The sequence below is a fragment of the Paenibacillus sp. FSL R10-2782 genome, from assembly GCF_038592985.1.
Classification (GTDB): domain Bacteria; phylum Bacillota; class Bacilli; order Paenibacillales; family Paenibacillaceae; genus Paenibacillus; species Paenibacillus terrae_C.
Map to the genome: position 1 here is coordinate 5,270,370 of NZ_CP151951.1, position 115,343 is coordinate 5,385,712.

The following is a 115,343-nucleotide window of genomic DNA, read 5'->3' on the forward strand; positions in this document are numbered from 1 at the left end:
AGCCAAATTACACTATATCATCCGTGATTTTGATCGTGAAAGCTTTGAAAACCGGAAGGCTTACTTAACGAACGTGGTAAAAGAGCTGCAAGTCGTATATGGGGAAAACCGTATCGTTCTGGAGCTGAGAGATCAGTATTACAACATGAAGGAGAAAATCGAGCCCGTCAAGCACATCGTGGATGTTGCCCATGAAGCGATGACAAAGCTGGGAATTGATCCGATCATCAAGCCGATTCGCGGCGGTACAGATGGTTCACAGCTGTCCTATATGGGACTGCCTACACCGAATATTTTTACGGGTGGGGAGAACTATCACGGTAAGTTTGAATATGTATCGGTGGACAATATGGTGCTTGCAACCAAGGTTATTGTTGAAATCGTTCAATTGTTCGAACAGCGCGGCAAGTGAACCGACTACACCAAACGCTGACACTCCAAGATTAAATACGAGGGCATATCGTTTTGTAATGGAAACGATATGCCTTTTTTTGAAACCCTCATTCTCCTTAAATTTTCAATATTTTTATAACTTTTATCACTCAAAAGACCGACAATGAATACAAGGCTATAAAAAATATATTTAGTAAAGAAAGGTAGGTAATTTAGTTGGATTCATTAAATGCATTAATTGCAGCAATCCCCTATATACAGCAAATTATGCGTGAAAAGGTGACTCTTGCGCTTTTTGACCGTACTCATGTTCTGGCTTATAGCGAGTCGGAGGGCATGGATCTCGGCTTTGAAGTCGGCTCGGAGCTGCTCAAGGACTACCAAAATTTTTCCATGCTTAAAAATGGGCGCGAGCCGAGCCTGACCCACATTCCTGCTGAACTGCTGGGATATCCTCTTGATATGGTTAGTATTCCTGTGTTTGACGAAAATGGCGAGGTCGTTGCAGCATTTGCTGCTTCCTATAATTTGACTAACAAGAATCAACTGGATCAAATCGTGACTGAGAACCTTTCCATCACCGAGCATCTCATTGACATGGTGCAGCATGTAGCAGCACACACCGAGGAGCTACAAGCTACCAGTGAACAGATTTTGGAGAACACCCAAATTGCCGTACAAAACTCGGGTAAAATCAATCAGGTCGCTGTATTTATCAAAGAAATCTCCGACCAAACCAACCTGCTTGGATTAAATGCTGCCATTGAAGCGGCACGTGTCGGAGAAGCAGGAGCAGGCTTTGGTATCGTCGCCCAAGAAGTGCGTAAGCTCTCGGTAGAATCCAAAAAAGCGACGGTTGATATTGAAGCGGCTCTCAAGGATGTACAAAACTCTGTTCATCAGATGGAAGAGGAAATTAAGCAAATTGTTGCTTCTTCGCAGGAGCAAGCAACGCTGGTAAGCTCTTTTACCGAAGTGATGGATCGTATGCAACAAGCGAGTGAAACGATGCAGCAGTTAGCTAACAACCTGACTTCCTATATTGTGAAATAAATGTAATTCCGCAAGAAAAAAGGGGAGTACACTTATCGCAAAAAGCGTTAAAGTGTACTCCCTTTTATTTATAAAACCCCTGCCGGGACTCATCAATCAAATCAAGTTTAAACAATATCAGAGAACACCCCATGATTGGCAAGATTCACGGGGGCTAGTTCACCCAGTAGAGTACCCGCCGGAATCACAATACTAAGAAACACCAAGACCATAGTTACCGAGATTAAAGCCTTTTTCATTATGAAGCCCCCTTAATAAAATGGTTTGATATTGCTCTTGCTGTGACGATGTTGCCAAATCTCGATAAGCCTCAAACAAAGCCACCAATGTCCTGAAATCGGCATCTGCTTCTACACTAACAGAGAATTGCAGAGAAGCAAGGACATAATTTAACGCAACCGTATACTGCTCCTGTTTGAAATAATAAATGGCTAATTGGTTAACAAGCTTTAAATAATATACGCGGTTTCCTCTATCTTCATAACCTTCAAATATCTCAATATCGTGGGCAAAATCATTCAGCAGATCGTCAATATTCCAATTATTCAAATTAGCTGCTTCGACAATACCGACCAATCCTGGAAGCAGTTCCTCATCATTGTCGTGAAGAAATTGAACATATTCGGGCAGAAGCTCCCGTTTTCCCGAAAGCAATTCAACCGTGTACAGGTTGGCTTTGGCGAGAAAACGAAATCTTTCCACTTCTTCATGGCCGCTCTCATCCAGCCCCATAAACCAACCCATTTCGCCGTACTTCATAATACATTCTCTAGCTTCTTGATACTTACCCTTATTCTGAAAATAAATAGATTTAGCCAAATAACTGTATGCATAATAAAATACCAATGGATGTTTGGTATTCAACGTCTCGTGCTTGCCGTCCGCAGCATTTCTCAGTTGGATGTGATACAGGCTTTCAGCCAAAGCATGCAGATAGTCTGCAACCTTGTTCGCTTCATCCCAATCGTTATGTGTGTAGCTGATTCTAAACAACTCACAAGCCTTGTCGAGTTCGTGGCTGTCCGACAACAAATAAATAGCTTCCCTTTGATTCAGGACCTCTTCCACTAAAACCCGCCTCCCTATTTCTGAAAATGACGTTTACCCATGTATTCTCATCAGGAGCATCCGCGTTGTCGTTCCTCCGCATACCAGTATATTACAAATATAGACAAATGCTAACTTGAAGTCAATTCAATCATAGATATGTAGTTTCTTTTGCAACCTAAGATTGTCGTGTATGGTTTATAGCCGATGAATAAATGAATCATGCTAGAGAAATAATCCATAACAAAGATGTAATCAGGTCCTCCAAAGGAGGTCAAAAAGAAGTCATAGTATCGTCAGGGTAACTACGTTACGAAATAGTGCGTACTTTTCAATCGGATACCTGGGGCTTACAATCAAACCTGTGCATGAAACCAAAGTATTCACAGCATTCAACAGAGCATGTACCTGTTCATCCAATACAAATTCACTAAAGGAGTGAAGTTAATAACATGGAACTTCAATTGGCTTTAGACTTAGTAGATATCCCGCAAGGCATTGCATTGGTAAAAGAAGTAGAATCGTATATTGACATCGTAGAAATCGGTACTCCAATTGTCATCAATGAGGGACTTCATGCGGTAAAAGCAATGAAAGAAGCCTTCCCGAATCTGAAAGTACTGGCTGATCTGAAGGTCATGGATGCAGGCGGTTACGAAGTGCTGAAAGCTTCCGAAGCTGGCGCAGATATCGTTACGATTCTGGCTGTAGCTGAAGATGCAACGATCAAAGGTGCGGTAGAAGAAGCGAAAAAACAAGGCGGCAAAAAAATTCTGGTGGACATGATCGGTGTTAAAAACCTGGAGCAACGTGCGAAAGAAATCGACGCTCTCGGCGTAGACTACATCTGCGTGCATACAGGCTATGATCTGCAAGCTGAAGGACAGAGCCCGTTCGAAGCACTGCAAACCGTCAAAAAAGTCGTGAAAAACTCCAAAACTGCGGTTGCTGGCGGCATCAAGCTGAGCACACTGGCTGAGGTCGTTAAGGCTCAACCGGATCTGGTTATTGTCGGCGGCGGGATCACTGGCGAGGACGACAAAAAAGCCGTTGCTTCCCAAATGCAGCAGCTCATTAAACAAGGTTAATTCCAATGGAAACCTCTCAATATTTATCCGAGGTGCTCAAGGAACTGCAATGGGTTCCACAGCTAATCAGTGATGAGGAATCAGAGCAACTGATTCAGTCCATTGCCGCTGCGAATAAGGTGTTCGTCGCAGGCGCAGGCCGTTCCGGGTTCATGATCCGTTCGCTGGCGATGCGGCTGATGCATATGGGTGTTCGGGCTTATGTGGTCGGGGAAACGGTAACTCCCGGCTTGGGCGAAGGCGACTTGCTGATTATCGGTTCAGGCTCCGGTGAAACTAAAAGTCTGATCTCGATGGCAGAAAAGGCGAAAAAGCTGGGGGCTTCTCTGGCACTTCTGACCACTTCCCCTGGATCGACCATTGGCAAGCTGGCTGATATGATCGTCAAGCTTCCAGGCGCACCCAAGGACCCAACCAACAAGGATTACCAAACCATTCAACCCATGGGTTCACTATTTGAGCAAACCCTGCTGCTGTATGGCGATGCATTGGTGCTCAGAACGATGGAGCTACGCAAGCTGACTTCTAAATCTATGTTTGGTCAGCATGCCAATCTGGAGTAAGTTTTATTGCATTTTGATATTTTGAATTTGCAATACACAAAAACTAAAAAATTAAAAAGTACAGCTGATCCAAATTTCTTTTCGGATCAGCTGTACTTTTACCCATTATATAGACCATGGACCTTCTGCAAGAAAAACAATATCGTCTGGGTATAACAGTTTACCACTTTAGAGTTCTTCCTTTAAAAAGGATATACTCCAGTTCACCTTTAATGATTTTTTTGTTTTCTATCGTGCCTGGATATGGCATGTCCAGGCTACGTGTAACGATTCCATCCTTATCTATACTTGGCCGTTTACGATTTCTGTCTTCAGTCCCCGTGCTATTATTAAAAATAAAAGTGGTATTTAAATCTTCAATGCCCTCACTAAGCTTTTTCCCGGTTATATTCTTAGCTGTGATAGTTAGATGAATCTTTGCCTCCCCCATGGTCAATTTGTACGATAACAAACTGAAAGCATGCTCATTGTCTACCGGTACTCTATCCAAATCTTCAACATTCTCCATCATAGGTGTCTTCATTAATTCCTTCCCAGAGAGGGAGTACAGTTTATTTTGTTGATCCCATTCCTGATGTATATTTAGTTGCGTCGTAAGTATTCCTAAAGGAACAAATATCGAATCTTTGTAAAGAACCGGGACGGTATCCATCACGGACGCGTTTGAATCGGTAACAATCTCAGTGGAGTCCATTTTAAACTTAACCTGATGCGACCCAAACTGAATGGTGGCCGTTTTGGAAGTCGGGTCATACGTCGTGTGTCCACCCAATAAATCGTTAATAGATCTCAAAGGCACCATGAAGCGATTATTCTTATCAATATAAGGGGCTTTGGGTGTCGTAAATAAGACATAGTAATTGTTGATTTTCAAAAATTGCGTGCTTGGAGCTATACTCTGAGCTGATAATTTTCCAGTAAAAGCTTCTTGAGAAAAACAAAAAATCATCAAACTTAAGACCATAATCTTGAACAGCAGCTTTCCCACAAAATATCCTCCTTAAAACAAGATGGGTAATGCCCCATCCGATAAAATTTATTCTAAAATAATATCAATCAATTCTGATCCTGCATGAACGAAATTTATAAATATTTTATTTCGTGGAGAAGAACAATATCCATAGGTTTCGGTACTTCGCCATGGAACACTATCTACTGAATTAGGACCTATAAAGGAGCCATACCAATCAACATTTTTGATGTATGAACCATCGTTATAGTCTTCGTGATTTTGAATTTGGGCTATACTTGTCATTCGTTTTATGATGTTACCATTACCAGAAGCAGTCCAACCTGGAGCCGCCCCGGTGTAGGTTTTTTCAACTTTCGTACCGCTAATATCGTAACCATAAATAACTAAAGCAACAATGCCATCAGATGGAACATAAAACTTCATCTGGATGTCCTGATCTCCTTCAAATCTTGGAGTAAACGTTAAGGGGCCACCATTACCCTCTATTAGCAAGAAGGGAGCCCAATCATTATACTTTGGGCTATGCTGTAAACCTGCATCTACAGCATTATTAGTATTACCCCAACCGCCCATATAGACGAATCCTGTACTACCTGTGTATTTAGACGGATTCTCATAAATATATTTTTTTCCGGTAAATGAACTCGTGACGTTGCCCATGAAAATCCCCTATTTGCATATACCCCACGATAGGCCCCGTTTCTCAGGTCCCGGCATACGGGGAAACTAGCAGAGTTAGTGCTAAAGTCCATTGGTGTAGATGCTGGATGATTCCCTACCATACAATCTGGTTTAGGTTGTAATACAGGAAAAGTGTATAATTGGCCCGTTGAATCTTTATACGTATTCTGAGTTACGGATAGAAGGGAAGACTTCGAATCCTTGTACGTAACCTGACTCACCGGTTCCAGGGGGATAACTTCCTTCCTTAGGCTTTCCTTGTTTACCAGCACTTTTCCCGTTTCGTCTATGTATGTAACGTTTTCTCTGTCTTCGGGGTCCAGCGAATTGATTATTTTGCTCAAAATAGCATTGTCCGATTTAGTCATGGACGGATTGATTAAATCTTGATTTTGGAATGATTCCGCACCGACTGAACAAGTTACCGTGAATGTAAGCATGCCTACAGCAACCAACGAACATACACTCTTGAACTTCATAGTTCTTTCATCTCCCTAAAATTTTTGTTATCAAAATTACATAAAAACCACTAGACTCCTTTTTTACCAATTACAAGACAAATCTATTATGTACAAATCTATACATTAAATCAAGATTAAGATTATATATTTTACCATTTTTAAAAAACATAAGTGAATATCTAAATTGTAATCTATTAATGTCAATACCTGCTGTTTGCTCTCAACTTCCAACGGGTGCCCAATCTGCCGCCATTCCGTCAAGTTACGGCTATGAAAAATCGGCAAGCCCGGCATATATTCAAACGAGCTTGCCGCCATGTAGTAATACTCTCCGGCACATATCGCGCTCGGATCAGGATAAAATCCGGGGACAACCGGATTCGTCTAGCGTAAGGTAGCCATAGCTCTCCTGTTGGACAGCTCTATTGATTGATCTGATTCAAGCTATTTATTCGTTATTCCCTGCTGGCAGCGGCGGTACTTTGGACGGGTCAACAAGCGCCCAATAGGCATATTTGGCCTTTAACCGTTCGTCGAACAGCAGCGGCTTATCCAACCGGGCAATCGGGAACGTACTGAGCCACGTATTACCGTCATCTGTACCCCAAATCGTCACATTACTGATATGCTCCTGCTGCCTTGAAAACATATCGAACAACGCCCGATAGCGGTGAGCCTGCTGGATCAACATGGCTTCAGGTATCGTTTCGTAGCGATCTGTATCATTAGAATACAGGCCCATATCCAGCTCCGTGATCTGATTATCCAGGCCGAGAGAAGCAAATTTTTCAATGGACTGCTCAATTTCGTCAATAGCAGGAAACTCCAGCCGGATATGTGATTGGTGACCTACGCCGTCAATCGGTACGCCTTTGGCGAGCAAATCACGCACCAAATGGTACAGAAAATCCCGTTTCTTCGGTTCATGCGTGTTGTAATCGTTAATGAACAGTCGGGCGTTCGGACCTGCCGCTTCCCTCGTGACACGGAAGGCTTTGTCAATATAGTCGGTTCCGGTAATCTGATACCACTTGCTGCGGCGCATACCGTCCGGCTGGTCGGGATCAATGACTTCATTCACCACATCCCAGTCGGTGATTACATTTTTATAACGGGCTGCAACCGCACGAATATGCGTCTCCAGCCGATCCAGCAAAAGCTTTTTATTTTCCGCGGTCGGTGTCATCGGCTGTCCATTCTTATCCTTGAACATCCAATCCCCGGTCTGGTTATGCCACACCAGTGTATGGAAACGGATAGCAATCCCATGCTGCTGTGCAAATTGCACAATCTGGTCCGCTTCCTCCCAATGAAACTGTCCCTCGGACGGCTGCAAAGAGATTGGCTTCATCGCATTCCCTGCCACGACGCTGTTAAAATGCTTTTGCAGCAGTTCACCGTAAGCCCCTTCGGTCTGGAAAGCCTCAATCGCCGTACCGATGCTGAACTGCCCCTGATACAATCCATGCAAAGAAGGAATATCCTTCTCAATCGCAAGCGGGGGAACAAGTGACAGCTCAAAATCATCCACATAAAAGGAAGCCGTCCCTTCTGACGTTTCCAAATACATCGAAACGTTATCGGCATCATGCGCGAGCGTATACGTTCCAGTCAAATGCGTCCATCCCCCTGCCGTGATCGCCGTGTCGCCTACCACCGTTTCATACGCACTTTCACCTTGATGATCGCGCTGTACGCTGAGTCTTACCTTGGTAGGCTGCTCGCCAGACGCCAGCTTCACCCAGGCACTAACCGTATAGCGACTTCCCTTTTGCACCGTAGCAGTCACGTCCAGCTTTGGCCCGGCATATGTTTGTTGTCTGCCTGTCGTCAGCAGACTGTACGATCCGGTTCGTGCATCGACATTCGACACCTGCACTGTCTCGGTACCCATACGGGTTACCCAGCCTTGAGCCGTACCATCTTCGAAACTGGATACGATACCACCGGTCGGCTCCGTTGGCGTTTCTGAAACCTGCCTGATTTCCACCTCATCCATATAGTAGGCCTGCGCAGGATTCGAGCTTTCTACATACAGCTTCAGTGTATCCATCCCCCCTGTGAACGTATAGGCCCCTTGAAGTTTGGCCCATGATGTATCCATCTTCTCCGTCTGCGCAACTGTCTTCCATGTCGTAGCCCCGCCTGTCGGCTGCTGCTCCATCGTAAACTTGATCAAGCTTGGCGTCGTAGAATTACCGTCCAGCTTCACATAGCCGCTAATCTCATATTCCACACCCGGCTGCAACAGCGACTTCACATCCAGCTCCGCACCGTTCCAAACCTCCGTACGAGCGGTTACCTTCAGGCTGTGTACGCCGCCATATGCAGCTTCTGAGACGGACGCGATTTGGGTATAAGCCCCCCGAGGCTTCCAGCCCTCGCTATTGCCTTGCTCAAATCCATAGGCCCCGATGGTCTTATCCACACTTCCCGTTGGCAGAACCAAATCCGAAACTGGCGGGGAATGTTCCACAGTTGGGGTCGCCTCCGCTACAGACGGGCCCCACCACCCCACTGGCAATAACAGCACCCCAACCAGCACCAGACCAAAAGATTTGTACAAAAATGACCTCAACGCAATCCCTCCCGTGCCCATATTTTTAAAATATAAGAAAGTGAGTTTCACACATTTCCGGTTCTTGCTTATCCCTTGACACCGCCCAGAGTCATACCCTTCACAAAATATTTTTGTAAAAAAGGGTAAACCAAAATAATAGGCACAGACGCCACAATCGTCATCGTGGCACGAATCGAAGTAGGAGTGACCGACTTCGCCAGATTTTCCGAGCCTGCGAATTGGCTGGCATAATCCTGAGTATTCACGGACGTGTTGGAATTTTGCAATATTTTCATCAGTTCATACTGGAGGGTGCTCCACTGCTCATACGACGAATTGTACAAAAATACATCGAACCAGGAGTTCCATTGCGCCACCGCCGTGAACAGCGACACCGTTGCCAGCACCGGGACACACAGCGGCAAAACGATACGCATAAAAGTCGTAAATTCCCCCGCACCATCTATACGCGCCGACTCCAAAATCCCTTCTGGCAAGCCTTCAATAAAGGAGCGGATCACAATCACATTGAACACCCCAATCAACCCCGGTACCACATACACCCAAAAGGTTCCGAGCATCCCCAACTCACGAATCAGCAGAAAATTTGGAATCAATCCACCGTTAAAATACATCGTCAAAATAAAAGCAATCGAGACAAATTTGCGCAGCACATACTCCGGCCGGCTGATCGTATACGCCACCATCGCACAACAAAACACCGAGGTCACCGTGCCCACAATCGTACGCAGCACAGAAATCAACGTGGCATGAAAAATCGTCGCTTCCTTGAATACAAATTCGTAACTACTCCACGTAAATTTACGCGGCCACAAATAAATACCACCCCGAATCGAATCATTCGCTTCATTTAGCGAAACCGCCAGCGTATTCAAAAACGGATACAGCGTGAACACCATCAGGCACAGCATAAATACAATATTACATGCATCAAAAATCCGATCCGAGGGCGCCCGAAACCGCCCGTGCAACGCTTTTTCTTTGCCCATAACTCCCTCTCCTTTCTAAAAAATAGCTTAAGTACTCTAGTTCGATTAATTGTTATTGGAGCTGTTGGTACTGTTATTTGGAACGGTTATATGAGTGGTTACATGTGTGGCAATTTGAGTGGATTATTGCGGATTATTATCTCTATTAGAAGTTGTAATTCAGTTCGTCCATAAGGCCTTGGTAAGGTCCGCGAAGCGGCCTGTTAAAAATCCACTGACCTGCACCTGTAGTATGCATGAACATGCACCTTCTGTTATCGCCACCCTCAGTTCTTAAAAAAAGTGACTTTATGGCGGGTAGCAGCAGAGCGGGCAGAATTGTTCTGAAGAAGCGGCAGCGATCGGAAGAACAATCTGCACGCGAAGCGACGATACACCCTCCCCATAACTCACTCTTTTCTCAGAACAACCTCTCCTCCCCTAACCGCTTCGCAATATGATTAGCGCTAAATAGTAAAATAAAGCTGACTACTGTTTTAAACATCCCGGCAGCAATCGAAAGGGAGAAGTTGCCCATCTGAATACCATATTTCAGTACAAAAATATCCAGATTTTCCGAGTAATCCACGTTCATGCCGTTACCCAATAAATATTGCGGCTCAAAGCCCGACTCCAGCAGATTGCCGATATTCATAATCAGGAGGATGATGAACACAGGCTTTAATCCTGGCAAGGTCACGTGCCAAATCCGCTGGAAACGCCCGGCTCCATCCATCTCAGCCGCCTCATACTGTGACGGATCAACCATCGTCATCGCTGCCAAATAAATGATGGTATTCCAGCCGACATTTTTCCATACTTCCGATGCACCGAGAATGCCCCAGAAATAGCTTCCCTCGCCCAGCCACAGGATAGGCTCCTTGATCAGCCCCAGCCACATCAGCACCTCATTGACAATGCCGCCATCCGCAGACAGCACCGTACTGATAATGCTCGCCGCAACCACCCACGAAATAAAATGCGGCAAATAGCTGATCGTCTGCACCACTCGCTTGAATACGATCTGACGAAGCTCATTCAGCAATATTGCCAAGGTGATAGCGGTTACAAATCCCAGCACCAGATTAATGAAGCTCATCGCCAGCGTATTGCGCATCACCCGCAGAAAGTGCTCATCCTGAAACAGAAAACGGAAATGCTTCAACCCGACCCATTGCTGATCGAGCAGCTTACGGGCAGGCTTAAAATCCTGGAAAGCAATTGTCCAACCCCAGATAGGTAAATACTTGAAAATGAACAACCAGATTAAAAAAGGGATGGACATCCATACCAGTGCCCGCTGCTGGTTCAGCCTGTGTATAACCCCCCTAAAGCCGGCTTGCCGTGAGGACGGCAAATTGCCCGAGGAAGTCGTGACAGGTGGCGGTGACGTGTGGCCCATAGCTGCTTCCTCCTTTATTTTTTACCGGGATTTTCGATTTTTTTGGCAACCTCCTTCGTGATCAGCTCCTCAAACGCCTTTACATCAAGCTTGTTAAATTCGGTGGTATATTCATTCCAAATCGCGTCAAACTGCCCCGGTGCAGACAGCACCAAACGCGGGAAATATTTGCGCTGCAGGTCGCCCTTCTTTTGCTGGAAGAGCTGCGCTGGTGAGCCTTGGACAATCGGGATGCTCCAAGCCGGGTACCATGGACGCTCGTCTGGTGCGGAAAACATTTGCGAGAAGGACTCAACACCATACGCTTTTAGTAGCTTTTTATCCCCCTCGGTGTAGGACATACGCGCAACCTCAGGCTGCCGTCCGGGGCCAACCGAGTTGCCGTCAGGCAGGGTAGAACCACTACCGTATCGCGGCCAACTGTATTCAAAATATTTGAATCCGAATGATTCGCGGAACGCATCCTGACCCGTCTGCTTAATTTGCTCCTTGGTCCGGTAAAAGCGTCCCTTTTTATCTATATCATAGGTTTCGCCCTTGATCCCCCAGTTGGATAACACCTGGTTTTCATCGGTCAGCAGGTTGTCAAAAAACTTGATGATACGTACCGGGTCCTTGGCACTGACCGTAATTCCAATGCCTCGGTTATTAACGAATGACGACGGATCAATGTACTGATCCTTTATATTCTGGTCGTATACAACGGGTAGTCCTATATATTCCATATCATCATTGCCCGATTGCTTGGAAGCCTCCTGCAGGTTATTTAGAGCCTGCTCCGCCTGCCACCGGTAGTCGAAGAAGCCCAACACCTTGCCCGAGGTCAGCTTCCCCAAATATTGATCGTAATTATCCACAAAGGATGCTTTGTCGAACAGGCCCTCTGCATTGAGCTGATTCAGCTCTTTGAGATACCGCTTCGTGATTTCCTCATCCCCATAATCCGTGGCCTGATGCGATTTCATATCAATTATCGTGCCGCCATCATTCGGATACCCTGCCAGATGCATCGGCGCGTTCGTAAGAGCATAAAATCTATCCTGTGTGGTTAACGCCAAGTAACCGGTCAAGCCCTCGTCTGCATGCTTTTTCGCATAGTTGCGAATCAGGGTCAAATACTCGTCGAGCGTTTTTATTTTTGGATATCCCGCCTCCTTCAGCACCCTGCGCTGTATCCAAAAAGCTCCCTGCTCCACGTTAGGCGCGGGCAAATAGTCACCTACCACCGCACTGAGTGGAAGGAAATAGATATTTCCATCCTGTGCCTTCATCAGGTTGTAATACGGTCCGTATACACGTTTAATATTCGGACCATATTTATCAATCAAATCATTTAGCGGAATAAAGGCTCCGGCATCCAGCAGCTTATCGATTGTGCCATCCGGTACAATCACGTCCGGGTAATCGTTACTGGCAATGAACGTACCGACCTTCGTATTGGAATCTCCCACCAAATGCTCCAGCTTCCAGTTTACTCCTGTCTGATCCTCCAGAATTTTGCCGATCCGCGTTTCATTGGTATTGATGTCCCTCCTCGCAGTGGCATTAAAATACGTGAATGTGACCTTCTCCTTGCTATCTCTTGGCGCTGGCTCCTTGCCCGCACTTCCTGAGCAGGCAGTGATCATAGATACCATCATGATAAATACCAGACTCATTGTTCCGAATCTTTTACTCGCCATACCAGATAATCCCCTTTCGGCCTCTTTGTCGGTTGTGTGTGAACATCGTACGGACATGCCTCAAGCACTGGAACCCCGCGCACTCTAATTGTAAGCACTTTCATTTTATGAAATGCCGTGAATCTCGTTCACCCACCAATCTAAAGGTGTTACTTAGAAAACTATAGGAGGCAGGCCTAACAACGTAAAATAGACGCCGATCCAGCAGCAGCGCCCATTTTTAATGCAATGACAATCGTGACGATTAAGCCGACCGCGCCTAAGCCGTTCTATTGTTAGGTAATTTATACCATATGGATATCATTGGGCGGAAGAAATAAAAGACTCCCGATCCGCCGGAATTAAAATACGAATCTCTGTTCCCTCGCCGGGTACGCTGCGAATATTAAGCTCAAAGTGGCTTCCGTAGTAAAGCTTCAGACGATAGATGACATTTTGCAGACCGATACGCTCGCCCATTTCCTCCTGTCTTTGCATGTAACTGTACAGCCGCTGTACCTGTTCCAGAGACATGCCGACTCCATCATCTCGAACCGTTAGCATCAGCCTCTCCTCCCGACACTCAAAATGAATCTGGATGCGTCCCCCATGCTTCAGCGGCTCAATGCCATGGATGCTTGCATTTTCAACCAGCGTAAGCACAACCATTTTGGGAAGCAGATAGTCCAGGTCCTCGGGTCGTGCCTGCACTTCGTATTGTATCCGCTCCCCAAAGCGGTATTGCTGGATTTCCAGAAAACAACGGATCAGCTCCAGCTCCTCACGCAACGTAACCCTATCCTTGTTCCACACCAACGAATTGCGAAAAATTCGTGCCATATTATGAATAATGCGGGCTGTCTCGTCCTCATGCTTCATCAGGCTTCGCATGCGAATGGTCTCCAGTGCATTGAACAGAAAATGTGGGTTGATCTGGCTGTGAAGTGCATTAAGCTGGGCATGCCTGCGCAGAATCTCCAAATTTTTTCGCTGAATATCCGCCACATAGACATCATTAATTAATCGCTTTATTTTGAGCATCATTCGATTAAATTCACCTGTTAGCTGCCCGATTTCATCTCGCGATTCTGTACCGGGAATCAGTTCAAAATGCTGATTTTTCACCTTTTTCATATGCTTCAGAATACGATGAATGCGCACGTTCAGCGAACGTGTAATCCAGATGATGATCAAAGTAGGCAGCAGCATATTCATGCAGATTAACAGCAGGACAAAATTGCGGGATTCCTCCATTTCATACAGTACTTCATCGCCCGATACCGCAGCCACAATGCTCCAGTCATTGAGATTACTCGTTAGCACATAACTTGTCTTGAACTCTATAGTGTCCTTGGGCTGTTGGAGGGTATTATAGGACACGACCTTATGATTGATATCAATCTTGGGATCCGTCGTATATTCGATTTCTCCCCGTTCGTTGAGTAGAAAGAGACTGCCCCGCAAATTCAGATTATGGAAAATCTCTTGAATGGACGACATTCGCAGCTCTATTTTCAGTATTTTCTCGCGGCCATTTTGGGAATAAAAATAGTTCATCCGCCGAATCAGGCTAAAGGGATACTGCTGCTCGCCCGTACCGTCGTCAGTACGTACAAATATAGGCTTGGACTGCCGTCCGGGCGGGATTTTGCTATACCAGGACAAGCTTTTAACCCGCTCATCTATATAGCTGATCCCCCCGGAATTCAGTAGAGTCGGATTATCTGTGTAGATCGTCATTCCATCCACAGAATGGTATACAGGACTGTAAGTATTGTTTAACATACGACGTAAATAAGAATCATAGGCGGCAATATATTCAGCGGGATGGGGGTATGTTTGCTCCAATAGTTCGTTTAGCTGATGATCGGTATAAAAGATAGACGAGATTTCCATCGCATCTTCAAACTCACGGTAAAACTCAATTTTGATCTGCTCCAGCGCACGGGAAATATCCTGCATACGCTGTTCCTTCACATTTTGCGAGGTGACGTGGTAAAAAATCAGATTGGTCAGCACCACTGGCGCAAATACACAGAGAAAATACAGCAGCAGCATTTTATCCCGCAGGCGGACATGGTCAAGGGTTGAGCGCAGCATCCTCATTCGCTGTCCCTTTGCGGCTCCACACGGGTATTTAGGCTACTGCGGTATTCGCTTGGCTTGGCCTGCACCAATTTCTCAAATTGGGTGACAAAATAATCCGGGCTGCCAAAGCCCACACGCTCGGCAATTTCATAAATGCGCAAATCGGTCTGACGAAGCAACCGTTTAGCCTCCTGAACCCGTAATTGCAGCAGGAATTCGTTAAAGTACACCCCGTACGTTTTTCTGAACAATTGGCCCAGATAGACCGGATTTATGTAAAAGCGGGCTGCTATACTTTTCAGGTTAATGTTCTCTGCCGCATGCTGCTCAATGTAGGTGCGGATGTGCTGAATTCCTCCCTGTTGACGCTCCTTGCGCAACACTCCAATCATTCGGCTGCTTTCCTCGGCAAAAGCTGTAAATAGCCGCTGTAATTCACCCAATGACAGGTTCATATCCTGCCAGCCCATCATAGGCTCTAGTGACTGAAGCGAGCGTTCATCACCCTGCATATTTTGAATGACCCGCACGATGCTGATTACGCATTGATGCAAGTTCATTTTTACAGCCTCTGGGGCGTAATGTTGCTCACGAAAGATGCAAAACAGATGATCTATGGTCGAATATAGCTCCTCCAACCGTATTTCCTCTATCTGCTCCGTCAAGCAATCCAGTACATCCTGATGGATCGTCCTGTATTGGAGCGTTGGTATTTCCTCCTCCTGATACAAGACAATGCCGCTGCGGTCATGAATGTATTTATGGAGCGCCGCTTCCTTGGCACGTTCATAGGATCTATGGATATCTTGCAATCGTTGAACAGGGCTCCCCATGTATATAAAGACCCGGTTACCCATCTGATTTTTCAGTAACTCCATCTCCTCCAATTCTCGTTGTAGCGCTTTCACAAAAGCGTCTGCCCTGCATTCAAAGCTCTTCAAAAAGAAGTCCGGCACTATGATGCCAATCCGGTTACGGTGCTCATGGACATAGAGAGGATACTTACCATCCATCAAACGATAAAGTGCCTGCTCTACAAGCTCTCTGAATTGGAAAAGAGACAGCGGAACAGCGTTGCCATCGGGACGCCAGGGATGCTGATCATTCAACTCGACGAGCACATAGTACATATGGGCAGCTTCTCCAAGACGTAGCTGCTGTTCCCAAGCCGGCACCACGACGTCATCTTCCCCATTCATCGTCAGTGTCTCCAACAGTTCACCTGTACGGCGACTCTGATAGAGCTGTGCATTCTGCTGCTCATGATACAGCCTTTTACTCAGCCTGCGCAGTGTAGCCGAAAAGTCCTTCTCATCAATCGGCTTGAGCATAAAATCGTGAACCCCGTGGCGAAGTGCCTGCTGTGCGTAAGCAAAATCGCTGTAGCCGCTCAAGATAATAAACGCAGGATGATCCGTCCACCGTCCGATTACACAACGAATCAGCTCCAATCCGTCCAGCACAGGCATACGAATATCGGTGATGACCAGATCAGGATGAACGCTGCCGATCAGTTCAAGTGCATCCTCACCGTTATCCGCCTCCCCAACGACCTCAAAGCCGCAGGCTTCCCAATCCATGAGTTGAAGCAGTCCTTTACGAGTGAATATTTCATCATCTACTACAATGGCTCGATGCAGTTTCATAACCTACTTCCTCCTTTTGGTTTGAGCGCTATTTTATTTTGGTTAACTATTCCAATTATATCTAGCAATATGGTAATGTGGAAACATCGGGAAATGGAAATTGCTGTTACACCTATTATATGACGAATGGAGCGGTGCAAAGCATGCGCATGGTATTTCGTTGGTTTGGTGAAGGAAACGATACGGTAACGCTGGAACAAATTCGACAAATTCCGGGGGTAGAAGGGATCGTGTGGGCGCTACACGATATACCAGCCGGAGAAGAATGGCCTTTGGAACGTATTGTGGCATTTCGAAAGCAGGTTGTACAGGCGGGATTTCACAATGAGGTCGTTGAAAGTGTGAATGTGCATGAGGATATCAAGCTCGGACGATCGACGCGCGATCAGTATATCCATAACTACATACGTACATTGGAAAAGCTCGGACACAACGGCGTAAAGGTCGTTTGCTATAATTTTATGCCCATTTTTGACTGGCTGCGAACCGATTTGCACAAGGAACTGGAGGACGGCTCCACGGCCCTTTTTTTTGAAAAGTCACGAATTGAAGGGATTAATCCGTTCGAACTGGTACGCCGAATTAACGAAAATAGCTCGTTAACCATGCCCGGCTGGGAACCGGAGCGGCTGGAGCATCTGACGGCTTTGTTTGAAGCGTACACCCACGTCACGGAGGAAGACCTGTGGACGAATCTCGCCTACTTTCTGGAGGCCGTTATTCCCGCTGCCGAACGCAGCGGCATTCGGATGGCTATTCACCCCGATGATCCGCCATGGTCTGTTTTTGGACTGCCACGTATCATCACAAGCCAGGCTCATTTGCGCAGGCTGCTGGCGCTGTACGACAGTCCCGCGAACGCGATTACCCTATGCTCTGGCTCGCTGGGAGCCAACCCCAATAATGAAATCGCTTCTATGATTTATGAGTTCAAGGATCGTATTCCGTTTGCCCATATTCGCAATGTGCGTGTATCCGCTAACGGAGATTTTATCGAAACATCTCACCGAACTCAGGATGGAACCGTCAATATTGCGGGCATTGTCCAGGCGTATCACGATGTTGGCTTTACGGGCTACGCCAGACCGGATCACGGTCGCCACTTGTGGGGAGAGCAATGCAGACCCGGATATGGACTGTATGACCGCGCACTTGGGATTATGTATCTGTGGGGATTGTGGGATGCACTGGCATGTAACCAGGTCCGACACATTTCCCCTGTTTCCAAGACAGAAACCACGCTGACCGGATCCGTCCATACGAAGGAGTCGACCCTATGAGCACACTTTCTCTACACCCTTCACTGGCAGGCAAAACAGCAGTAGTTACAGGCGGTGCCGGAGTGCTATGCAGCGCGATGGCACGCGAGCTGGCAAGGCAAGGCGTGAAGGTCGCTATTCTGAACCGAACGGAAGAAAAGGGCCTGCATGTAGTCCATGATATTCAGGCCGCAGGCGGAGAAGCGATGGCTGTGGCCTGTGACGTCACCGAAGCTGACAGCGTTCGGCGGGCCGAACAGGCGGTACGCGAGCAATTCGGCGCTTGTGATATTCTGATCAACGGAGCCGGAGGGAATCACGCGAGCGCCAATACAACCCGCGAAACCTTCCGGCTGGAGGATCTGACGCAGCCGGATATCACCACCTTCTTTGAACTGAGCATACCCGGTTTTCGCCAGGTGCTGGACGTCAATTTTATCGGAACGCTCATTCCGACACAAATATTCGCACAGGGCATGACAGGACGTTCAGGGGCAGTCGTGCTGAACATTTCCTCTATGAGCGCTCCTAGCCCGATGACCAAAGTTCCGGCTTACAGCGCAGCCAAGGCTGCCATTAACAACTTCACACAATGGCTGGCTGTCCATCTGGCTGAAGCGGGTATTCGCGTCAACGCTATAGCACCGGGCTTTTTTCTCACAGAGCAAAACCGCAGTCTGCTAACCCGCGAGGACGGCTCCCTCACTGAACGTGCGGATAAAATCATCGCTCACACCCCCATGCGCCGCTTCGGCGTACCGGACGATCTGCTTGGCACTCTATTATGGCTCGTGGATGAACAAACATCCGGCTTTGTTACAGGGACAGTAATCCCGGTAGACGGCGGCTTTATGTCGTATTCCGGGGTATAAATAAACGTGTATTGATGTCATGAAAAAAACCGCTTCTTTGGCTTAATGGTTTATGGCTGTTATACCTGCCACTTCCATTTCGCCAAAGGGCGGTTTCTTTTTTACCCTATTTTATAATGGGCTATCTTTCAATCGTTGTGTTCACACCTTGGGGAGACGCTCCCCATACGTGCTTCCCGGAAGCAAGCTCCGGCGCAACCCTGTCCTCGGCGGACTTGGCCTGAATCGTGGCGGACTTGGAGCAATCCCATACCACTTTGACCAGATACCCAAACAGCAGCACGTTCAACAACGAGGTCACACATAGAATAACTCCATAGCTGTCCCGAGAGTTCGAGCTATAGAAAATATCGAAGGTGTTCAGGAAAATCGTGAGACTGAATCCACCCGCAAGCCATAAAAATCTCCGGTCCCGCAAATACAGATACGCCAGCACTGCCAACGCCGCGGCCGGGAACAGATACCGTTCATGCATGCTGGAAGCGAAGGTGAACACACCCGCAATCTGCACCAGTGCAGCCACGGCCACAAACTCTGGTTTGCCACTGCGTGCATACATCCACCACGTAAACAAAGTCACCAGCACAATGCCGATCATGCCCCATGTGTGGTAGCTGAACAGGAACAACGTCGTTGTGTCCTGCGTGTAGTTGCCACCGATCAGTGCGAAGAAATTATATGCGTTCACAGAAGCATACGGATACTCACCAACCGTTCCTTTGTATAAATCAAGCAGCCATAATGGCTCCTGCCCCCATGAAAATGGCAGCACGACCAGAATTGTCGTCACAACCGCTGCACCTACAGCCAGCAACCAAGGTTGTATTTTACGTTGTCTCAGCAGCTCGAAAAACAGAATCGGGCCATAAATAATCCCCTGTGGCTTCATCAACACCGCTATCGTAAACAATACAGTGGACCAGCCTACTCTGTTTTCCACCAACAACACAACCATACCCACAATCAGCAATGTAAAGAATGAATCTACTTGTCCCCAGAAGGTCGAATTGATAAACACCGCCGGGTTAAATACATAGAACAATGCCAGCCCGATGCTGATTCCAAAGCCAACCCTTTTGCTCGCCAACCGATACAGCATGTACGCTGTCGCGATATCGGCTAATATATTCGGAAGCCGTAGCAGCACGGACATATAGGGACTGAAAGCGTCCGTAGAGCCGATTTTACCGATCACATATAAAATATAAATATAGAACGGCGGATAGTCACTTGATCCGTTCATGTAAAATCCCGTTAAGCTATCCGCTGCTGTTGTAGCCCAGTTCCGGAATAGCATTAAATCCATGTGCCCCGATATCCACGGCGCTATCGCCATTCTTAAAAAGAAGCCCGCACCAAGCACGGTCCATAACATCAAACCCCGGTTACGTTCCCCAATCTTCCATACACTGGCCCGAAAACGATACACAATGAATACAAACGTACCGAAGAACAAAGCGGCAAAGATCGCAAGCGGAGTTGCATAGGCAGATGAAGACTGTCCGCTTCTTCCACCGCCCATACCACTACCGGGTCCGCCCTTGCCCATCCCGGGGCCACCGTTACCGGACATACCGCCCGGACCTCGCTGTTGTCCGTCTCTGACAGCACCGTTGCCTCCGGAGGTAGACGTGTCATTCCCGGTCGTAGTACCTTGATCGCCCGATGTCGATGTACCTTGGGTGAATGAATCGGCAGATTGGCCTGTCGTACCTTGACTCTTACCGTTAGAGCTGTTCATGGTATCCGTCGATGTCGAATTGGAGCGAGTATCCTGCCCTACATTTCCTGCTCCACGATTTCCAGCGGTCTGTCCGTTCGAGGGACGTTGCCCCGACGCTCCCATGCCTCTACCGGGTCCGCCTCCTCCTCCAAATCCGCCGGACGGGCCCTGTCTAATAGCCGCAGACTGGGATGCCGAGCTGCCAGAATAACTCCATAACGAAACCACACTAACCACAGCACACAATATGAGACTGAATAGAAGTATATACTTCAGGCGGTTCCCTTTCCACACGTTCAAATCCGATGCACCTCTCTCTGTATCTATTTTCCTCATATTGTATCTGTCATAGCTGAGGGCATCGTGAGTTCTGGCTGAAAGTTGGCTGAATACAGAATCATTACTTCACAAATTGTCCCTCCATCTCCTGAATTGCCCGTTCGATTGAGTCCTGTGGATGTTCAAGCAGGTTGCCATGTCCGACAGCCAACAGAGATGGCTTGAATCGCGCCAGCTTTTTGGCGCTTTCCAGTGAAATTCCCCTGTTCCAGGTGGCCAGAGCGGGAAATGGAAACAGCGGCTTGAGCCTCCCTGACACCGCAACGCCGCCTCGGACCTGGAAGGCATCGCCTGCAATCAATGCGCGGGTACGAGTGTCCAGAAATGCCATCGAGCCTGGCGTATGTCCCGGTGCGCTGACCGCCAGCAACGAACCCACATGGTCCCCTTCTTGCAGCAGAACGTCAGGCTGTGTACGGATGTTTTTGGGTACACTGCCCCGAATTGGAGTATTCGGTTCACCCGCATCCAGCGATACATCGCCCTTTAACAGCCGCCCATCCCGTCTGGAAATGAATACTTGCACATCAGGATGCCGCTCCTTCAACTTATCCAGTGCACCTACATGATCCTCATGGGCATGAGTAAGTACAATTCGCAGGATTGGCTGCCCCATCCGCGCAGCAGCCTTTTCGATCCCATCTGCACTATAAGGAAGTCCGGCATCTATTAATGTCAGTCCCTCCTTTTCCTGCACCAAATAGCAGTTCACCGGGAACAGTCTCGGCAGAAACGTCAATTGAACTATATGCTGCACCTGAACAACACGCATCCATCTCATCTCCTCATCTTGATTTAAACTAATTATGTTAGTATTATAACTAATATAATTAGTTTAAATCAAATCTTTTCGCAGATATTCCGCATCAAAAAGGCAGACCTCAGAATAACATCCCTGGTCTGCCTCTCCCTACTATGATGTGAATGCTTCTAAATCCATCACCCCTGCTGGATTGCCTCAGCAATGGGCGTGCTGCCTGACGCCAAATTAATCGCACGATGATACGTCTGCCGTTCATCCAGTACTGCTACTACCACTGCAGCTACATCCTCACGGGAAATGGTACTAGCGGAAGGATCATCGCCCGTAGTTTGTGATCAAGCGCTGCCTTAAAGCTTCCCTTCCCGTCCCCAGCACTCCACTTGCTCCAGCCCCGGAATGCTGTCTTTATAGAACACAGGGTCCTGACCCGCCTTTTTCTGCCGTGAATAATCCTTTAAGGCTGCAAAAGCGACTCGGGATAAAAGGGCAATAGCAATCAGATTGACGACAACCATCATGCCCATAAATAAATCAGCCATATCCCACACCAGCTGCACCTTGGCCACTGCTCCGAAAATCACCATACCAATCACGGCAACCCGATAAAGCCATACCCAGATTTTCTTCGATTTCATAAACTCGATGTTCGTTTCGCCGTAATAGTAGTTACCGATTAATGTGCTAAAGGCGAACAAGAATACCATAATGGCAAGGAAACCGGACGCCCACGGGCCGATGTGCACACTCAGAGCCGCCTGGGTCAGCTCAATCCCGCTAAGCCCCGGCTTCGTATACGCCCCGGATAACAAAATAATCATTGCCGTGCTTGTACAAATAATAAGCGTATCCGTTAACACTCCAAAAGCCTGAATCAAGCCTTGCTTGACCGGATGGCTCGTGTCTGCGGTAGCTGCTGCATTCGGTGCACTCCCCATTCCTGCTTCATTGGAAAATAAACCACGCTTGATGCCGTGCATCAAGGCTGCCCCGATGGAGCCGCCCGCAACCTGCTCGAAACCGAACGCACTGCGTACGATCAGGGACAGCACCTGCGGCAATTGCTGAATATTAATGATCACAATAAACAGCGCAATTCCGATATACAGCGCCGCCAGTACGATGACGATATACTCGGACATTTTGGCAATCCGCTTGATCCCTCCAAAAATAATGACCGCAAACACAGCCGCCATCAGCAGACCTACCACTAACCGATTCGTGCCGAAGGCATTTTCGAAAGCCAGCGTAATCGTATTGGACTGCACCGCGTTAAAGACCAAACCAAAGCTCAGTGTAATCAGTATCGCAAAAACAATACCCATCCACCGCTTTTTCAATCCGATCTCCATGTAATACGCCGGACCGCCACGGAATCCGTCTTTGTCCTTCACTTTATATACCTGAGCTAACGTACTTTCGACGAAGCTGGAGGCTGAGCCGATGATCGCAATGATCCACATCCAGAACACTGCACCTGGGCCGCCCAGCGCAATAGCAAGAGCAATCCCAGTAATGTTCCCCGTACCCACGCGTGCCGCCATGCTGATGCAAAATGCCTGAAAAGGCGAAATGCTGTCCCTGGAGCCGCGCTTCGACTCTTTCAGAACGCGGAACATATCTCCGATCATTCGTACTTGCAGACCCTTAGTGCGGAACGTAAAAAATAGTCCCAATGCGATCAGCATGACAATTAACAACTTGGACCAGAAAAAGTCGTTAATTACACCGATCACATCCTGTAAAAGCTGTTGCATCCACAATCCCCCAATATCCCTTGATTCATTCCCGCTGTAGAACCGGTTCCATATTCGGCCGTTTAACAGTATTTTTTGAGTATAACAATTTTTAGCCACACAGAACAGATAATTATACATTTTATTTTATAGAAGCCATTAACAGGAAACCTCACAGAGTTTGAACCTCATGTTATACTCATTTCTGCTGCACACGCAAACCTGCCAAAAAAGTGTTCATCATGACTTCAATACTCCGATCCACTTCTACGGGTAAACCAAAGCCGCCCTTCTGTTCGAGCGAGGCAAAACCATGAAGCAGACTGCGAAACCCCCTCGCCGCATGAACACAATCCTCTTCCTTAAATCCGTAACCGCTGGAAAGAACAGAAATAACAAGCTCCGCCACACGATCCGCAGCCTGCCTCATTTCGATATTACTTCGATCAGTTGCATACAGCATCGCTTCATACAAACCAGGTCGCTCGCGGGCATATCGCATATAGGCTCTCCCCATAGCTGTCATTGCATCGTCACCCGCTCTTCCAACCGCCGCGCTCATCAAAGCTTCCTCCAACTGTCGCAGGCTGTGCAGAGCCAGCACTTGGCGCAGTCCGTTCAACCCGTCCACGTGGTTATACAAGGACGGAGGGCGAATGCGCAGCTTCTGCGCCAGCGTGGTGAGCGTAACATCGCCCATCCCCCGTTCATTGGCAATGTCCTCAGCAGCCTGTATAATCTCTTGCAGCTTCATTCCGTTTCTGGGTGACATCAGCATTTCTCCTTTAATCGAATTTCTAATTTCTATGTAAGGCATTTACGTGAGCATTTTGCATAAAGCGTCGGGAATCGAATGATGCAAAATGCTGACGTATAAAAATACAAAATGAGTCTGATTTCTATTTTAGCTAATCCTGTTAGTTTATACAAAGAAGCTATGGTTTGAAAGCATATCAGCTTCTACTGATATAATGAACGAAACAGGATCATAGGGCAGGTCTGACCACTTTTTCGATCCCATGCAAAGGAGAACACTATATCTATGGATTCCATACCACTTCCAGCCATTGAATTTAAGCACATCACCAAATACTTCACCGGGTCTGAACAGCAGCGTGCTGTCCTCAACGGAATTACGGCAAAAGTCTCTCCCGGCAAAATCACCACGCTGGTCGGCCCATCCGGGTCTGGCAAAAGCACGCTGCTTTCACTGTGTAATCTTCTACTGACGCCGGATGAAGGAGAAATCAGCGTATTCGGCAAGCCTATTTCTGAGTGGGAAATCCCTGAGTTGAGACGGAGGGTCGCACTGGTTTTTCAAGATGCCCCCATGCTGCAAGGAACCGTTCTGTACAATCTCCAGACTGTAGAACGATTGCACGGCACGGTACTGCATGATCCCCCCGGCCTGTTAGAGCGCGTAGGACTCTCCCGTGATCTGCTGGAGCAAAAGGCGCAGGAGCTGTCCGGTGGTCAAAGACAGCGCTTGGCCTTGGCGCGAACGCTCGCGAACCGCCCGGATATTTTACTGCTGGACGAGATTACTTCCGCACTGGACCCGGCCTCGGTCAAAGAGGTAGAGGAGCTACTGCTTCAAATGAACAAACAAGAGGGAACGACGATGATCTGGATTACGCATCATATGGAACAAGCCCGCAGAGTGGGCCATGAAACATGGCTGATGATCGACGGAAGATTGGTGGAGCAGGCAGATACCGAGACTTTTTTCCATGCGCCACAGCATAATGAAACCCGCAGGTTCATAGCAGGAGAATGGGTATGACGATTGTTGCCCTGATTCTTTCCCTCGGCTTTGTGTTCATCGCCATCGTCATATCCAAATCCTTCAAGCTCGGTCTGGATCGAGATATTATTATCGCCACGATCAGGGCATCGGTCCAACTGCTGGCTATCGGTTATGTATTACATTTGATTTTCGGGATGCAAAGCTACGGATTTATCATATTATTCATTCTGCTTATGATCACCGTAGCCTCCCAAAATGTCGCGCGCAAAGGACGATTCATTCCCGGCCTGATGTGGAAATCATTCCTGACGCTGCTGTGTGTGGAAATCGTTACACAGGCATTCCTGATTAGCCTGCATATCATCCCGGCGACAGCCCGGTATATGATCCCTATTAGCGGCATGATCATTGGCAGCTCCATGATTCTGTCCAGCCTGCTGGTATCCCGGCTCAAGTCGGAGGTGCTGCTGCGCAAGCCTGAAATTATGCTCATTCTGGCACTAGGCGGCACGCCGAGACAAGCTATTTTCCCGATATTCAAGGATTGCATACGCTCCAGTATGATTCCAACCATCGAGGGACAGAAGACACTCGGGCTGGTCCAGCTTCCCGGCATGATGACTGGGCAAATCATAGCAGGTGCCAATCCCATTGCCGCCGTTCGTTTGCAGCTACTAATCGTATTTACCACTATGACCTCTGCGATTTTGACCAGCGTACTGCTCAGCCTGTTTATTTATCCGGCATTATTTACCCGCCAGCAGCAGCTTCGCACAGAAGCATGGGAACGCTAATTCCTATCCAACTCAGGCGCAAAGGCACTGAAATCCAAAAGCATGAAGCATATCGTTTTATTGTGCAAAAGTCTATCTGCCAGATGATCGGCAGGTAGGCTTTTAGTGTATATTCTGGTCCCTGCACGACAAAAAATACTGTGATTTATACCATCATCAGGCTTATAATATACATATATAGGTTAAACATCGCTCTAAGAGAGGTCAATAGAAACAAGTCATCTAACAACACACAAAGGAGATAAAAAGATGAACCATCGTTTATTAATCCAAAACGGCTGTGTACTCACGCTCGATAAGACAATGGGTGATTTTAAGAAAGCGGATATTCTTGTCGAGGGAAAAAAAATTATCGCTGTTCAGCCGGAGCTGGAAGCATCCGATTGCGAAGTTGTTGACGCAACAAATATGATTGTTATGCCGGGATTCGTAGATACACATCGTCACACCTGGGAGTCTGTCGTTCGGAATGTAGGTGCTGATTGGTCGCTCGAAAAGTACCTGGGGCGTATGTACTATGGGAATATTGGAGCTAAATTACGTCCGCAGGATGGGTATGTAGCGAATCTGCTGGGCGCGCTGGAAGCGTTGGATGCAGGGGTTACCACGCTACTCGATTGGTCGATGATTAATTCACCCGATCATACGGATGAGCTGATCCGGGGCTTGCAAGAATCGGAAACACGAGCGGTCTTCGCCCACGGAGTTCCTGGTGATGGCGAATATTGGTCCAGAGAAAGCCAGATACGACAATCCGATGACAGCAGACGGGTGAAAAAGCAGTATTTCTCATCAGATGACCAACTGCTTACCATGGGGTTAGCCATAAGAGGACCAGAATTTAGCGCATGGGAAACAGCAGTCGATGAGATTCGATTCGCTCGTGAGCTTGGTGTGCTTTGTACAATGCATTTAGGGTTCGGGACATGGGGTTCGGTGGATCGTTCGATTGAAAAATTGCATAAAGCTGGACTGCTCGGATCGGACCTTAACTTTGCCCACGCCAATACACTCAGCTATGAGGAATATAAGCTAATCGCAGATTCAGGCGCCTCCATTTCCGTTACTCCGGAAATCGAAATGATGATGGGACATGGCTATCCGGCTACAGGGCTATTTATGGAGAACGGAGGAAGACCCTCTTTAGGAGTCGATGTCGTAGTATCGACTGGTGGAGACATGTTTGCACAAATGAAGTTCGCCTTGCAAGCAGAACGCTCCAGAATCAATGGAAAGATTTTATCCACAGGAGAAATGCCGGTGGAACTCACTATTTCAGCAAGGGACATTTTAGAATTTGCGACGATTGATGGCGCCCGAGCATTGGGACTGGATCATAAGATCGGTACGTTAACCCCGGGGAAAGAAGCCGATCTGATTATGATTCGAACCAACGATCTGAATATGTTCCCAATAAATCATCCAGTCGGTGCTGTTGTGCAATGCGCCAACACGAGCAACGTCGATTCAGTGTTTGTGGCTGGGAAAGCTGTCAAACGGAACGGAAAAATGCTGCATGTAGACGTCCAACGCTTGCGCAAGTTAGCCAATGAGTCGAGGGATTATATTTTCTCACAATACGGGGTGCCTGAAGAAGCATGGCCAATCTGATTGGCTGTAGGGTGCCATGCAACTCAAGTCAAATATTCCTGAATTCCGCTTGTTAAGATGGAATTGAAAGGAGGGAACCATCGTGTACGAATGGAACGAAATGGTCCAGCTCATGATTGATTGGATTGATGATAACCATACTTCAGCACCATCGTTGTTGAGAATGTCCAATCAGTTAGGCTACTCCCCTTATTACTGCACAAAACAGTTTCATTCTCTTACAGGAATGACGTTAAGGGATTATGTGTGGATGCGCAGGATTAGCCGCGCAGCCCTTGAACTCAGGGATAGCAATGTCCGCATCCTCGACGTTGCCATAAAGTATGGGTTTTCTTCACAGGAGGCTTTTACACGAGCATTTGTAAAAGCCTTTGAGGTGACCCCCGCTGTATATCAAAGAGAGCCGAGACCTATTCCGTTAGCGATTCGTGTTGAAGTGTTCTCTCCTTATCATTATCATTTAAAGGAGCGGGATCAGATGGTTAAGGAACATTTGCAAGAAGCCGAAATTAAAATTGAGCGTATACCAGCACACAAATTTATTGGAATCTGGGATACCTCTTCTCGAAACTACGGTGATTTCTGGAGAAACGGTCATAATTGTGATGAAATTTGCGGAACACTGGAAAGCATGTCTCATCTCAAGCTACCCGGACAATTGGGTCAAACCGCAGGCTGGTTCTATCAGGATGGTCAGAAGGGCTATCTCTATGGGATACCGGTTGCCGCTGATTACGCTGGAGAGATTCCAGCAGGAATGGAGTGCCAGAGCATTCCCGAATCAGATTACCTGGTTTTTTTCCACCCTCCCTTCAATTATTTAAAAAACAATGGAGAGATTATGAGAATTGTGGAGGAGAAGGCTTGGAGCTTTGACCCTGCCAGCATGGGATATGAATGGGATGAGGAAACGAAGCAGGATTATCAGCGGCATTTCCCGGAGGGATACGGCTACGCAGTGTTACGTCCAGTGAAAAAAATGTAGGGTGAAAAGTTCCCAAGAAGCCGCCACGATGATGTAAATATAGAATAAACCGACCGCTAAATCATACAATTGTCGGTTTATTCCTGACCAGGATTTTTATTATTTTAAGAATTATATTTAGGCAAACCATACTTTTTCGTGTCTAATCAAAAATACTTCCAACACCCATATATCCGTTATGTAGAGGAGTAAAATAGAACAAGACAAAAGAAACTTGCGACTAATCCTCGCCTTTTGTCTGTTCTATTGTTTTGTTAAATGCAGATATTTCCTTGGAGGTTTGATTATTGAGATCATTTCGGTTTGGGTTATTCCTAATCTCACTTTTAGTTATTGTTGTCAACATCTTAGGGTACGACGACTATAATATGCTATTGGCTATCATTAGCCCGTTGGTTTGGATTTACGAATCATTTCAATTTGTACGAAAAGCAGACATCCCGATAGCCGTCGTTTACTTCACTACACTGGTTTTCTGGTATCTTATTGGATACGTTTTGGATCGTTTGGTTAAAAATTTGAAAAATTAAAATTATCCTCTAAATTGCCGTCTACTCTTTCAGGTTCGTACTCGACTGTTTTATAGTCAGGTGATGAAGGAATCATATTGACCACAACATTCCTCATCTTTAACTTGTACTTCCCTTCCTCAAAAGCAAGGATATGCTTGATGGGAGGTAATTCCATATCCTCATACTTCGTTATCGACGAAATAACAATTTTTGAAGGGTCAGAATCATTTACAGACATGATGCGATAGTCTATCGGTGTTCCTTGGGCTTTTAGAAAATTAAGTCGTGCCCGGTCTGTTTTAAAGCGATAATCATCAGACAATGAAAGCATCTTATCATAATCACGACTCATCGAACATTCATATATTCTGTGAATGTCGAGACAGCAGCTTCTTTGGGCTGATCGAGAAGTGTATAAGGCTCCTTATCCCCTCCAAAGCCTGTAGCTATTACTGTCAAAATCCCTCCGAAAACAACCAAGCAAATCAACCTTTTATGTAGTGCAGTCTTCAATGAATAATACCTCCTTTATTGAAAATTTTAGCATTTACTTTCATTATAAAGAGATGTTATTTTTTCGGAATTAACCAACTTTTACGCTGAAATTTAGATATCGTTAGATTCTACATGCTCGATGTCCTTGGCGGAGATATATAGACAATATTTCATCTTCGGAAGAGCTACCGCCCATTATTCTACCCACAATGCTACCCATATAAAAATTACATAAGCCAGCACAAAGAACGTAATCACACTAAGGGGGATAATCCAAGTAAGATGAGTTTTGAACGGGGCGAGGATTTTTTCCCAAATAAGATTTTTAAATGGGCTTAGGATTTTCTGACGAGTGGGTAGCAGCTCATATTCTAATTTCTTTAAAACGTGTTCCGCTTTTTTTTCATCACGAATTAGAAGTTCACTCCATAATTCTTCATACTGCTCTCGAATCACTTCTTTAGTAGAACTATCTTTTAGTAAAACCATTTGTGACCTCCATCTACTCCTCATTTGTAAGCTTCAAGTACACATCATAGATTTACAGAACGGGGTATGGGCTTGAATTACATATCGTATGACAAAAAGTATATTCTATTATTTTCTAAGTTGGTCATGCTAATGATCACGTTATTATAACTAAAATCATATACATCTCTACTCATAATTAAACTATTAGTACGATTATTTCTAATCGTGTAATAACCCTTAGTTCCTTTAAAAGGTAAAAGATTAGCTATTTCTTCATTTGTAATGCCTTTAATTTTTTCGAACAGCGGCTCACTTAACTCTGTAGGTAACGGTAGTTTAGACCAATTATTCAACGTTCCTCTTTTGGTCAATTCCTCCATTTCTTCAGAACTAATTTGGTAAATATACAAACGATATCCATCCCCAAGCGCTCCATATGATTCATCACTGAACCAGATTCTTGTTTCTTTGGGTAATTGAACTCCTAACCTATCGTAAAGCCATTCTACTTCTTTGTTTTTTTTATAAAAAGAACCATAAAACAATGCGGCTAAAATCAGAACAACAATTAATCCAAAGATGATCAGCTTTTTATTTCTCAACTTTACCGTCTCCTATTTAAAATAATTCATGCACCATCCGTTTATCGAATAGTGCATTTTTATCAACTGTTATTAAAAAGTTACTGTAAAACACAGTAAAACTCCTTGTAAAACCCCTTTCATTAAAATCCAAGGCCATCCTTATCATATAATTTTATTTTAACGTGATTACTCACTGAATACCTTTGTTATCTTATGTAATGTCACCTTCTCATCCTGTAAACTAAGTTCCATCAAGCGATAACCGCTGGATCATAGAGAGGATGAGATATTCATGAGTGTAGAAAATAGAGTTTTTGCGATACAAGATGGTCTGGACGGACGTGTGAATGCAGTCATAGATCAAACCCTTGCCGAGAAGCGCCTAGTCGGCGCAGTCGTCATGATATATATGGATGGTTCACCCGTATATGTGCGAGCGGCCGGGCTGGCTGATCGAGAAGAAAATATTCCTATGCGCGAGGATGCTTTATTTCGGCTCTCTTCTGTATCCAAGCCGATTGTATCTACTGCGGCCTTGGTTTTGGCAGCCCAAGGGTTGATTGAACTCGATGAATCTATTGAACGCTGGTTGCCAGACTTCCGCCCCCGATTGATTAGCGGCGAGCAGCCATCCATTACGGTACGGCAATTGCTCACACATACTGCCGGGCTGACCTATGGCTTCTTAGAGGAAGAAGGCGGCGGCCCTTATCATCGTGCAGGCGTATCGGATGGCATGGATTTCTCCAATCTTACGCTGGAAGAGAACTTGCAACGTTTGGCTTCCGTGCCTCTGTTATATACACCGGGTAAAGCATGGGGCTATTCAATTGCCACCGATGTGCTCGGCGCTATCATTAGCCGTGTATGTGGCACAACCCTTGATGCAGCTGTTAAAAAGCTCGTTACAGAACCTCTCGGTATGCAAGACACTAGCTTCACGGTTGCTGATCCCGAACGACTTGCCGCCGCTTATGTCAACGATACTCTGGAACCCCAGCGGATGCGTAAGCTTGAGGTTGCGCAGGTGTTTGAAGGCACAGCGGGACTTCGTTTTCAGCCTGCACGCGCCTTTGATCCCACGGCTTTCCATTCTGGAGGCTCTGGTATGATTGGCAGCGCAAAAGACTTCATGCGGCTGCTGGAAACACTGCGAAACGGCGGCAATCCATTACTTTCTGAGGAATGGGTACGTGAAATGGGTACCATCCAGACCGGAAATCTCCCCTTGGCAGGCTGGCCGGGACGGGGCTTCGGACTGGGATTCACCGTACTCCAAAATCCCGACGAAGGCGAAACAGCAGAATCCCCCGGAACGTGGCGTCTCGGAGGAGCTTACGGTCATTCATGGTTCGTTGATCCCGCGCAAAGACTCAGTGTGGTCGCTTTTACCAATACAGCATTTGAAGGGATGTCGGGTCCGTTTACAACCGAGCTTTGCCAAGCCATTTACGGCAGCTCAAACAGGGTCTGATAAAGCGGGAGCTACATGTTTAAGCTCTACAGGCGAGGATAAGACGATTAACGTGGTAGAGTGACCGTGCTTTCCGCACTCATCCCCGAATTGCTCCAGCTTAAGCATGGATTCGACCATAACCTTAAGTAAATAATTTTGCTCGCCGCTAATTCGATGGCACTCAATGACTTCAGGCGCAGATTGGCAAAACTCAACAAATGAGTTGCATTGATTCGTGTGCACGAGCACATGAGCCATGATCGGCTTTCCGACTTTCTCATGTGAAACCATGGCCCGATATCCAGTGATAATGCCTTTATCCTCCATACGCCGCACTCTTTCCGTTACGGCAGGCTGGGAAAGTCCAACCTCTTTACCCAGCTCGGTCATGGAGATGCGTGCCTGGTTTTGTAGACATAGCAAAATTTTATGGTCCACTTGGTCCATCGATAATCCAACTCCTTAAATACAAGGATATATTGCATATATACTTTATTTTTTATAATCAATTCAAATAATCACTTTTAATTTTATTGTACACTCAAATATTATCATGTAAAACCATGACCGTAAAGAGAGCTGCTATGGAGAAGACGTGATATCCTATGGCAAAAGAAAACCGGCTAACACTTTGTATATGTGTTAGGCCGGTTTTTGTTTAACCATTGGTTTTCCTGCCTGTCAGTTGCGTGTGGCTTGGCTTAGATTAACGTGTAGCCGCCGTCCGGGAACAGCACACTTCCGGTGGTGAACTTGTTCGTCATCAGGTACAGCACGGTATGCGCGATTTCCTCGTTATACCCCACCCGATGGAGCAAGGTTACTTCCTTGTATTCCTCAAAAGCCTGCGCCCGCTGTTCGCCCTCGGGACCGTCTCTCCAGATCGTTCCGGGAGATACGACATTGACCCGTACCGGAGCCAATTCTACCGCCAAAGCTTTACCCAAGCTTTCGATTGCGCCGTTAGCCGCCCCGTATGTAGCACCAAAGCCCATCGGCCTCTGGCTGAAGGCCCCGGACATGAGGACGATCGAGCCTTCCTTGGAAATATGCGGTACCGCATGCTTGGCAGCAAAATATTGCGGCCAGAATTTCCCCTCAAACGGCGTCTTCGCCTTTTCCGTATCTATCGTAATTGGGCCCCGTGTGTAGCTCGCGCCTGGTGTAAACAGATGGTCGAATGCGCCGACCTTTTCAAAAAATGCCTGCACTTCCTCCTCCTTCTGATTATTCAATTGGAAGGTTTCCACCGATTCCGCAGGGATAACCTTCTTCGCCTGCTCTAGTTTCTCCGCAGAACGCCCAGCGATCACGATACTCGCTCCCTGCTTTGCTGCTTCTATCGCTGTTGCCAGCCCTATACCTGCACTGCCGCCAATGACGACGACACGTTTATGATGTAAATTCATACAATTCTCAGCTCCTTTGTACGGATTATATCATAACTATTTTATTACTATACATATTTTTATTCGGATGGGCCTTCCTGCACCGTGCTTTTGCGGTAGGATGTCGGCGACTGACCGGACCATCGCTTAAACTGCCTGCTAAAATGTGCAATGTTCCCATAGCCGAGCATATCGGTAATTTGCTGCACCGTCCATTGCGGATCCGCCAACAGCAATTTGGCTTCGTGCAAGACAAGACCAGACAGATACACACGGGGAGATACACCGAAGACACTACGGAATACACGATTACAATGGGACACGCTAATACCTAACTCGGATGAAATATCCTCAATCCCATCATGCTTTTCCACAGAATCCATCTGTCCAAAATGCTGATTCACCCTGCCTTGAAGGCGGCTGGCAATCTGATAGGCAAGCTCAGCCTGCACGTATCCACGCCCCGGCAGATGTGCCGCTTCACTGGACACCGCCTCCCATAACGTAGCAAACAGCTCAAATACGGCAGATTGTATCCGCATACGCTTCGCCACCGAATCTCCTGCTTTTTCTGCATTGGGTGTGGAAAGTTCGAGCAACTTATCCAGCGCGGGTCCTATCTGCCTCGCCACCGCACCTTCGGCTGGAAACAGCACTTGCTCCAGACGACTCAGCAACGAAAGAAACAACTTGTCATCAATGTCGAAATGCATGCAAAAGTACGTAAAGCCCTCCCCACTGCTGTGGCTGGAGTGAACGATTCCCGGTCGAAGAAGAACCAGATCCCCCTGTCGCTGTGTATAGCTGCTACCCTCCACCACCATCACCTGCTCTCCTGCAAGCACGATATTAATTTCATATTGAGGATGCTCGTGTGGTGGATAGTCCCAGTCCCCTCCGACACTTCGCGTATGAATGGCAAACAGATTGACCGTGGTTCGCACATCGGGAAAAAAGAATTCCTCTCCAGTAGCCGTAAGGTCTGGATGGTCTGGGCGATTCGGTAAACGTGGTGACGACATGTTTCCCCTCCTTGCGTACATAGGATTTTACTCCAGTATATCGTTTTCGGCACGATTTGGATAAATTAATGCGCGATTTGACAATGGTTACTCGGAGCGTAGCATGCTAGGCTCTATATGAGATCCAGTGAGTATAATATATGGCGGATATAGGATCATGCTGCAAAATACTTTTGTGTATGGAAGTCACTCTTTATGTTGAAAGGGGTTTCATTATCATGACGAAAAATATATTTTATAACACGCAACACTCACCTATCGGGGCCTTCTCCAGCTTTACGCTCGGGTTCAAAGGTAATCGGGGTGGACTTGGCTTGGAGTTGGGCAAGCCAGCAGATGAAAATGTATATATCGGGCTGCAATCCAGAGACGGTGAGGTATATGAGGCGCTTCCCTTTTTTGCAGCCGCACAGGACGAAAGCGCCCGATACGATGTGGAGAAAAAGGATAAACGAACGGAGCCACAGCTCGTTCCCTTTGCCGATCAAGACATTACCCGTGAGCTAAAAGTGGGATCGGATACATGGAGCGCTGGAGATTTGACGTTCCGGCTGTATTCTCCTGTCCGTCCGGTGCCAGAGCCGGGGAAAGCGGATGTGGATGAGCTGCGGGCAGCGCTGGTTCCAGCGGTATTTGCCGAGCTTACGGTCGATAATACGCAGGGAACGGCTGTGCGGAGAGCTTTTTTCGGCTATCAGGGCAGTGATCCGTACAGCGGGATACGCATTGTTGGAGAAGACCCACGCAGGGACGCTGTGAATTCTCCCCAATCGCAAAGACTCACGGGTGTTGGCCAAGGGCGCAGCACAGCTATTGTGACCAATAGCAGCGAAGCGATACCTGCAACTGGATTTAAAATGGAGAGCCTGCTCGGGGAGAACATGGATGAGAATTTATCCTTTGGCCTGGGCGTGACGGGTGCGCTCCTCATGGACGTTCCCGCAGGCGAAAAGCGCACGTATTCCTTCGCCATATGCTTCTATCGCGGCGGCATCGTTACTACAGGTATCGACACAGCGTATTACTACACCCGGCTGTTCACGAATATTGAAGACGTGGCGGGCTATGCTTTGGAGCATTTTACAGACCTGACCGCAGCCTGTATCCAGGCGAACCACTGGATGGAGTCGGCAGGCTTGAGCCAGAATCAGGAATTTATGCTCGTGCAGGCGATTCACAGCTATTACGGCAGCACCCAGTTGCTCAGTCAGCAAGCGGATGGAGAACCGATCTGGATCGTTAACGAAGGCGAATATCGGATGATGAATACGCTGGATTTGACGGCGGATCAGCTTTACTTTGAGTTGACTTTGAACCCATGGACGGTACGCAACGAGCTGGAGTGGTTCGTCAAACGGTACAGCTACCGGGATGAGGTACGGTTTCCGGCAGACGAACAGACCTATCCTGGCGGCATTACGTTCACGCATGATATGGGCGTGGCAAATGTGTTCTCACGTCCGGGATATTCCTGTTATGAGCTGGCAGGGATTGACGGCTGCTTCTCTTATATGAGCCATGAAGAGCTGGTGAACTGGCTATGCTGCGCCACGGTATATATCGAACAGACACAGGATCGGTCATTTACCGCGCGTATGCTGCCTATCTTGCGTGAATGCTTCGCCAGCATGTTACAGCGGGATCATCCAGACCCGGCGCAACGAAACGGCTTAATGGGCCTGGACAGCTCCAGAACCCTTGGAGGCGCAGAAATTACAACCTACGATAGTCTGGACGTATCCTTGGGACAGTCCCGCAACAACATCTATTTGGGCAGCAAATGCTGGGCCGTATATATTGCGCTGGAAAAGCTATTTGCCTCAGAAGGGCTGGATTCCCTTTCACAGGAAGCAGCCTTACAGGCAGACAAATGCGCAGCAGCGATCACAGCGCAAATGACAGACAAGGGCTATATTCCTGCGGTCATTCAGGAGGGCAATGATTCACAGATTATCCCCGCTATTGAGGGGCTGATCTTCCCTTACTTCACAGGCTGCGAAGAAGCACTTCAACTCAATGGACGATTTGGCGGATATATACAAGCCCTTCGACGCCATTTGGAAACGGTGCTGGCACCGGGAGTTTGCCTGTTCGAAGATGGAGGCTGGAAGCTGTCCTCGACTAGTAACAATTCCTGGCTGAGTAAAATCTACCTGTCCCAGTTCATTGCTCGCGAGCTACTGGAGCTGCCTTGGGAGGAAGCAGGGCAGGCTGCGGATGCTGCCCATGTCTCATGGCTCCTGCACTCCGAGGAATCCTATTGGTGCTGGAGCGACCAAATACTCTCCGGTATTGCCCACGGCAGCAAATATTACCCGCGAGGAGTTACCGCTATTTTGTGGCTATACGAAGGTAAAGGCAACCGTCTGGTTCTTCCCCGGCACATGAGTCAGGATCAGGAGCAGCATGCCTGACACTAACCTTCACCTGCCCAAAAGGAGGCCCCTAATATGAGCAAGCGTATCGACATGCAAAGAGAGAGCGGCTATGACGCTTGGCTGCATTATCACCGCAATCGTAAGGTGGAGAGCATGCCCGCTTGGTGCAAGGCCATCGTAGTTCAAGTGGCAGATGAAGTACTTCAAACGGCTGCGAGCGAGCTTCAACACGGACTGACCTCCATGTTCGGACAGCAGCCGAAGATGAGTACCGTTCCAGTGAGTGCGCCATTCATTGCTTTGGGTACATTCCAAGAGCATCCATGGGTTGCAGAACAATTTAACGCAGAGGAACGGGCAGAGGTGAGCACAGAAGGCTACCGAATTCGCGGTATAGGGGATCCAAACCCGGTACATTCAGCTTCGTATGATCACGATAATGAGACCATAAAGAGGGCGTACGTCACGATCGCAGGGCAGACCACCAAAGGCGTATTATACGGGGTTTTTCATCTGCTGCGCTGGCTGCAAGGAGGACTGGATGGCAGGCTGAAGTCCGGCATTGAATCCTTGCACGCTCCCATTCTGGATGTAGTGTCTAATCCGGCTAATCCCATCCGCATGATCAACCACTGGGATAATATGGACGGTAGTGTAGAACGCGGGTATGCGGGAGCATCCATTTTCTACGAAAATAACGCCTTTACCACAAATATGGACCGTCTTCGAGACTACGCTCGTCTACTTGCCTCTGTTGGCATTCAGGCCCTATCCATTAACAATGTGAATGTTCATCACGTAGAAACAGAGCTGATTACAGACACATTTCTACCGGATGTGGCCAAAGTGGCTGCAGTGTTTCGCGCCTATGGCATCCAAATTTATTTGAGCATTAATTATGCCAGCCCTATTCAGCTCGGCGGGTTAACCACCGCCGATCCTCTGAACCCTGGCGTAGTTGAATGGTGGCAGGCCAAAGCCCGGGAAGTTTACGCCGCCGTTCCTGATCTGGGCGGCTTCGTGGTAAAAGCCGATTCCGAGAATCGCCCCGGGCCGTTCAGCTACGGGCGTCATCACGCCGATGGCGCCAATATGCTGGCAGATGCGTTGCAGCCCTACGGCGGACGGGTGATTTGGCGCTGCTTTGTCTATGACTGCAAGCAGGACTGGCGTGACCGCAAGACGGATCGGGCTCGCGCGGCCTTTGACCATTTTAGACCCCTGGATGGGCTGTTCCGGGAAAATGTCATTTTACAGATTAAAAATGGTCCCATGGATTTTCAGGTGCGGGAGCCTGTCTCCCCCTTGTTTGGCGCGCTGGAAGCTACCCAGGTGTTGCTGGAATTTCAAATTGCACAGGAGTACACGGGACAGCAGCGGCATTTGTGTTATCTTGTTCCGCAATGGAAGGAGATACTGGATTTTGACACCTACGCACAGGGAAAAGGCTCCACCATCAAGTGCATCGTAAGTGGCGCTCTGCATAGCAGGAGCAATTCTGCTTCCCCTTCCTCCACCAAACAGACCAACTATGGGATCGCCGCTGTATCCAATATTGGGGCAGACACCAATTGGACCGGACATTTGCTCGCCCAGTCCAATCTTTACGGCTACGGTCGGTTGGCATGGGACCCGGAGCTATCCGCAGACGAAATCGCTGATGAGTGGGTTCGGCTGACGTTTAGCGGACAAGGAAAGCGTGACAGCGGTACAGATTTCATTCCTGCTATTAAGCAAATGCTGCTCGATTCATGGAATATTTACGAGTCCTACACCGCCCCGCTTGGGATCGGCTGGATGGTCAGCCCTGGCCACCACTATGGGCCGGATGTAGACGGCTACGAATATTCGATGTGGGGGACCTATCATTTTGCCGATTGTCGGGGAATCGGTGTAGACCGCACAACTGCAACCGGAACGGGCTATGCCGGACAATATTTTTCTCCCCAGGCGGATATCTATGAATCCATCGATACCTGCCCGGATGAGCTGCTATTGTTTTTTCATCATGTTCCTTATACGCACGTGCTCCACTCTGGTCAAACCGTCATTCAACACATTTATGATACACATTTTGATGGTGCGGAACGTGCGGTCGGCCTTAGAGACACATGGATTAGTCTGCGGGATCATCTGGATGAAGCGATCTATGAACAGGTGCTAGAGCGTCTGGAGCATCAGGTTGAGCATGCTCAGGAATGGCGGGATCGGATCAATACGTATTTTTACCGCAAAAGTGGCATTGCCGACCAGAAAATTCGCCCTATTTTTTAAGCAAGTAACCCCGTGCAATACTGCTTAGTGGTTGCGCAGACTACTACACCCTCAAACGTTCCTGATTCTGTATGGAAAGTCGTCTCCAATCTATCTTGTACAGTACAAAAAGGCATGCGTCTGATTTCCAGACCTATGCCTTTTTTGAGGATTAAACGGGCTTGGAATCATTTGCAGCAGCAGTTGGTCGTCTGTTCCTATCAAGGTGTCACTAGCGAAATAGTCATATTTCTCCCCCCGAGTGTGCAATAAATTCTTCTTTTTTATGCAACCGCTTGCTTTATAATCATTTTTGTAAACGTTTACAGAATGTTGTCGAAATAGACTATGCTTTGGGGAGGATGATCGATTTGACCGTGTATCGAAGTCTATGGAACAAAGGGTGCCTGATTCTGCTAAGCCTTGTGCTGTCTCTGACCGCCTTCATTGGTTCACCTTCCAATATGGCAAGCGCTGCGGTTGCTGACGATTTTCAGGCTTCCGTCATGGGGCCGCTGGCGAAAATCAATGACTGGGGCGCATTCAAAAAGCAACTGCAAACGCTGAAAAGCAACGGCGTGTATGCCATCACCACCGATGTCTGGTGGGGATATGTGGAAAGCGCAGGAGATAACCAATTTGATTGGAGCTATTACAAGACCTATGCAGACGCTGTGAAAGAGGCAGGTCTGAATTGGGTTCCTATTATTTCTACGCATAAGTGTGGGGGAAATGTGGGGGATGACTGCAACATCCCACTGCCAAGCTGGCTATCGAGCAAGGGCAGTGCAGATGAAATGCAGTTCAAGGACGAAAGCGGCTATGCCAATAACGAAGCCCTCTCTCCATTATGGAGCGGGACTGGTAAGCAATATGACGAGTTGTATGCCTCATTTGCTCAAACCTTTGCTAGCTACAAAAGCATCATTCCTAAAATTTATTTAAGTGGTGGTCCCTCTGGAGAATTGCGATATCCTTCATACTATCCGGCAGCGGGATGGAGTTATCCTGCACGGGGCAAATTCCAAGCCTACACTGAAACAGCTAAAAATGCGTTCCGCACGGCCATGAATGAAAAGTATGGATCAATGGACAAGATTAATGCAGCCTGGGGTACCAAGCTGAGTAGCCTTAGCCAAATCAATCCGCCGACCGACGGGGACGGATTTTACACGAACGGCGGGTATAATTCCACGTATGGTAAGGATTTCTTGTCGTGGTACCAGAGCGTGCTTGAAAATCATCTGGGCGTCATCGGAGCAGCTGCCCACAAAAACTTTGATTCTGTGTTCGGTGTCCGTATCGGAGCCAAGATTTCCGGCCTGCATTGGCAGATAAACAACCCTGCAATGCCTCACAGCACGGAACATGCAGGTGGATATTATGATTACAATCGTCTCATACAAAAGTTCAAGGATGCCGATCTGGATTTGACCTTTACTGCACTGGAGATGAACGACAGTGGCTCAGCACCTAATTATTCCTTGCCGTCCACACTGGTAGATACCGTCTCCTCGATCGCAAATGCGAAGGGTGTTCGCCTGAATGGTGAAAATGCACTCCCAACAGGCGGCAGCGGATTCCAAAAAATCGAAGAAAAAATCACAAAGTTCGGTTATCACGGCTTTACACTTTTACGCCTCAACAATCTCGTCAACAACGACGGCTCACCAACCGGTGAGATGAGTGGATTCAAGCAGTATATCGTAAATAAGGCCAAGCCTGGCGATAACGGCGGCACCAACCCCGGAGAAGGCGGCGGTACAGGCAACAAAGTCACTGTATACTACAAAAAAGGCTTCAATTCGCCTTACATTCACTACCGCCCGGCTGGCGGAAGCTGGACGGCTGCACCTGGCGTGAAAATGCAGGATGCCGAAATTAGCGGCTATGCTAAAATCACCGTCGATATCGGCTCTGCCTCCCAATTAGAGGCTGCCTTTAATGATGGCAATAACAACTGGGATAGCAACAACACCAAAAACTACCTTTTCAGCACGGGGACTTCTACCTTTACTCCAGGTGACAGCGGCAAAGCAGGAGCCGTCACATCAGGTGCCCCATCCGGTACCAATCCCGGAGAAGGCGGCGGTACAACCAACAAGGTAACCGTATACTACAAAAAAGGCTTCAACTCACCTTACATTCACTACCGCCCGGCTGGCGGTAGCTGGACAGCTGCACCTGGCGTGAAAATGCAGGATGCCGAGGTTAGCGGCTATGCTAAAATTACTGTCGATATCGGATCTGCCTCCCAATTGGAAGCCGCTTTTAATGACGGTAGTAACAACTGGGATAGCAACAACACCAAAAACTACTTCTTCACCACAGGTACTTCTACCTACACGCCCGGCTCTAACGGAGCCGCAGGAACTGTCCAAACGGGGTCGCCTTCGGGCGGCTCCACACCCACCGAACCGAGTAATCCCTCTAATCCATCTCCCCTTGGTACAGATTGGAGCAAGCAGAGCATTTATTTTATCATGACAGACCGATTCAGCAACGGGGATACATCGAACGATAATTACGGTGGCTTCAATTCCAACAACAGCGACCAGCGCAAATGGCATGGCGGCGATTTTCAAGGCATTATCAACCAGCTCGACTACATCAAGAATATGGGGTTTACCGCCATCTGGATTACTCCGGTAACGATGCAAAAGAGCGAATTCGCTTACCACGGCTATCATACGTATGATTTTTATGCGGTAGATGGACATCTTGGTACAATGGACAAGTTCAAGGAGCTGGTCCGTAAGGCGCATGACAAAAATATCGCTGTTATGCTGGACGTAGTCCCCAATCACACGGGCGATTTTCAACCAGGGAACGGCTTCGCCAAGGCTCCTTTTGACAAAGCAGACTGGTATCATCACAACGGCGACATCACAGGGGCAGACTACAGCTCCAACAACCAATCGAAAATCGAAAACGGTGACGTGGCCGGATTGGATGACCTGAATCAGGACAACCCCGCAACAGCGAACGAGCTTAAAAACTGGATCAAATGGCTGTTGAACGAGTCAGGGGTCGATGGACTGCGGGTGGACACGGCCAAGCATGTACCTAAAGGCTTCCTGAAGGATTTTGACCAAGCAGCCAATACCTTCACCATCGGTGAGATTTTTAGTGGCGATCCCGCTTATGTGGGCGACTACACCCGATATCTCGATGCCGCACTGGATTTTCCAATGTATTATACGATCAAGGATGTGTTTGGACGTGATCAATCCATGACCAAAATCAAGGAACGTTACTTGGATGATCGTTACTATCGCGATGCACAGACCAACGGCGTATTTATCGACAATCATGATGTGAAACGTTTCCTCAACGAGGCCTCCGGCAAGCCTGGTGCCAGCTCTGACAAATGGCCGCAGCTCAAGGCCGCCCTGGGCTTTACTTTGACATCGCGCGGGATTCCAATTATCTATCAAGGCACCGAGCAAGGCTTTAGTGGGGGAGATGATCCTGCCAACCGGGAAAACGTCGTTTTCAACGCCAATCATGAGCTGTATCAGTACATTGCCAAACTAAATCGTGTGCGCAACAGCCACCCTGCCCTGCAAAACGGCAGCCAAAAGGAAAAATGGGCAGACGACTCCTTTTACAGCTTCCAGCGCTCTAAAAACGGCGACGAGGCCATTGTACTCATCAACAACTCGTGGAACAGCCAAACTCGTACCATTGGCAACTTTGACAATCTGTCCAACGGTACCCGTCTAACCAACCAGTTAAGCAACGATTCCATTCAGATCAACAACGGTTCGATCACCGTGACGCTCGCTCCGAAGGAGGTTAAAGTTTTCACCAAATAAGTTACATCGATGATTCAAATGTGCTAAAATAAATGATAGAAGGATATACTAAAAAAGAGCAAGGATGCTGGTAACATCCCTACTCTTGGCAACAGCCGCTTTGAAGAGCGGTCGGCTGTTCAAAGGCGATCTACAGAAATAGACCGTTTTCCCCTTGAGCAGGGCGGTCTATTTCTTTTTGTTTTGGTTCAACGCAATAACAATCGTAACGATTAATCCGATCAACGCTACTAATAGCGTGCCGAACATCATCATTAATGTCAGAGCATCTTTAACCTCCACAGGCGTCACCTCCCTTCCGGGAGACTTAGCCGACCGCCCACCTAAGCCATTCTGTTGTTAATAGAAGTATAGCACGTAAAAACGTCCTTCGGCGACTGTATTTTACAGTTTGACTCAAGTAACCTCATATGATCATCCATCATCTTTTTCTTCATGCATACTCTACTTCTTCTTTAATGGATAACCTATAAAACAAAACAGGCACCTGCAACGAAGCGTACACTTCGTTGCAGGTGCCCTGTTTATATATAAACAACGTGGGGATACTTAGGCCTCAGTAGCCACGTTGATATTGTTGGGGTATGGAGGAACGGAATAAAGAGATTCCCCAGCCGAGGTATCTCCGTATTTTTTCGTTATGCAGCCAATATATATGTTGTATGTCGTAGATATATTGTACACAATCTATTATCTACAACTTAATAACTTTTTGCAAGTATATATTTAAATAATATTAGATATTTTTTTGTTCAGATAAGTTAAACTCAAAAATTATACAAAAAAAAGACGCCCTTACGGACGTCTTAGCGCGAAACCAGTTTTATTGTGCCGAGCCTAATTGCACCCACGCTTTTTCGATCTCTGCAACCGCCTGATCCTTGTTCATGTTACCGCTGATATAAGCCTGCATCAGCTCACCAAATTTTTGGTGGAACGTATCCAGCGAATAGTTAACAGACAGATCACCGGACTTCGACGTTTTCAAAATGCTTTCCATTTCCTTAGGCATTTCCAGATCAGGAAGAGGCGCATCCTTGATTGGAGGAATGACCTTGGCTACCTGGGAGAACCAGTTCTTGCCGTATTCCGAAGTGTACAGCCAGTTGAAAAATTCAATCGTCTCCTTGGCTACTTCCGAATCCTTGTTAATACGCAGCGCCTGATCAGCCCCGGTAATGATGACCGATTGATCCGCCTTGTCACTCACCGGATAGCCCATGATACCAATCTTGAGGTCGGGATTAATCTTCTTGATCGCTTCCTCATCCCATGCGCCTTTCCCCGTCATAAACGCAGCTTTACCCGATGCAAAATCGCTCACTTCCGCATTGCTGTCGCGTTCCAGCGGCTTATCCGTGCCATGCTTCACCGTCAGATCAATAAAGCTAAAGAAGTTGTTGTACAGCACCGGATAGTCCTTGATTTTCGCTTTGCCTGCAATAAAATCGTTGACGAGCTGCTTCGGCTCTACACCTGCATCCTGCGCGGCGGCATCTACATAGTGCTGGAAGATGTGCTTCCATACCCACCACTCTTTATATGCATTTGCAAATGGTGTAATGCCCTTCGCCTCAAGCTTGGTGACTGCGTCCTGCATCTCCGCAATCGTCTTAGGCGGGGAGGTTATTCCGGCCTTGGCAAGCAAATCCTTGTTATAAATCAGCGTAAACAGGTTCCCCTTCACCGGGAAGCCCAACACTTTACCGTCACTGGAGCTCATATTCGCTCGAACGGCATCCGTCATGGCTGCTGCCAGCGGCTCATTCGTCAGATCGGCACTATAATCTGCATACGTGTCGATGTCGCCTCCTGCCGTGGTCTGGAATACATCCGGTGTGCTGCCTGAGGCAATTTTGGATTTGAGAATCGTGTTATAATCCGCCTGCATGATTTCCAGATTGATCTTCACATTCGGCTTGACCTTCTTATACTCCTCGATATACGCGTTAAAAGCATCCGTATACTCTGGCGAGGCAGTGAACATATTTATTGTAACCGGTTTCAATTCTTCGTTGCCGCCAGCATTTCCTTTAGCCGAATTTGAATCGCCGCTGCTTCCGCATCCACTCAACAAGCCGACCGTCAATAGCAAACTGCCGGATAACGCCATCATCTTCTTTAACATGGATACTCCCCCATCTATTTGTGATCAACGTCCATGCGCTCATTCTAAAAAATATAGTCCAATTTAAAAAGGCAGATTAGTGAAGCGTTAAGGGTAAAAAAGTGGTTTATTGCAGGCTCACACGATACTCTGAGGGTGACACCTGATAATAATTACGAAAAGCCTTACTAAAATAATTCTTGTCCTTATAGCCAAGCATATCGGAAATCTCCTGAATTTTTAGACTGGAGTCGCCTAGCAGTTCCTTGGCCTTATCCATTCTGACCTTCTGCACATATTCGTGAATCCCGTAACCAAACTGCTGCTTGAACAGCTTCATCAAATATTCCCGACTTAAGAAATACGTTTCGGCAAAAAATGAAATTTTGATATCTTCAAAGTAATAACGGTCAATATGCCGCTTGATCTCCGTAATATCAAAGGGCTGGCTCCCCCCCTGAGCATGCTGAACCCCGGCAATGTAAAGCTCCAACATACGGTTCAGCCGCTGTCCGTACTGGGCAAAATCCGTAAAGTCCGCAGCAATATCGCCCTCAGCCACGCTTTTTCTCTGTTCCCCCGAAGCCCCCTCCGGCTCAGACACAGATGCAGATAGGAAAGCCCCCGGCTCCGTAGCCGCTTCTCTCAGTAAAAAATGAAACTCGCCGATCATCCGATCTGCATCCTGCAAACGAAAGGCAGAGCCGGATGCCAACTGCTTCAGCAGGTCGTTTAGCAACACCTTTGCCCGATTCGCCTGACCTGTCTGGGCATCCTTCTGGATCAACAGCAGCCGATCCGTCCACGGCACTTCTTCTGACATCGCTCCCTGCCGGGGCGTGGTATGAATGACCGATGTCCCTGTCAGCTTCAATACGTCCGTACTATGAATAAACGCCTTGGCATCCGTATAGGTAGACGCCAGTTCCAGTATGTCCATACAAGGCTTACCCACCCCGGCGACCACTACCATGCCAAACAATCCGTGCAGATTCGCCGCCGCCTTCTGCGCTACTTGCGACAGCAGAAGGGGCATATGTTCCTCTTGCCCTGGACACAATGTGCAAATGGAAACGACCTCGCGCTCCCGTCTCGGATGAGGAAAGCTAAAGCAGCTCAGTCGCTCATCCGAAGTCTGAGCCATGACGTTCGTCACGGCAAAATCCATCAGATCGGTCTCCCCGTGAAAACGTGTCATGCGAACCTCATCCCTGTTCAGCTGCCGCAGCACGATCACTCCAAAGCGGTTCCCCGGCTGATCTGCACCAATCATAGGGAGTAACGCCGCATTTGCCTGTCTCTTAAAGCTGCCGTCCAGAATGGACAAATATAGCTTCTCCTTGAGCTTCGGCAGCGACATATTCAGTGTAATGTTCTGGCTAATGAATTTGCTTTCGCTTTGCTTGCGGCTTTCCAATATATCTACCGCCTTGCGTAGTGCCTGATTCAATTCCTGCCGATTGATCGGCTTGAGCAAATAATCCACCACCCTGGATTGAATTGCTTGCCGCGTAAACTCAAAATCGTCATAGCCGCTAATAACGATCGTCAGCAGATTAGGATATGCCTTCTCGATGGCACGAAGAAATTCGATACCGTTCAGCTCCGGCATTTTCATATCCACCATGACCACATCTATAGGGTGCTGCTCCAGCAGTTCCAGTCCAAGTCTGCCATTCGTCGCCTCAAGCACCTGCCCGATGCCGAGGTTGTTCCAGTCTCCGACGATACGAATGGCTTCGCGCAGCGGCTCCTCATCATCAATAATCAATACATTATACATGACTACTTCCTCCCTGGGGAATGCGCATTTTGATTTCTGTTCCCGTTTCATCCGCATGTATGGATAGTCCTGCCTGATCTCCATACAGGAGCTTCAATCGTGCATTCAGATTTTTTAAGCCGATGTGCTCACTCTCCCGTTCCTCCCACTTTTCTTCGAACGAATCCAGCACCTGTCTCAGCTTATCCTCCGAGATTCCCGGGCCGTTGTCTCGGACTGTAATCGTGGCATCTGTAGAGCTGGATTCGGCTGAAATGACAATCAGAATATCGCTTGATACCTTTTCCAGCGCATGCTTGATCGAATTCTCCACCAACGTTTGTACGGACAGCCTCGGGATGAGCAGCTCCATCAGCGTGTCCTCCCACTCCAGCTCGATTCGCAGTCTCGTCCCGAATCTTGCTTTTTGCAATCCCATATACCGTTCAATATGCTGGAGTTCTTCGCGGGCAACCACGATATCCTTGCCGTTGATGGAATACCGCAGGGTTTGGGCCAACGCATCGACCATATCCGCCATATCGAACATCTCACGCTTTAATGCCTGTGTGGATATGGCTTGCAGCGCATTGTACAGAAAATGGGGGTTAATTTCAGCCTCCAGCGCCTTGAGTATGGCGTTTTTCTCGACCAGCTTCATTCGATAGCGCTCATTAATTAATTCATCGGTTCTTTGGACCATTTCGTTAAAATGCAGCGACAAATACGCAATCTCGTCATGACCCTTCACAGGAGCCGTTGCCCTGAAATCCCCGGTACTAAACCGCTTCATCTGGGTGGACAGCTTGTGTAAGGGACTGGTAATAGCATTGGAGGTCAGCGTTACCAAAATAATAGATACTCCTAAAAACAAAATCCCGATCACATAGCTCCAATTCCGGGTCGTTGTAGCCGCTTCGTAAATTTGACGGTATGGAATCGGCTTGACAAGCCGCCAGCCCTCTTTTTTCCCGACATCATATACGACCAGATACTCCTGACTGCCACTACTGTCCGACCATGTTACTCGTCCGTTCCCTCCCTGTCCAATCTGTGCCAGCACCCCCGAGTCCCGCATCCGCTCGTATAACGGAAGGCTATCCACGTAAAAGGGAATACGTTCAGGACTTAGCAGCATGAGATGGTCCCCTTTGCCGAGCGGAATGTTCTTCATGATATCGTCCACAGCGCTCGTATTGTAATAAAAGGACAACACCGCCTGCGGGTGACGAGATGCAATTGACCTCAGCACCCGATGGTACGCCATAAAGCTGGCCTGTGGCGCCACATACCCCATATCCGAACGGGAACCCGCAAAGGATTGGAACGATTCATTGGTTGTGCTCGCCATTGCCTCCTTATACCAGGCCAGCTTGGGTATATCCGTGTTCATCCCTTGGCGCACCGTAATATTGTACGTCTCCCGAGTCACCACATAATATTGATGACGATCTGCCACGTACAGATAAATAGCTTCCAGATCACTGCGGGAATAAAACATGCTGCGCAAATAGTTTTCAATGACCATTCGAGAGGCATAGTCCCGATTCTCATTCGCAATCGCGTTCATAATATCGTTATAACGAAGCTGCGGCAGGGCTAGCTGCTGCATCCCCTCCAGATAGTCCTCCAGGTTCTGATTGACCAGCAGCAGATTATTCGTTGTGCTGGCAATGCTATGATTCACCGACTCTCTTTCAATCATCTGATAGGAGATAATCGTCAGCGAGCCTACCACCAGAATGATCACCGAGGTAAAAAGCAAAATAAGCTTGTTCACCAATTTTTGCGTTATTCGTCTCCACATGGATCTGAAAACTGTACCTGCTCGTTCTGGTATCACGATAAAATCGCCCCTTTTGTAAGCGTACACATTTTTACCCTCAACTGTTTTCTTAAATCCATTGGTCCGGCCCTAGGAGCTATCCTATACTTTCATTATATCTCAAACGGCTTGGAGCGAAAGATCGGAAAATGTTGAGAAAAAGAGGTGCGTTATGCTGAAAAAAAGGGGAGCTTGGGGCGATAGGGGCAGTAAATTGGAGTTTGGCTTGTTCACACTGCCCGTAATTTTGTGCATTACGATTGCATTTTATATTCCGTTTTTGATGACGATACGCTATTCCCTGACCAAGTGGAATGGAATATCCAAGCATCCGAAATTTGTAGGTCTGGATAACTTCAAACAAATCCTGCTCGGAGACGCCAACTTTGCACATGCAGCCTGGTTTACGGTCAAATATGCCATTCTGTACATTGTGCTGGTGAATGTGCTGGCCATCCTGCTGGCGCTTGTTCTCGACATGAAGCTGAAAAGCTCGGCGTGGCTGCGGGCTGCCTTCTTTATCCCTTATATCCTCAGTCTCGTGATTGTCGGATTTATCTGGAAGTTTATCTTTATGCAGGGCTTTGAGTCACTGGGAACCAGCACAGGTTGGGGCTTCTTCCAGCTCAGTTGGCTGGGGCAGGAAGGACTCGCGTTTATTTCCATTTTGGCGGTATCTATCTGGCAATCCATTGGCTTTTATATGGTCATTTACATTGCAGGATTGCAGTCCGTACCGGAGGATCTGAAGGAAGCCGCTATTGTGGACGGAGCGGGGCCGATTCGGAGATTTTTCAGTATTACACTGCCACTGCTGGCCCCTTCCATCACGATCTCCGTTTTCATGGCTCTGACCAACTCGATCAAGGTGTTCGACGTCATTCTATCCCTGACTGGCGGTGGACCGGGAGGTACAACATACAGTATTGCTTATGATATTTATCGGGATACGTTCCAGAACAATCTGTACGGCTACGGAACAGCCAAAGCGTTGCTGCTATTCGTCGCAGTGCTGATCATTACGATCATCCAATTGTCTATTTTCAAACGCAGGGAGGTTGAAGCCTGATGCAACGCAGCCGTATGGGACGTATTTTGCTGGAAGCGGGCATGATTGTATTATCGCTGTTATTTTTGTATCCGCTGTTTCTCGCCATTAACAATTCGTTCAAAAGCTTCGCTGAGGTCATGACCGACGTCATTGCGCTGCCCAAGCAGCTTTCGCTGGATAACTACGTATATGTATGGAAATTCATTAACTATCCACGCTTATTTCTGAATAACACAATCATTACCGTAGTCGGGCTGGCAGGTATCGTACTGGTATCCTCTATTGCCGCCTATAAGCTGGCACGAACCAAGAGCAAATGGAGTTCCGCTATCTACATGCTATGCATTATGCCAATGTTAATCCCGTTTCAGTCCATTATGCTGACTGTCTTGCGACTCGCGAAAGACCTGCATCTGGCGGACAGTACCTGGGGACTTGGCCTGCTGTATTGGGGCTTCGGCGCACCGCTGGCGGTGTTTATCTATCACGGATTTGTCAAAGGGATTCCCAACGAGATTGACGAAAGCGCCAAGATTGACGGAGCCTCAGGCTTCCGGCTATTCTTTTCAGTCATTTTCCCCTTGCTGAAATCCGTCACCGCCACCATTGTGATCATCGACGTGATGTGGATTTGGAACGATTTTCTGCTGCCCCTGCTCATGGTTAACGGCTCACCCAGCACCAAAACGCTTACGCTGGCGGCCTATACCTTCGTCGGACAGTATACGTCAGACTGGCAGTATGCCATGACAGCCATGGTGATGGCTGTGCTGCCTTCCATCGTCGTATTTATTTTCCTGCAAAAATACATCGTCAAAGGTGTGGTCGCGGGAGCGGTCAAAGGCTAAGTTCAAAATGGTGATTCCATGAGTATATAAGAATTACGAAGCCAGAAAGTAAAAAAAAAGAGGACTTGCGTGTTGTTTGCGCAAGTCCTCTTGGTTGTAGCCTGGATGCTAGACAGACTCTGTTATCTAATACTTCCCGCTCAGGAAGCAGGATGAATCGGTGTGTCTGAAATTGAAATTCTTTCCATAGATGTACGTCTGGTAGACGTGCCGCGTCCTCCATTCGTATCCTTTGGATGAGCCGAAGCCTTATTCTCGTCTGCATCGTCTGTAATGCGAAAATGCTGTATTTCTGACAGTAGCTCAGCAGCCATATGACGCAGAGAATCGGCAGAATCCACAATAACCTCCATAGAAGCGAGTTGCTCCTCGCATACAGCCGCAGCCGACTCCGATTCCTCTGCAATCTCACGAGATAAGCCTACCAGCTTTTGCTCCGAATCCAGCAGTTGCTCGGTAATGGCAGACAATTCTTCGGTCGCAGCGGACACGTCCTGCGTGTGCTCGGCTACCGTTTGTACCGCTTCATGCACTTTGCTAAACGTCTGTCCGGTGCGGTAAATCAGATCCGTTCCGGCCTCAACCTCGCTGGAGCCTTTCTGGATCGAGTCCACGGCCTGGTTCACTGTATCCGCCATGGCATCCATAAAGACAGCAATCTGTTGAGAAGCTTGACCCGTCTGTTCCGCAAGCTTCTTCACTTCACCCGCCACGACAGCAAAGCCCTTACCCGATTCCCCGGCTCTGGCCGCTTCAATGGAGGCGTTCAACGACAGCAAATTAGTTTGCTTGGCGATATCCCGAATAAATTGCGTTACATTCTGAATTTGCTTCGATTGCTCGCCCAATTCCTGAATGACCTTGACCGAGTCCTTCATCGTATCCTGAATATGGCGCATTTGGACAACCGTCTCCTCCAGGTCTACATTGCCGCGCTCTGTCTCGTGAATCGCTCGCTCGGATAGCTCTGCGGTAATGAATGCAGATTGGGCAATCTTTTGAACACCTTCTGCACTTTCCTTGACCGCCTGCTGGTTTTCACGGTTTCGCTCGACCTGGCTGCCCGCCGAATCATAGATTCCTTGTACCGTCTCCGCCATCTGCCGCGCGCCTTCCGCCACCTGTCCAGAGCCGCTGGACAGCTCACCCGAAGCAAGCATGACCCCTTGCGCATTCTGATAAATCACTTGCATCAGCGAACGAAGCTGGCGTTTCATATCGTTAAAGCTCTGCGCCATTTCACCAATCTCATCTTTCTGACGAATTTGGATATCCTCCTGTGTCAGATCCCCTTCTGAAATACGCCGAGCGGCTTGAGCTACCTGCACCACCGGACGGGCAATCATACGGGTGATTGCATATGCCAATACGATCCCGATCACCAGTGCGAGCGCCATCGCAATGATAATCATCGTCTGTACATTTTGGAGCTTTTCGTCCTGTTCGACTTGGGATTGATTCAGAAGTTCCATCTGGTATTGCTCCATCGCCTGTGACTGTTGTTCCAGTGCAAGCGCCATCGGCTTACATTTTTCCTCCACTAATCTCGTGTAGGTCACCACATCCCCCTGCTGCTTATATGAGGTAATTTCCTTCACGATATCTGCATATTCAGCCTCCATCTGCTGGAGCTGTGCTGCCATTTGCTTGGGCTTGTCCAGTGCTGGCGTTGATTGCAGCTTCTTCATGGTCGTTGCAAAGGTTTCGCGCTCTTTCAGATAACTGTTCATTTCGTCCTGATCGCCAGTCACCAGATATCCGCGAAAATACTTGGTCTGACTCGCAGCATCGTATTCCAATTCTTTAATCATTAAAATTTTAGCAACGCCATCATCAATCATGCTTTGATAAGATGTATGTAAAGACGAAGTAGCATACTCACCGATAACGCCCACAACCAATGTAAGCAATAATACGGCTGCAAAACTAATGGATAGTTTTTTACCAATCTTCATTCTAAAATATCTCCTTTGTATGGGACAATTTTCTTAGGTCTAATGGGTTATTATACGCCTATTTGTCATTTGAAACAGTTAAATTATAATTCATAAGTTTCAACTATTGAAATACAACCTTTCAGGTATAATACGGCACCCAATAACATATAGATCACTTTCTTTTGTTAATTCTTTCTCCCCTTTCCTTACAGTCTCCCTTGACATTTCCCTGCATTAATAATTTAGTAATTCTAACGTTCGTTATTATTACGATTAAAACCGACAGCTCCCTGAATGTATGACTCTTCCACTTTTTTACCGTTCACGTAAAGATTGTCGCCCTGGTATTGAATCGTGTCTCCCGCGACCCCAATGACACGCTTAATGAAGTCTCTTCCTTCTTTTCTCACATGGAATACAACAACCTCACTCGGCTTGGGATCACGAAAATCGTAAATCAGTTTGTTCACGAGAACAACACCTACGATAATCGCTTTAATCCAATCCACAATCTCATTCTTAACTTGTGGCCGCCTTCTCGAAACTTTCCGTGTAGCTGGACTCGTCAAATGATTCCCGTGATCCCTACGTCAAACCCGCCTTTTCTCATAGATTCTATTCCTGATATGTGTATATTATATAAGTGCAATCAATTTTTCCCAGCTTGGCAAAACCGTGTTTTTAGTTGAAACAAAAGTGTGAACTTTTTTTCACAATCTCAAAATATCATCAAAAAACAGTTGATGCAAACGTTAACATATATTAAACTGAGCTTATACTTCTTAGAGCGTTTTGGACATATGCCAGTTAATCCGTCACCCAGGGAGGTGTCCCCGTTTCACATGAAAGACAGCATAAGTCGCTTTTATAGTGCTATCTTCTTTTAAAATAAAAGATGAAATAAGGAGGAATTTACATGTTTAAACGCAATGAACGTCCAAAAAACGGTTTTAACGCTCTAAGGCTCGGTATTTCTGTTGTTTTCGCTTCTTCTTTCCTTCTTGGAACCGCTTACGCAGATACGCCATCCAATGCCCCTTCTTCTTCCCTTTCAGAAGAGGCTGCCAGTGCAACGGATACATCTGCTATCTCCACCACGCTGGCGGCAGGCGACTTGTATGTAGCGCCAAATGGTAACGTGTCCAATCCAGGTACCATATCCAGTCCTACTACTCTTGAAGCCGCACTTACACAAATTGCTCCTGGTAAAACCATTTATCTGCGCGGAGGCAACTACGCCTATTCCTCTACGATTACCGTTCAGCGTGGAAATAATGGCAGCAACGGTTCCCTCAAAGGGTTGGTTGCTTACGGCAGTGAAAAGCCGGTACTTGATTTTTCGGGTCAAGCCTTTGGCTCCGCCAACCGTGGACTCCAGCTTTTCGGAGACTACTGGCTGGTAAAAGGTCTTGAAGTAAAGGGTGCTGGGGATAACGGTATCTATATCGGCGGCAGCAACAACCGGATTGAAAATGTGGAAACTCACCATAATCGGGATACCGGTCTTCAACTCGGACGCTACTCCACTACAGCAGCTAACAGTGAATGGCCTTCGAACAACCTTATCTTGAACTCCTACTCTCATGATAATGCTGATCCTGACAACGGTGAGGATGCTGACGGTTTTGCCGCTAAGCTGACCGTAGGACCAGGCAATGTATTCGATAACTGTGTGGCTGCGTACAACGTTGACGACGGTTGGGATTTGTTTACCAAAGCAGCAACTGGACCTATCGGAGAGGTAACGATCTTGAACAGTGTCGCCCACCACAACGGACAGACCTCTGATGGAACCTCCACCGCTAACAGTGACGGCAATGGCTTCAAGCTGGGCGGGGACAAAATCAAGGTCAACCATATCGTGAAAAACAGCATTGCCTTTCAGAATAAAAAGCACGGCTTTACCTACAACAGCAATCCCGGAACCATTACCCTGACCAATAATACTTCATGGAGTAATGGCGAGAGCAATTTTGCTTTTGACAAGGGTGACCACGTATTTATTAACAATCTTTCCTTTGAAGGAACAGCCAGTGACAAGACCAGTGGAACCGATCAAGACAATTCTAACGTCTGGTGGAAAAACAAAAAAAGCACCAATGCCAAAGGTCTTCTCGCCAGCGCCGCTGACTTTGTCAGTCTCGTTCCTTCCATTACAAGAAGTACAGACGGTTCCATCCAACTAGGTAACTTCCTCAAGCTGGCTTCAGGAAGCGATTTGATCGGCTCGGGCACTCCGAGCGGCAACAACATAGGGGCACGCTAAAAGCCCAACCCAATCAGGACGCCCTGGCCCATCTACCAACATAGACATACTGCATAATATAGCGACCGGTGATTGTCCTCATAACCAGACAAAATATGAGGTGAACAGATCATGGAACGAAAAATCACAATGAAACATACACTCGCCTATGGAAGCGGCAACATGCTGGGAAGCGGTGCACTTGCTATTAGTGGCGCATGGTTAATGTACTTTTATACAACCTTTTGCGGACTGTCTCCCGTTCAGGCCGCAGCCATTTTCTCCGTTGCCAGCATCATCGATGCCATCAGCAATCCGATCATGGGCTTTATTAGCGACAACTTTCATCGCACCCGCTTGGGCCGAAAATTCGGCAGACGCCGTTTTTTCATTATGATGGGGATTCCGCTGATGCTCGTGTATCCGTTGTTGTGGGTAGATGGGTTGGGTTTCTGGTATTACCTGAGTACCTACGTACTGTTTGAACTCGTGTATACCTCTGTCATGGTGCCATATGAAGCACTCGCCTCAGAGATGACCCGGGACTTCGGCGCGCGCTCCAGATTAACCGGATGGAAGGCCATGTTCGGTAAAATTGCCAATTTTGCCGCCGCTTTTATCCCTGGTCGCTTTATCGCCGAGTATGGCAAAGACTCTCCATTGCCCTTCTTTTATACCGGACTCGTGTTTGCAGGTATCTTGCTCATTGCGATGGCATTTTTGTACAAAAATTCTTGGGAACGCCCTACAGAGGAGCTGCAAAAGGAACTGGAAGGTGAAGCTCCGCTTTCCTTTATAGATTCCATGAAAAAGCTGTTTATTGACATTTCCTCGACCTTCCGGGTAAAGACGTTCCGTCATCATCTGGGCATGTATCTGGGCGGATTTTCAGCCGAGTGGCTGTTCACTTCTGCCTTTACGTACTTTATTGTATTTTCCCTGTTCCAAAGCTCGGAGATGGTATCTAATCTGAATAGCTTTAACTCTGTCATTCAATTAATTTCCACCTATTTCTTCATCCAGTTCTGTGTACGCAAAGGGTTCCGTATGCCTTTTATCGCTGCACTCGTCGTCGTTTGCTTTAGCGTAGCTGGTTACGGCCTGCTCTATATCACGGGAGCCTCCAATACGATGGTATGGCTATATGTCATCACACTGTTTATGGGTCTTGGTACAGGCGGGGTCTACTATATTCCCTGGAATCAATATACGTTCCTTGCTGATGTAGATGAGGCATTGACTGGCCGTCGCCGGGAAGGTATTTATGCAGGTATGATGACTTTCGCAGGTAAAATGGTTCGAGCCGTCGTCGTCTTCATACTTGGCTGGGTGTTACAGCATTTCGGATTCGTATCCGGGGCTGATAGTCAGCCGATTGCCGCTCAGCATGCTATATTTTACGTGCTTGTCGTTGGAACCATCGCTTTGGCGATCATCGGTATGATTGCATCTGTCGTCATGAAGCTGGATATTGACAGTCACAAGAAGCTGATCACCGAAATTGATCGACTCAAAAATGGCGGCTCCATGAAATCAGCCAAACCGGAAGCTCGAAAGGTATTCGAGGAACTGACAGGTTTTAATTATGATCGGTGCTGGGGCAACAATAATGTAGGTTTCAAGAACAAACCTGCTGACCCTAAATCACATACGCCTTCCATGTAAGCACAAACAACGATTATGAATCAAATATTTTCCAAAGAGAGGACTGTATCATGGCAAATCCAACATCACAACCGACAACCAATCCTACAAAAACAGATTCTTGGGCTGTACGTATGAGCGATTCTGTTCTACAGCGGAGTCCGGAGTTTTACGAAAAATGGGAATATGACCACGGCGTCATTTACAAAGGCTTGGAAGCGGTCGGAGAACTGACAGGCGATCCCAAGTATATGAAATATGTAAAAAAACATATGGATCATTTTGTTGACGAAAATGGCGTGATTCAGCGCTATAAAGTAGATGAATACAATATTGACCACGTGAATAACGGAAAGCTGCTCTTCTCTCTGTATCGTGCGACAGGAGACGAACGATACAAAAAGGCAGCTTACCAATTACGCAGTCAGTTGGAAAAACACCCCCGCACAAGCGAGGGCGCATTCTGGCATAAGCAAATTTATCCGTATCAAATTTGGCTGGACGGCTTGTACATGGGTGCCCCGTTCTACGCTGAATTTATCCGCGAATTTGGAGATCCGTCAGAATTTGACGATGTTACCTTGCAATTCAAGCTCTGCTACGAGCATACGCGTGATCCTGAGACGGGTCTGCTCTACCACGCTTGGGATGAGAAGCTTGAACAGCCTTGGTGCAATCCGCAAACAGGCTGCTCCAAGAACTTTTGGGGACGCTCTATAGGCTGGTTCGTAATGGCACTTGTTGATGTACTGGATTATATTCCAGAAGATCACGCAGATCGCCCTGCCGTGCTCGATATGCTGACAGAAACACTGGAAGCTCTGTTGAAAGTACGTGATAAAGAAAGTGGAGTCTTTTATCAGGTGCTCAATCTGGGCCATGTGAAAGGCAACTATCTGGAAGCCTCCGCTTCCTGCATGATTCTCTATGCGATCGCCAAAGGCGTTCGCAAAGGTTATCTGCCAGAGCAATATCGTCAAGAGGCAGAAATCATCCGTAAAGGCATTATTGATGAATTTATCACGATTACCGAAGAAGGACTCGTGAATCTGAACAAAACGGTGCAAGTAAGCGGTTTGGGCGGTAAAGATCGTCGGGACGGTACCTTCGCTTACTATATCAGCGAGCCGATTGTGACGAACGATCCCAAAGGTATCGGAGCTTTCATTCAGGCGATGGCTGAAGCGGAACGGCTCTAAAACAGACGAAATGTATATCTTCTACAATAGAAAAGGACGGGGCCAATGGCCCTCGTCCTTTTTTGTTTTAGCTACAGAAGTGATAGGTAAGTTGCCTTGTTATATCTCCCTTCAGCTTATTTTTTTCTACATTACAACAGGCTGCATGATTATGGTTTCAATTTGTTTTCCGTCTATTTCTAAACTCTTATGATAGGTCTTACAAAAGGCATCCACATTATCTACAATTTTGTCCTTATCATAAATAAAAAAGTATACGTACTTCTCCCTATAATGGAAGGCATCTGACCCTAATTGTTCAGTCAATTCACGTTCACTCATTTTGGGACGCGAACATTTGACTTCTATTACAGTTTCATACTCCCTTAAGTATATATCATATCTAACGGACTTATAGCCGCCGTCATCTGATATCTCGACTCTTGCTTCTGGAAAAATCGGACGAATGAGGGAAAATAACATACGCTGTACATCGTACTCGTTCCCTAGAGATATTTTAGTAAGATTCTCTTGTCGAATGGTTCCACTACCGTGTACAGGTTTATGATACATCTCTTCTATATGTTTATAAAAATTACGCATTATTCTTCGGATAATCACATGGAAGCTTTGAAGATCAATAAGATCTGGGTTAGATGACGATGAAGGGGATATTTTTTCAAATAGCCCCTTATTTATGTCAATTATCAATCCTTTTAAATAGGAAACACCCACATCATGAAAGGTATTTGCATCGGTTTTCAACAAAAACTCACGAGCAATTGATGCATTCGAAAAAGCTTTCTGAAGAACTCTACTTGTTGAAATTCTCCACTCTTCGAGTTTCCCCTCGTCGGTATTATTCTCGGACTGAGTTAGTAACTGAACCTCATCTATCTGTTCTTGAATAGCCTGAATTGTTTCACTTTTTGTTCTATTTGATGTGGTCATACCCTCTCCCATTAATGAATCCCCCATCGTAAATAAAATAAAAAGTGCGGCTCCAAAATGTAAATTTTCTCGTCCTTATATTCAAAAACCTGATAAATACTCTCACTATTTTGCATAATGGACTGAACCTGCTCTATTGCAGATTTTACCTTTGGCTTGTCCGGCTTATCATTACCATCACTAATAAGTTCATCAATTCTCTTCTTCATATCGTCTATAGAAATACTAATCTCAGGGGGGTTTAGTGAAATTGCCTTTATTAACAGCTCATAAATGTCCGCATCTTCACCGGTAACAAGCTTGTAGGTTTTTCTCTGCTGTCCTCTTGGATTCGGCCCAGCCTTTAACTTCCTTACCACGTCTTTATATGAGAGATTAATTGTTGTCATCTTATAAGCTTCTTCAAGCTGAGTCTTACTCGTAATCTGTGCATTTTCACGGTTATGATCTACATCCAGTTGAATGGCAAGATTCAAACATATGGATTGCATGAGTTGAGGAGAAGCAAGACTTTCAAGAGCTATATCCTTGGCATAGTTTAAGTCAATATTCATACCTAATGATTCGAAACCTGTTGTTGCGATTTCACTTAGTTCATCCAGTTGCCAAGGCTCAATATTGATAAGATTCAATCTTCCACTCAGATCAGGATTCTTACGAATGGCATCATCAGCTCTGTGGGGTAAAGAAATGACAATCGTTCGAAATTGCTTTCGAATAGCATCTTTTAATTGATAAGCCATTTCCAGCTGCATATCCCCTGGGGCATAGTGAAAGTCATCTAGGACAAGAACCAGATTATTCTCATTAAAGTATTGAATAATCTTATCTTTACCAGAACGAAATGACTCTGTGATTGCCGTTGATTTTTTTTCTATAAGACCCGTTGTTCCTTCTCCTTCAATACCTCTACGTTCTATATGGTTGCTCTCTAGTGATAGGCCTACTTTTTTGGCTACTGTTACCCAAAAATCTTCTGAATGTTTGAAGTCATTTCCTGTCAAATCCACAATTTTATCTTGTCCTATTACTTTCTCGCATAAAACCGTTTTCCCGGTTTTTGAAGGGCCAATAATTGATGTTAGATAACCAATAGTTTTAAGTGATTGAGCTAATCTAAATTCGTATGAATAGGAAGTATCAGGTGTATTTCTTGAAACGTAGGTATATGTTGGGAAAGCCCCCGGTATAAATACCTCGTATGATTTTAATACCAGCATAATCTCCCCCTAAATACTATTTTATTATAGTATATACCTAAAAATAATATTATATAAGCTATCAAAGGGCTTTTAAGACTAATTTACTTGTTATAAAATTGAATACAAGCAAAACGGAGCAACCTAAACATATTTTCACTTCATAATCTTAAATTCATAGCCCTGTTTTTTTAAATATTCTATAATGACCGGCAAAGCCTTTGCAGTTTCTTCCTTGCCATAGGTATCATGCATTAAGATCACGGCTTTTTCTCGACCCTTTACAGACTTCATGAATTGGTTTATGAGTCCGGCCGCTTTCTTGTGTCGTCCCTCTGCATCTTTAGTTAATACATTCCAATCCACTTGGTGGTAATCCTTCTTAAGTAAAGCTGCATCTAATGCGGCCATACCCTTTGGATCTTTTTTCTTCCACGTCATGTGGCCTCCCGGGAATCGAATCATTCTTGTCGAGAAGTCCGGTCCCAGAATGCTTTTTAATACCTGATTGTTCTTTTCAATATCATTCATAACGTTATCCGTACTTACAGCTTTGTGGGGATATAGATATTTATAGTTATGTGAATACGTGTGGTTTCCTATAGCGTGACCTTCTGCAACAATTCTTTTAATGATATTCTTCGTATGTTCATTTTCATCGGCTTCCTTTCCTACGACAAAAAAGGTTGCCTTAACCTTCTGTTTTTTCAGAATATCTAATATTTCAGGTGTTACGGTCACCGATGGCCCATCATCAAAAGATAAATAAGCTACTTTTTTACCGTCGGCTCCATCAGGCTTCTGACCCAGCATTTGTTGGTTTAAATATTTCTCAACAAAGGCACCATCTTCAACTCCGGTATCGTCTTTTTGTAAAGCAGCTTTACCTTTTGATTTGTCATCGGATACGGTATCTGTTTTTTTAACTTGCTCCAGTGTTTGGGCTGGTGGTTTGCTATCTGACACCTTTAGCACAATGAGCGTAATACAACCGATCACGAATAATAAAATAGCAACGAATAGCAATCTTCTTTTGTTTCTCTTCAAGCGATGCTCTCTTGTCCTGCTATGTGTGTAACTCTTTTCCATTAGCTTATGTACCCCCACCACAATTAATATTTCCCGAAATCAGGCATGTTCGTCTAGGTAACCTTACCATAAATAAGTAAAATGAAAATTGAAAAATTGTAGCCAAATAGCAAAGAGTTGTTACCCTTTGGGCTTCAAAAACAACAATGCTCATTTAAGCAAGGAAGCATGGCCTGAATAGCTTAATAAAATAGAAAGTAGCCGTGATGTTTGCGCATCACAGCTACCTAACAATGGCCGGTAAGCAACCACGGCAAGAGTTCCATACAAACCCCCGGATCAGGGGCTAACGTATTCCCGATAGATTATTGCTATTTAAGATGGCTTTGTCAAAACCTGAGCCAACAAAGATGCATAGGCTTTGGCGCCTTTGGGCTTCAAATGAACTCCGTCGGGTTCAAAATACGAGTTTTTGCCAGAGCTGGCTCCGTACCAGTCGATCATCGTAATCCGTTCATCCTGGGCTGCCGCTTCGGCAAGATGCCTGTTCACAATGCTCTCCCATGGACGTGGGACACGAGTATTTACGAGGATAATACGCTTCGCATCCTTCAAACTGGCGAGCAAATCGGTCAATTGGCCCTTGGTAAAAGCACCGTTTGTGCCCAGCTCAATAATGACTGTCTTCCCCAGTTGTCCGTTCTGTCTCAACTGCTCCAGCACGGCAGGCGCTTCTGCCATCTGCCGACCGATCCGTCCGTCTACAACCGCGTCTGGGAAAGCTTGCTGAATGTATTCCTGCACATCCAGCATGACGGAATCTCCAATTGCGGTGACACCTGCGCCAACATCTGCACTAGACGTTGCCTGTTTCTGTTGAGTCGAGGTATCCGACTGAACCTTAGCCCCATCCGTAGTGTCAGCCTTAGTCTCCGCATTCTTTAGCGCTTGGGTTTGAGCTTGGACCTTAACTCCGTCCTGCACCTTACTGCCCCCGGATACTTGTGGCTTGGCTTTCGGCTCCTTCGAAGCCATAGATACAGTTCCGTGAAGCGGCGGTACTGTCTTCCCGCTTAGAATCCCATCGTTCGCCGCTGCCTGAGTGGTTGCGCCAGCAGGCGCCACGTACAGGTGAACGGTACCTGCAAAAACTCCTATAAAAAGCACTGATGCTGCGGTTGCAGGCATCCATCTCCAGCGTGCCTGTCTGCGAACCGCTGTACGGATGTCCGCGATCCAGTGCCGAAATCCTCCGTGCCGGATCGGCTCCTCAATATATTTATACGAGAGAGACGCAAGCAATATGGTTGCTAACAGTTGTAAAATGATTCGCAGCACATGCACACCATCGGTATCCACCTGCGGTGTCGTCAGGGTGATAACCGGAACATGCCACAGGTATAGCCCGTAGGAACGTGCGCCGATCCAGCGCAGCGGCTTGAGTCCAAGCAGCTTTCCGAGATGACTCACCGGATGCGCTAATGCTGCAACTACAATAGCAGTAACCAAAGCTATGCCCAGCAAGCCCCCCCGATACATAGACGGGTCATATTCATTCGAGGCCCATGCCCAGTGACACAGCAGCAGCAAGCTGACCGCGCCGATGCTGTCCAGAAACAAGCGCGCCTTGGCAGACGCTTGCCCTTTCAGCTTGCCGCTCGGCCATACCAAAGCCAGCGCCGCACCGATCAGCAGTGCGAATCCGCGTGTATCCGTGCCATAATACACCCGGCTGGGATCAGTTCCCGGCACGTAAATGACTGCCATCAGCAGCGCAGAGATCAACGCCAGGCAAGTTACCCAGCCTGCGAGCACAATACGCTTGGGCATGTATTTCAACCCAAGCGCCAGCATTAACGGCCACAGGATATAGAATTGTTCCTCCACCGCCAGCGACCACAGATGTCCAAGCGGCGAAGGTGGTCCAAAGCTTTCAAAATACGATACCTGATGAAAAATAAACCACCAGTTACTCATATATAGCAATGCAGCAGGTACATCTCCGCGCAAGGCCATGAGCCGTGACGGATCGAAAAGCAACGAGCACAGGACAATGACGGCTACAACCGTCAGCATGGCAGGCAGCAGCCTTCTGGCCCGACGCAACCAGAAATCTTTCATTTTAAAACTATGATATGTATCCCACTGACTTACCAGAATATCCGTGATTAAATACCCCGATAACGTAAAAAAAACGCCTACACCCAACAAGCCTCCCGGCAACCAGTCCGGATTCAGATGATACACAATGACTGCAATGACCGCCAGCGCTCTTAATCCATCCAATCCCGGCATATAACGACGTTGTGATGGCAACGGACTAGACTTCATTTCAGCCGCCATCCTTCATGCAAATTCAAGCTCCCTGTCTGTTTCAATGCTCTTCTGCCCTTTCCCTCTCCTGCACATCGTTTTGGTGCGATGCCCTGTAGCCTTTTCTTTCATTATATAAAACTTCATATTCGTAATGATTTCAATGAAGTTAAAATTCATGACAATGTTTTTATTATATCACTCCTTTCCACAGTTAGGTAACCACTGATAGATATACAAAAAAAGGCATCTCTTCCCTTAGGAAGAACATGCCTTTTTGTTGATTGTAGCTTAAAATTTGATAATGCCTGAGGTATGCAGGAATACCAGCAACATCAGGATCGGTGCAATATACCGAAGGGCAAACAACCAGATTCGGAACCATACAGGCTTGAGGTTCGCTTGCTCCGCTGCATTTTTCCAATAGTACCCTGCAAAGATAACCACCATCAAGCCACCGAGCGGCAAGAAGATGTTGGATGCCGTGAAATCTACAAAGTCAAAGAATGACTTGCCTCCGACCTTCAGTTCCGGCACCAGCCCCATAGACAATGCGGATGGAACACCCATCAACAGGCACAGGACAGAAACGATGATAACCGAGCGGATACGGCTCCAGCGGAAACGTTCCATCACATAGGCGACAGGCACCTCCAACAGAGATACCATCGATCCGATGGCTGCAACCGCCAGCAGTACAAAGAACAAGCCACCGAAAAACGAACCGAAAGGCATAGCGGAAAACGCTGCTGGCAATGCGATAAAGACCAAGGACGGTCCTTGAGCCGGGTTAATACCGAAGGAGAAGGTAGTTGGGAAAATGATCATACCTGCGATAAACGCATAGATCAAATCGCCTCCTCCAATAGCCAATGCAGCCGTACCCAGCGATTGGCGGCGATCCACATACGCACCATACGTTACCATGATTCCCATCCCCAGAGATAGTGAGAAGAAGGCATGTCCCAAAGCAACCAATGCTGATTCTATAGTGAGCTTAGAAAAATCAGGGTTCAAAAAGAAAGCTACACCTGCGCCAGAACCTGGCAGCAACAGAGCATTCACCATCAAGACGAGCAATAGAATGACTTTGGCAGGAATGAGGATTTTATTGAATTTTTCAATCCCGTTGGATACACCCAAAATAACGACAACTGCACAAATGGCAAAAACGATCAACAGCCATGCCAGTGGTGCGTAGCCCGAAGAGAATGCGGCGAATTGTCCGGCAAAATCGTTATTGGAGAACAATTTTCCGGTGAATGCCTGTATAGCATAATGGAGCGTCCAGCCCCCTACGATACTGTAGAACGACAAAATGACAAACGGGATAATCACATACATGATGCTTAATTTACCCCAAACCGGATGACCGCCTACTTTGACCATAGCAGAAGCGGCACTCCCCCGACCAGCTCGACCAAGCGCCAGCTCAGCCAGCAATACAGGTAAACCTACAAGCAACAGACAGACGATAAACAGCATGAAAAATGCCGCCCCACCATACTGTCCAGTAATATATGGAAATTTCCAAATGTTGCCGAGTCCTGCCGCACTCCCGATCGCTGCCAATATGAATCCGGCTGACGAGAAGCGTTCATTTTTATCGTTCAGGCTGTTCTGCCCCTTGCTCAAACTCATTGTATCCCCCTCATTCTCTCTACTTCCGCATAAACATAAGCATGCGTACATAAATAATTTTTACTCATTATAGCGTAAGTAGGATGTAAGGTCATACAATATTTTTCACTATTATCGAATTTATTTTCATATTGTCGGATATCTATATAATCCTACAAAAAACTACATTTTCTCTTCAACATCCTTCTTTATAATGGCCTCTCCCATGCGATTGGATACTTTTTGATAAATATACGAAATCGCCAGCAATACCACACCAAAAGAGAAGTAAGCTACGATGGTGCTACCTGTCGTTAACAGATGCAGGTCATACAGCAGCAGCTTGCCAGTCGATAACAAAGTCAATCCCAGACCAAATCTGCGAATGTAGACAACCCGTTGGCGGAAACCGTAGACAATATACACAATGGCCAGCAACAGATACACCAAGCTGAATACAAGCCCGGCATCGCCCAGACGGAACTGAACCCCGAGGAATGCGGTAATCACACCCAGCAAATATACGCCCATGATCACGGGATACAGCTCCGTGCTTCGATAATGTCGGGTCATCAGTGCGTTCAGGAAATCCCTGCTGCTGAAAATTACCAGAACGTTGAAGGCAGCTAGCACCACCAACGCCACATAATCGGCAGCCGTATTTTGCGCATAATTGTCATGCAAGGTTGGAATGGTCACGGTAACCAGCAGCCCCAACGCATAGCCAATGACATACAGCGCCAAGCTGTAGTATTTAATCACTTGATCATACAGCAGCTTCACTTTAGGCAAGGAGTAAGCCAAAACCAGCGATACACAGGTGTACAGCAGCGCTTTGTAAAAGGAATAGTGTGTGAATCCTTCAGGTACGATGATGTTATACCAATGCCTGGCTTCATACAGTAAATAACCATACACATTCACCAGCGTCACATATTTAAAAACCTGCATGATACGCATCTCGTACAGACGATTATTTTTGAAAGCATCCGGTCGGCCGAATTGAATCGCATAAAAGACGGTAACGATCAGCATTCCCAGCGTAATAAGCGTGTATTTGAGCCCAAAATAATCCGTCTCAAATCCGGACAGCAGATATATAGGGAAATCGACGAAAAAGAATGCGCCCAGACATAGTAATAAAATGCCCCAGCCCGCTCGCTCCAATTCCTTCAACCGATAACGGTTGCCATACAACGTCAGGAGAACAGCCTCGATCAGCCAGCCCATCGACAGCCACCTGACGCCAAACTGGAACGGAATCATCAGAATGGCGAAGGTCAAGGAGGTGGCATAAAATAATACCTTTGTCTGTTTCTCTTCCGGAATAAATCTGCTGACCCATTGCGCCAAGCCCCCATATACCAGGCAAAAGACGAGTGCCAGCAAGCCTTTGTAATCATCCAGGCCCGCATCGCCGAACAGAGAGTACAGAACGGTACAGCTTACTACTGTGTTAAGAGCCAGCAGGGAGAAGTCCAGCCAGGACAGCTTTTCTTTTAATCGGAATGGCACCCAGAGCGTCATCCCGAGGTACATTGCAAATGTAATAACTGCATACAACATGCTTGCAGTCGTGCTATCCGACAACCATACCAGTACAATCATCAGGGGTGTATTCAGCAGAAAGCTGATATATTGCACGACGACCCAGCGTTTGCGGAAGGATACAAGCAGAATCAGCAGGTTCAGCAGGAACAGGTAGCCCATGGCGATGTAAACCGCGTTCCCTTCCAACCCGTTCGCCGCCATATAGGAAAACAACGGGAGATATCCCCCTACCAATCCAAAAGAACAAATCGTTCGGGATTCATACCTTAACGACAGCAGCACAGCGGTTACCGTAACCAGTACGGATAGGCCAATGCCCGTATACATTCCTATAATTTCCAGTAAGAAGTAGCTGTAAAAAATCGACCCGTACAGCACCGAAATACCGCCGCCCAATATGCCGAGCGCAAAGGTCTGCTTCTGTTTGCGGTACAACCACTCGCCGCCACCCAGCATCAGCGCTCCTAACAGAAAAAAGGCTACGCCCTTCATATTTCCTGTAAACCAGTTGGAATATGAATATTTAAAGGCTGCTCCTACGCCTAGAATAATGAGCAACATCCCCAGCTTGTTGATCCAGTTCAAGCCCAGCTTCATTTCGAACTGATTTTGCTTCATGCGCTTCTGCATCGTTTCTTCGCTGATCTCTTCTTCCTGAAGCTGGTCCAGCCCGTTCGCCGTATGATGAAGCAGATGTTGCTCAGCCTCTTGGAACCGTCGGCGTTGCTCCATGATCCGCTCACCGATTTCCTCCGAGAACTGCCGCAATCTGGCGACGATCTCCTCCTGATCCTCTTTAAGCTCATGAGTGCTTTGCTGAATAAGCTGGTCTACACGATTTTTAGCCCCGTACTCAAAGGCAGTCAATCGGTTCGTCCCTTCTGCTGTTCTGGAAGCAAAATAGCTTTCCAGCTTTTCGCGCGAGATGCGGATCATATTGGCCTTCTCACTCAGCATTTGCTCCGTCAGCGCCGTGCGCAGCTTTCCATTTTCCTGCTCAATATGTTGTACCCGCTCTTCCAGACGAATACAGCGGGCCTGAACATCCTCGAATTTCTTCCGTAGCACCTCATTCTCCAGAATGACATCCGAGGCTTCGTAGTCCGCAATTAACGTCTGGTATTCCTTAAGCAGCCTGTGCTGCTCTTGGCGGATCGTATGTAAACGATCTTTCAAATCCTTCATGTCGCCCTCCATCGCTGCCCATTTTGGTAATCATTACATTTTACATGAAATTAAAAAGGCATTATAGAGACTATAGCCCATTTTGAGCTTGGCTAAGGCCTATGCCCCCCTTCGCAAAAACGAACCTGGATGATATGTTTGTTGGGGAAGACTACACGAAAAAAACGGCAACGGGCTTGAAGGAGCTGGAGACGAATCCAGTATGGAAGGGCCTAAAGGCTGTCATGGTAATTTTTTTATATTAATGGTATATTATGTACATATGATTTATAAGGAGGACTTTATGAAAATACAAAAAAAATACGTTCTAAGTTTCATAATACTTCTAGTAGTAATAGTCGTTGCAGGAGTCATTTTTACATCTAAAACGACTATATCTTTTAAAGAAGCAGCTTTGGGACAAGTAAATTTAGAGGAAATTGACACAATTGAAATTATTAAATCCGATGATAATTCTGCAAATGAAAAGAAAATAACTGTGTCAGACCCTAAATCAATTAATCAAATCATAAATATATTTTCGCAATTACAGCTAAAAAAATCCAATTCAAGTACTCCCTCGTCCGACTTGTACTGGATCACTATAAGATCAAAACAAGAAAGGAAACTTGGATTAACCATATTGGGAGAAAAAAATTTAGTAGTTTATAAATACAATTCGGCCGTTCCTAAAAATAGCGTTGTTTCATATGAGATTATTAGCGGGTATAATGGAAAGTTAATGCAAAAATTTTTCGAATAAATTTTGGTTGGAGGAAAAGATAACCGCTTGTCTTAGATAAAGACAAGCGATTATCTTTTCTATGACTATTAAAGAAGCATCCATCCACCGCTGGTGGAATGCACTCGCGTCACTACACCTTTACCGGTAATGAATCTGATTCCCTGTGTTTCGTATTCAATAAATGGGAATTTAACTTCAATCAAATCATATCTCCCTTGATTGTCCTCCAAAAAGTCTTGGAGATACCCCATTTCCCAGTAACCATTAATAACCATACTTTTGAGAGCTTCTTTTTCACTAGGAATCATACCCACCAGGAGAGAAGCTATGCCTGCTGCCAAACTAGGTGCAGTGTATTTAAAAAACATAGCTCCAATAACAGACAGCGAAGTACTTAACGCAATGGCCAAAGCATTAGTATTTTGCTCTACAAGACCCTTATCATAAACATTTCGTTGTGCTCTTTGCATTTGTCTGACCTGATCCAAATTCAAAACGATACTAGCAGTGTATTCTTTTGTAAATGCCATAATAATTATCTCCTTTTAATTAAAGTTTTTTTGTCTAATCAGACTGGCTAGAGAAAGCTGCGCGCTTTTATTTGCTTCTCGTTATATAGGGAAAAAAAGAAGCATTTTTACAACTCATTCATACTTTTTTATTTAAAAGTTTCTATTCCAGTTGGTTTAACTGAATGTACTCTAAAAATTCAACGATAATCTGGGAAATGGCATCTTCTTGTGGCAAGTAAATAAATTTACTTACATGCAAAATATCGTTTTTTAAGAGATATCAATGAGCTGTAGCATAGCTTGGCTGTCCTTTTTCTGAACTATTTGTATTAATCTTAAAAGTCCACTGTCTGAGATAGTTTCTGGAGCATTTTTCTTCCATTTTCTCACCGCCTGTTGACTAATGTGTAATTGCTGAGCTACTTAAGATTCAGTTAAATCTTCAATATAAAGCTTATACATTGGTTGATATATCTCCCTAAGCCTGTTTTCTCAAACTACAACGTGAACCCTAAGAAAAAACGCAAAGAAGCTCCAGACCTGAGGCCCAGAGCTTTCTTTGTTTAGGTCAGTTATTATTTTGCGTCCAAAGGCAATGAACCCTCTACACCCCAAATTTCCACATTAACTTTGTTTGTACCACCGCGGAACTGAATTGTATATCGTCCAGAACGCAAACCGTCCGAAAATCCCGCATCAGTACTTCTCCAAACTGTTTCACTGTTTTTGCTGATTGTCTTGCCGTCAACATACACTTTACCAGAATCGTTGTGCTGTACAGTAAAATCAACCGGGGCATTAGCATAGTTCCTAATGCGCAATTTAACATGCCCAAAACCCTTAGGAACCTCGAAGCTACCTGGTGCAGTTGCACTTCCCCCTACAGTAAAGTTAAAAGAATTCCCCACACTCTGAGGAGTTATGACATGTTCACCAATAGTTGTTGCACCAGCATCTTGGGTCGCCGTAGTGGATGTATTCTCCGAAATCTTATCAGGATGAGGTACTGCCGCATCATTTTGTGCTGCGTAAATGTTAGGTGTACCTACAACAAAAAGCAGTAAAGCAGCAATAATAATCGCTATTTTTTTCATGATATTCCCTTCTGGTCATATATTTACATTATAATGGTAACATTCACATTTGTTTTACAGGCGTTTTATCACACTTCATAAAGGAGAGAGATCCATGTATTCCCTAAGCGGTACCATTACTTTAATATCAAGCATGTCTATGTTTTGGCTTTTATACTATTTATGTATCTTTCAGGTATATGAGATCAATCAGTAGCAAGGTTCCATCTTTTTCTTGTAGATGATCCTCTCTTGCGTTTCCTCATCTGTTGACTGACCATAAACTACTTCATTTTGACTGAAGTTTTTTTACAAACAATCCCTCCTTCGTTTTGATTCTGTCAGGATGACTGGGAGGGGTAAGAGAAGTGATGAATATTGATAATCTCCAAAAGTTGATGTGCGCAACCTTTTGGATTATAATAACCATGTTTATATTTTTTGGATTTATTACATAAAATTATAAAGGGTGATGACAATGAATAGGGCCGCGACAGGAACAATATTTTGTTTTATATCTGCTATGTTGTATTCTTCTTACTTTCTTAGTGCATCAATTATAGGAGCCGGAACGTTAAATCCTAATTATAATGTAACGTTTGATTCTCTAAAAGTTTTTGCCGTAATAGCTTTGATTATTGGAGTAGCTTACTTAGCTGTAAGTGAATATGAATATTTTAAAAAAAAGAAGAAGGACTAGTCCTTCTTCTTTTACATTATCAATTAATTACTATAGCTTTGTTTCTACTACAGTGATTACACCTTGTACTTTACCACCTGCAAAGCCATTGGACTAATCCTATTTCCGCCATCAAGAACCTTAAAAGATTCTTCCTTATAAGACTAATACTTTTTCATGAGAGCAACTCGTGGCTATGAGTTATACAGGAGAGCAGATGAAGGTTGGGGCTTTCTTTGCTTCGTTACATTAGCCGTTAAGCTATCTGATATCCGCAGGCCGTGAACCGGCAATTCCATTGAATTCCGCATTAACGTTATAATCGCCACCACGCCATTGAAGAGTGTAGCTTCCTGAACGCAAACCGTCTGTGTAACCTTCGTCAGTACTTCTCCAAGTAATTGAACTGCCAGGCGAGATTCTTGTTCCAGAGATGTACTCTTTACCTGAATCATTGTGCAATAAACTTACTCTAACTGGATAACTAGAGTTATTTTTCAGAGTAAGTTTAACATGGCCATATCCTCTAGGAACATCAAAGGAACTTTGGACCGTTGCACCTCCTTGTACTCTACTGCCGAAAGTATTTCCGACGTTTTGAGGAGTTACTACATGGTCACCAGTAGTTGTTGTACCAGTATCTCGGGTCGCCGTAGTGGATGTATTCGCAGAATCACTTACATCTGAATCCGCAAAAATTGCACTTGATATGGCAGCAGCCCCTAGTAAACTAATAGATAAGGCTGATGCAATCAATAATTTGTTCTTTTTCATAGATTTTTTCTCCAAATAATATTATTTTATAGAAACTTCTTTTGCATAGAAACTCACAAAAAAAGCGACTAACAACGCTAATAAACATGTAAGTATGTAATCTTATGTAATCGAGCAAAAAATAGAGTGAAGAAAATTGCATGTGAAAAAACATTTCAAACATATTGCATTATTATTATATTCTTTTATCAATGGTAATTATTTCAATAATAATTATATCACACGATTTCTGTTTTTCTACGCAAATGTTCAATAATCCCCTATAAATGAATCCCCTCTCCTAGATCGCTAACCTCACAAAGCTTTTAACAAGCTTGCATTGCCATTTCCCTTAGGTCAAAGGATAGGTTTTATGGGTCATTGGTTGGTTTTTGAAATTAATATGTGCATCGATTCTTACCCATACCTCAAGAAATTAATTACATTTTATGACATGTTAATGTATTTTTCTTTTAAAAAAGCCATTATATAGAATGATTATACTAGTTAGATGAGAGGAGGAATAGTTTTGCATAAACAGCATCTGTTTTATTTATTTGAACGAAACCAGGCGTCATGCTAAGGCAAGAAAAACAATGTAGGTGATGTGGCTTTGAAAGCATGAGGATGTTGGGTTATATCAGTTGGGTCAGCTTCTTGGTCTGGAACATACGGTTGTACTGATTAATTAGTTCATCCAACAACATAGACTGTTCAAGCACACAGGCATGTCCGAAACCATACTGTTCGTACAGATCATGCAATCGTTGCCGGGCATCTTCCAACTGTTGATTTAACGTTTCATCTGTATTCATAGCGCATTCCCTCCTAATGTATCTCATTTTAGGATGGAATGTGGAAATATGAATGGCTATTTTAGCAATCAAAAATCAGAGAAATATAACAAAAAAAGACCAGCGGCTAGGCTGGTCAATGGTAATGAAATGGTGCTCGGTCAAGCTGAACCAATGTGTTCTTGCGGTTTGAATATGCCCAGGGTAGGGTCTTTAGCCTGAACTGGTAGTACCAGTACCAGTACAAAGCTAATTACTGTCAAGAGCAAAGCCATCTTTTTGATCGATTTCGTTCCACATTTTTTGAAGTTTTCTTCCTGTTTCAAGGACAGCTTTCACACTAAAGCGCTCAAATAATCGTGCACAATTTGAAATAACCAGTTGATTATTCATTGTAAGAGCATGTTCCCAAGCGACTAAAAGGCACTCGAAACCATATGAATATCTACCTTTATTCAGGCTGTATTTAGCCATCTTATACCAAAAACGTGCATACTGCTGTGGTAAGAATTGTTGTGTGTACATATCTGTAGATGAAACTTCCTGATACGCCGTAATTTGGGGTTCAAAGCGTCGAAGGATATGATCCACATCTATGTTATAGCGATTGGCTGCTTCAATAACGTTTAAGAGTTCTGCAAAAATCTCTTTCTCACCTGCCATATATTCTACGTAGTCCGGCAGGACACTCACATCTCCCGACATCAGCTTATTCACATACGTATTTATTTTTGCCCATCGCTGAAATCGCCCCAGCCAATGGAGTGTGTCCGGGTCAGTTTCCTTGACCCAGCTTAGATCAGCATAACCCCGAAGATGTGCTAATGCCTGCTCATGATCTCCTTTTGCATCACAGGCATGAGCACACAGCAACTCGGAATAGGCTATGTATACAAAAAGTGGCCTACTTAGCTTCTTTTGTGGTTCTTTTTCCTTGCGCTCAGAGTTATGAACCAAATCATATTGAACCTGTCCTAATTGTCCCATCTGCTTTGCATACTTATATACCTTGTCCCACTGGCTCAATGCTCTGTACACATTCGCTAAATCTTTCAGCGCATCTAGCTGATCTATCTCATTCAAACGATGGACAAACGACTCAAATTTGGCCGCAGCGTCCATATTGCGATTCTGATCCTTTCCGATCGCAAGGGTGAACAGGCGATATTGGCAGATCGCAAGTCGTTCCGAATGCTGCTGTTTTTCGCCCTCGGCGATGTTCTCGTATAGGTAAGCCGCTGCTTCCCGATAATCTTGTTTATAACAATCCTCTGCTAATGCAAAGAGATAAGGAAGATAGCCCAGATCATCCAGCAGCACACTTACTACTTTTTGCAAACAGTCTACGCGCTGAAACTGCACACAGCGGTACAGGAACGGGCTAATTCTTCTCCAGTTCAGCGGTGCATCTATCACACTTTCTTCAATATATCTTTCATAGAAATAGTCTGTTGGTAAATTCATTCCTAACGTAATGCGATCCAATTGGTGCACCGAAATGGTACGATTGCCCGTTACAATGCCGCTCACCGTACCCGGATTCATGCCAGCAATGTGTCCAAACTCGGTCATGCTCAAGCCTGCTTGTTTTAGGTATCTTTCTAATTCTGCTCTAATCTTAGGTGTGATTTCCATAAATAAACCACCCTTTCAGCGTGAACTTTAATATGATACACATTTTTTTCAAAAATATATTTTGGAAACTTATAATATGATATAAGTTTTGACTACTCCTGATGGTACCACATTTTGGAATAACAATAAATACTTCTATTTTATTGCTTTTTATCTTGGTAATAGGAGGTCTTTTGGCAATGCCTCATGTGAAAATGACAAAAAACTTAGACCCTACAGGGCGCTTAGTCATTCCCAAGGAAATCTTGTTTACATGCGATATTTTTCACGGTCATTCTATTGAATTTTTTGCAGATGAAAAGACGGGTACGCTATTACTACAAAGATATTACGGGCAGTCTTGTCATTTTTGTCTCTCTACCGAAGAATTAGTCGGTTTCAAAGGCTCTCTCATATGTAAAAATTGCAACTATATGCTCAAAACCGAATCTATGCGTGTACAAGTCTTTCAGCCCAGAGAGATCATGGCCCAGCTTCTTTTAGATCTATATGAAAGCCATCCACATGCTACACAACAGCAATATGCTGGCATGTTGGGTATCTCAGAAGCTCGCATAAGCCAGCTCATACAACAAGTGTTCGATCAGGCAAGTGCCCATCTGGAGAAATGAGCTTGGCCAAGACAGTTGAAGAAGGAGGATATCATATGAAGAATACAGGTATGACTCGCTCTTTAGATTCGTTAGGACGAATCGTTATTCCTAAAGAAATGCGGATGTCCATGGGTATTGGTATTGGCGATCCTTTAGAATTTTATATGGATATTGAAACCGGTTTTTTGAGTATGCGAAAGTATATCGGAATCGCCTGTAACCTATGTAATGCTGTCGAAGATCTGACCTATTTTAGAAATTCACTTTTATGTAAAACCTGTATACAAGAGCTAAAAGGAAATATAGGCGTTAGTCGCACTCCTGCTCCAATGGTTGAGAAACCTGTGTACAAAGGAAAGAGAGTCAACCAATCATCACAACAATTAGTCGAGCGTCTAAGAAAAATAGTACATGAACATCCTCATGCCAAGCAGGGAGAATATGCACAATGGCTTGGCGTGTCACAAGGCCGTATATCGCAGCTTAAAAAGCTGTTGTAGCTTGATTAACCTGCCAAAAATCAGTATACTAACAAAAAAGCAAACGACATTACGCCCGTGAAGAGCATCCAACTCGGAGGCGTTTACGCCAAGGAACATACATGAGTGTACAAGATGAACATGTATTCCTAAGTAAACCGGACACCCGCCCGTTATAGCGGAGCAAAGTGGATTGGAGAGTCATGGCATCTGTCATGCTGTCCGGTCAATTTGGGTGGCACCGCGAGATCAGAGCGCTCCTCGTCCCATGTGGATGAGGGCGCTTTTTGTATTTTTATCCGAAAAGGAGTGCGGTGTCATGTTGGATATCAAGTGGATCAGAGAACATCAGGAACAGGTTCAGGCAGCAGCAAATGGAAAAGGAATACAGGTCTCGGTTGCAGAGCTGCTCACCCTGGATAACCGAAGAAAGCTGTTGCTTCAGGAAGTGGAGCAACTCCGCCAGGCACGGAATCAATGTAGTCAGGATGTTGGCGCACTGATTCATGCCGGAAAGAGTGAACAGGCGGAAGTGGCCAAGCAGCAGGTTAAAGAAATTAACGGACAGTTAGACCGTCTGGAGGCCCCACAGCGAGAAGTGGAAGAGCAGTTTCAACAGCTCATGCTGCTGGTTCCTAATGTCGTTTCGCCAGATACACCACGGGGCAGATCGGATGAGGATAATGTGGAACTGGAGCGGGTCGGTACGGTTCCCGATTGGAGATTTGAGCTACGCGATCACATGGCGCTCGGCCAGCTTCACAGCCTGATCGACGTTACCCGTGGCGTCAAAACAGCCGGAACCCGTAACTACTACCTGACTGGAGCGGGGGTCGCGTTGCACCGGGCAGTACAGCAGCTTGCTGTGGACCTGCTGGTCGAACGGGGCTTCCAGCTGCTGGACGTTCCGCTGATGGTACGCGCGGAGGCGATGCGCAGCACCGGTTTCTTCCCGCTCGGGATGGATCAGACGTACCGTATTGAAGGAGAGGATCAATGGCTTGTCGGTACCTCGGAGGTTCCGCTTGTCTCGTATTATAGCGGTGAAATCGTGGACGTTACGGACCCCATCCGGTTGGCGGCCGTGTCGGTATGCTTCCGCAATGAGGTTGGCTCGGCCGGAAGAGATGTGCACGGACTGTATCGTGTTCACCAGTTCGCCAAGGTCGAGCAGGTGGTGATTTGCGAAGCCAGTCTGGACACTTCGGAGCAGATGTTTCAGGAGATTACGCGCAATGCGGAAGACCTGCTTCAACTGCTGGAGCTGCCTTATCGCAAAATGGCCGTCTGTACAGGCGATATGGCGCAAAAAACTTACAAGCAGGTGGATATTGAGACATGGATGCCCAGCCGACAGACTTACGGCGAGACGCATTCGTCGTCCCAATTGCTTGATTTTCAGGCGCGGCGTTCCAATATCCGCTACCGGGATGCGAACGGCAAGCTGCAATATGCCTATACACTTAACAATACAGCAGTTGCTTCGCCCCGGATTTTGATTCCGCTGCTGGAGAATCACCAACAAGAGGACGGTTCAATCCGTATTCCAGAGGCTTTGCGCCGATACATGCCGCAGCAAGCAGCGTTTCTGCGACCTCCCGGTCAGGACGGAACAGTCTGAGGATTAACCACATTTATGGAACACGAAATAACTGAATAAGGTTAATCAAAACAGGGCGAAGGAATCCAACCTCCGCCCTGTTGCTGTGAACATTTATAAATATTAAATTTATCAAATGTTCTTCTTTGCATTGGATCAAACCAAATGGAGTAAGATACAGTGAACTTACACTGCTAAAACCCCTGCAATCGAGATATAGAAAATAGATTATTGGGTAGAACCATTCCGTTTCTCTCATAATCATATAACAACTATATTTTTACTTCTTTATAATTAAATAACCTTTTATATATGAACGATTCCAAAAAAACCATTGAATACGAACGATGGTGTCAGGCCAACTAGAACAAATTACAATACATCACTAATTCGATATAAATATCATTTAATGTATTGATCGAATTTCGTTGACTATAAACCATGTCTAATCTATAATTTACATATTCGATGTACAATTAAATATTTGAGGTGTGTGAATTTATGAAGGAAATCCTTAGCATGATCCCCCAGTTGATACGTGCATCTTTTGAAAACGACATGCGAACAGTTGAAGCCGCTGCCCTCACTTTAATCCGAAAATTAAAAAAAGAAGAGCCAGCAGTTGCCGAAGAAATAGCAAAGGCACTTTCCTATTACGGGGTAGGCGCTTCCGTATCACGATCAGTTGGTATTGATCCACCTCCAACTGATCGTGATACCTTTATGTCTTTGGCTCGAGTGGAAGAACCCATTGCAAATGAACCTATAGTCGTTTTGAGCGAAGAAAACTCCCAGCATATCGATGCTTTTATCAGAGAGCGATCCTTAGCTAAAAAATTGCTGGCGGCTGGTATTAAGCCCCCAACTAGTCTTTTGCTCTATGGCCCTCCTGGAGTAGGAAAGACTTTTCTAACTTCTATGCTCTCTCACAAATTGAATCTCCCGCTAATTACCTTAGACTTGGCATCTTCAATATCAAGTTACTTAGGAAAAACTGGGCAAAATCTAAAAAAAGTGATTGAATACGCCCAAAGTTCTCCCTCTATTCTATTTCTTGATGAGTTTGACGCTGTAGCTAAACGCAGAGACGATCCCGGAGATTTAGGCGAGTTAAAAAGAATAGTTAACGTTCTTCTAAAAGAGTTGGAAGACTGGCCAAGTCATTCAATTGTTGTAGCCGCTACAAACCATGCAGATATGTTGGATAAGGCCATTTGGAGAAGATTTGATCGGGCCTTGGAAATAGGACTACCTGACCTGGAGGCAAGAAAAACGCTTTGGTTACATTACTTAGGAAATTATATGGAAACGCTTGATGAGAAGTTCTCTTATGTTCTTGCAGAAGTGACACATGGACGAAGTGCGGCAGATATTGCCCAATTATCAGAAAGAATCATCAGACAAATTATTGTTGATGACAGTGAACCCATAGTCGCGATTATCAATCAATTAAAAACAGTTAGCGAAGATAGCAAGTTTAATAGCTTATTTGCAAAAGCCGCTAAGGAATCACTTGGAAAAAAAGTTACTCAAAAAACCATTGCCTCTTGGCTTGGTATCAGCCCTTCAACATTAAGTCATCACTTAAAAGTCAATAAGGAGGAATAAGACATGCCTGATGAAGATCAACGCTTTTTACCCATAATTGGTTATGGTGAGAACCTTATTGAACCGGTAAAACCTGCAAATGGATATGGTGAAACTAGTTTTCCTAGGACTTATTCAGAAGCTCGCCAACGAGCCAAAGAACAAATTTTGAATTTGAGGAAAAAAATTGATAACATCCCTTCAGAAAAACGGGTAGAAGAAATTGTTGTTACATTTAGATTGAATCATAAATTTCTTGCTAAATCATACACTCCCAACACTTTATTTAAAGATATAGATGTTGAGAACATTGGTTCTAGAAGATGGTTTTATTCTGAAGAGGATAACCCAGATGAATCCAATTATAGCAAGATGCATTTTGTACGTGCCACCCCTGCTAATCTTGACAGACTAGAAGAGATTTTAGATCAAAATGAGGCTGTAACAAAAGAGGCGTTTAGAAAGGATTTACAGAAAATTGAAGATATTTCTTTACTCTCCCCAGAAGAAGTGATTGTTGGGTTTGAAGAAAATTGGGAACACGGTAAAGTTGAAATGGTGCTGCATCCATTTGAAAGCGAGACCGATGTTGCCATAGAAAAATTTAAGAGAATTCTTGCAGAGCATGGTGTCCCCCCGGAATCATTAAGAATAAAAAATTATACCAACGGTCCTACATTTATTAGTGGGAATCTTAATAGAAAAGCATTAGATGCGATTAATGATTTTAATCCCTTAAGAACAGCGCATCCTATACGGATAAGTTCTTTTCCTGAGATGCGAACAATAAGTGTTGAGCCGTATGCACCTGAGCCTGCGAGGGGTAACACAAGATCGTCTATAAAGGTTGGGATGTTCGATGGTGGTATAGACCCAACTAACCCATTACTAGTAAATCATGTTCACGATAATAATGTCTTGGATACCGAACCAATAAATGAGGGGATAGCACACGGTACAGCAGTAGCTGGATGTATCCTCTATGGACCTTTGAATCCATATGGACGGGGTTCTCAAGTACCTCAGCCACTCGTGTCAGTTGAAAGCTTTCGTGTTCTACCATTAAATGATCCTAATGATTACGAACTGTATGAGGCAATCGATATAATCGAAAGCATCGTGCCTGCCAGGCATGATATAGATGTCTATAATCTATCTTTTGGGCCTCACGGACCTATCTTGGACGATGACATCTCCAGATTCACATATGTACTTGATGACTTAGCCTGGAATTATAGAAAACTCTTCGTTGTCGCAGTTGGTAATGACGGGGATCTAGAGAAGCCTTTTAACCGCATTCAAGCTCCTTCCGATATAGTGAACGGGCTTGGAGTAGGGGCATTCTCATATGATTTTTCTAGCGGAGAGGTTATCAGAGCTTCTTACAGCTCGATCGGACAAGGACGAGAAGGTTGTAAGGTTAAACCAGACATCTCTAGTTTTGGCGGAGATGAGAACAGACCAATTCATCTAGTTTCTAGTATTCACGGTCAAAAACATCTCAGTATGGGGACAAGCTTTTCAGCTCCAATCATTTCTGGAATGGCGGGAGAAATTTTAGGGCGCTGTGATAGATTCGATCCGTTAGTTGCACGAGCGCTACTAATTCATTCTGCTAACAACCCTAATGGAATATGCAATGAATTTGGCTACGGATTTATCGATCAATCTGTGGAACAGATTATGAACTGTTCTGATAAACTTGTCACCCTTGTCTACAGTAGTTCAATCCTCCCAGCGAATTTTGCAAAACTTCCGATTCCTTATCCTATAAACGCCAGAGATGCGGGAATGGTTGATGTTAAATACACAATTGCTGTCTTAGCTAAGGCAAACCCACTACATGTCGAAGATTATACTGAATCAGCAATAGAAGATACATTTTATCCTCATGATAAAAAATACCGTTTTACTTTAAACAAGAAGCCTTTGACTAGGCACATACACGAAGATGAAGATGAAATACAACGTCTTTTAGAACAAGGGTATCAAAAAAGCCTGCTTCCTGTATCCAGAAGTCCTCATAGTTATCAAACTGAGCAAGCAAGACGCGGGGAACTGAAATGGGACACTGTCGTTCAACGCTGGGATAGAATGAGGGCAACTTCATTAGAAAATCCATTTTTGGTCCTTCACGGAATGGGGCGTAACAGCGGGAATGATAGAATGGATTATGCTGTAATTGCAACAATATCTGCCCCCAAATATGTAGGAAGTTTGTATGAAGACATCCTTAATGAGTACAAGCAGTTACAACCTGTGCAATTGCGCGCAGCTAATGAAATATTAGTCCCTATAAGATAAATCACCGATGAAAAAGGACCCATTAAAGCTTACGGGGCCTTTTTCCAATCATTGTACATGGTGAATAGATCTTTCAGTTGTTCTCAGCTTCAATTTTCTTCAACGAGGCTCCTATACGGCATTGGTAATGCCGAATTAACATAAGACTTCAATTTATTCCACTTGTAAACGCTTCCAATTAAGATAAAATCTAAGGTGAGGTGCCGGACAATCCATACTGGCCCATTCTATCCGTATTAAGGGAGGCAGATGATATCGTGAAGTGGATCAACAACAGCAAATGGCTGGGCGCATGGATATGCATCATACTTGCAGTGGTCGGTACAGGGCTTCAACCGAATGCAGCACATGCCGATACGACAAGTGTGACCCATGCAACCTATGGAGCCGAAGCGCTAAATGGTTTGGATACCATTCATGCTGATGCAGCATTATCGCTGAACGCAGCAGCAAGCACAGCTATTACAAACGGAACGGATTGGAAAGATACCGCAGGTAATCCGATTCAGGCCAACAGCGGCAATATTCTAAAGGTAGGCTCCACTTACTATTGGTACGGCGAGCATGCCGAGAACTGGAAATTTGAAAAAGTGAACGTATATACCTCTACCGATCTGAAAAATTGGTCCTTCCGCAGCACCATTCTCAGCAAGAATTCCGCCCCTGAGCTGAATTCCAGCAAAATCGAGCGTCCCAAGGTCATTTATAACAAAGCAACCGGCAAATACGTGCTGTGGGCGCATTATGAAAATGGTACCGATTATTCGCTGGGCCGCGTAGCTGTTGCTACCAGTGATACACCGGACGGAACTTTTATCTACCAAGGCAGCTTCCGTCCACTGAATTATGAATCCCGCGATATGACCGTGTTCACGGATACGGACGGCAGTGGCTACCTCGTTACCGCTTCCCGCAAAAATGGCGGTGCCAACGATACGATGGCGATCTTCAAGCTGACCGACGATTATACGGGCGTGCAATCGTTCGTCGGTTGGATTTTCGAGAATGGCTACCGTGAAGCCCCTGCTGTTGTGAAAAAGAACAACACCTACTACCTGTTCACCTCGCAGGCATCCGGCTGGTATCCGAATCAGGGTGCTTATGCAACCGCCAGCTCCATGACGGGAAGCTGGTCTGCGCTTTCGCCCTTCGGTGACCCGGCAGCCTATGGTTCGCAAATCCACTCCATCGCCACGATTACAGGCAGCACAGGAACCAGCTACATCTATATGGGCGACCGTTGGAATCCGCTCAATCTGAGCGACCACAAGTTTATATGGCTACCGCTGACCCTGAATGACTCTAGCAAAACGGCAACGCTGAACTGGTATAGCAGTTGGGATCTGAATGCCGCGACAGGCAATGTGATTCTGCCTTCGCTTGTGAATCACGCGCAAGGCAAAACGGCGACTGCCAACTCAGCCGCATCCGGCTCTCCGGCTTCACTGGCGAACGACGGCAACGCCCAAACCTCGTGGAAGGCTGCATCTGCATCCTGGCCCGCTTGGTGGCAGGTTGATCTCGGCAGTACGAAGACGATCAGCGAAGTGGATATTTCCTGGTTTATGTACAAAGGGTCTGAGGCGTATTATAAGTATAAAATTGAATACAGCACGGATGGAGTTAATTATTCCATCATTGACCGCACAAGCAATACTGCGTATGGGTTTACCAGTGACAAGGTTAACTTCCAGGCACGCTATGTACGAATCAATATCGTCAATGCGGTGTTATTTAACAACCCGAACAACTGGTACACCCCGACTGTGCATGAAGTAAGGCTGCTTGGTAATTAATTCACTTCATTAAAAAGAACATGGCAGGAAAGCACTCTCATACAGGAGGCTTCTACTGCCATGTTTGCTTTTTTCACACTACTATTCGCTCCCCACATACTTGCTCAACGCATCCGGTTCACTGTGGTAAACACAAATTTGTCGTACCGATGCCGCGAGAAAGAATACTCAAACGGAATGCCCGTATCCAGATAACCCACCTGCTCAATTTCCAAGATTGGATCATCCGCTGCACAGTCCAAATGCTCCCGATCCAGCTCTGTCGACTTGGACGCACGGATGGTACGATGTGAACCGACAATATTAAGGCCCAGCTCCTCCTTAATATGTTGGTACACCGAGCCGTACAGCACCTGCTCGGTAATACCGCTAATCAGCTTCGTGGGCATGTACGTGCGCTCGATAACATAGGGCTCGCCCTCTACAACACGCAGACGGATGACGTGATACACAGGAGAATTGGCATCAATAAATAGATGAGCCGCTACTTCCTCGGATGGAAATTGAACGTCAAAGGCTACAATTTTATTTTTGATTTCTTTTCCGCGCAGGAGGTTGGTTAAGCCCAGCATTTCGTTCACGACGACGTTAACAGGACCATTGTGAACCGATTTGACGATAAAGGTCCCGTGCCCTCTTTTACGATTCAACAGTCCTTCCATCACCAACGTATCCAATGCCCTCTTAATCGTCATCCGACTCACCTGAAACTCACTTGCCAGCGAGATTTCATCGGGAATCGGATCATCACCACTATAGGTTTTATCCATAATCCGCTGTTTGACTTCTTGCGCAATCCGTTGGTATTTATTCATCAGTCTACCACCTGTACTAAAAAATTGTTTTATGTCAGCATTTTACCAAAACATCGGTATTGCTGGTTCATTTTGTTCTGCAGGCGGGACATTAAGGTGTTACGGTATGAAGTAAGTATACCGAACATTATACTTTCTCACCAGCGGCATACGGCATAATCATTTTCGGTGATGAAGAAAAAAAAGGCGGTCCAGAGGACCACCTTAAAATCCGTTATTTTCGATCACCTGCTTGAACCAGTGCCCACTTTGTTTAACGGATCGTTTACCTCCGTCCTGAAGATCGACTGATACAAAGCCATAGCGGTTTTTATAGGCGTTCGACCAGGACCAGTTGTCCATAAACGTCCACAGGTGATAGCCCTTCACATTGGAGCCCTCCGAGATCGCCCGTTGAACCCATTTTAGATGCTCACGGATAAAATCAATGCGATAGTCATCACGGATCATACCCTGCTCATCCCTGAATTTTTCCTCACCCTGAACGCCCATCCCGTTTTCCGAGATAAAACATTCAATATTCCCATAATTCTGTCTGACATTGGTCAGGATATCGTAAATGCCCTTCTCATAGATCTCCCAGCCCCGCATCTCATTCATCTTGCGACCTGGCATCACATAATAATCAAAGTAGCGTTCCGGTACAAAAGGCGCGTCCGGGTTCGGCAGACTTTCGCGGGCCTTGACTCTGCGCGGCTGATAGTAGTTAATGCCCAGCAGGTCCACAGTGCCCAGACGTATAATTTCCCGATCCCCTTCTTCCGTGATGGGTAAAAATTCCTCCTGGCGTAGCAAGTCCACGAGCAAAGGATTAAATTCTCCCGTCACAGATGGGTCTAAAAAGGAACGGTTAAAGAACGCATCGCATATTTCAGCGGCCTGCACGTCTGCCGGATGCTGACTACGCGGATAGGTTGGCGTCAGGTTCAAAATAATGCCGATTTTGCCCTTGTAGCCTCCCTTTCTGTATGCCTGAATGGCACTGGCGCTCGATAACAGGGTATGATACCCCACCTGTACAGCTTTACGGAAATCCACTTCATTCGGATAGTGGAAATCGTATAGATAGCCGCCTTCCACCGGGACAATCGGCTCGTTATGCGTAAACCATTTGGCTACACGATCCCCGAATAACTCAAAGCAAGTGTTAGCGTAATCCACGTAAGCTTCGACCGTCTCTCGGTTCACCCAGCCTCCATTTTCCTGTAAAGCCATCGGCAAATCAAAATGATACAAATTCACAAACGGCTCAATACCCGCCTGATGCAACTCTTCAATGACGGAAGTATAGAATTGAACCGCCTGCTGGTTCATGGCACCTCTTCCCGCCGGAAACAGACGCGACCAGGAAATGGAGAACCGGAAAGAGTTGTGACCAAGCTCTTTCATGAGTGCAATATCCTCTTTGTAACGGGTATAGAAACGGGACGTATCCGCAGGACCGACCCCGTCGTAGAAACGGTTCGGCTCCTGCTCAAACCAATGGTCCCAAATGTTCGGCCCTTTGCCGTCTCCCTCCACGGTTCCTTCTGTCTGGGTAGCCGAAGCTGAGGAACCCCACCAGAAGTCGGATGGAAAACGGTATGAAACGGTTTGCTTCTCTGTATCTTTCATTTCGGTATGATTCACAGCTCTACTCCTCTCTCTTGTTCCATGAAACTGCTGCTGTCGTGGCAGAAGATTCACCTTACATTCCTATCGATTGATCCTTGCCTGCAATAGCTGCCTGGCCAACCTCCTCTTCCTGTTCTTTACGAACATTCATCCGGTCGATAATTTTCAGGAATGGGAACCAGATGACAAAGACGACAACCATATTAAACAGTTGCAGCAGTCCACCCGCCAGGGAACCCGTACCCATCATTCCGCTAAAGAACAATGGCATCGTCCAGGGAACCTGTATCCCATTCGGTGGAGGCACAATTCCGGTAGACATGGCAAAGTAAGTAATCAGCGTAACAATCATTGGTGAAATCACCCAAGGAACAAAAATCAATGGATTCATCACAATGGGCAGACCGAATATGACGGGTTCGTTAACATTGAACAAGCCCGGTCCAAGGGCCAGCTTACTGACCTGCTTCATTTGCTTGCTCTTGAGGAAGAATAGAATCGAGAGCACCACGGCCAGTGTCATACCTGTACCGCCGATGCCTACCGTATAAATATCAACGAATTGCTTCGTGATAATATGCGGTAATTCTGCTCCCTTGGAGTACGCTTCATAATTTTCCAGTGCCAGCGTGTTCCAGATCGGGTCCATAACCGAGTTGATAATAATTTGACCATGAAGCCCGAAGAACCATAAGAGCTGGACAAAGAAAACAGCAATCAAGGTAGGGATAATTCCACTGCCCAAATGTACCAGCGGTGCCTGAACGGCATGATAAATCAAGTCATGCAGATTATTGTGAAGCGTCAAAGTGACCACTACGTTGATGATTAAAAATATGCCCAGCGTAATACACGCAGGCAGCAATGCGGCAAAGGACTTGGCAACTGCTGGCGGAACGCCTGGAGGCATTTTAATAACAATCTTCTTCTGCGTCACCTTTCGGTAAATCTCAGCCGCGATAAAAGCGACGATCATCCCGAGGAACATGCCCTTGGCCCCGATCCGGTCGACAGGAATGACCCCGGCAATCGTGGCGCCGCTTTCTTGTGTCAGCACAAACGGAGTCAGCATCAGGAAGCTGGCCAAAGCGATCATGCCGCCAAATATCGGTTCGACCTTATAACTTCGGGATAGATAATATCCAATCCCGACGACCACGAACATAGTCATGATGTTCAGTGTTGCATTAGGCGCAATATTCAGCAGATTCTGAAAAGTCGTCAGATTGCCCTCGCCCATCCACCCTTTTAGAAACGGCAGATTAATAATAACAACGATAATGGAGCCAAAAACCGTTAATGGAAATGACAGCATAAATGCATCACGCAGTACAGTAAGATAGCGGTTGTTGTTCAGTTTACCGGCAATAGGTATTAAAATTTGGCTTAATTTTTCAAACAAAGCCTATTCCTCCCCGCGAAGTAACTTGCATCAGGTTTGTTGCAAAATTCTTATGTCCCGAATTTCACAAACTCTTGTGTACAGATTATAAATTTCTGGATTTGAAAAGCTCCAGCAGCTCTTGGACCAGATCCTTCATGGTAACCGTGGACATGAGATGATCCTCCGCATGCATCAGAAGGAGCGACAAAGGAGTTGGGGTTCCTCCGGCTTCATTCTTCACCATTTGAAAATGGATATCATGCGCAGCGCGCAAATCCTGCTTCGCCTGCTTAATAAGATCGTCTGCACCCTCCGTGTTCTCATTCCGGTATTCGCTCAGCGCCTGAATCACCTTACTGCGAGCGCTTCCACTATGCAGAATGAGTTGGAAACTAATTTGCTCTTCCGTCAGATCGGCTATATTGACTTTATCCATTTTTACGTTCCACCAGCTTCAAAGCCTGTTCATAGACTTTCTTGCCGTCCACCAGTCCGTACGCCATCATGTCGATCACTTCAACATGGATACCGTATTGAGCAGCTTCCTTTTGCAGCTGTCCTTTAAGAAAACTCATTTGCGGTCCGATCAATACCGCGTCCGCCTTAGCCATTTCTTCTGTCGCCTGATCTTGACCTACTGCCCAAATTTCAGCCTCGTCCCCAATGGACTTGGCATAATCCTGCATTTTGGTAACCAGCAAACTTGTAGACATACCCGAGCTGCAAGCCAGTAAAATATTCTTCATGATTGTTCCTTCCCTTCAAGGTCTGATTGAATGCTTACTACCAGAAAACGTTTACAGCGTAATTATAAATCCGCTTTTTTGATTTGTCTATACATTTAATTTATATGTATAGACTTTTTTTAAAATGACAATTCGTCCTGCTTTATTTTTAAAATGAATGCGTCGATCTCTTTTCTTAAATCTGTCAATAACTATCGGACTTCACAATAGTAGGACGAGGCTGTGTTTTGTCCATCTAAGCTCAGGCTGGATGTCATATGGACGAGAATGAAAGCGATGTATTATTAACAGAAATTAAGGATAAATAAACCAATTAAACCACATAATATGGATATAATTTTCTATGGACTCAACCGCTAACGAGTACAAGTATCCGTGCTGCTTGAGCTGGCTGTGAACCGTTCCCCGAAAAAGCTGGAGGGCATCACGCCGGTGATTACCGTAAAATAAAAATCCGCCCGCAACAGGGAATAAACTGTGGGCGGGCGGCTGAATAACCGTGCAGGACATTATATTCTGTTATGCTCTTAGAATCCGATGCGTCCTATCAGTTAAACGCCTGTCAGACGTACAAGGGATCCTTTTTCCAGATCTACATAATCAATTGTAAATGCATGGGTCCGCACGTTGGCTTTCAGAAGGGCACGATAGCTCCCTTTTTCCCATTGGATTTCCAACTGATCGGAATTTCCAGCTTCTATAATTTTGATTTCACCATCAAAAGCAGGATAGGAATTGCGGAATTTCATCAACTGAAACAATCGCTTCATAACGGGTCTTTCCAGGTTTTCAATGACTTCCTCCTGGGAATAGTAATGCCGATTAATGTTACGACCTACCTTCGTTTCTTCCAATAGCGCGATGTCATTTTCACCTGCCAGCAGTCCTACATAATAGACTTGGGGGATGCCCGGTGCAAAAAACTGAATGGCTCTTGCCAGTACATAGGCATCATCGTTGTTGCCAAGTGCTGAATAGTACGTGCAGTTGAGTTGATAGATATCCAGGTTATTATAGGCAGCCGTATTGTATACCCTTTTGATGTTAGCTCCCTTGGAGAACAAATTATTTTTGGTCTCTTCGATCTCTTCATCCGTCATTAAGTCCTTGGCATCCACTACTCCAATTCCATCATGAGTATCCAGCGTAGTAAATTGCTTTCTCGGACAGATGTTCAGCCAGTGAGTGAGACGCTCGCTATTACCGCTATACAGTGTGTGCAGCACTAGCATAGGCAGGGCAAAATCGTAAACCCAATGATCCTTTTCAGCAAGCTTCAACTGAATGGAGTAATGTTCATGAATCTCCGGCAGAACATCGACGCCGTAAGGCTTCAACATCTCCTGTGCTTCACCGAGCATGTCCCAAATTTCAGGCTCCACGAAAAAACAATTGGTTCCTCTTTTTTTGGTAGCATATGCAAAAGCATCAAGTCGGATGATCGAAGCGCCCTTTTCAGCCAGATGAATCAGGTTTTCTCTGACAAATTGCTGGGTCACGTCCGAGTGCAGATTAAGATCCACCTGTTCCTCATCAAAGGTACACCATACCTTTTCCGTCGTACCATCCCTAAACTCGACATCAATATAAGGCGCACGTGGCTTTCTTTTATAAATCAAATCCACTTCTTCCTGAGTAGGCTCTCCATTCGGCCAAAAATCCTTGTATCGGATAAACAAGTCGGCATACGGCGAAGCGTCTTTATGTTGGATAAAGTCCTGAAAATACGCCGAGCTGCGGGAGATATGATTAATCATAAAATCAAACATGAGGTAAAAATCCTGAGACAGCCGTTCAATATCCTCCCAGTCACCAAAGGGTGCATCAACGCTCTCATAGGTCATCGGAGCAAAGCCACGGTCTGCCGAAGACGGATAAAAAGGAAGCAAATGGACGCCACCGATCACCTGTTTAAAATGGTCGTTCAGCAGTTCTCCCAGCTCTTTCAAATTCTTCCCCATGCTGTCTGCATAAGTGATCAGCATAATTTCATTTTTGATGGACATGATGGTTTCTCCCCTGTTCTCCCGCTGTGGGATATCTATTATTTAGCGTTCTTTTCAAAAAAATCTAACGTATTTCTGAACAACTGTTCCCGATGAGGTACATTTCCCCATGAATGGTCGGCACCTTCAATGATCTGAATGCCAATGGGCTGTGAATAGGCTTGTTCATATTGATAGGCATATTGGATAGGCGCTATAAAGTCCTGATCTCCATGTATAATGGCGACATTCCCTTTAAAACTTGAGGCTCTGGTGTAAATATCCAAGCTGGCTACGTCCTCAATGAATCCCGGTCCAAGACGTAAACTGTTGAAATCAAAGTACCCTTGCTGATCCATAGACGAAATGGATTGTCCCTGAATCGTTTTGTTGTTATTGATTTCGTCGGTTACGGTTGCCGCAGGGGACCACATACATAAAGAGTGAATGTCTTTAGACAAATCACCAGCTACTATACTGGCAACTACACTCCCTAAGCTCATACCCATTAGACTGACACGGGAGGGGTCCACAAATTCCAACTGTCGGACAAAGTTAACGATGGCCTTTCCCTCTTCCACCTCTCTAGAAATGGTCACGTCGTAAAAATCTCCCTCGCTTTCGCCATGCCCTCCAAAATCAAACCGCACAGCTGCAATCCCTTGCTTTTCAAGAAGGCGTGAAATTTGAACAAATGAGTAAAAGTATTCGATCCGGTTAGCCCCGAATCCATGAAACATAATGACCGTAGGGTATTTGCCGCCCTTGAGGGTCTCAGGAATATGAGCTGTCCCTCTTAGCGTCAACCCATGAACAGAAGTTTCAATATATTGTAATGACATGACAGCCACCTCAATCTCAAATTTTTTTGAATATGAATATGTTAAGTTACTGAGCCGCTCTTCTTTCAGTCAGCTCTGCACGCATTTGGCTTTGGACAAAGTCAATCCGGTACATATAAATGAAGAGCATACATATCGCAAATGCAATCGCAGGAATCCAGACAAAATTAGTTGTAATGGCCTGCAATGCAGATTCTGTCTGCACCATGTTAGCTACAAACCCTCCCTTAGCCAGAATTTTGGATGTTAAGGCTCCTGCAATCCCTGCGCCAAACTGAATTCCGATCGTTCCGGCTGCCGTTAACAGACCTTGAGCTCTGACACCAAACTTCCATTCTCCAAAATCGACGGTATCGGCAAACATAACAAAAACCGTACTTTGCGCAGCCCCCAAACCAAACGATCCCAGAGCAACACCAAACAGTGTAAGAGCAACAGAAGGCTCCATCGAACCCATCCACATCACAATCTGTCCCAGAATACTGATCAGCAACCCGATCAAAACCAGATTTCGGTTCTTCATTTTCTTCACAATAAATGGAACTAGCAACATACCGATGATCATGGCACCTGCATTAATCCCATTGGCAAGCGAGCTCATTCCTTCGTTTCCCATATTGTATTTAAAGAAGAATATCATGGTAGATCCTTTGGCCACCACGCCGATAAAGATCACAAAATTAGTCAGTGCAAGCATCCACCATGGAAAATTGGGCAAGAGCGCCTTAATGCTGTCTCGGAAAGGAACCGGTTTACCCTGATCATATTGAACACGCTCTCTCGTATTCCTAAACGTTAATAGAAACATAATTACGGATAACACGGAGAATATCCCCATGGTGAATATAAATCCTTTTTGGTTCGTCCCCCCTCCAAAAAAAATGACCAATGGAAGAGCAACCACACCTGATACCAACACACCAATCTGTCCACCGATATTACGAAACATATTGGCCGAGCTTCTTTCCAGTGGATTCGCAGTGAGACTCGGTAGCATCGCCGAAATAGGTACATTGATACCTGCAAAGATAATGTTCAGTAAAATGTAGGTAATATAGGCATAAGCCAGTTTATAAGAATCATCGAAATAACCTACAGCAAAAGACAGCACCGTGATCATCCCGAATGGAATTGCCAACCATAGAAACCAGGGCCGTGCTTTACCATACTTTGAATTGGTTCTATCAATGAGAATCCCGAAGATCGGACTGGCAAAGGCATCGAGTACACGGACAATTAAAAACAACAGACCGACAGATTCGAGACTTAGTCCTGCAACATCGGTGTAGTAAAACATGAGATATGTTGAAACAACAGTGAATACCAAATTGTAAGCGGTATCACTCATTCCATAGCTTAACTTCTCTTTGAGGCTTAACTTATTGCTCATCTTCTTCGTCCCCTTATGTGAGATTCACGTTGCAAGTAAAGCGTTTTCAGAAAACGTTCTATAATAATTTATATTATATACTAAAGGATTGACATGTCAAACGATTGACATAATTTTTTTCAAAAAAATAAATGACCGTTACCCAACAAAAGAAATAGGGGAACGGCCATCATTCTAGGTTGTCTGCCCAAGGATCAAATGAACAGGGAGCAGCGGATTTAAGTCCCCCGTGTAATCCTGTCCATTAATTCGTTTGTTCAAAATTTCTACAGCTTGCCGGGCCATTTGCTGAATGGGCTGACGAATGGTGGTTAACTGTGGCATAAAGGCTTGGGCCGTCTCTGTCCCATCATATCCAACAACTTTCAACGTTTCCGGCACACGTCTACCTGTCTTCAAGGCTTCAAAATAAACGTTTGCCGCCAAGATATCATCACTCGCAAAAATACCATCCACATCTGGATGCTCACTAAAAATCTGATGAATGATTTGTTTATATAATTCTTGATCAAAAGACCTTGGGACTTCGTAAAAAATGGACTCCAACCCGTGATTCTCCATCGTTTTTTGGTAGGCCTCCAAACGCAAATGTGTATCGGTTTGCAGCATATACGGCCCATTGATATGAATGATTTTTTGACAGCCTTTATGAATTAAATGTTCCGTTGCCAGCTTCCCACCCAAATAATTATCCGAAGAAACGACAACCGCCTCTTCAGAAATATACTGGTCAATGGAGACAATCGGGAATGAAGAGTTTACTCGATCAAATACCCCCCTGTTATGACTGCCGACAATAATTCCATCCACTTGGTTCCGCAGCAGCATACTCAAATAATTGGCTTCCTTCTCTGCACTTTTCAAACTGTTGCACAAAAAAACTTTATACCCCAGTTCCTCGCAAGCGAGTTCAATATGAAATATTAACTCGGCATAAAAGGGGTTACTCACCGTTGGGAAAATCAATCCTATAATGTTGCTTTGTTTGGATAATAGCGATCTGGCCATTTCGTTCGGTACATAGTTCAGCTCTTTCATAGCGTCGTATACTAACGAACGTGTTTTTTCACTGATATATCCCCTGTTATTCATAACTCTGGAAACCGTCGTTGGAGAAACACCCGCACGCTTTGCTACATCTTCTATTTTTGGTTTCAATGGATTAGCCTCCGTAAGCATAAGAAAATTCTAGGGTTATTTTATGGTTCTCAAATATTCACATGCCATAATTCTAACGAAAGTTTGAAAATGTCTCCACTTAATTATTTTTATATCCCGAGGGTCCACAGACGGGGAATAACGGAATTGTGAAACGCATCTTATTACCTACGATCCATACGGGAAGGATTCATCAAAGGCCGCTGTATGAATACGAACGTAGAAACTGTGCGGGCAGGCAGGTATTCTTCGAAAAAAGAGAGAACTGTATATCGTCAGGTTTGGAAAAAAATGAAATAGACTGGCAGCTATATGCGCTGCTGGCGGTGATGCTCCATGAGCTGACCTCCTCCCGCATTCAGAAGATATCGCAAACCATTTTATATCTTCCACATTTTATTTCCTAGGTTATTATTAGCGGCATCATCTATCAGGTGTTTGCCACGCACTACGGTATCGTCAATCTGCTCCACTGGAATTAGAAATCTCACAAAACGAAGGAGTGTGTTTATCATGTGGAAAAAAGGAAGCAAAGCAGTAGCAGCGGTTATCATTCTGGGGGCGACCCTGATCGCACCCGCTGTGGCTCCATCCAAGGCAGCAGCAGCGGGTCTGAGCGCATTCGAGCAATCCAGACTTGCGGAATACTGGTCGCCTGTACTGTATCAGGATGTAGGAAACAACCCCGAGGGGGATATTCCGATTCCTGTAAACTTTGACGGCGACTGGTCAGGGCTAAACAACTGGGATAATATCGGCAAGTATGCCAAAGGCAGCAGTTTACCCTTGAAGCCAAGCGTGTATTGGTCGGTCGTGGAATCAGATACCCACTATTTCATCGGCTATGATCTGTTCTACGCTACACATGATCCACGAGGGACGCTGGGCGATCATGAAAATGACATGGAAGGCATGATGTTCACGATCCGCAAGCCAGGCACAGCCAAAAAAGACGGCACCAAGGTGACCAATCCGAACGGCGAGCTGGAATTGGCTTTGATGCCGAGACACGCCAAGCTGGGCATGTATGGCCCTGCCAACAAGGCGGTTCAGTATGATCCGGGAATGAGTTCAGTTTACTATGACAGCAACTTCACCACCGAAACGAGCGCCTCCGGCACTCATCCCTTGGTATACAGTGCGCAAAATGACGAGTCCTTCCTCGAATCGGACGGTGATTTCGGACACGCGCTCAAGCCTTACAACGGCAAAGGCGCCAAAGGCAAATCCGGCTACGTCTTTCAGGCCGGAACTCCGGTGAATCTCAACGCCTCCGGTGGACAGCTATGGGACTCCAAAATCGGTAATTTTGACGATAGCAAGCGTATGGGGTACGAACTGATCCCGCTGGAAACCTCGCTGTGGCCACTGCGGAACGATTTTACGCTGGACCTGTGGAGCAGCTACGGCACGTTCAAGGGCGACAATGGCCGCGCCAACGCCGCTAATGCGCCATGGGGCTGGAGCTTCGAGAACTACCGTGATTTGGGATCAGGTCGGATGCTGTATGATCCTGCCTACCTGGTGGACAAGCTCTTTGACGGATTGGGTGAATTTTCGTTGACCTACCGCACTAATCCGTACAGCGCACAATGAATGAATATGTCATTCTATCCTACCATGTGGTAATTACGATCTGCTGGATCGTTTGATTATGGAGTTGGAGACAGAAGGCTTGCGGGTAACGGAGATCAAGGTGTCATATGAGTTTATGCGTAACGGCAATTCGCTGCCGAGCATCCGAAAAACTTAGCTGCAAAATTTAGATAGGAAAGGGAACAAGCGTTGACTTGCTCCCTTTCTGTTTTTTTGAGATAACTCAGGATGCATCATAATGGGAAGTAAATCTTTTTCGATCTAAAAATTAGAAATATTTAGAATTGTAAGAAACATTCTTACATATCATTCGTCTATATTATGGTAAATCAACTTGCAAAGGAGCTTATGCATGTTAAAAAAGTTTGGATTAGCAATATTGATTCTATGTACCAGCGTTACAGTTTCGGGAACGGGGTGGGCTGCTCCCAGTAGTAGTTCAACAGCCATTGAAGTTTCTAAAACATCGCTGGATTACAACGTTGCTCGGCCCGAAAGCGATGGCGCTTTTCATGATGGCTTATTAGCCGCTGAAACATCCGCTGGAAATCTTGTGTTTTACAATACCAAAGGGGAAAAAGCGTTCTCTCTCCCCGCCGAGCTTAAACCCATTGGTGATTTTCATGAGCAACGAGCCGTCGTGAAAAATACAAAAACCAATCTCTATGGGTACATGAATACCAAAGGAACAGTGGTCATTCCTTGCCAATACACCGAAGCTAGTTCATTTAGCGAAGGAAAGGCCAAGATCACCATAGCCTCCACCAAAGAAAATGCCATTATTGATCGTACAGGAACAATCCTTACTCCATTGAAAGAAAATGTTGAAACAGAATATCTATTATCGGACGGTCTGGCGCTTGCCTACGCCCCCAACACAGGCAAGATCGGTTTTGTTAATGCTTCTGGTCAATTAGCGATCCCCTATAAATACAAATATAGTCGCAGTTTCTCGGATGGCTTGGCTATTGTGCAGAATAGCAAGGGGCTGTACGGATATATAAATACCTCAGGACAGGAGGTTATTCCTCTTCAATATAAATCGGGAGGAGACTTCTCGGAAGGGCTGGCTCCTGTACAAAATGCCAAGGGAAAATGGGGCTACATTAATAAACAGGGGAAAGCCGTTACTCCCTTTAAATTTTCCGATGCCCAGGATTTCAGTGAAGGCTTGGCGAGTGTAAAAAATGCGAAAAACGAGGTCGGATTTATTGATAAAAGCGGAGCATTGGTCATTCAATATCAACAAAAATATGATGTTACGTTCCCGTTCAAGGAAGGTATTGCTTTAGTGGGTAAACAAGCAAATTCATCCGTCTCAGACGGAAAATTCGGTTACATCAATCGTCAAGGCCAGTTGCTGACCAAGCTTGAGTACAGGGCGGAATCCTCCTCCTTCTCCAATGGCTATGCTGTTGCTTTTATCAAGCCAGGCAAAGCGTTCATTATATCCAAACGTTCCGTTTCAAAATAAAAAAAAGAGCTCGGAGGCAGATCCATTCGATCTGCCTCCGAGCTCTTTAGATTGCCAATATTTCAAAGAAATCAATCGTGCGTGTAGAATTTCACTCCAGGCAGATCTGCTGCCACCCATGAGTAGTTAATAGTATTACTGTTGTAATTTTTGGTCCCCGCCTGAGCAATTTGTACCTCTTTTAAGATCGTAATTGATGAACCCTTCGGTCTGACAACGACGACATGACCATGCCCGTCCGCCTTTTTGATCCCGATGGTAGGGTAGCCGAGGTTGGCTCTTTTTTGAGCATCCAGAAAGGTTACGGAGTACCATCCTGGCGTATTGTTACCGGATAAAGCATCAGCCATCTGATTGGCCAAGCCACTTGGTAAGTCAGCCGACATAGCCGCCATCACATCTTGCGCAAAAATATTACACTTCGTTCCACCTACCGGCGAATACTTTTTGTTCGTTTCTACCTTAAAACCGTCAATTACAGATGCATAGGTGCTTGCACTTCTAGCCATTTTGAATTTCCCCCTGTATATAAGTTGTAGAGGAAACGATGGAGTCGCCTGGACATCTGAATGGCTCCACATTCAAAGGATGTTGGCCTCAATTCCCTCTCAACATTTTAGGTGGATTCCGGCTTTATTTAACAACGTAATACATAAAAGATAATTAAGTTAAAATTAAGCTGCTGTTTTCTCTTGGATAAGATTAAGCATTTATAATGAGGAGAACATAAGGAGAGTAGCAGTTGAGATAAAGGAGAGTGCGAGAAGTGAAAAAATGGCTTAAAAGATTAGGGAAGACGGTTATGTTCGGGTTTCTGGCCATTTTGGTTCTTCTGGCATCAGGTGTGATATATGAACAGGTAAGCACTCGGCAGGATCTGAAATCTTATACCCCCAGCGGAAAGCTATACAATGTGAATGGGCATAATATGCATTTATATACCGGAGGACAAGGGAAAGTAACGGTTGTATTCGCTTCCGGGTGGGGCACGGCCAATCCGTATGTTGATTTTTCCCCACTGTACGATAAGCTTGCACCATATGTTAAATTTGCAGTTTATGACCGGTTCGGCTATGGGTATAGTGATACGACGGACAAGAAGCGTGACATTGATACCATAACGAATGAAATACACGAATTGCTGCAGGTCTCTGGTCAAAAGCCACCTTACCTGCTTGCAGCACATTCACTAGGCTCCCTCGAAACGCTCCGGTTTGCGCAGAAATACCCGGACGAGGTACAAGGCATCGTGATGTTGGATAGCGGAAGCCCCGAATATTACTATGCTGATGCTGAGGAGCCAGTACGCGGCGGCTTTATCAATCAGTTGCTTATAAAAACAGGCGTAATTCGGATGCTTTTTCACTCTGACAGTATTATCGAAAACTCACGTGCAACTCGCAACGGCTTGAAGTTCGTACCGGATGATTTGAAGGAGATTGACCTGACAGCCTCATTGCTTAAGCTTGAAAATCCCAATATAGAGGACGAGCTGCGTCAATCGCGGGCGAATGCAAAGGTCGTATTGGATAACAAACAGCCCTTCCATTTCCCACTTACCGTGCTGACATCCGATTACTTAGGGGTTCCCAATGACGCCTGGAGCAAGTACGAAAAGGAATTTACTTCTTGGTCCCTGCAATCCAAGCAATTAGTGATTAAGAATACCGAGCATTATATTCATCAATACCGCCCTGATCTCGTTGCAGATGAAATATTGGCCTTGGCCAAGCGGTAGGCTGAAACTTGCCGTTACAGGCAGTGAGGTGAGCCTGTTCACATAGAACGACCCTGCGTGTCTTGGTTTTCTCAAGATATACAGGGTCGTTTGTGCTTTGAACCTCGATAGTTCTCCAGCTTTACACATCCATAATTCACAAAAAGTAATTACTTGAAAAGTATATATAATACATCCATAAGATGGTATAATATCTCCCAGAATAGCTTTATATTTTAGCATCGGATTGTCCCAAGAAATATCTTTATAGATCAGTATCTAACGGACTACATAAAACGTTACGTTAAAGGGTTGTTACAATTTGGAACCTACAACCACGATACGCACAGAACTGGAAAATTTCATGAAACAGAATGGGTTCAACATTACCCAATTCGGTCTGGTGGCAGACATCAATCCAGGCACAATAAGCGGGATCGTCACAGGCAACCGTGCACTCTCCGTTCATCAGTTAGATCGCATTACAGATACGTTAGGCCACTCCAAAGGGCATTTTTACAAGAATTATATTGAGGAATTTTTGAGTTCAACAACCCCTAACATCCGTAGAGTCAGACCCCTTTTGTACAATTGCGCGGAGTTGGACATGCTGGATTGTATTGAGCAGGTCGTCAGCTTGCTCATGGAAAAGCTGGCATACGCCGATGCCCTGTTTACCATAGCTGAGGACTTTTTCCAACAAGGGAAGTTTGCAGCGTCCATCATCCTGTATGAGAGCATAGCCGTCGGTGAGAAAAAGCAGCACTCTGAGCGACTAGCCCTTTGTCAGTACCGCATTTTTATGGCGAAGCAAGGGGACGACCAGGCACTCAATCTCGAAGCTGCCACTCAATTTGAGTTTTTTATTGAAAGATTGGATGAGATAAACCAACTCGATGCGCTAAAAGATTTAGCCAATACATATCTTTCGACGCGAAAGTGGGACAAGTTGGATAAATGGGCTCATCAATTGGAACGCAAAGCCAAAATTCAATATCGTTTGACCTACCATCAAGAGCGAAAGAAAAAAACAAACCCGAAGAGACCGAGCAGACCGTTATTTTATTATTTGTCCTATTCTAATTTGCTTCATGCAATTGTTTGTCAAGAGCGTAAGGACTACGAGCAGGCACTAAAGTATATTCATACTTATGAAGATGTAAGTTGGGTAAAGGAAACAAGTTCGGAAGCTAAGCGTTGGAAGCAACTGTTCCAAGAGTGGGCAGAGGCTAACTCTTATGCCAATAAACTTTTATCTGGAGATACAAGTGTAATTCCTGATTACCTGGCATATAGCAAGTTAGATAAAGATGAGCTTCCTATCACTTTGTGCAACATTGTTGAAGCCGCTAACCAATATCATATTAATGTAGACGATATACTTCAAGAATTTGAATTGGAAATAACGGAATATATTCAACAGCGACCTGACAGCATCTATATCCCACAAAAAGTATTTGACCAGCTCGTTTTATTTTTGCATGAACTGGCAAAGTATTATTTAGTAAATGAAAATTATGCATGCGGGTTTAATTATTTGATCATATGTTTGGAAAAATCTGCTACAATAAATAATGAAACTTTCGTCATTAAGTGTGTAGGTTTATTTGAAGACTTCAAATGGCATGTAACGATTGAAACAGAAACAGCATACCAAAATATTATTAAAAAGGTGTGTGAAAAAGCGTGATCAAAAAATTAATCGTGCTATTCGTGATAACTAGCTTCTTGCTATTATTGGTCGTTCCAGCTCAAAGTCATGAGATTGTTTTTAAACCGAACAGTCATCATGGCGGCGGGGCATAGTATCACACATCTTGAAATTATTTTGAGCAATTTAAGGCTACTCTGTTAGTGACAATAGTGATCATTCCAATACAGCATCTAGAAAATGGATCTACTTACAAACTATTTGACCAACATGGTGGGGTTTGAAGATTTCATTAAAACGATTTCTCCCGTAAAATCAGCTCCTAGAGCTGGTTTTTTCTTTTGAGGATTTGCAAAGTAAGAGAATATACATCTTTAGATTAAAAACAGTCTAAACCCCTTATAGTAGAGGTTTAGACTGCTTTACAAAAAAATTAAAACTATATCAGGACTTGGTATTCAGAGTTTCGCAGCAGAATACTCATATTAAGGAGCTTCATACTTGGAAGTAGATCTTTCTCGATCTTTAACAATCTCGTTTTTATAGGCATCTTGATACGTTTTATACTCCTCTGTTTTGGTTAGTTCATTAGCAATGCTCTCTTCACTAATTGGCTGAATACTTTTTTTCGAAAAGAAATCTGTTTTTACCTCTATGTTAGAATTAGGGCCTGATACGAGCAAGGAACCATCCTGCTCTGCGGTCGCAGTGAACACATATACCTTTCCTTTTTGTGGTAGGGAATCATCTTCAAATAAGAAATATTCGCTCTTATCATCATTCAGTCCCCCAAATTTTTGAATAGGAATGGAAACATCCTTCTTTAGATTACCCTTTATATTATCAAGCACTTTAACGGAATAATTCGTATAGGGCATCGTCAATACTTTGGGGCCATCCTCCGTTTCTTTCGTGACAGGGAATTTATAATCTGTTCCCGTCATTTCTTCTACGAGGCCTACAAACGCATAGTCAGCATAACCTACAACCTCTTTGGGATTATTTATATCTATAACAAATGATGCTTGTGTATAGCTAGTTGGAATTTCGCCAGACTTCTTTATATTCTTGTCTATTTTAGGATTTGAACAGCCAGAAGCCAGTATTGCAACCGTAGTGAAAATGGACAAGAACATAAATGCTTTCTTCATGCTAATTCTCATTGGTTGTACCCCCCCTTAATTAGTATCTTTTATAAGCAAGATCGGGTGTACTACGCAAAATTAAAAAAGTCGAATGCCTTCAAGCAATCGACTGGGCGAAATCAAAAAAATACTGTAGCTTCAAAAAAATTAATCTATCAGCTTAACTTTAAAACTTGCATTAGGACTTGCTGTATAAGGATTATCATTAGGCAAGGGCGAAAATGGATTAGTCAGCATGAATAAAATCATGACTTTTCCATTCTTCTTATGGTCTATAGATACAGTGATTTTTTTGTTCTCTCCTTTAGCGAGTTTATCATAAATATTTTGATTTCCATTTATATTTACTTGCTCCCAATCGACTAGCGATACAATATAAAAATCAATTGACTCCTCCGATAAGTTGCCGTATAGAACGTTGAATCTTAGATTATCCTCCTCCGTTTGTAACAAGGCTTTATAAGCATCACCTTGCTTACCTACAAAAATACCATCTATACGCGCTTCTTTTAATTTTTCACTATGCACTTGTTGAGGCCGCTCCATAGGGATTTTCTCCAAGTTCTTAAACAAATTTACTCGAATATTATATGTTTGAGATAGAGAATCGGCCTTTGCTAAGGTGCTGCTATCTGTCACAACTTCATCTGGATTTTTGAGAATGATAAAATTTGTCGCATGGAATCCGTCTGTGATACCTTCTATTTTCACAGGAATTGTCTCACTTTGATTTTTAGCTAAAGTAAAGCGAAAGTACCGCATATCATTATCATGTATTTTAAAGTTTCTTTGCTTTCCATTATCAAAAACAAGTAATATAAATGTCTTCTCCTGATTAGTCTTATTCGCAAATATAATACTTTTTTCAAAAATTTCATCTTTTATATGAAATGAACGCTTGGCTTCTATGGTGGAATTGCTATTGTAAAGTCCTAAGGAGTAGCCCTGCTCCGTCTTTTCATTAGGTACTATGTTCTGCTCAATACTTGAATTCGTATCGTTGCTACAGCCTACAAACAAGATAAATAACAAAAATATACATAACTTTTTCAGTTTTAAGCCTCCCTAAGATCAAAATTCAAAGTGTAAGATATACATTTGAATCCTACTTTTCGCATCCCCAAAAAGAGAGGTTTTTACCTTCTCCATGGTAAATCAGAAGCCGAAATCCAACAAGGCGTGAAGGACTATTTTTTATCTTTTTCACTTAAGCTCATCTTTTGTTTTTATCGTTCTACCAGCAACTAATACATATTGAAGAGGATCTTTTATAGTGAGAAATGAAATGCTTCGAGAAACCGAGCTTCCCTTTTCAATCTTTGGACGCTTTCTATCGGGAATATCTACGGAAGCCTGATCAGCATCCATGTTAAGCGTTTGATTAAAGACAAATATTTCGTGTAAATCCTCCTTGCCTTCCTTAATCGCAGAACCTGAACGGTTCAAAGCACTTACAGTTAAATTACCCTCTAGTTCTCCTGAGGAATTTGTCTTGGCTATTATTTTAAAATCACGAACGTCTAAAATAGAATTGTTATCTAATATATTGTTTCTCCCCCAATCCAATTCAGTGACATGTTGAAGAACCTTACTTTGGTTAAAAGATTCATTTTGCAAAACAACCTTATTATTTTTATATTCAAATGGAATATCCATAGCTCTTAGTAATACACCAAGTGGAATGATAAAAGAATTCTGCTTCAGTTCAGGATTAGGTATCCATTTGTACAGTCTCACCGTTCAATTCATACATATCCTTACCTTTGTAAAACACAATCTTGTCTTTTTTCCAGTTGATAATAGCTTCCTGTGACTTCAAATTGTATTCAACTTTAGCACCAAGAAGTTCAGACACAGAACGAAGGGGAGCCATTAAACGATTTTCTTTATTTGTATATGGGCCCACGGGAGCGCTGTACAGGACATCATAATCGTTTACTTTAAGTAAAGATGTTCCGCTAAAGTTCAAAGAATAATCGGTTTGAGCTGCATTAACTACAGGAGATGTACTGAACAGAGTAAATGCAAGTAAAGTGAAGGATAACTGAGTTGTCCTAAATATACACATAAATAGAGGGTCCAAGTTTAACCTCCTTCTTTTAATCGCTTAATCGCTGCCACCAATTGCCTAAAGATACAATATAAAAATCAAATGGGTTCTTCCTTTAATAAGTTACCGTATAATTCATTCTTGAACTTTAGATTAAAAGCAGTCTAAATCCCTTATAGTAGAGGTTTAGACTGCTTCACAAAAATTTATATCAGAAATTGGTATTTAGAGTTTCGCAGCAGAATGCTCATATTAAGGAGCTTCATACTTGGAAATAAATCTTTCTCGATCTTTAACAATCTCATTTTTATAGGCATCTTGATACGTTTTATACTCCTCTGTCTTGGTTAGTTCATTAGCAATGCTCTCTTCACTAAGCGCCTGGATACTGTTTTTCGAAAAAACATCTGTTTTTACCTCTATGTTAGAATTAGGGCCTGATACTAACATAGAACCATCGGGCCGTGCGTTAGCAGTGAATACATAAATTTTTCCTTCCTGTGGAAGAAGATCGTCTTCATTTAAGAAATATTCGCTCTTATCATCACTCAGACCTCCGTTTTTTTGAATTGGAATGGAAACATCCTTCTTTAAATTACCTTTTATATTATCAAGCACTCTAACCGAATAATTCGTATAGGGCATCGTCAATACTTTGGGGCCATCCTCCGTTTCTTTCGTGACAGGAAATTTATACTCCGTTCCCGTCATTTCTTCTACGAGGCCTACAAATGCATAGTCAGCATAACCTACAACCTCTTTGGGGTTATTTATATCTATAACAAATGATGCTTGTATATAGCTAGTTGGAATTTCGCCAGATTTCGTTATATTCTTGTCTATCTTAGGATTTGAACAGCCAGAAGCCAGTATTGCAACCGTAGTGAAAATGGACAAGATCATAAATGCTTTCTTCATGCTAGTTTTCATTGGTTGTACCTCCTTAATTAGTATCTTTTATAAGCAAGATCGTATGAAGCTTTATCATTAGCGCTGAGCCTTGTTATAGACGTAACATACGCATACATTAAATCATTACTTGTATTATGTTCCAACCCAAGAGCATGACCAAGCTCATGAGTGGCAACATTTTGTTTCTCAGCAGAACTCAACTGGTTCATTCGATATTGATTGAATGTCATCCTACCTGATGGATAGGTTAGAGCAGCATAGTTATCTATATCGTAATAATCGGACAAAGTAACATCTTCAATAGTTGATGCATAGTCCGGTCTAATAATGCCAAATTTATAATTTTCCCAGGTATTTACCCCGGCATTAAATGAAGTTTGATAAGCTGTACTTCCTCCCCATTCTAGGTGCTTAGTAGAATCAACTAAATCCCACGACAATAAGGATGTGGTAGCAGCAGAGGCTTGCAAAGAAAAAAACAATGAACTGTGTAATGATAAAATAGTAAGTGCAGCAATTGTAACGATTTTTTTAGTCATAACTTTATGGATATTCCCCTTCTTCATTCTATATCCTCCCTAAATTTTAATATAATTTTAAAACAAATTGATAAAATTCCATTCCTCTAATTTTCTATAAAAGGACACCTCCTTTTATGATGTGCTCCCCATTAAGATGCATGAGGTTTGCACACAGCCCTTTGAGTCCCTCTATTCATTAGACACTCACTGTTGCAGTTCTAAGGTGAAAGGAGAGAACTAAATCGCCCCACGCCCCAAACTATAGCAACAAACCCTCTTTATGTCATTGACTATAAAACTATGAAAATTCCAAAATTTATGATATGTTTATGTATCCTTTTTTATGCTCTATCGTCCATATGAACGAATCCAGGTAGTTCCATCCAAGCTTGATGCAACAAGTTTTTTATAATAATTTGACCTTAAAAGAGTACTCGTACTTTGGGTTATAGTCAGTAATCTTTAAAAATATTAATTCAGAAAAATCTGAGTGTTCTTTCAGTGATTTGTGGATTTGGTAAGTCCAAATCGTCGGTTCACCAGATATTTTTCATAACTAAACTCTCGTATATTCAACTCATCAAGTTATAAGAAACCGATTTTTTCAGAAAATACCTCCATCCTGTTAACTTCGTATCCGAAATACCTAAGTTTTTTCACTCATCACAGGTGACCCTAGTAGGGGATAAAATGATTGTTTGAAAAGGATATGTTTTAATCTATACAAACACCAAGATTAGAATAGATATCCTCATGCACTTTCATATTTCCCAAAAATACACATGGCATCCTAAAATAAGTACCAACTGAGGAGGGATGTATGATGGAAAGTGAGGTAACTTTGCAACAGCGATTGGAGAACAATCGACAACGACTCTATGATTTGCAAGAAAAATATGGACTAAGCCATATTGATGTACTCAGGCAATCTATGGTTTTGGACGAGCTGATCAATCAATATAATCGGATATACTATACAAAATTAAAAAAGCCGATTGCTTGAAAGCAATCGACTGGACGAGAAACTTGTGGTGGGTCGCTCGCCCTTTTATTGTAACATACATGCCAAATCATCTGATTGCCAGCTTTATCGTTTATTTTTCAGTTCATTCATACAGAAGATACAGATCCAAGTACTTTTAAAATATGTAATATGTTGGAGATTTCCACATAAAATACAGGCCTCCCCCGCGTATCGTCGCATAATCAAGCCACTATCCGTCATCCAAAATTCCATGACTGTGTGCTTTCCAATCCCTAGACGCCTCCTTATATCCACAGGGATGACAATCCGACCTAAGCTATCCAAGTCCCTGACCATTCCTACACGATCCAAGAAAAAACCTCCTTATTCAAAAGACTCAATACACCCAAAATAGGCATACATGCTTTGGATAAAGAAATATTTATCATCACATGGCGTGAATTGGAAAAGAAACGGTACCTGCTGAAGAAGTTACATCGGCAGTAGTATAGGCTTCGTAATAATCAGATAATGTAACCTCTTCAACAGGAGATACACGGTCTGGTCTAATAATACCCCATTTATAATTTTGCTCAGTTCGCCATTTGTAATGTAAATTGAAAAACCTCGAAAATAAACGGCGTACCCGCAATTACAAGAGCTTCTTCCAATTCAACAGTCAATGTGGTACTACTTATCTGGTACAACCTGCTTTCCTGCAGTACCCCATTAATATACAAATTCGTGTAACTGTTCGCACCCAATTTTGGAAGCTGACTTACCATCTTTCCATCATCATTCGTAAACTGGGAAATAGGGATTTGAACCGTACCCGTCAGATCTGAATCGGCAAAATAGAAATATCGCTGTACCTCAGGCACAACCGTGATCTCATCCAAATTAAGCGGTGGTCCCTGCTCTCCCTGTGGCCCAGCCTCTCCTTGCAAGCCTTGAATCCCTGGAACCCCCTGAAGACCCTGTTCACCTTGGGGGCCTATAGCGCCCGCCTGGCCCCGGGGTCCAACACTACCCGGAATGCCCTGGGGCCCTGCCGGACCTTGTATGCCTTGATGCCCAGCATTACCATCGGCCCCCCTTAATCCCTGCGCCCCTTGAACTGCTCCTCCTGATTTTCCTTGAGGCTCCTGTTCGACTCGCAGTCTTCGTTGACCTTTGAATTTCATAAAACAGATTTTTTTACTTGATAAACCTGAGGGCACCCGCTCAGCGTGCAAATGATGTCTATAAGCGCATGTTCTCCCTCTTCTTCTGCCCTGTCTATAAATACGTTTATTTCTCTTTTTGTTACAAACGCAGCTCGTTCCTGTACGATAAATGGGCGTACAACGCAATGATCTCATCTTTCGATCTCTTTCTTTCTTTGCTATCCTTGTCACCTTGGTCAAGCGATATCTTTTACGCAACAATAAATTTCCCAATACTGACACCTCCATAATTAAGTACAGTTTCATTATCTTATGGAATCTAAACGAACCTGATTGGACAGATGACCTCCTTAAATTTTTCCCCAAAAAACATCAATTTTAATTTATCTATTAATCTTACTTCCATTTCGCCGTTACAATATTTTTCTTTCTGAATTTACTGAAAGTGGGACTGAATCCCCTGTAGTTTTCAAAAAATAAATTTTCCCAATTTTAGAATGGAGGCAACAACATGCCCGTTATTAAACCTGTTTATACCGCCGTTGCAACTGCACCGGTCGCAAGCGGAGGCGTAGTCACCACTACTGTAAGCCCAGTGACTACAAACTTTTTTGCAACTGTAACCGCTGGTGATATTGCCGGAGGAGTTACAACACTTCTCGCCGCAAGCTTTGTCGATGATGCTAATGCTCCAGTCGTAGCTTTACCTACCCTTACCGCAGACGATTATTTCAATGTATATGTAAATGGTGTTTTGCAGCAGGCTTCTTTATCCACTTTGACACCCGCGAGTCTAGTTTTGGCAACTACTGATATTTCCGTAGGTATTCCCGTCACCCTGGCTGTAGCCAGCTTTGGGAATACGGTCTCATCCATTACGACTCAGCCAGCCATTTCAGCACCAACGATTACGATCAACACTTAATTATTTTTTAAAAATAAAATGGATTCAGGACCATTTTCTCACATGATATACGTTAGCCTGGAGATTCTCAGTCTCGTAAACTGTGAATCTCCATTTTTCAATAACTGGAGGTGAGATATGCAAATACACTTCGACATCTGTGTCAAAGCGTACTTGTCGGTCAATTCCGGCTTCAAAAAAGTCAGATATACGATTTTTTGTAGTGATCTGTACGTACCTCTCATTCTTCACTCCGCCCGTTCAGCCACTTGAACCAGTGGAGCAAATGACTGAATCGGTATTCATGCTGCGAAGCGTAGGTCCACACCTCTGGTTCCTCACCGTGCTCCTTCCAGACCAGCATGGAAAAGTGACCTTCCTCTTCATTGGCGACAGAGAGGAGCGAAAGACGATCATCCCCAAATCGATACGGGGCCGATTCAACCCAATAATTCCGCATATCGCTGATCCAACTGCGAAACCGCTCTGTGCTTGAGATCCGCAGCACATCATCCGGCAAGAGCATATGCTCTCCCATGTCCTGCCAGTACCCGGCATAACGGTAGCGTGCTTCCAGCATCGGACTGAGCGGCCGGGTTTTGCCGGGAGCCAGTGTGGGCATACACGTGACGGGAACGACCGGACCGATGCTCTGAATAGCATAAGAGCGGGCCTCCCCCTCACTCAAGCCGAGATACATAGCCTCCGTGAGAAAAGCGTTCCTTCTTACAACAAACTGATGCTGATACTGTGACATTTCATTTTCTAGCTCCAACACCATACCCTGCACTGCATCTGTTCCGATCATTCCCAAGCACCTCTCATTCCAAAATATAGTCGTGCAGCTTGCGCTGTGCCCGATATTCGGCCCAATTGAACGCAGGCCATGCCGTTTCTTCCCTCGTCATGCTCACCAGGCGACCTTGCAGAAACTCATCCATCGCTCCGTTTTCCTTGCGGCTAAATTCAATCAGCAGCGGAATAGCATCCGCCGATAGCCCACTCAAATATTCCTTATCGATCACCGAGGTCGTGCGATACCGTTCGAGATTATTTTCGGCAATCCGTACATCAATCCCCACATAATTCACGACGAGATACGCTACCAAAGCGAGTACAATATAATATTTCGCCAGCGGAAGCTGACGGACATGAATGCGCACGGCTGCAATGAGCAGCAGCAGGCCCAGAAAAATCATAAACGCGTGTACCAGATAACGGGTGTACGTATATCCGTAGGCCTCTTCGTACATGACCAGCCGGGTATAGCCTGAATACAGCATCACACCCGAGCAGCCCACGAGTACATATAGCAGGCTGTTGTTCATTTTTTGCAATATATTTGAGTCGAATTCAGTCCACTTTAACACACTGATCATCAGGACAAAGTTGATACCTGTCACCATAACCAGCTCCCCGAAGCCCCTTCTCGCATATTCTGCATACGAGGTTCCTTCTGGCAGGGCACCTTCCCATGCACCAAACAGATATCCGAACTGCAATACAACGAATACAACATACACCAGATTCATAACAATCAGCACCGTAGCTGTAATCACAGGATCAAATTTGATCGCTACCGGCTCAGGGTAAGGTATCCTTGATCTGTCGATGACCATTGAGGAGTGACCATCATTCTCGGTGGTTTGACCCTTCGGCCCCTCGCTTAACCCGTGCCACGACTGCACCTCTTGGTTCGGATCACGCAAAGCTGGCTGTACAAATCCCCACAAATAGCAGAAAAAACAGAAGGTAAAAAAGCAGGTCCAGATCAGCCGCAGCATTCCGCTACCAAAGGACAGCGTTCCAATCCAGGAAGGTATACCCGATAACAGCTCCTCGAACATCCCGTCCGCTGATGCCAGCAAAGATATAATAATGAACAGCAGCGGCAGGGCGATCAGCAAACCGACCATCACTTTCCCTAATACACGCTTGCGCTCATCCTTTACATTCCGAAAGGCTGCTGTCTTGAACATCCGAAACGGAGTCACGACATGCCGCAGATTTTGATAAAACAAATGGCTTAACGCTTGCCCGATGATACCGGGTTCGGACCAGCTATGCCTCTTCTCCCCGAGCAGCATCACCATATGTACACTCATCAGAGCAGGTATAGCCAATGCATTTAGCACATATAGAACCGGATTATCGAACAGCGCATACGTCAGCGACAGCAGCACAATTACGATAAACAGCAGTCGCCCCATCCACGAGTCAAGCCGGATACGATCCCGGTTATAGACATACATATAGGTGTAAAACAGAATGATAAAAATCGGCAGAGACACGCCCAGCGCATGCCCGTAAAACAGATATTGATGAACCAGCGCCAACACAATCGCCGCAGCAAAGGCGGACAGGAACGACGGTTTCGGCAAAGACGTTCCACTCATCTTGTCATGCATGGTAAATACCTCCACAACTATGCTTTATAACCCTTATTGTAGATGATAAAATAAGAAGATAAAGAGAAATTAATCGACGCAAAATTTCCTATTTTATATAAACGACTGCATTTTAATCATCCATAGGGGAAACGGAGCAACCATTTTATGAAACTTCATGCCCAATTTTTACGGCTTCACTCGCACACCGCTGACGACAGGGATGAGAACCATACGATAGAGACTACGCTGGATGAGCTGGCGGCTATTTTTGACTGCACCCACCGCAATGCCTTGATGATCATTCAGAAAATGGAAAAGCATGACTGGATACAGTGGACTCCCCGCCGAGGCAGAGGCCGCCGCTCCAGCCTGCACTTCCTGATTCAGCCGGAGGACATTGCAGTGCAGTCCATGATGCAGGCCATCGACCGCCACGACATCAAACGCGCACTGGATGAAATCCGGACCCATTCGCGTTCATCCACGATGCAGGAGCATTTGCAAGGCTGGCTGCTGAACTACTTCGGGCATCACGCAGAGGTTCGCAGCGATCAGCAGCAGATTGATACGTTGCGTCTGCCCATTCGCCAGCAGCTATACACGCTGGACCCGCTATATATGAACTGGCTCGCGGAGTCCTTCGTATCCAGCCACGTCTTTGACGGGCTGGCCCGCCGGGCGAACGAGAGCGGTGAGATTTTGCCGGGACTGGCGCACGCTTGGGAGGTGGACGCCACCCGTACGCAATGGACCTTTTTCTTGCGTAAGGAAGTACTGTTCCATAACGGCAAAATACTGACCGCCGAGGATGTGGTTTATACTTTTGAGCGGCTGAGCCGTGCGCCGGGACGGAGGCTGTACCATTTTATCGTTCGACAAATCGAGCACGTACAGGCGCTAAGTCCGACGATGGTACGCTTCAAGCTGAAGGAGCCGAATGAGCTGTTTCTGTCCTTCCTGTGTACCAGTCGTGCCGCCATCGTGCCTCGTGAGCTGAATCAGGTGGGCGAGGCGGCCTTTGGCATCCGTCCTGTGGGCACAGGGGCTTTCAAGGTCACGGAGATGAACGAGAGCTTATGCATACTGGAGGCATTCGCTCCTTATTTTCAAGGCCGCGCCCATCTCGACCGGGTGGAGATTGTTCAGCTCCCATGGGCGGCCAAGCCGGAATCGGCGGCGGATGCCGCAGATACAGCTTCACCTTTTCATATTATCCACAATCCCGTATTGGCCGGGAACACGGATACTGCATGGAGTCAGATTCACTCGGCAGCTTCGGTGCGTAAATTTATTACATGCAATACGCACAAGGACGGGCCGTTACGTAACCCGGAAGTACGTGCCCGTATCGTGGCGTGTCTGGATCATCGCAGCCTTCCTCCGATGGATACATCTGACGAATCGCATGCCCCACCCGCAACGTTGCAAATTGCGACCATTCCCGAGTATAGAGCCGATGCAGACCGGGTCGCGGCCCAACTGGAATCGTGCGGATATACTTGTAATATCGTGGCTGCATCCATGAATGAATTCAAAAGCTCCTCCATCCGTATGGAATCGGACCTGATCATCTTTTCTCTGTTTCGTGACCGTGATGAGCAATTGCGCCTGTTCGATCTGTATCTCAATGTATCCGGGCATGTCGAGCCGCATAGCCGCGTTGATATCGAAAGACTACTGCACGATATTACACGGGAAGCGGATCATACGGTCAGGGCGTGTCAATTCGAGCATATCGAAACCCGGCTCATTCATGAACACCAGCTCCATATTATATACGAAAAGCCCGTCCAGACAGCATACCTTCCTTCTGTGCGCGGCGTTTCCTTCAACAGCCAGGGGTGGGTAGATTTGCGTCATGTATGGTTCCCGCCTGCTCAACCGCAAATATACAAGCCTTAGTGGAAAAAGAGTTCATTCGAGTGTTCCGCCACAACAAAAAAGGTATCCTCTTCTACAAGAGAATACCTTTTTTGTAAATCTCATCCTAATTTAAGCAGAAGTATCCCGGGATGAAAATGACCAGCCACCCATCCCATGACTGTGAGCTCCGCTAGGATCCTCTACAGGGGGAGCAATGGGTGAAGAATTCAGTATGATAAAAAAATTAAACGCGAGCAGAAAAAAACCGATCTTTTTTATCATTAAAGTGATCTACCTCTCTAAGTAAATTTTTATATTCCTCCGTCTCCTCAGGCGAGGCAGTATGCCGGAATTTCTCAAATAAACCTACACATTTAATCGTTACAGGATTACCATTCAGCACCACGGAATAGGACAGGCTTTCCAACAGAAATTTCATACCTTTCGCATAGCGCTTATTATCGAGATCGTAGCAAGCCAGCTCTGCCAGGAATCGTGCATAGAGATCCGCTGACACTTGCTCCGTGTAGGTGCCTACCTTGGTATGGTGATCCGCAAATGCGGCAATTTGCTTCTCGAAACGTTGCAATACATCGTCCACATTAAATTCATAACGGTTTGCGGCCAGCATGATTTTGAACAATCCCATCAGAATCTCGCCTTCGTTTCTTTCCAGATAGGCCACATACTGTGGAATAACGTCCAGTTTACCAGACATAAGCTGATATAGATATCCGTTAGCCTCAGCCCAATTACTACACTGTGCCTTCAAGCGGCGTGCTTCTTCCGTATCCTCCTGCACCCAGCTTAGATCAGCGTACAGGGATACATATTCCAAAGCCTTCTCGTAATCCCCTCGTTCGTCACAAATACCGGCACGCAGCACATAAGAGTATACAATATACATAAACAAAGGACCCTTTGTTTCCTTGCCACGCTCTACTTTTCTGGTTTTTCCATATTTTTGCTCATACTGCACTTTAGCCCTGCGACACATTTTATCAGCTAACACGTCTACTTTATCCCAGCGACGCAGCGAAACATAAGTATTGGCCAAATCTTTTAATCCATCCAGTTGATCCACTTCACCCAATCGATCTACAAAGCTTTCAAAGTGTGTGGCGGCCCACAAATTTTCGTCCTGATCATCACCGACAGCGATTGTAAATAACCGATACTGGCAGAGAGCCAGACGCTCGGAATGCTGATACTTTTCGCTTTCCGAGACATTTTTATAGATGATAGCCGCTGCCGCAAACTTGCCTTCTCTGAACAATTCTTCTGCCGTCTCAAACAAGGCCGGAGCGTAAATCAGATAGTCCATCATGAACTCCACGACTTGTTCAATACAATCCAGCTTGTTCAGCTCTGCACAGCGGTACAAAAATGGGCGAACCCGGCGCCAATTTGGTGCTGAATTCCGTATAAATTCTTCAATGTACAGCTCATAGAGGCTTCCCTCTTCAAGCCCCATGCCTGCCGCAATTCGATCCAATAGCAACATCGCAATCGGCCGATTACCGTTGATAATGGCACTGATCGTGCCTGCATTAATACCCGTGTTCTCCCCAAACTTACTAATCGTAATTCCTTCACGTCTGATATACTGCTCCAGCTCTGCACGAATCGTGGTTGTTTCCTTCAAATCAGGCACCCCCAGGGATTACTAGTATGTTTTCAATTCAAAAAAAGAAAATTCCCGTGAATATTCCCTTAATTATACAAAATAAAACCCACTTCGCCAACTGTACAAATTTGTTTACTTAAAATTTTTCTGGGCAGAGCTACTGCCGACAGATTTGGTAATTTCGTAGTTTGCGTATACTATATGGAGAGCGAATTGAAAAACACTTAGCTTACCCTAGGTCAATCTAGCTATAATCTGATGTATTATGGAACGAAGGAAAGGATACCACACATGGACAATACCCTTACAACAGAACAGCAAATTGCAGCATGGATGGTCGCGCAAATCCGTGAAGTGGGAACCTTGAAACAAGAAGACGCGATTGCATATGTACGCTCTGAGTATGGAGAGCAGTATGTGTTTATAAGCGAACACGGTCATGTATCCCTCGAAAAGGAAATCAAAAAAGCGTTTCGCAAGCTTCATGGCGGTAAAATTGCCTGGGATCGTGACGGATTTCTCTGGGCCTGGACATAGCGAGCAAAAGCATCTGCCATAGGCAGATGTTTTTTTGATGAGTATACATACCTCTTCTGGAGGTGGCTGATTTGCTCCTTCACAAAATGGCGGAGTGATGCAGGCTCTACGATTTCAGCCCGCCCCATCCATTCCATAGAATCACGACAGGCCGCTTCATAGCTGTACATGTTTACGGTCAGATGCCAATGGCTTCTGCTACGGATACAGCTTTCCTTACAGGGAGGCTGTATCCGTAGGCAAGGAAACCTCGTCCGCATAGTTCGTGGCCATAATTTTTGCTACTCCGACAGGGTCAGTGGTTTGGCCCAATGCCCACATCATTTTCGTTACAAGTGCCTCCGTCGTCATGTCATAACCCGGAATAACACCCTTTTCCAGCACCTTCTGCCCCACCTCGTAAATCGTCAGATCGCCGCCCTCATAAGGACATTGGGTGGTCACGACGATACTCATGCCATCCTTCATTAATTCCTCAATTTTGCTGATCAGGCTTCTTTCCTTGAAGGGCACACCACCCATGCCAAAGCCCTCAATCACGATCCCTTTATAGCCCAAGCCCTGAATGGCATCGAAAATCGCTGGATTCGTACCCGGAATTAGTCTGAGCAGAAATACCTCCGAAGCATACCCGTCATTGTACGGATGGCGAACTGTACTGCGATTCGCAAATACGCCCTCTGTGTAGGCCACCTTCCCGTCTTCCACGAGGCCGATATACGGATAGTTAATACTCTCAAAAGCGTTATAGCTGCGCGTTCTGATTTTGGAGCTGCGGCTGCCGTTGATGATTTTGCCGTTAAATACGACAAATACACCCGCTACCTCGCCACATGCGGTCAGGAACGAGTCGATTACATTTTTTTTGGAATCACTGTGCTCAGCCAGAATGGACACCTGCGACCCCGTCACCACGACTGGCTTGTCTACGGTTCCCAACATGAAGCTCAAAGCCGAAGCCGTATAAGCCATCGTATCCGTACCATGCGCAATGACGATGCCGTCGTACTGATCGAGGGAACGATGTACCATTCGGGCGATGGAGGCCCAATCCTCCGGTTGTGTGTTCGTGCTATCAATGCTCATCAGATTATGGGCATCAATATTGCAAATTTCCTTGAGCTCCGGAATTTCCGCTAGAATATTCTCAGCCGATTGGGTCGGCGTCAGACCATTTTCCTGATAGGAGGAAGAGATCGTCCCTCCGGTATTAATGAATAGAACCTTTTTCATGTACCCTTGTTCCTTCCCGATTACATCTTCACTTTATTGTTCTTAGAATTTATCATGAATAAGTGCGAGAAGCTACTTTGCTAAGGAAAAGAATGAATGAACTAACTTTGATTCGACTAATCTTTTTCGATTAAAAACAAAAGAGCCAAGTGCAAAATACACTTGTCCCTTTTATTCGTAGTAACGGTATTAGTTAAGTGAATCCAACAGCGTCTTCAATTGCGGGTTGAGATTCAGCGCATTCAGGATGATTTGCAGAGCTTCTGCACGTGTGGAGCTGCTCTTGGGATCAAACTTACCATCTGCTCTGCCGCTGATGATACCTGCTTGTGCTTCAGCCTTGATCTCGTTGGCTGCATAAGAACCCTTCACGTCATCAAAATTGCCTCTGGTGGTGTCCTTCGATACGTTGTTAAGGTTTAAGATGCGGGATAAAAGAACAACCATTTCCTCCCGGGTGATCGTGTTATCCGGCTTGAACATACCATCCTCATATCCGCTGATGACCCCTGCCTCTACAAGTTTCTTGATTGCGTCTTTTGCCCAGTGGCTGCCAACGTCCTTCAATGAGACACTCGTATTGTTGCCACCTTTGATATCGAACACGCTACTCAGAACCACTGCAAATTCAGCGCGTGTGATCTTACCATCCGGCTTGAAACTACCATCGTTGTACCCTTTAATCACATGCAGCTTTACAAAAGTATCAATAGTCTTTTCAGCCCAGTGTCCTTTAGTGTCCGAAAGAGCTGCTGTAACCGGAGTTTTTTTAGCTTCCTGAATCCGAGTCTCAATGTTCTTAATAACATTGAGGTCACCCTTCACTACATCTGACTTGAACACATCCTTTGCAGGATCAGGTGCCGGAGCCGGTACAGGTGCAGTAACCGGTATAGGAGTCGGTACAGGTACAGGAGTCAGATTAGTGTCAGTTGTGGTAGAACTACCACCACGGCTCGAAGAACGTTTGTCGATCGTAATGACTTTCGTTCCCACAACACCTGATCCATCATGAGCAACTGCCTGAATTGTAATAGTACCAGCATGAGTTGCAACGAGTACACCATCAGCATTGATCGTTGCTTCCCCTGTACCAGCAATTACCGACCAGCTAAAGGTTTTATCCGTTGCATTGTCAGGAGTTACATTTGCCTTCAATTGAAGAGAGTCTCCAACGGACATTGTTCCACTATCGCCCGACACCGTGATAGCAGTCACCAACCGGGGAGCCCGTGTCACATTGACCGTATAGCTTTTCGTCGTTCCATCCTGTGCAGTCACTACAAAGCTAATAATATTTGACCCCACATTTAGACTAATCGGATTGTTAACCGGAGTCCCATTGAGCTGTAAAGCAGCCGTCGCGCGGCTATCCGTAGTTGTATACGTAGCTGTCGTAACAGAAATATCGTTAGGCACAGTTGCGGTGTAGGCGTACACACTTTCACTTACCGTTTGATCGAGCGTAATGCCGCTTAAATTCAGCGAGCTTAAGGCAGCATGATTTGAACCAGCCCGTGTAACAGTTACCTTATAGCTTTTCGTTGTTCCATCCGGTGCAGTCACTACAATGCTAATGACATTAGATCCCTCACTTAGATTAATCGGATTTTTAACTGGAGCCTCATTAAGCTGTAAAGCCGCTGTCGCATGGCTATCCGTAGTTGTATACGTAGCTGTCGTGACAGAAACATCGTTAGGCACAGTTGCAGTATAGGCGTACACACTTCCAGTTACCGTTTGGTCGAGCGTAATGCCGCTTAAATTCAGCGAGCTTAGTGTGGCATCTGAAGAAACAGGAGGGTTCTGGCCAGCAGCCACAGCCGTAGAAACCATGAAGGTACCGACCATGAAGGGACCACTGCTTAAAGCTATAG

The 115,343-nt window shown here is 45.4% G+C and carries 92 protein-coding genes and 2 pseudogenes (2 of these 94 cut by a window edge); 35 read left to right on the plus strand and 59 right to left on the minus strand.

Going from position 1 to position 115,343, the window contains the following annotated elements; translation table 11 throughout:
• Together pepT and NST83_RS24050 are read left to right on the plus strand one after the other, a co-directional pair.
• On the plus strand, positions 1-412 hold the final stretch of the coding sequence (gene pepT / locus NST83_RS24045; protein ID WP_342415923.1) for a peptidase T. The gene continues 824 nt to the left of window position 1, outside the view; only the last 412 of its 1,236 coding nucleotides appear in the window; its start codon lies beyond the left edge, outside the window; it ends in the stop codon at positions 410-412.
• A 197-nt stretch (positions 413-609) separates the two neighbouring features.
• Positions 610-1,446 (plus strand): methyl-accepting chemotaxis protein, encoded by an 837-nt coding sequence (locus tag NST83_RS24050; RefSeq protein WP_342415924.1) that lies wholly within the window; start codon positions 610-612, stop codon positions 1,444-1,446.
• A 192-nt stretch (positions 1,447-1,638) separates the two neighbouring features.
• Here NST83_RS24050 and NST83_RS24055 read toward each other — a convergent pair whose 3' ends face one another.
• The gene (locus NST83_RS24055) at positions 1,639-2,514 is read right to left on the minus strand and encodes a DNA-binding protein (protein WP_342415925.1); all 876 of its coding nucleotides are present in this window, start codon (positions 2,512-2,514) and stop codon (positions 1,639-1,641) included.
• Positions 2,515-2,945: 431 nt separating this feature from the next.
• Between NST83_RS24055 and hxlA the strand changes: the two genes are divergently transcribed.
• The gene (gene hxlA / locus NST83_RS24060) at positions 2,946-3,581 is read left to right on the plus strand and encodes a 3-hexulose-6-phosphate synthase (RefSeq protein ID WP_013312540.1); all 636 of its coding nucleotides are present in this window, start codon (positions 2,946-2,948) and stop codon (positions 3,579-3,581) included.
• Positions 3,582-3,586: 5 nt separating this feature from the next.
• Positions 3,587-4,144: a 6-phospho-3-hexuloisomerase gene (gene hxlB / locus NST83_RS24065; RefSeq protein WP_342415926.1), complete on the plus strand. Its 558-nt coding sequence runs from the start codon at positions 3,587-3,589 to the stop codon at positions 4,142-4,144.
• A gap of 160 nt (positions 4,145-4,304) precedes the next feature.
• Here hxlB and NST83_RS24070 read toward each other — a convergent pair whose 3' ends face one another.
• The 9 genes and pseudogenes from NST83_RS24070 to NST83_RS24110 form a co-directional block, all read right to left on the minus strand.
• The gene (locus tag NST83_RS24070) at positions 4,305-5,132 is read right to left on the minus strand and encodes a copper amine oxidase N-terminal domain-containing protein (RefSeq protein WP_342415927.1); all 828 of its coding nucleotides are present in this window, start codon (positions 5,130-5,132) and stop codon (positions 4,305-4,307) included.
• A gap of 48 nt (positions 5,133-5,180) precedes the next feature.
• Positions 5,181-5,777 (minus strand): hypothetical protein, encoded by a 597-nt coding sequence (locus NST83_RS24075; RefSeq protein WP_342415928.1) that lies wholly within the window; start codon positions 5,775-5,777, stop codon positions 5,181-5,183.
• Positions 5,778-6,382: 605 nt separating this feature from the next.
• Positions 6,383-6,631, minus strand: a pseudogene (locus NST83_RS24080) (family 43 glycosylhydrolase); the annotation flags it as partial.
• Between the two features lie 76 nt (positions 6,632-6,707).
• The gene (locus NST83_RS24085) at positions 6,708-8,837 is read right to left on the minus strand and encodes an endo-1,4-beta-xylanase (RefSeq protein WP_342415929.1); all 2,130 of its coding nucleotides are present in this window, start codon (positions 8,835-8,837) and stop codon (positions 6,708-6,710) included.
• A 68-nt stretch (positions 8,838-8,905) separates the two neighbouring features.
• Complete coding sequence (locus NST83_RS24090) at positions 8,906-9,829, minus strand: carbohydrate ABC transporter permease (protein ID WP_342415930.1); 924 nt, start codon at positions 9,827-9,829, stop codon at positions 8,906-8,908.
• Positions 9,830-10,229: 400 nt separating this feature from the next.
• Positions 10,230-11,210, minus strand: coding sequence for a sugar ABC transporter permease (locus NST83_RS24095; RefSeq protein WP_342415931.1), 981 nt, complete (start codon positions 11,208-11,210; stop codon positions 10,230-10,232).
• Positions 11,211-11,224: 14 nt separating this feature from the next.
• On the minus strand, positions 11,225-12,892 hold the full coding sequence (locus NST83_RS24100; protein ID WP_342415932.1) for an ABC transporter substrate-binding protein: 1,668 nt from the start codon (positions 12,890-12,892) through the stop codon (positions 11,225-11,227).
• Between the two features lie 300 nt (positions 12,893-13,192).
• Positions 13,193-14,977: a sensor histidine kinase gene (locus tag NST83_RS24105; RefSeq protein ID WP_342415933.1), complete on the minus strand. Its 1,785-nt coding sequence runs from the start codon at positions 14,975-14,977 to the stop codon at positions 13,193-13,195.
• Positions 14,974-16,605: a response regulator gene (locus NST83_RS24110; RefSeq protein WP_342415934.1), complete on the minus strand. Its 1,632-nt coding sequence runs from the start codon at positions 16,603-16,605 to the stop codon at positions 14,974-14,976. The genes NST83_RS24105 and NST83_RS24110 overlap by 4 nt, the downstream gene beginning before the upstream one ends.
• A 143-nt stretch (positions 16,606-16,748) precedes the next feature.
• Here NST83_RS24110 and uxuA point away from each other — a divergent pair, with 143 nt between their 5' ends.
• Complete coding sequence (gene uxuA / locus NST83_RS24115) at positions 16,749-17,885, plus strand: mannonate dehydratase (protein WP_342415935.1); 1,137 nt, start codon at positions 16,749-16,751, stop codon at positions 17,883-17,885.
• Positions 17,882-18,736: an SDR family oxidoreductase gene (locus NST83_RS24120; protein ID WP_342415936.1), complete on the plus strand. Its 855-nt coding sequence runs from the start codon at positions 17,882-17,884 to the stop codon at positions 18,734-18,736. The genes uxuA and NST83_RS24120 overlap by 4 nt, the downstream gene beginning before the upstream one ends.
• A 121-nt stretch (positions 18,737-18,857) precedes the next feature.
• On the opposite strand, the gene NST83_RS24125 is transcribed toward NST83_RS24120, so the two are convergent.
• The 4 genes from NST83_RS24125 to NST83_RS24140 all read right to left on the minus strand — a co-directional run bounded on the left by NST83_RS24125 (position 18,858) and on the right by NST83_RS24140 (position 24,066).
• Positions 18,858-20,582 (minus strand): glycosyltransferase 87 family protein, encoded by a 1,725-nt coding sequence (locus tag NST83_RS24125; protein ID WP_342418035.1) that lies wholly within the window; start codon positions 20,580-20,582, stop codon positions 18,858-18,860.
• Positions 20,583-20,859: 277 nt separating this feature from the next.
• Entirely contained in the window at positions 20,860-21,570 is a 711-nt protein-coding gene (locus tag NST83_RS24130; RefSeq protein WP_342415937.1) for an MBL fold metallo-hydrolase, read from the minus strand.
• 338 nt (positions 21,571-21,908) lie between these two features.
• Positions 21,909-23,315, minus strand: a complete 1,407-nt coding sequence (locus tag NST83_RS24135; protein ID WP_342415938.1) for an alanine/glycine:cation symporter family protein — start codon at positions 23,313-23,315, stop codon at positions 21,909-21,911.
• A gap of 178 nt (positions 23,316-23,493) precedes the next feature.
• Positions 23,494-24,066 (minus strand): TetR/AcrR family transcriptional regulator, encoded by a 573-nt coding sequence (locus tag NST83_RS24140; protein WP_137060767.1) that lies wholly within the window; start codon positions 24,064-24,066, stop codon positions 23,494-23,496.
• Between the two features lie 270 nt (positions 24,067-24,336).
• Here NST83_RS24140 and NST83_RS24145 point away from each other — a divergent pair, with 270 nt between their 5' ends.
• From NST83_RS24145 to NST83_RS24160, 4 genes are all read left to right on the plus strand, one after another.
• Positions 24,337-25,077, plus strand: a complete 741-nt coding sequence (locus tag NST83_RS24145) for a phosphate ABC transporter ATP-binding protein (protein ID WP_342415939.1) — start codon at positions 24,337-24,339, stop codon at positions 25,075-25,077.
• On the plus strand, positions 25,074-25,835 hold the full coding sequence (fetB, locus tag NST83_RS24150) for an iron export ABC transporter permease subunit FetB (protein WP_342415940.1): 762 nt from the start codon (positions 25,074-25,076) through the stop codon (positions 25,833-25,835). Before NST83_RS24145 ends, fetB begins: the two co-directional genes overlap by 4 nt.
• Before the next feature lie 249 nt (positions 25,836-26,084).
• Positions 26,085-27,446 carry an amidohydrolase family protein gene (locus NST83_RS24155; RefSeq protein WP_342415941.1) on the plus strand — a complete coding sequence of 454 codons (1,362 nt, stop codon included), beginning with the start codon at positions 26,085-26,087 and terminating at the stop codon, positions 27,444-27,446.
• An 82-nt stretch (positions 27,447-27,528) separates the two neighbouring features.
• Entirely contained in the window at positions 27,529-28,431 is a 903-nt protein-coding gene (locus NST83_RS24160; RefSeq protein WP_342415942.1) for an AraC family transcriptional regulator, read from the plus strand.
• Positions 28,432-28,941: 510 nt separating this feature from the next.
• Here the strand turns inward: NST83_RS24160 and NST83_RS24165 are convergent.
• From NST83_RS24165 to NST83_RS24175, 3 genes are all read right to left on the minus strand, one after another.
• The gene (locus NST83_RS24165) at positions 28,942-29,295 is read right to left on the minus strand and encodes a hypothetical protein (RefSeq protein ID WP_342415943.1); all 354 of its coding nucleotides are present in this window, start codon (positions 29,293-29,295) and stop codon (positions 28,942-28,944) included.
• Between the two features lie 338 nt (positions 29,296-29,633).
• On the minus strand, positions 29,634-29,927 hold the full coding sequence (locus NST83_RS24170; protein ID WP_342415944.1) for a hypothetical protein: 294 nt from the start codon (positions 29,925-29,927) through the stop codon (positions 29,634-29,636).
• Between the two features lie 77 nt (positions 29,928-30,004).
• Positions 30,005-30,511 carry a hypothetical protein gene (locus tag NST83_RS24175; RefSeq protein WP_342415945.1) on the minus strand — a complete coding sequence of 169 codons (507 nt, stop codon included), beginning with the start codon at positions 30,509-30,511 and terminating at the stop codon, positions 30,005-30,007.
• Between the two features lie 274 nt (positions 30,512-30,785).
• Here NST83_RS24175 and NST83_RS24180 point away from each other — a divergent pair, with 274 nt between their 5' ends.
• Entirely contained in the window at positions 30,786-31,967 is a 1,182-nt protein-coding gene (locus NST83_RS24180; RefSeq protein ID WP_342415946.1) for a serine hydrolase domain-containing protein, read from the plus strand.
• Here the strand turns inward: NST83_RS24180 and NST83_RS24185 are convergent.
• The 3 genes from NST83_RS24185 to NST83_RS24195 form a co-directional block, all read right to left on the minus strand.
• Complete coding sequence (locus NST83_RS24185; RefSeq protein ID WP_342415947.1) at positions 31,953-32,396, minus strand: Lrp/AsnC family transcriptional regulator; 444 nt, start codon at positions 32,394-32,396, stop codon at positions 31,953-31,955. The genes NST83_RS24180 and NST83_RS24185 overlap by 15 nt on opposite strands.
• Before the next feature lie 254 nt (positions 32,397-32,650).
• On the minus strand, positions 32,651-33,358 hold the full coding sequence (locus NST83_RS24190) for an SDR family oxidoreductase (protein WP_342415948.1): 708 nt from the start codon (positions 33,356-33,358) through the stop codon (positions 32,651-32,653).
• A 59-nt stretch (positions 33,359-33,417) separates the two neighbouring features.
• Complete coding sequence (locus NST83_RS24195) at positions 33,418-34,359, minus strand: AraC family transcriptional regulator (protein WP_342415949.1); 942 nt, start codon at positions 34,357-34,359, stop codon at positions 33,418-33,420.
• A gap of 218 nt (positions 34,360-34,577) precedes the next feature.
• Here NST83_RS24195 and NST83_RS24200 point away from each other — a divergent pair, with 218 nt between their 5' ends.
• The 3 genes from NST83_RS24200 to NST83_RS24210 all read left to right on the plus strand — a co-directional run bounded on the left by NST83_RS24200 (position 34,578) and on the right by NST83_RS24210 (position 42,808).
• Positions 34,578-36,773: a glycoside hydrolase family 52 protein gene (locus NST83_RS24200; RefSeq protein WP_342415950.1), complete on the plus strand. Its 2,196-nt coding sequence runs from the start codon at positions 34,578-34,580 to the stop codon at positions 36,771-36,773.
• 36 nt (positions 36,774-36,809) lie between these two features.
• A complete protein-coding gene (locus NST83_RS24205; RefSeq protein ID WP_342415951.1) occupies positions 36,810-39,011 on the plus strand; it encodes an alpha-glucuronidase family glycosyl hydrolase in 2,202 nt (733 codons plus the stop codon).
• A 350-nt stretch (positions 39,012-39,361) separates the two neighbouring features.
• The gene (locus NST83_RS24210) at positions 39,362-42,808 is read left to right on the plus strand and encodes a family 14 glycosylhydrolase (protein ID WP_342415952.1); all 3,447 of its coding nucleotides are present in this window, start codon (positions 39,362-39,364) and stop codon (positions 42,806-42,808) included.
• 168 nt (positions 42,809-42,976) lie between these two features.
• On the opposite strand, the gene NST83_RS24215 is transcribed toward NST83_RS24210, so the two are convergent.
• The 4 genes from NST83_RS24215 to NST83_RS24230 form a co-directional block, all read right to left on the minus strand.
• A complete protein-coding gene (locus NST83_RS24215) occupies positions 42,977-43,090 on the minus strand; it encodes a putative holin-like toxin (protein WP_010347020.1) in 114 nt (37 codons plus the stop codon).
• 541 nt (positions 43,091-43,631) lie between these two features.
• Entirely contained in the window at positions 43,632-44,936 is a 1,305-nt protein-coding gene (locus NST83_RS24220; protein WP_342415953.1) for an extracellular solute-binding protein, read from the minus strand.
• Between the two features lie 106 nt (positions 44,937-45,042).
• Complete coding sequence (locus NST83_RS24225; RefSeq protein ID WP_342415954.1) at positions 45,043-46,698, minus strand: response regulator; 1,656 nt, start codon at positions 46,696-46,698, stop codon at positions 45,043-45,045.
• A complete protein-coding gene (locus tag NST83_RS24230; protein ID WP_342418036.1) occupies positions 46,691-48,484 on the minus strand; it encodes a histidine kinase in 1,794 nt (597 codons plus the stop codon). Before NST83_RS24230 ends, NST83_RS24225 begins: the two co-directional genes overlap by 8 nt.
• A gap of 190 nt (positions 48,485-48,674) precedes the next feature.
• On the opposite strand from NST83_RS24230, the gene NST83_RS24235 reads away from it, so the two are divergent.
• On the plus strand, positions 48,675-49,571 hold the full coding sequence (locus NST83_RS24235) for a sugar ABC transporter permease (RefSeq protein ID WP_342415955.1): 897 nt from the start codon (positions 48,675-48,677) through the stop codon (positions 49,569-49,571).
• Positions 49,571-50,401 (plus strand): carbohydrate ABC transporter permease, encoded by an 831-nt coding sequence (locus NST83_RS24240; protein ID WP_137060781.1) that lies wholly within the window; start codon positions 49,571-49,573, stop codon positions 50,399-50,401. Before NST83_RS24235 ends, NST83_RS24240 begins: the two co-directional genes overlap by 1 nt.
• A 140-nt stretch (positions 50,402-50,541) precedes the next feature.
• On the opposite strand, the gene NST83_RS24245 is transcribed toward NST83_RS24240, so the two are convergent.
• On the minus strand, positions 50,542-52,356 hold the full coding sequence (locus tag NST83_RS24245; protein ID WP_342415956.1) for a methyl-accepting chemotaxis protein: 1,815 nt from the start codon (positions 52,354-52,356) through the stop codon (positions 50,542-50,544).
• Positions 52,357-52,619: 263 nt separating this feature from the next.
• Positions 52,620-52,907: pseudogene (lepB, locus tag NST83_RS24250) on the minus strand (signal peptidase I); the annotation flags it as partial.
• A gap of 347 nt (positions 52,908-53,254) precedes the next feature.
• On the opposite strand from lepB, the gene NST83_RS24255 reads away from it, so the two are divergent.
• From NST83_RS24255 to NST83_RS24265, 3 genes are all read left to right on the plus strand, one after another.
• Positions 53,255-54,604: a right-handed parallel beta-helix repeat-containing protein gene (locus tag NST83_RS24255; RefSeq protein WP_137060783.1), complete on the plus strand. Its 1,350-nt coding sequence runs from the start codon at positions 53,255-53,257 to the stop codon at positions 54,602-54,604.
• Between the two features lie 111 nt (positions 54,605-54,715).
• Positions 54,716-56,248 carry an MFS transporter gene (locus tag NST83_RS24260; protein WP_137060784.1) on the plus strand — a complete coding sequence of 511 codons (1,533 nt, stop codon included), beginning with the start codon at positions 54,716-54,718 and terminating at the stop codon, positions 56,246-56,248.
• Positions 56,249-56,298: 50 nt separating this feature from the next.
• Positions 56,299-57,426, plus strand: a complete 1,128-nt coding sequence (locus NST83_RS24265) for a glycoside hydrolase family 88 protein (protein WP_342415957.1) — start codon at positions 56,299-56,301, stop codon at positions 57,424-57,426.
• Between the two features lie 126 nt (positions 57,427-57,552).
• On the opposite strand, the gene NST83_RS24270 is transcribed toward NST83_RS24265, so the two are convergent.
• The 6 genes from NST83_RS24270 to NST83_RS24295 all read right to left on the minus strand — a co-directional run bounded on the left by NST83_RS24270 (position 57,553) and on the right by NST83_RS24295 (position 67,253).
• Complete coding sequence (locus NST83_RS24270) at positions 57,553-58,368, minus strand: hypothetical protein (protein ID WP_342415958.1); 816 nt, start codon at positions 58,366-58,368, stop codon at positions 57,553-57,555.
• Positions 58,368-59,576 carry an AAA family ATPase gene (locus tag NST83_RS24275; RefSeq protein ID WP_137060786.1) on the minus strand — a complete coding sequence of 403 codons (1,209 nt, stop codon included), beginning with the start codon at positions 59,574-59,576 and terminating at the stop codon, positions 58,368-58,370. Before NST83_RS24275 ends, NST83_RS24270 begins: the two co-directional genes overlap by 1 nt.
• Positions 59,577-59,711: 135 nt before the next feature.
• Complete coding sequence (locus NST83_RS24280; RefSeq protein ID WP_342415959.1) at positions 59,712-60,644, minus strand: polysaccharide deacetylase family protein; 933 nt, start codon at positions 60,642-60,644, stop codon at positions 59,712-59,714.
• A 315-nt stretch (positions 60,645-60,959) separates the two neighbouring features.
• The gene (locus NST83_RS24285; RefSeq protein ID WP_342415960.1) at positions 60,960-62,915 is read right to left on the minus strand and encodes an acyltransferase family protein; all 1,956 of its coding nucleotides are present in this window, start codon (positions 62,913-62,915) and stop codon (positions 60,960-60,962) included.
• A 273-nt stretch (positions 62,916-63,188) separates the two neighbouring features.
• Positions 63,189-64,538 (minus strand): sodium-dependent transporter, encoded by a 1,350-nt coding sequence (locus tag NST83_RS24290; protein WP_342415961.1) that lies wholly within the window; start codon positions 64,536-64,538, stop codon positions 63,189-63,191.
• Between the two features lie 162 nt (positions 64,539-64,700).
• Positions 64,701-67,253 carry a DUF2339 domain-containing protein gene (locus tag NST83_RS24295; RefSeq protein ID WP_342415962.1) on the minus strand — a complete coding sequence of 851 codons (2,553 nt, stop codon included), beginning with the start codon at positions 67,251-67,253 and terminating at the stop codon, positions 64,701-64,703.
• A 283-nt stretch (positions 67,254-67,536) separates the two neighbouring features.
• Here NST83_RS24295 and NST83_RS24300 point away from each other — a divergent pair, with 283 nt between their 5' ends.
• Positions 67,537-67,995, plus strand: a complete 459-nt coding sequence (locus tag NST83_RS24300) for a DUF5301 domain-containing protein (protein WP_342415963.1) — start codon at positions 67,537-67,539, stop codon at positions 67,993-67,995.
• Positions 67,996-68,063: 68 nt separating this feature from the next.
• Here the strand turns inward: NST83_RS24300 and NST83_RS24305 are convergent, their stop codons facing one another.
• The 5 genes from NST83_RS24305 to NST83_RS24325 all read right to left on the minus strand — a co-directional run bounded on the left by NST83_RS24305 (position 68,064) and on the right by NST83_RS24325 (position 73,423).
• Positions 68,064-68,507 carry a hypothetical protein gene (locus NST83_RS24305; RefSeq protein ID WP_137060791.1) on the minus strand — a complete coding sequence of 148 codons (444 nt, stop codon included), beginning with the start codon at positions 68,505-68,507 and terminating at the stop codon, positions 68,064-68,066.
• Positions 68,508-69,064: 557 nt separating this feature from the next.
• On the minus strand, positions 69,065-69,583 hold the full coding sequence (locus NST83_RS24310; protein WP_342415964.1) for a hypothetical protein: 519 nt from the start codon (positions 69,581-69,583) through the stop codon (positions 69,065-69,067).
• A 919-nt stretch (positions 69,584-70,502) separates the two neighbouring features.
• The gene (locus NST83_RS24315; RefSeq protein ID WP_342415965.1) at positions 70,503-71,015 is read right to left on the minus strand and encodes a hypothetical protein; all 513 of its coding nucleotides are present in this window, start codon (positions 71,013-71,015) and stop codon (positions 70,503-70,505) included.
• Between the two features lie 614 nt (positions 71,016-71,629).
• Positions 71,630-71,809 carry an aspartyl-phosphate phosphatase Spo0E family protein gene (locus NST83_RS24320; RefSeq protein ID WP_137060794.1) on the minus strand — a complete coding sequence of 60 codons (180 nt, stop codon included), beginning with the start codon at positions 71,807-71,809 and terminating at the stop codon, positions 71,630-71,632.
• A gap of 228 nt (positions 71,810-72,037) precedes the next feature.
• The gene (locus tag NST83_RS24325) at positions 72,038-73,423 is read right to left on the minus strand and encodes a helix-turn-helix transcriptional regulator (protein ID WP_342415966.1); all 1,386 of its coding nucleotides are present in this window, start codon (positions 73,421-73,423) and stop codon (positions 72,038-72,040) included.
• A 179-nt stretch (positions 73,424-73,602) separates the two neighbouring features.
• On the opposite strand from NST83_RS24325, the gene NST83_RS24330 reads away from it, so the two are divergent.
• The 6 genes from NST83_RS24330 to NST83_RS24355 all read left to right on the plus strand — a co-directional run bounded on the left by NST83_RS24330 (position 73,603) and on the right by NST83_RS24355 (position 81,782).
• Positions 73,603-74,034 carry an AbrB/MazE/SpoVT family DNA-binding domain-containing protein gene (locus NST83_RS24330; RefSeq protein WP_342415967.1) on the plus strand — a complete coding sequence of 144 codons (432 nt, stop codon included), beginning with the start codon at positions 73,603-73,605 and terminating at the stop codon, positions 74,032-74,034.
• Positions 74,035-74,069: 35 nt separating this feature from the next.
• Positions 74,070-74,516, plus strand: coding sequence for an AbrB/MazE/SpoVT family DNA-binding domain-containing protein (locus tag NST83_RS24335; RefSeq protein WP_342415968.1), 447 nt, complete (start codon positions 74,070-74,072; stop codon positions 74,514-74,516).
• Positions 74,517-74,814: 298 nt separating this feature from the next.
• A complete protein-coding gene (serS, locus tag NST83_RS24340) occupies positions 74,815-76,116 on the plus strand; it encodes a serine--tRNA ligase (RefSeq protein WP_342415969.1) in 1,302 nt (433 codons plus the stop codon).
• A 480-nt stretch (positions 76,117-76,596) separates the two neighbouring features.
• Positions 76,597-77,703 carry an ATP-binding protein gene (locus NST83_RS24345; protein WP_342415970.1) on the plus strand — a complete coding sequence of 369 codons (1,107 nt, stop codon included), beginning with the start codon at positions 76,597-76,599 and terminating at the stop codon, positions 77,701-77,703.
• A gap of 3 nt (positions 77,704-77,706) precedes the next feature.
• Positions 77,707-79,986 (plus strand): S8 family peptidase, encoded by a 2,280-nt coding sequence (locus tag NST83_RS24350; protein WP_342415971.1) that lies wholly within the window; start codon positions 77,707-77,709, stop codon positions 79,984-79,986.
• A 257-nt stretch (positions 79,987-80,243) separates the two neighbouring features.
• On the plus strand, positions 80,244-81,782 hold the full coding sequence (locus NST83_RS24355; protein ID WP_342415972.1) for a family 43 glycosylhydrolase: 1,539 nt from the start codon (positions 80,244-80,246) through the stop codon (positions 81,780-81,782).
• A 104-nt stretch (positions 81,783-81,886) separates the two neighbouring features.
• On the opposite strand, the gene NST83_RS24360 is transcribed toward NST83_RS24355, so the two are convergent.
• The 9 genes from NST83_RS24360 to NST83_RS24400 all read right to left on the minus strand — a co-directional run bounded on the left by NST83_RS24360 (position 81,887) and on the right by NST83_RS24400 (position 91,716).
• The gene (locus tag NST83_RS24360; protein ID WP_342415973.1) at positions 81,887-82,597 is read right to left on the minus strand and encodes a GntR family transcriptional regulator; all 711 of its coding nucleotides are present in this window, start codon (positions 82,595-82,597) and stop codon (positions 81,887-81,889) included.
• Positions 82,598-82,801: 204 nt separating this feature from the next.
• Positions 82,802-84,211, minus strand: coding sequence for a glycoside hydrolase family 1 protein (locus NST83_RS24365; RefSeq protein WP_342418037.1), 1,410 nt, complete (start codon positions 84,209-84,211; stop codon positions 82,802-82,804).
• A gap of 73 nt (positions 84,212-84,284) precedes the next feature.
• Positions 84,285-85,613 (minus strand): PTS cellobiose transporter subunit IIC, encoded by a 1,329-nt coding sequence (gene celB / locus NST83_RS24370; RefSeq protein ID WP_342415974.1) that lies wholly within the window; start codon positions 85,611-85,613, stop codon positions 84,285-84,287.
• Positions 85,614-85,698: 85 nt separating this feature from the next.
• Positions 85,699-86,031 (minus strand): PTS lactose/cellobiose transporter subunit IIA, encoded by a 333-nt coding sequence (locus tag NST83_RS24375; RefSeq protein ID WP_025684654.1) that lies wholly within the window; start codon positions 86,029-86,031, stop codon positions 85,699-85,701.
• Positions 86,024-86,341, minus strand: coding sequence for a PTS sugar transporter subunit IIB (locus tag NST83_RS24380; protein WP_137060801.1), 318 nt, complete (start codon positions 86,339-86,341; stop codon positions 86,024-86,026). The genes NST83_RS24375 and NST83_RS24380 overlap by 8 nt, the downstream gene beginning before the upstream one ends.
• 551 nt (positions 86,342-86,892) lie before the next feature.
• Entirely contained in the window at positions 86,893-88,347 is a 1,455-nt protein-coding gene (gene gtfA / locus NST83_RS24385; protein ID WP_342415975.1) for a sucrose phosphorylase, read from the minus strand.
• Between the two features lie 38 nt (positions 88,348-88,385).
• The gene (locus NST83_RS24390) at positions 88,386-89,168 is read right to left on the minus strand and encodes an alpha/beta hydrolase (protein WP_342415976.1); all 783 of its coding nucleotides are present in this window, start codon (positions 89,166-89,168) and stop codon (positions 88,386-88,388) included.
• 46 nt (positions 89,169-89,214) lie between these two features.
• On the minus strand, positions 89,215-90,558 hold the full coding sequence (locus NST83_RS24395) for an MFS transporter (RefSeq protein ID WP_342415977.1): 1,344 nt from the start codon (positions 90,556-90,558) through the stop codon (positions 89,215-89,217).
• Between the two features lie 174 nt (positions 90,559-90,732).
• On the minus strand, positions 90,733-91,716 hold the full coding sequence (locus NST83_RS24400; RefSeq protein WP_137060804.1) for a LacI family DNA-binding transcriptional regulator: 984 nt from the start codon (positions 91,714-91,716) through the stop codon (positions 90,733-90,735).
• A gap of 149 nt (positions 91,717-91,865) precedes the next feature.
• On the opposite strand from NST83_RS24400, the gene NST83_RS24405 reads away from it, so the two are divergent.
• From NST83_RS24405 to NST83_RS24415, 3 genes are all read left to right on the plus strand, one after another.
• Positions 91,866-92,123 carry a hypothetical protein gene (locus tag NST83_RS24405; protein WP_342415978.1) on the plus strand — a complete coding sequence of 86 codons (258 nt, stop codon included), beginning with the start codon at positions 91,866-91,868 and terminating at the stop codon, positions 92,121-92,123.
• Positions 92,124-92,229: 106 nt separating this feature from the next.
• Complete coding sequence (locus NST83_RS24410) at positions 92,230-93,312, plus strand: hypothetical protein (protein WP_342415979.1); 1,083 nt, start codon at positions 92,230-92,232, stop codon at positions 93,310-93,312.
• Positions 93,313-93,664: 352 nt separating this feature from the next.
• Entirely contained in the window at positions 93,665-94,786 is a 1,122-nt protein-coding gene (locus NST83_RS24415) for a WG repeat-containing protein (RefSeq protein ID WP_342415980.1), read from the plus strand.
• A gap of 71 nt (positions 94,787-94,857) precedes the next feature.
• On the opposite strand, the gene NST83_RS24420 is transcribed toward NST83_RS24415, so the two are convergent.
• Complete coding sequence (locus NST83_RS24420) at positions 94,858-95,295, minus strand: hypothetical protein (protein WP_137060807.1); 438 nt, start codon at positions 95,293-95,295, stop codon at positions 94,858-94,860.
• A 257-nt stretch (positions 95,296-95,552) separates the two neighbouring features.
• Here NST83_RS24420 and NST83_RS24425 point away from each other — a divergent pair, with 257 nt between their 5' ends.
• Together NST83_RS24425 and NST83_RS24430 are read left to right on the plus strand one after the other, a co-directional pair.
• Positions 95,553-96,524, plus strand: coding sequence for an alpha/beta hydrolase (locus tag NST83_RS24425; protein WP_342415981.1), 972 nt, complete (start codon positions 95,553-95,555; stop codon positions 96,522-96,524).
• Positions 96,525-96,825: 301 nt separating this feature from the next.
• Positions 96,826-98,193, plus strand: a complete 1,368-nt coding sequence (locus tag NST83_RS24430; RefSeq protein ID WP_342415982.1) for a transcriptional regulator — start codon at positions 96,826-96,828, stop codon at positions 98,191-98,193.
• Positions 98,194-98,639: 446 nt separating this feature from the next.
• Here the strand turns inward: NST83_RS24430 and NST83_RS24435 are convergent, their stop codons facing one another.
• From NST83_RS24435 to NST83_RS24460, 6 genes are all read right to left on the minus strand, one after another.
• Positions 98,640-99,317: a cell surface protein gene (locus NST83_RS24435; protein ID WP_342415983.1), complete on the minus strand. Its 678-nt coding sequence runs from the start codon at positions 99,315-99,317 to the stop codon at positions 98,640-98,642.
• Between the two features lie 129 nt (positions 99,318-99,446).
• Positions 99,447-100,331 carry a hypothetical protein gene (locus NST83_RS24440; RefSeq protein ID WP_342415984.1) on the minus strand — a complete coding sequence of 295 codons (885 nt, stop codon included), beginning with the start codon at positions 100,329-100,331 and terminating at the stop codon, positions 99,447-99,449.
• 171 nt (positions 100,332-100,502) lie between these two features.
• Positions 100,503-100,955 carry a hypothetical protein gene (locus NST83_RS24445; protein ID WP_342415985.1) on the minus strand — a complete coding sequence of 151 codons (453 nt, stop codon included), beginning with the start codon at positions 100,953-100,955 and terminating at the stop codon, positions 100,503-100,505.
• A 55-nt stretch (positions 100,956-101,010) separates the two neighbouring features.
• Positions 101,011-101,382, minus strand: a complete 372-nt coding sequence (locus NST83_RS24450) for a copper amine oxidase N-terminal domain-containing protein (RefSeq protein WP_342415986.1) — start codon at positions 101,380-101,382, stop codon at positions 101,011-101,013.
• A 219-nt stretch (positions 101,383-101,601) separates the two neighbouring features.
• Positions 101,602-102,279, minus strand: coding sequence for a cell surface protein (locus NST83_RS24455; RefSeq protein ID WP_342415987.1), 678 nt, complete (start codon positions 102,277-102,279; stop codon positions 101,602-101,604).
• 17 nt (positions 102,280-102,296) lie between these two features.
• Positions 102,297-102,827: a matrixin family metalloprotease gene (locus tag NST83_RS24460; RefSeq protein ID WP_342415988.1), complete on the minus strand. Its 531-nt coding sequence runs from the start codon at positions 102,825-102,827 to the stop codon at positions 102,297-102,299.
• A gap of 778 nt (positions 102,828-103,605) precedes the next feature.
• Here NST83_RS24460 and NST83_RS24465 point away from each other — a divergent pair.
• Positions 103,606-103,785 carry an aspartyl-phosphate phosphatase Spo0E family protein gene (locus tag NST83_RS24465; RefSeq protein ID WP_342418038.1) on the plus strand — a complete coding sequence of 60 codons (180 nt, stop codon included), beginning with the start codon at positions 103,606-103,608 and terminating at the stop codon, positions 103,783-103,785.
• Positions 103,786-104,339: 554 nt separating this feature from the next.
• Here the strand turns inward: NST83_RS24465 and NST83_RS24470 are convergent.
• Positions 104,340-104,930, minus strand: a complete 591-nt coding sequence (locus NST83_RS24470; RefSeq protein WP_342415989.1) for a DUF4183 domain-containing protein — start codon at positions 104,928-104,930, stop codon at positions 104,340-104,342.
• Between the two features lie 493 nt (positions 104,931-105,423).
• On the opposite strand from NST83_RS24470, the gene NST83_RS24475 reads away from it, so the two are divergent.
• Complete coding sequence (locus NST83_RS24475; protein ID WP_342415990.1) at positions 105,424-105,837, plus strand: DUF4183 domain-containing protein; 414 nt, start codon at positions 105,424-105,426, stop codon at positions 105,835-105,837.
• A gap of 220 nt (positions 105,838-106,057) precedes the next feature.
• On the opposite strand, the gene NST83_RS24480 is transcribed toward NST83_RS24475, so the two are convergent.
• A complete protein-coding gene (locus NST83_RS24480; RefSeq protein WP_342415991.1) occupies positions 106,058-106,624 on the minus strand; it encodes a hypothetical protein in 567 nt (188 codons plus the stop codon).
• A 13-nt stretch (positions 106,625-106,637) separates the two neighbouring features.
• Positions 106,638-108,224, minus strand: a complete 1,587-nt coding sequence (locus NST83_RS24485; RefSeq protein WP_342415992.1) for a DUF4173 domain-containing protein — start codon at positions 108,222-108,224, stop codon at positions 106,638-106,640.
• A 147-nt stretch (positions 108,225-108,371) separates the two neighbouring features.
• Between NST83_RS24485 and NST83_RS24490 the strand changes: the two genes are divergently transcribed.
• On the plus strand, positions 108,372-110,108 hold the full coding sequence (locus NST83_RS24490; protein ID WP_342415993.1) for an ABC transporter substrate-binding protein: 1,737 nt from the start codon (positions 108,372-108,374) through the stop codon (positions 110,106-110,108).
• A gap of 205 nt (positions 110,109-110,313) precedes the next feature.
• Here the strand turns inward: NST83_RS24490 and NST83_RS24495 are convergent, their stop codons facing one another.
• Positions 110,314-111,714, minus strand: coding sequence for a transcriptional regulator (locus tag NST83_RS24495; protein ID WP_342415994.1), 1,401 nt, complete (start codon positions 111,712-111,714; stop codon positions 110,314-110,316).
• Positions 111,715-111,987: 273 nt separating this feature from the next.
• Between NST83_RS24495 and NST83_RS24500 the strand changes: the two genes are divergently transcribed.
• The gene (locus tag NST83_RS24500; protein WP_137060821.1) at positions 111,988-112,233 is read left to right on the plus strand and encodes a hypothetical protein; all 246 of its coding nucleotides are present in this window, start codon (positions 111,988-111,990) and stop codon (positions 112,231-112,233) included.
• 216 nt (positions 112,234-112,449) lie between these two features.
• Here the strand turns inward: NST83_RS24500 and NST83_RS24505 are convergent, their stop codons facing one another.
• Both NST83_RS24505 and NST83_RS24510 read right to left on the minus strand, forming a co-directional pair.
• Entirely contained in the window at positions 112,450-113,466 is a 1,017-nt protein-coding gene (locus NST83_RS24505) for an asparaginase (protein WP_342415995.1), read from the minus strand.
• Between the two features lie 189 nt (positions 113,467-113,655).
• Positions 113,656-115,343 carry the 3' portion of an S-layer homology domain-containing protein gene (locus tag NST83_RS24510; protein WP_342415996.1) on the minus strand. 940 nt of this gene lie beyond the right edge of the window, so the window shows 1,688 of its 2,628 coding nt (coding positions 941-2,628); its start codon lies off the right edge, out of view; it ends in the stop codon at positions 113,656-113,658.

Coding starts and splice junctions, on each gene's coding strand:
- hxlA (WP_013312540.1), top strand. CDS start 2,946: ATGGAACTTCAATTGGCTTTAGACTTAGTAGATATCCCGCAAGGCATT.
- hxlB (WP_342415926.1), top strand. CDS start 3,587: ATGGAAACCTCTCAATATTTATCCGAGGTGCTCAAGGAACTGCAATGG.
- NST83_RS24075 (WP_342415928.1), bottom strand. CDS start 5,777: ATGGGCAACGTCACGAGTTCATTTACCGGAAAAAAATATATTTATGAG.
- NST83_RS24090 (WP_342415930.1), bottom strand. CDS start 9,829: ATGGGCAAAGAAAAAGCGTTGCACGGGCGGTTTCGGGCGCCCTCGGAT.
- NST83_RS24095 (WP_342415931.1), bottom strand. CDS start 11,210: ATGGGCCACACGTCACCGCCACCTGTCACGACTTCCTCGGGCAATTTG.
- NST83_RS24100 (WP_342415932.1), bottom strand. CDS start 12,892: ATGGCGAGTAAAAGATTCGGAACAATGAGTCTGGTATTTATCATGATG.
- NST83_RS24105 (WP_342415933.1), bottom strand. CDS start 14,977: ATGAGGATGCTGCGCTCAACCCTTGACCATGTCCGCCTGCGGGATAAA.
- NST83_RS24110 (WP_342415934.1), bottom strand. CDS start 16,605: ATGAAACTGCATCGAGCCATTGTAGTAGATGATGAAATATTCACTCGT.
- uxuA (WP_342415935.1), top strand. CDS start 16,749: ATGCGCATGGTATTTCGTTGGTTTGGTGAAGGAAACGATACGGTAACG.
- NST83_RS24120 (WP_342415936.1), top strand. CDS start 17,882: ATGAGCACACTTTCTCTACACCCTTCACTGGCAGGCAAAACAGCAGTA.
- NST83_RS24125 (WP_342418035.1), bottom strand. CDS start 20,582: ATGGGAGCGTCGGGGCAACGTCCCTCGAACGGACAGACCGCTGGAAAT.
- NST83_RS24130 (WP_342415937.1), bottom strand. CDS start 21,570: ATGCGTGTTGTTCAGGTGCAGCATATAGTTCAATTGACGTTTCTGCCG.
- NST83_RS24135 (WP_342415938.1), bottom strand. CDS start 23,315: ATGCAACAGCTTTTACAGGATGTGATCGGTGTAATTAACGACTTTTTC.
- NST83_RS24140 (WP_137060767.1), bottom strand. CDS start 24,066: ATGTCACCCAGAAACGGAATGAAGCTGCAAGAGATTATACAGGCTGCT.
- NST83_RS24145 (WP_342415939.1), top strand. CDS start 24,337: ATGGATTCCATACCACTTCCAGCCATTGAATTTAAGCACATCACCAAA.
- fetB (WP_342415940.1), top strand. CDS start 25,074: ATGACGATTGTTGCCCTGATTCTTTCCCTCGGCTTTGTGTTCATCGCC.
- NST83_RS24155 (WP_342415941.1), top strand. CDS start 26,085: ATGAACCATCGTTTATTAATCCAAAACGGCTGTGTACTCACGCTCGAT.
- NST83_RS24165 (WP_342415943.1), bottom strand. CDS start 29,295: ATGAGTCGTGATTATGATAAGATGCTTTCATTGTCTGATGATTATCGC.
- NST83_RS24170 (WP_342415944.1), bottom strand. CDS start 29,927: ATGGTTTTACTAAAAGATAGTTCTACTAAAGAAGTGATTCGAGAGCAG.
- NST83_RS24180 (WP_342415946.1), top strand. CDS start 30,786: ATGAGTGTAGAAAATAGAGTTTTTGCGATACAAGATGGTCTGGACGGA.
- NST83_RS24185 (WP_342415947.1), bottom strand. CDS start 32,396: ATGGACCAAGTGGACCATAAAATTTTGCTATGTCTACAAAACCAGGCA.
- NST83_RS24190 (WP_342415948.1), bottom strand. CDS start 33,358: ATGAATTTACATCATAAACGTGTCGTCGTCATTGGCGGCAGTGCAGGT.
- NST83_RS24195 (WP_342415949.1), bottom strand. CDS start 34,359: ATGTCGTCACCACGTTTACCGAATCGCCCAGACCATCCAGACCTTACG.
- NST83_RS24200 (WP_342415950.1), top strand. CDS start 34,578: ATGACGAAAAATATATTTTATAACACGCAACACTCACCTATCGGGGCC.
- NST83_RS24205 (WP_342415951.1), top strand. CDS start 36,810: ATGAGCAAGCGTATCGACATGCAAAGAGAGAGCGGCTATGACGCTTGG.
- NST83_RS24220 (WP_342415953.1), bottom strand. CDS start 44,936: ATGTTAAAGAAGATGATGGCGTTATCCGGCAGTTTGCTATTGACGGTC.
- NST83_RS24225 (WP_342415954.1), bottom strand. CDS start 46,698: ATGTATAATGTATTGATTATTGATGATGAGGAGCCGCTGCGCGAAGCC.
- NST83_RS24230 (WP_342418036.1), bottom strand. CDS start 48,484: ATGTGGAGACGAATAACGCAAAAATTGGTGAACAAGCTTATTTTGCTT.
- NST83_RS24235 (WP_342415955.1), top strand. CDS start 48,675: ATGCTGAAAAAAAGGGGAGCTTGGGGCGATAGGGGCAGTAAATTGGAG.
- NST83_RS24240 (WP_137060781.1), top strand. CDS start 49,571: ATGCAACGCAGCCGTATGGGACGTATTTTGCTGGAAGCGGGCATGATT.
- NST83_RS24245 (WP_342415956.1), bottom strand. CDS start 52,356: ATGAAGATTGGTAAAAAACTATCCATTAGTTTTGCAGCCGTATTATTG.
- NST83_RS24255 (WP_137060783.1), top strand. CDS start 53,255: ATGTTTAAACGCAATGAACGTCCAAAAAACGGTTTTAACGCTCTAAGG.
- NST83_RS24260 (WP_137060784.1), top strand. CDS start 54,716: ATGGAACGAAAAATCACAATGAAACATACACTCGCCTATGGAAGCGGC.
- NST83_RS24265 (WP_342415957.1), top strand. CDS start 56,299: ATGGCAAATCCAACATCACAACCGACAACCAATCCTACAAAAACAGAT.
- NST83_RS24270 (WP_342415958.1), bottom strand. CDS start 58,368: ATGGGAGAGGGTATGACCACATCAAATAGAACAAAAAGTGAAACAATT.
- NST83_RS24275 (WP_137060786.1), bottom strand. CDS start 59,576: ATGCTGGTATTAAAATCATACGAGGTATTTATACCGGGGGCTTTCCCA.
- NST83_RS24280 (WP_342415959.1), bottom strand. CDS start 60,644: ATGGAAAAGAGTTACACACATAGCAGGACAAGAGAGCATCGCTTGAAG.
- NST83_RS24285 (WP_342415960.1), bottom strand. CDS start 62,915: ATGAAGTCTAGTCCGTTGCCATCACAACGTCGTTATATGCCGGGATTG.
- NST83_RS24290 (WP_342415961.1), bottom strand. CDS start 64,538: ATGAGTTTGAGCAAGGGGCAGAACAGCCTGAACGATAAAAATGAACGC.
- NST83_RS24295 (WP_342415962.1), bottom strand. CDS start 67,253: ATGAAGGATTTGAAAGATCGTTTACATACGATCCGCCAAGAGCAGCAC.
- NST83_RS24300 (WP_342415963.1), top strand. CDS start 67,537: ATGAAAATACAAAAAAAATACGTTCTAAGTTTCATAATACTTCTAGTA.
- NST83_RS24305 (WP_137060791.1), bottom strand. CDS start 68,507: ATGGCATTTACAAAAGAATACACTGCTAGTATCGTTTTGAATTTGGAT.
- NST83_RS24310 (WP_342415964.1), bottom strand. CDS start 69,583: ATGAAAAAAATAGCGATTATTATTGCTGCTTTACTGCTTTTTGTTGTA.
- NST83_RS24315 (WP_342415965.1), bottom strand. CDS start 71,015: ATGAAAAAGAACAAATTATTGATTGCATCAGCCTTATCTATTAGTTTA.
- NST83_RS24320 (WP_137060794.1), bottom strand. CDS start 71,809: ATGAATACAGATGAAACGTTAAATCAACAGTTGGAAGATGCCCGGCAA.
- NST83_RS24325 (WP_342415966.1), bottom strand. CDS start 73,423: ATGGAAATCACACCTAAGATTAGAGCAGAATTAGAAAGATACCTAAAA.
- NST83_RS24330 (WP_342415967.1), top strand. CDS start 73,603: ATGCCTCATGTGAAAATGACAAAAAACTTAGACCCTACAGGGCGCTTA.
- NST83_RS24335 (WP_342415968.1), top strand. CDS start 74,070: ATGAAGAATACAGGTATGACTCGCTCTTTAGATTCGTTAGGACGAATC.
- serS (WP_342415969.1), top strand. CDS start 74,815: ATGTTGGATATCAAGTGGATCAGAGAACATCAGGAACAGGTTCAGGCA.
- NST83_RS24345 (WP_342415970.1), top strand. CDS start 76,597: ATGAAGGAAATCCTTAGCATGATCCCCCAGTTGATACGTGCATCTTTT.
- NST83_RS24350 (WP_342415971.1), top strand. CDS start 77,707: ATGCCTGATGAAGATCAACGCTTTTTACCCATAATTGGTTATGGTGAG.
- NST83_RS24360 (WP_342415973.1), bottom strand. CDS start 82,597: ATGAATAAATACCAACGGATTGCGCAAGAAGTCAAACAGCGGATTATG.
- NST83_RS24365 (WP_342418037.1), bottom strand. CDS start 84,211: ATGAAAGATACAGAGAAGCAAACCGTTTCATACCGTTTTCCATCCGAC.
- NST83_RS24375 (WP_025684654.1), bottom strand. CDS start 86,031: ATGGATAAAGTCAATATAGCCGATCTGACGGAAGAGCAAATTAGTTTC.
- NST83_RS24380 (WP_137060801.1), bottom strand. CDS start 86,341: ATGAAGAATATTTTACTGGCTTGCAGCTCGGGTATGTCTACAAGTTTG.
- gtfA (WP_342415975.1), bottom strand. CDS start 88,347: ATGTCCATCAAAAATGAAATTATGCTGATCACTTATGCAGACAGCATG.
- NST83_RS24390 (WP_342415976.1), bottom strand. CDS start 89,168: ATGTCATTACAATATATTGAAACTTCTGTTCATGGGTTGACGCTAAGA.
- NST83_RS24395 (WP_342415977.1), bottom strand. CDS start 90,558: ATGAGCAATAAGTTAAGCCTCAAAGAGAAGTTAAGCTATGGAATGAGT.
- NST83_RS24410 (WP_342415979.1), top strand. CDS start 92,230: ATGTGGAAAAAAGGAAGCAAAGCAGTAGCAGCGGTTATCATTCTGGGG.
- NST83_RS24415 (WP_342415980.1), top strand. CDS start 93,665: ATGTTAAAAAAGTTTGGATTAGCAATATTGATTCTATGTACCAGCGTT.
- NST83_RS24420 (WP_137060807.1), bottom strand. CDS start 95,295: ATGGCTAGAAGTGCAAGCACCTATGCATCTGTAATTGACGGTTTTAAG.
- NST83_RS24435 (WP_342415983.1), bottom strand. CDS start 99,317: ATGAGAATTAGCATGAAGAAAGCATTTATGTTCTTGTCCATTTTCACT.
- NST83_RS24445 (WP_342415985.1), bottom strand. CDS start 100,955: ATGGATATTCCATTTGAATATAAAAATAATAAGGTTGTTTTGCAAAAT.
- NST83_RS24455 (WP_342415987.1), bottom strand. CDS start 102,279: ATGAAAACTAGCATGAAGAAAGCATTTATGATCTTGTCCATTTTCACT.
- NST83_RS24460 (WP_342415988.1), bottom strand. CDS start 102,827: ATGAAGAAGGGGAATATCCATAAAGTTATGACTAAAAAAATCGTTACA.
- NST83_RS24465 (WP_342418038.1), top strand. CDS start 103,606: ATGGAAAGTGAGGTAACTTTGCAACAGCGATTGGAGAACAATCGACAA.
- NST83_RS24470 (WP_342415989.1), bottom strand. CDS start 104,930: ATGAAATTCAAAGGTCAACGAAGACTGCGAGTCGAACAGGAGCCTCAA.
- NST83_RS24475 (WP_342415990.1), top strand. CDS start 105,424: ATGCCCGTTATTAAACCTGTTTATACCGCCGTTGCAACTGCACCGGTC.
- NST83_RS24480 (WP_342415991.1), bottom strand. CDS start 106,624: ATGATCGGAACAGATGCAGTGCAGGGTATGGTGTTGGAGCTAGAAAAT.
- NST83_RS24485 (WP_342415992.1), bottom strand. CDS start 108,224: ATGCATGACAAGATGAGTGGAACGTCTTTGCCGAAACCGTCGTTCCTG.
- NST83_RS24490 (WP_342415993.1), top strand. CDS start 108,372: ATGAAACTTCATGCCCAATTTTTACGGCTTCACTCGCACACCGCTGAC.
- NST83_RS24500 (WP_137060821.1), top strand. CDS start 111,988: ATGGACAATACCCTTACAACAGAACAGCAAATTGCAGCATGGATGGTC.
- NST83_RS24505 (WP_342415995.1), bottom strand. CDS start 113,466: ATGAAAAAGGTTCTATTCATTAATACCGGAGGGACGATCTCTTCCTCC.